This window comes from Streptomyces sp. NPDC088554 (assembly GCF_044752945.1).
In the GTDB taxonomy this organism is placed as follows: domain Bacteria; phylum Actinomycetota; class Actinomycetes; order Streptomycetales; family Streptomycetaceae; genus Streptomyces.
The window spans coordinates 1-111,777 of the sequence record NZ_JBIVMF010000024.1; the positions used below are offsets into that span (position 1 = coordinate 1).

Below are 111,777 nucleotides of genomic sequence, written 5' to 3' on the forward strand. Positions count from 1 at the left end.
TACCCCATGCCTGCATCCAGTCGGCAATCCCACGCCCGGCCCAGCGAGCCTCAAAAACCGGCTTCAGAACCGACCGGTGGATCGAGGCTAAGGCGCTGGAGCTGAAGGAGTTGGACGAGTTCCTGCTGGCGCGGGCGATGGAGCACGACTCCCCGTCCCTGCCGCCTGGGAAGGACAGCTGCGGGCTATCCGGGCTTGGCCGGTGTGGTGGGCTGATCCGGGTCAGATCGTGCCCCCGGGTCGGCCACCCCCGCTTCGAAGGCCAGTACGACCGCCTGGGTGCGGTTGCCGACGCCCAGTTTGGCCAGCACGTTGCCCACATGGGTCTTCACGGTCTCCAGGCTCACTACCAGCCGGGCGGCGATCTCCTGGTTGGACAGCCCCCGTGCCATGAGCCGCAGCGTCTCGGTCTCACGGCCGGTGAGCGCGGCGGTCACGGAGGCGTCCCGTCGTACGGGCCGGCCGGCGGCCATCCGGCGGACCGCGTCCGGGAACAGCACGGAGTCACCGGCCATCACCAACCGGATGGCGTGCGCGATCTGCTGTGCAGGGGCCCGCTTGCGGATGAACCCGCTGGCGCCCGCCCGCAGGACCTCCCAGACGTACTCGTCGTTCTCGAACGTGGTGATCACCACGACCTTCGGCGGGTCGGGCAGCGTCCGCAGTCGCCGGGTGGCATCGATCCCGTCCACTCGCGGCATGCGCACATCCATCAGCACCACATCCGGTCGCAGCCGGGTCACCGCGGCAACCACCTCGGCGCCGTCGGTGGCCTCGCCCACCACGTCCAGGTCGGGCTTGGCCGACAGCAGCGTCCGTAGGCCGGTGCGGGTCAGCTCGTCGTCGTCCACGACGAGCACGGTCACGGGCGGGTCGGTGTCCTGGCCCGGCGCACTGGAGACGTTCATGACACCGACCGTAGCGGTATCCGGACCAGGAGCCGCCAGTGCGTTTCCCCCGCGTCCCTGCCGTCGCTGACGGCGGTGTCCACCACCCCGGCGTGCGTCTCCCCCCGAAGCAGCCGCACCCGATCCCCGATCCCCCGCACACCATGGCCCCCGGACCGCTGTTGGGCAGGTGCCCCCGCACCGACCGGATTGGTCAGCTCCACCTCCAGCCACCCGTCCCGCACCGTCGTCCGCAGCTGGATCCCGACCTTCCCTCCGTGCCGCAGGGCATTGGTCAGCCCCTCCTGGACGACCCGGTACGCCTCCCGCGACACCGTGGCCGGCACCCGGGCCAGGTCGCCTTGGACCTCCACTGCCAGCTCCGCGCCCGTTCCGCGGACTCCCTCCACCAGCGGGCCCAAGTCCGCGAGAGTCGGCCGGGGCGCTGTGGACGGCCGCTCCTCCCGCAGCATCCCGAGAACATGGTCGAGATCGTCCATGGCAGCCCGAGAGGTCTCCTCAATGCTGTTCAGGGCACGCCTGGCCCCGGCCGGGTCGCTGCCCATCAGCTCCACCGCCACGGCCGCCTGAATCGTGGACGCCGTCAAGGTGTGGCCGATCGAGTCGTGCAACTCCTGAGCCAGCCGGTTCCGCTGCGCCAGCAGGTTCATCCGCTCCTCGGCGGCGGCCAGCCGCTCGCCGGGCCGGTGGCCGAGGAACACCGGCGCGAGCGGCCGAAGCACGGCCGCGCCGCCGAGACTGACCCCGACCGCCAGTGCCAGACACCCCACGGCCAGCAGCAACGCCCACGCGCCCAGCCAGCCCTCCCCCATCCGCAAGGACAGCCCGAACACGGCCATACGCTCCTCACCGCCCAGCCAGACCGCGGGAAACGCAACCGCTCCGAACGCGGCCAAGCACGAGACCGCCGTCACCACCCCGCCGAGCACCATGTGCAGCACCAGCCACACCGACGTGCGCAGCCGGTTGACCCAGTGCCACCCCATCGTGTCCACCGGCGCGGGCAGACCGGCCCCCAGCATCCCATTGGCCAGCCGCACGCTCGCGCGCCTGGCCGTCAGAGAAGCGCCCATGGCCACGGTCACCACGGCGAACGCGAGCACGAAACCCAGCGCACGGAGCCCCACCGGCCACCTCGGCGGTGCGAACACTATCGCCGCCGTCAGCGGCGGAAGGCTCATGGCCGCGCCCAGGGTCGCGTACATCCAGTCCCGGAACACAGTCCCGCGCGAAGGCGGGCGAATTGATTTACGCACGGTCGGACCGTACCTCCGCGCCACGCCCGGTCGCCTCCCCCGAAAGAGCCAGAACGCATCCCGACAGTGGGGGAACCGTAATTCACTCCTGGTGGTGATACACATCCTGCTGCCGAATGCGAGGGTTGAGAACCGCAATCCCAATGCGGGCACCACAATTGCAGAAGTAGAAAGGCGAACACGTTCGTGCTCTCCAACCATTCGAAACCCGCCGCCCGTAAAGGTGTGACGGCCTTCCTCATCATCTCCTTCGCCGGAACCTGGCTGTGGCTGCTGTGCGCCCGGGCGGTCCTCGGTCTGTCCTCGACGAACCTCCTCCTACAGCTTCCCGCCTTCTGTATGCCCGGCATCGCCGCGGTGGTCGTCCGCCGCTGGATCACGAAGGAGGGGTTCGCCGACGCCGGGCTGAAGCTCCGCCTCAAGGCCGCCTGGCGCTACTACGCCATAGCTTTGCTGGGGCCACCGTTCATCGCGGCGCTCACTCTCGCTTTCGCGGCGGTGGTGGGCCTGTGGGACCCGGACCTGTCCGGCCCGGGAGGGATACCCGGAACGAAGGACCTGGTGTCCGTTCTCGGTCTCATGGCTGTGGCCCTGATCCTCACCCCCCTCTACGCGGGCGAGGAATTCGGCTGGACCAGCTATCTCAGGCCGCGTATTTTCGGCGGCCGCACGGTGCCGTCCCTCGTCGCCACGGGCCTCATCTGGGCAGTGTGGCACTTCCCGCTGGCCTTCATCGGCTACATCGAATTCCCGAACGTGGCGGTCGGCCTGGTGGTGTGGACACTTTTTTTCCAGCTCCAGGAAATCATGCTCATGTGGCTCTACCAGCGCAGCGGAAGTGTCTGGGTCGCGAGCGTGGCCCACTCGGGGAACAACATGGTCTGCTTCCTGATCCTCGGTGAAATGCTGAACGACACAGAAGGTCTGGGCGCGCTCGCCCCCATTTTGCTGTCCCTGGTCCCCATGGCCGCCATCTGCCTGTGGATCGTCGGAAGCCGAAGGCTGACACACGAGCGTCCGCTCCCGGACCCGATGCTCGCACGGCACGGCGGCGGGACGGACTGAGTCCAACCGCGGACGCGCACCATCGGTGGTCGCCGCCGCCAAGCTCGCCGAGCCGCGGGACCTGGCGGTCACGGCGCCTGAGCGCTGGGAGGAAGCCGGAAGCCGACAGGCGCGTTCGAAGCGACCATGGCCGCCGGGATGGCCGCATCGATGGCGGCAGCCGCGCTGATCGTCATCGGCGAGGGCAAACCCGGGCCCGGTCAGGACGGCTGAGCCGCCAAGAGAGCCGAGAGTGATCGTCGCCGCTCTCCGTGTTCGCAGAAATGACCAGTTCTGCGAACACGCACCCCCGGCGGAGGCAAGGTCGCCCCCAAATACCACACCCCCCGCTTCATGCTTGTCCCCCAACTGCGCGCCGAGTTGGAGGTCCGCACCCCCGCCGACCGGGGCGCGCCTGGGAGATGGGCCCGGCCATCGACACAGCGGTACCGCCCACCGCCACAAAGCCCACGAGGGCGGGTTGCTGTCGCTGCAGCACAGCCCAGCAAGAGCTGGAAAGCCAACTCGACGCCCTGACGGCCGTGGGCTGCGACCCGATCTTCTCCGAGAAGATCAGCACCCGCATCAAAGCGCGGCCCGAGTTCGCCAAGGCCCTGGACTTCGCCCGCACCATCAAGAAAGCCGTCCCCCACCAGGCCGTCATCTTCACCGTCCAGAGATGAAACGGCTCGGACGCGGTGCCACCGAGCTCCTGACCATCGCCGAGGACCTGCGCACCGCCGACATCCAGCTCGAACTCCTCACCGGCCCCCTTCAGGGCGTCTACGACCCCAGCGGACACGGCGCCGCCCTCTTCGCGTTCTTCGCCGGCATGGCCGAGTCCGAACGCGAGTACATCCGCGAAAAATCCCTCGAAGGCCAAGCCTCCGCACACGAACGCGACGCCACGGCGGCCGGCCCAAGGTCTTGACGACGACATGGCAGCCTACGCCCGCACTCTTCGCGCCAATGGCGTCCCCGTCCCCGAGATTGCCCGCAAACTCGTCATCCCCACCGGCAAGAACAAGGGCGAACACCCCTCCGTGGCCAGCGTCTACCGCGTCCTGGCCGAGGACGGCGAACCCGACGCCACGGCGTGACCGGCGACTGACTGCCCAGCACCACGCTCAGAGCCGCATCGTCCCAAGTCGGCGATATCCTTTGTTTCTACGGCGGATGCTACGAAGACCGCCTGATCAGCGCGTCAGCGTCAGCGTCGGGTTGCCCTGTTCGTCGCCCTCCAGGGGGCCGATCAGCGCCGTGAACTCGGCGCTCCGGACCCTGAGTCCGGTCTCGGTGCGGGTGATGACCGGAGTGAACGGCTGTGCCGGAGCGCCGTACCGTACCGCGAAAACGTGCAGGTCGGCAGGGGAGTCCGCGAGCGGCTGCGCCTCCAGGGCCGTGGTCGTGGTCAGGTGGCTCCAGCCCTCGTCCGGGTTGCCGTAGCCACGGGGGTCGGCCGCGAGCGCGAAGGCCGCCTGTTCCTGGGTGAGCGGGGACGCGCTGGTGAAGTGGTACGGGGAGGCCGCGTCCGGGTGCGTCAGGCGCAGGTCCGACGGCGAGTGTGCCCAGCCCTCCGCCGGGGTCTCGATACGGCGCAGGCGGTCGCCGTCCGCCGTGACGTACGGCAGGCCCGCCAGGAAGTACGGGGAGCCCGGGAGCCGTTCCACCACGGTGACCGTCCAGAGGTGGGCGCCATCGGTGACGTACAACGACCGCACATGGCGGAGTGTGTGGTCCCGGGTGACGACCGGTTTGGTGATCAGCTTGGCCGTCAGGCCGTCCGCTCGGGCGTCGCGGACGCGGATCTCGCCCATGGGCCGACTGAGCAGGTGGCCGTCCGTGACCGGGCCGAAGCCGTGCTGCCGGTTGACGGCGGCGGGGATCGCGACCGTGTCCGCCGCCTCGATCAGGGCCGGGGTGAGGTGGGTGTCGAAGGAGACCGTCACCTGGCCCGACCGCAGTTGGTGGCGGACCGGGGAGGTGCTGGGGGTGCGGTGCCAGCTCGTGGTGTCCTGGATCTGCCAGACCAGCATGAACGCGAAGTGGCCGTCGAGGCCGCCGTCCGCCTGGACCGCGTGGCGCGACCAGCGGGTGTCGCCCCGGTAGCGGCCGAGGTCGGCGCCGATACGGGCGCCGAAGTAGCGCAGGCCCAGGACCGATTCGAAGGCCGAGTGCTGCTCGCTGTAGCGCGGGCCGCCGATGTCGAAGCCGCTGCCGGCGAGACGCGCGTCCAGATAGCGGGCGAGTTCGTCACCGTCGTCCGCGAAGACCTGTTCGCCACCGGCCCGGTGGGCCTGGGCCAGGAAGGAGAGGGAGATCGGCCCGTAGTTGTTGTCGTACGCGCCGCCGTGCTCGGGCGGCAGCAGGGCGCCCCGGTCGCGTACCCGGTGGGCGCGGATCTCCGTTTCGTACAGGCGCAGCGCTTCCGTACGTACGGACTTGGCGTCCCCTACCGGCAGGTGCGCGGCCAGCATCAGGCCGCCGACGACGCAGCCGATGGCCTGGTTCGCCGCCTCCTGCGGGTTGAAGAAGGTGGCCTCGGTCAGCCAGCGCCAGTAGCCGTGGGCGGTGGCGAGGAGGGAGTCGTACTGGTCGTCGGCGAGGAGGTCTTCCGCCGTGTCCAGGACGTTGACCGCCTGGAGCAGCGCCCAGACCGTGGACGGCCAGTCCCCGATCGGATGCGCGCCGGGGGCCAGGACATAGCGCGCGTACGGCAGTCCCGAATCGCGCACCCGGAGGTTCGGGTAGCCGGGGTTGTCCGTCCGGAAGACGCGTTCGCGCAGATGGAAGGCGGTGGAGCGGCGTACGGCCTCGGGGAGCGCCGGGTTTCCCGTACGGCGCTCGGCCAGCGCCAGCAGTGCGGTGATGCCGAGCGAGGTGTCGCCGATGTCCTCGACCGCCGCCGGGTGTTCGAGGTTGCCCTCCGGGGTGAGCCGGGCGAGGGCCTCTTCGGTGACGGCGGCGAGGACCGTGTCGTACGCCGCCGGGTCGTCCGGCAGGCTGTGCAGGGAGCCCCGCTGGTGGGGGAGGTAAACGGACATGCGGTGTTCCGGTCAGCCCTTCATTCCCGAGGTGGCCATTCCCTCTACCAGCCTCTTCTGGAAGATCAGGAAGCAGATCAGCGTCGGCAGCAGCGCCAGCGCCGACATCGCGAACATCGGGCCGAAGGAGGATCCGCTCGTCTTGTCGAGGAAGAGCGTCAGACCGAGCGGCACGGTGAACTTCGCGTTGTCGGAGAGGTAGACGAGCTGGCTGAAGAAGTCGTCGTACGTCCAGATGAAGGTGAAGATCGTCGTGGTGACCAGGGCGGGCTTCATCAGCGGCAGGATGATCTTCAGATAGATCTGGCCGGGGTTGGCGCCGTCCATCATCGCGGCCTGGTCCAGCTCGCGCGGGATCGAGCGGATGAACTGGACCATCAGGAAGATGAAGAACGCGTCCGTCGCCAGGAACTTCGGGACGATCAGCGGCAGGAACGTATTGATCCAGTTGAGGTTGAAGAAGAGCGTGTACTGCGGGATCAGCGTCGCCTGCATCGGCAGCATCATCGTGCCGAGCATCAGCGCGAACCAGATCTTCTTGCCCCGGAACTCGAAGCGCGCGAAGGCGTAGGCCGCCAGCGAGCAGGACAGCACGTTGCCGATCACCGCGCCGATCGTGACGATCAGCGAGTTGACGAGATAGAGCGAGAAGGAGTTGCCGGATCCGCTCCAGCCCTTGGCGTAGTTCTGCGGGTGGAAACTCTGGGGCCAGAGGGACGGATCGGTGAAGATCTCCTGGTCCGGCTTGAGCGAACTGCTGACCATCCACATCAGCGGATAGAGCATGACGAGCGCCACGCCGATCAGCAGGGTGTGGGTCAGGATGCGGCGGCCGGGGATGGTGGGTTTTGCGGCCTTGGGGGTTTTCGGCCGTGCTGTTTCGGGGGTTTTCGTGAGCGTGGACATGTCGTACGTACTCCTCACCGACTGCTCAGTCGTCGTAGTGAACCCAGTAACGGCTCGCGATGAAGTTCACGGCCGTGAACAGGGCGATGACCAGGAACAGCACCCACGCCAGCGCGGAGGCGTATCCCATCTGGAAGTCGGCGAAGCCCTTCTTGTACAGGTAGAGCGAGTAGAGCATGGTCGAACCGATCGGGCCGCCGCTGCCACCGCTGATGACATAGGCGGGGGTGAACGTCTGGAACGAACCGATGATCTGAAGTACGACATTGAAGAACACGATCGGCGTCAGCAGCGGCAGGGTGATCCGGAGGAACCGGGTCAGCGGGCCCGCGCCGTCGATGGACGCGGCCTCGTACACATCCTTGGGAAGCTGCTTGAGCCCGGCCAGGAAGATGACCATCGGCGTACCGAACTGCCAGACCGCCAGCAGGATCAGGGTGTAGATCGAGGTGTCCGGCGAGGAGATCCAGTCCTGGCCCTTGATGCCGAACCAGCCGAGCACCGCGTTGAAGAGCCCGTCCTCACCGAAGATCTGGCGCCACATGATGGCGACGGCGACCGCACCGCCGAGCAGCGACGGCAGATAGAACGCGGCCCGGTAGAAGCCGAGTCCGCGCAGCGGGCGGTTGAGCAGCATCGCGACGCCGAGGGCGAGGGCGAGCTTGAGGGGGACGGAGACCCCGACGTACACCAGCGTCACCCGGACCGACTGCCAGAAGTTCGGGTCCTCGGTGAACATACGTTCGTAGTTGTCGAGGCCGGTCCACTTGGCCGGGGTGAGCAGGTCGAAATTGGTGAAGGAGAGATAGAGGGAGTCGAGCATCGGGCCGATGACCAGCCCGAACAGCCCGATGAACCAGGGAGCCAGGAAGAGGAACGGCCACCAGCCACCCGCGCGGCGACGGGCCGCGCGTTTGCGGTCACGGTCGCGGTCGGCGGGCGCCGCCGAGGCCGGCGGCTCCTCCGCGACCTTGTGCACTGTCTCGGTGGTCACACTCATCTCCCTGGCTCTCCTGGTCCTGTCCTTGCTTCTCCCCGTACGGGTGGCGGTGCTTTCCCGTAACCGGTGGGGGCGGGCTCCGCTACGCCGACAGAATCCCGTTGGCCTGGTCGAAGAACTCGCCCAGGGCCGCCTTGATCGACTTCTTGCCGAAGGCGATGGCCAGGTTGGACTGGAACAGCAGCTCCGTGATCTGGTCGGCGCCCTCGGGCGGGGCGACCGGCGCGGGCAGCGCGTTGCTCGCCTTGGCGACGCGGGCGGAGATATAGGCGGACGCCTCGGAGGCACGCTTGTCGTTGGCCGACATCTCCGGCGCGACGATCTCGCGGGCCTTGGCCGTCGGCGGGATGCCGCGCAGCAGGCCCATGGTCCTGATCGCGGACGTGTCCTGCGCGAAGTAGGTCATGATCTTGACCGAGTCCGCGATGTGCGAGCTGCGCTTGGTGGCGCTGAGCAGCACACCGCCGTTGACGTAGTTGCCCTCGTGCGCGCCCGACCAGCCGCCCTGTGGAGTGGGGACGAAGTCCAGGACGGCTCCGGTGATACTGCCGCCCGTACTGGTCAGCCCCGAGTCGAAGGTGATCATCGCCTTGCCTATGACCACCGCGTTCTTGGTGAGGTCGTTGTGCGCGGAGGAGGTGACCGCGCCGCCCGGCGAGGCGTTGATCTTGCGCATCTCGGCCCAGTAGGTCCACCACTCCTCAAGGGTGTCCTTGGTGTAACCGAGCTTGCCGTCCGCCGTGTAGAGGCTCTGGCCCTTCTCCCGCGCGAAGATGTCGAACGCCTGGTTGGTCGAGCCGCCGCCGTCGTCCACGCCGAAGGTCTCGCCACCGCTGGCCTTGTAGACCTTGGCCGCGTAGCTCCTCAGCTCGTCCCAGGTCCACTCCTTGTCGGGCTCCGGGAGACCGAGCTTCTTCAGACCCGTCACATTGATGGTGACGATGTTCACGCCGAGGCCGGACGGCACTCCGTACAGCTTGCCGTCGACCGTGCCCGCCGCCAGCAGCTCCTTGGAAAAACCGGTCAGCTCCAGGGACTTGCCGACGTACTCGTCGAGCGGGGCGAGCACGCCCTTCTTCGCGTACGAGGCCACCAGCGCGGTGTCCATCTGGACCAGGTCGGGGGCGCTGCCGCCGGAGACCTGGGTGTTGAACTTGTCGAAGTAGCCGTCGTAGCCGGAGTAACGCGGCTTGACCTTGATGTCGGGGTTCTTCTTGGTGAAGGCCGTCAGCGCCTTCTGGTACGCCGCGTTGCGCAGGTCGCTGCCCCACCAGGACATGGTCAGGTCGCCGCCGCCGGAACTGGCGCCGGTGCCTCCGCAGGCGGAGAGGGTGGAGCCGAGCGTCGTCGCGGCGGCGACCACGCCCGCGCTGCGCAGCAGTGTTCTGCGAGAGATGTTCTGACCCACTGGGTTCTCCCTGAGATGCGTGGTGGACGACCCGGCCGGGCTGTGCCGCACGGGGTGCCGCTGGGATGACTGGAGTGCTGGGTGCGCTCCCGGAGCCTGCGGCCTCGCCCGGCCGTTCCGCTCCTGACGGGGTACGGAGTCCCCGGCGCACCCCGTCCCCGGGGGACGGGCCTGCCTTCGCCGTACGAGCACGCCCTCGTACGACTGCTGTACCGATGAGCACGGTGGGACGCCCTGCCCGGAGCCGGTTTCCGCCGACTCCGGGTAGGACGGAGTCGGTTTCGCCGACTTGGAAAGCGCTTGCCGAGATCGTCACCGACAGGAGCGGGAGAGTCAATGCCCGGCCCTGTCCCCTCCCGTAACGGTTTGGACTCCACACGCCACCGCGAGCCGGGCCGCACCGGCCACCGTGCCGCTCTCGCCCGCCATGCTGCTGACCACCTCGGTGGGCCAGCTCAACCGGGCCAGCTCGGCCCGCACACCGGGCAGGAGCTGCGGATTCGCGCCGATGCCCCCGCCGAGGACGATCAGCCCCGGGTCCAGTACGGCGGCCACGGCGGCGGCGAGCCGGCCCACCTCCCTGGCGTGCGCGGTGACGAACGCCCCGGCCCCGGGCCGCCCTTGGGCCGCGAGCGCGAACAGCTCCTCGGCCGTACGCGGACACGGTCCGTCACCGGGGTCCCACCCGGCGGCGACCCGGCGGACGAGCGACCCGGCGCCCGCGTAGGTCTCCAGGCCCTCGTGGACGGACTCCCGGCCCTCGGCCCAGGGGTAGGGCAGCCTGGCTATCTCCCCCGCCGCCCCGTTGGCCCCGCGCAGCACCTGGCCGCCGACGACGATGCCGAGGCCGATCCCGTACCCCACCTGGAGGTAGCCGAAGCTGTCGCGGCCGCGGGCGGCGCCCTCGTGAAGCTCGGTGAGGGCGGCGCAGTTGACGTTGTTCTCGATGCGGACCGGGATCTCCGGGGGCAGCGCCAGGGACGCGACGGCGTCCGCGACCCGGGGTGTGGCGGCGTCCGCGACCCGGGACGTGCCGGCGCGCGGGCCAGAACCGCCGTGGACCGGGGCCACGTCGGGGACCGCGATGACCGCCGCGCGGACCCGGACCCCGGCCAGGGCGACGAGCGCGGCATGGACGGCGGCGCGGGGGCCGGTGGCCCCCGAGTTCGCGTCGTACGCCCCGCTCCGGGCGCGGGCCCCGGGGATCGGGGCGTCGTACGCCCCGCTCCGGGCGCGGGCCGCCGTCCTCGCGGCGGCCGTGGTGCGGGAGACGAGGACGGTGCCGTCGAGGGAGCAGCCGCCTACCTCGGTGTGGGTGGAGCCGAGGTCCACGGCGAGGACGCAGCCCGCGGCCGGGCCCAGCCCGTACAGGGCGGCGGAGCGGCCGGTGTTCCCGTGGGAGGTGCCGGTGCGGGCGGCGAGGCCCGCGGCCTCCAGCTCCGCCACGGCGGTGGAGACGGTGGGCTTGGACAGGCCCGCCCGGACGGCGAGCTGAGGTCTGGTGGCGACGCCCGCCCCGGCCAGCACGGTGAAGACCGTGGCGGCGCTCTCCGTCAGCGTCGGCTGCATAGATTCCCCCTGCGTGGGTTCTCCGTAGGGAGGTTGCCCCGTGTGGTCCGGGTGATCCGGGTGATCCGGGTGATCCGGTGGGTCATGCGTCGTACTTGCGTTGCCGAAGCGTCATGGTCGCGTTGCGTTGCCGAAGCGTCATGGTCGGCGTCGCAAGTCGGCGTCCGTCGTAAGTCGGCGTCCGGGCCGGGGTCGTGAGTCTTGACGCACCCTACTTCGTTAGTTAATTTCCTAATGAACTTCGCGGTACTCGCCTGCCGCGCACGCCCCGAGGCCCGTACCGCCCGTACGGGATCTCCTGACCGCTCCTACAGCTCCTGACCGCTTCGACAGCTCCAGACCTCTCCGAACAAGCTTCGACAGCTCGGACAGCTCCGCGCTCAGGCCGCTACGGCTCCGCTTCGAGCTGCTCTCCCGTTCTTGCAGGATTCAGGCTGCTCCCGTCACGGTTCGCCCGCCGTGCGCAGTACCCGCGCGACGAAAGAGGCTCCGTGCAGGTCCCCATGTCCCTCACAGTCGGAATCGACGTGGGCGGCACCAAAACCCATCTCCGCGCCTGCGCCGACACGCAGACCGTCACCGACCACGTCCGGTCCAGCAGCGGCTGGCCGCCACACGACACCTCGGCGGCCGCCGGCTGGCTGGCCGCCCTCATCCTCGACACGCTGCCGCCGGACACCCGGCCCTCCTCGGTCGCCGTGGGCGGGCACGGCTGCGAGAGCCCCCGGCAGTGCGAGGAGATCCGCTCCGCGCTCCGGGCCCGTCTGGGCGTGCCCTGCCTCGTCGTCGGCGACGCCGAACTCCTCGCGCCCGCCGCGGGGGTGACCGGCGGTGTCGGTCTCGTCGCCGGTACGGGCTCGGTCGCCGTGGGGCGGCTGCCGGACGGCAGCCCGGTCCAGGTGGGCGGCTGGGGCGCGGTGCTCGGCGACGAGGGCGGCTCCGCCGGTCTCGTACGCGAGGCGGCGCGGGCCGTCTGGGCCGCGCACGACCGGGCCGAACCCCCGGACGAACTGGCGCGGCGGCTCACCGCCTCCCTCGGCGTCCCCGAGGTCCCCGCCCTGGCCGCGGCCCTGGAGGGCGCCGCCCGGATCTCCGCCGACTGGGGACGACACGCCCCCAGCGTTTTCGAAGCGGCTGCCGCAGGTTCACCCCTCGCCCGTACGGTGATCGCCGAAGGGGGCCGGGCCCTCGCCGAACTCGTCGTACGGCTCGCCGCACGCGGGGCCGCCGTGAACGACGTGGTGGTCGCGGGCGGCACCGTACTCGCGCAGCCCGCCCTGTACACGGCTTTCACCGAGGCCCTGGCCTCGGTCCTCCCGCAGGCCCGGACCCGCCCACTGCGGGTGCCGCCGGTCGAGGGAGCCGTCGCACTGGCCCGTTCCCTTCGGTGATTTCGGCAGTTCCGTCGATTTCGGTCATATCGATTGCGGTCGCTCCGGTGACCTCGAAGATTCGCATCTGAGGAGAGCAACACCTCATGACGACACTGCCCCCGGCTGGCGTCCGCACCGCAGAGACCCCCACGACGAAGACGCCCACCGCCGAGACGTCCGTCGTGGCGACATCCGTCGCCGGCGCGTCCAGCGCCGAGACGTCCAAGGAGTCCTACCGCGTCGGCCGCCGCGGCTTCCTGCGGGGCTCCGCCGGGATCTCCGCCGCGCTGGTCACCGGCCCGGCCGTGCTCTCCTGGCTGGCGAACCCGCAGTCGGCCGCCGCCGCGACCGCCGTGAAGTCCGGCGCGGCGGCCGGTGCGAAGTCCGCCGCCCCGGCGTCGTTCGTCGGCTTCGTCAACAGCTACCGGACCAACACCCTCGACAACCTCACCCCCGAGACCAACGCGGTGGTACGCGTCCTCAACGGGATGCAGCGCGTCTGGAAGACCGGGGCCACCTGGGACACCGGCACCCCACTGATGCCCGATGTCCTGCGCGACAACATGAGGTACTGCGCGCGCGTCACCTCGGCGCGCACCGAGGAGCAGGCCCGCCAGGCGTTCATCCACGACCGGCAGGACCAGAGCTACGCGGCGATCGGCGGCCTCGGCCCGCTGGCCGAGCTGTACCGTACGGGCGCGAAGGCCGTCACCAGCATCACCACGGCCCCCGACGGCATCCCCGCCGGCAAGATCAACGACGCCGTCCCCGCCGGCGCGCCCGCCGGATCCAGCACCGGAGCCGGATCGGTCTCCTCCGATCTGGGCAAGGTCGTCGAGCTGGTCAATACCGTGCGCGGCCCGTTCGCCTCCAGCAACCCCGGCAAGATCTCCTATCAGTACCCCCGGCCCTGGCGCATGACGGTGGACAGCGAGGTCGTCCCGACCGGCGCCACCGACGAACTGGGCTACCCCGTCTACCGCTCCGACGTGATCGTCGTCAAGCAGCTGCTGCGCCAGCGCGGCACCACCCCCGCCGAGGACGGCGGCTACCCCAGCGGCCACACCAACGCCTTCTACCTGGCCTCTCTTGCCCTGGCGTACGCGATCCCCGAGCGCTTCCAGGAGCTGGTGGCCCGCGCCTCGGAGCTCAGCCACACCCGCATCGTCGCCGGAATGCACTCCACCGTGGACGTCATCAGCGGGCGCGTCATGGCGACCGCGCTGGCCGCCGCCACCCTCGCCGACCCGGCCAACACCGCTCTCAAGTCGGCCGCGCGCCGCCAGGCCGCGTCGTACTTCCGGACCCGGACCGGCTCCACCGCCGACACCCTCTTCGCCTACGCGCACTCGGCCGGGCCCGACACCGACCCGTACGCCGACCGCGAGGCCAACGCCGCCGCCGTCACACCCCGGCTGACCTATGTCCTGCCCCGGCGCGGCGCGTCGAAGGACATGGTCGTGCCCGAGGGCGCCGAAGTCCTCCTGGAGACGCGGCTGCCGTACCTGGACGCCGACCAGCGCCGCGAGGTGCTGCGTACCACCTCGTTGCCCTCCGGATACGTCCTGCTCGACGGCAGTGAGCTGTGGGGACGCCTCAACCTCTTCGCGGCGGCGGACGGCTTCGGCGCGTTCGACCGCGAGGTGCGGGTCACCATGAACGCCGCCAACGGCGGCTTCGAGGCGGCCGACAGCTGGCGCAACGACATCGACGGGCGCGGCGGCCTCACCAAGAGCGGCACCGGCACGCTCACCCTCACCGGCGCCAACCGCTACAAGGGCGGCACCCTCGTCCAGGAAGGCACCCTGGCCGCCGGATCCCCGCACGCCCTCGGCCACGGCGATGTCCGGGTGCGCGGCGGCGCCCTGCGCCTGACCTCCACCGAAGGCCCGGTCGAGGTGCGCGGCGACTACGCCCAGTCGGCCGGCTCCACCCTGGAGGTGACCCCGCGCACCACGGGCGGCCGCGGCGGACGCCCCACCCGCGACCCGGCCCTGGCCGTCCGGCGCGAGGCCGTCATCGGCCGGGGCAGCGCGCTCGTCATCCAGCCGGACGACGCCCACGCCCCCGCCCGGGGCACCACGGTCACCGTGCCGGTGATCAACGCGCGGACGCTGCGCGGCCGGTTCGACACGATCACCGTCCGGGGCGAGGGATACCGCGCCGAGCCGGTGTACACGGGCGGCGGTCTCTCCGTACGGCTGACCCGCCGCTGAGCCCGGCAACCGCACGAGCCGCGCAAACGGTACGAGCCGTACGAGCACCACGGCCACCACGAGCCGCGCAAGCAGCACCACGGGCCGCACGAGCCGTACAAGCAGCAGTACGAGCACCACGATCGACGAAAGGCGCCACCTTCCATGCGCATCCGCGACGTCCGGTCGACCGACCTGTTCACCGGCACCGCAGCCTCGCCCCGCCAGGTCGTGCGGGTCACCGTGCGGACCGGGCCCGGTGACGGTCCCGGTCCGGTGCGGCTGCGCGTGGAAGGGCCGACCGTCCGCACCCCGGAGCCGGTGACCGTACCCGTCCCCGCCCCCGGCGCGGACGAGGAGCGGGTCGTCGAGGTCGGTGTGGTGATCGCCGCGCCCGCGAGCGAGGGCTCGGTCCACCGGGTCACCGCCGTGGCGGAGGGCCCCGGCGGGGAGCGGGCCGTCGCCGAGGGGACCGTGGTCGCCTCGGCGACCGGCTGGACGATGTGGATGATCTCGCACTTCCACTACGACCCGGTGTGGTGGAACACCCAGGCCGGCTTCACCGAGGTCCGCCACGAACTGCCCGACCTGCCCTGGGTGGACCGGCTCCGGCCGCCGCACGTCCGCAGCGCCTTCGACCTCGTCCGCGCCCACCTCGACGCGGCCAGGCACGACGAGGACTACCGCTTCGTGCTCGCGGAGATCGACTACCTCAAGCCCCACTGGGACGCCTTCCCGCGCGACCGCGCCGATCTGCGCCGCTTCCTGCGCGACGACCGGATCGAGCTCGTCGGCGGCAGCTACAACGAGCCCAACACCAACCTCACCCACCCCGAGTCGACCATTCGCAACACCGTCCAGGGCGTCGGCTACCAGCGCGACGTCCTGGGCGGCGACCCCCGCTCCGGCTGGCAGCTCGATGTCTTCGGCCACGACCCCGCCTACCCCGGGCTGCTCGCGGACGCGGGACTCGACTCCAGCGCCTGGGCGCGCGGCCCCTTCCACAACTCGGGGCCCGTCGGGCACACCAAGGACATCGAACGCATGCAGTTCCCCTCCGAGTTCGAGTGGATCTCGCCCAGCGGACGCGGTGTGCTGACCCACTACATGGCCGGGCACTACACGGCGGGCTGGGCCATCCACCGCACGGACTCGCTGGACGCGGCGATGCGGGCGGCGTACGACCAGTTCGCCACGTTGAAGAAGGTCGCGGCGACCCGCAATGTGCTGCTGCCGGTCGGGCACGACCACAACGTGCCGTCCCGCTGGTGCACGGAGATCCACCGCGCCTGGGCCGAGCGGTACGTCTGGCCGCGCTTCTCCATGGGACTGCCCCGGGAGTTCTTCGCCGCCGTACGCAGGGAGTCGGAAGCGGCGCCGGGCCGGGCCGGGCGGCTGATCACCCCGCAGACCCGCGACATGAACCCGGTCTTCACCGGCAAGGACGTCTCCTACATCGACACCAAGCAGGCCCAGCGCGCCGCCGAAACCGCCGTCCTCGACGGCGAGCGGCTCGCCACCCTCGCCGCCCTCCTCGGCACGCCCTACCCGGCCACCGCCCTGGACAAGGCGTGGCGCCAGCTCAGCTACGGAGCACACCACGACGCCATCACCGGGACCGAGTCCGACCAGGTGTACCTGGATCTGGTGGGCGGCTGGCGCGAGGCGTACGAACTGGGCGACCAGGTGCGCGCCACGGCCCTCGCCGCGCTCGCGGACCACACCGACACGCGCGGCGAGGGCCTGCCCGTGCTCGTCGCCAACACGCTGTCCTGGGACCGCGACGGCCTGGTCACGGTGGAGGTCCCCGCAGCCGGCCCGGCAGATGCCGGTGCCGGCACCGGCACCGACGGCAACGCCTTTGTCGTACGCGACGACCACGGCACGCCCGTCCCCTCCGTCTCCGGCTGCGGAACCGTCAGCTTCCTCGCCCGGGACGTGCCCTCCCTGGGCCACCGCCTCTACCGGCTGACCGCCGGAACGGAGGCGGAGACGGGGCGCTGGACGCCCGCACCCGGTTCCTCCGCCGCCAACGAACGCTTCCGCATCGAGGCCGACCCCGCCCGGGGCGGCGCACTCGTCCGCGTCACCGATCTGCGCGACGGCCGCGAACTGCTGCGCCCCGAGGGCCTCGGCGCCGAACTCACCCTGCAGGACGAGCACACCACCCACCCCGTATGGGGAGAGGGCCCCTGGCATCTGCTCCCGAAGGGGCCCGCCACGCACCGCACGGGCGACACGCCCGGCTCCGTACGCGTCGAGCGCTCGCCCCTCGGCCAGCGGCTGGTCTCCGAGGTCCGCCTCGACGGGCTGCGGATCACCCAGACCGCCACGCTGCTGTACGGCGCCGACCGCGTCGACTTCCACACCCGGCTGGACGGCTCGATCGGCGAGGACCGGCTGCTGCGCGTCCGCTTCGCTCTCGACCTGCCCGGCGCGCTCCCCGTCTCGGAGGTCGGATTCGCCGCCATCGGGCGGCCGTTCGGCTTCCCGGACTCCGACGCGGCCGAGCATATGTGGACCCTGGACAACCCCGCGCACACCTGGGCCGGGCTCTCCACGACCGCCCGGATCGCGCTGCACGGCGCCGATGGCACCACGCTCCACCACGCCTTCGGCATCGCCGAAGTGATCGCCCCTGCCGACCATGACGTACGCCCCCTTCTCGCCCGACTCGTCGCCCAGGGTGTGACCGCGACCAGCACACACCCGGACAGCCCGCGCTACGGCTCGCTCGACGCGGACTCGAACCTTCCCGACATCAGAGTGGCAGTGGGCACTGACAATTCCTTCGCGGAAAGCGTCCTGGCGGCCTCCGACCCCGTATTCCGGCGAGTTCTCGCCACGGAGGGGCGCGTCTTCATACCCGCGGAACGCACCCGCCACGCGGTGTGGCGACCCCACGCCGATCTGCGCGGGGTACGCGATCTGCCGGTCCTGATCGTCCACGGGAGCGCGGGCCTGGCGGACGACCTGGCGGACGGCGTCGTCGACGTAACGCTGCCGGCCTGCCCCGCGGCTCCGGAAGGCCCCACACCAGGGCTCACCACCGCCGAGCCCGCCTGCGACTACTCCGTCGCCCTCGTCAACCACGGCACCCCCAGCTCCGTCGCCACCACCGACGGCACCCTCCACCTCACCCTCATGCGCTCCTGCACCGACTGGCCGGGCGGCGTATGGCTGGACGGCCCGAGGCGTACCGCGCCGGACGGCAGCGGTTTCGCGCTCCAGCACTGGAGCCACGACTTCCGCTTCAGCCTCGCGGCGGGCCCCGGCGACTGGCGCGCCGCCGGTTTCGTACACGCCGGGCACGAGGCCAACCACCCGCTGCTCGCCCACGCCACCACCCCCGGTGACGGCCCGCTGCCGCCCCGGGTGTCGCTCGTCGGCGTCACCCCGTCCACGGTCGCGCTCTCCGCGCTCAAGCCGCGCGGAAACCCGCTGGCCTCGGGCCTCCCCGGCGACACCACGCCCGCGCGCGACGGTGTCACGGTCCGGCTGTACGAGACGGCGGGCCGTCCCGTCACCGCCGAACTTCGGCTGTACGGCGGCCTCACCGCGCCCGAGCGCACCGATCTCCTGGAGCACTCGGCCACGCCGTCACCGAACGCCCTGGCACAGGGACCGGACGGTACGGTACGCATCCCCCTGGGCGCCGCCGACATCGCGACCGTCGCGGCCCTGCCCGTACACCGCCCCGAAGCGCCGGCCGAGCCGCACCCGCCGGTCCACGAACCCGTGCAGCCGGTCTTCACCCGCTACTGGCTGCACAACACGGGCCCCGCGCCTCTGGGCGCCCTCCCCGTCAACATCCGGCTGACGGAACTGCCCACCCCTCGCGCCACCCCTCGCGCGTTCCGCGTCACGGTCTCGGTCTCCGCCCGGCCCGCGCGCGGGACCGTCGAACTGGACGTCCCCGCCGGGCTGCGCGTCCGGCCCCATCCGCCGCTGGAGTACGACCTCGCGCCCGGCGACTACGCCGAGTTCGATGTCAGCCTCTTTGAAGAGGAGGCCGTGGAAGAGCCCGGCACCGCCCCTGGTACGTACTTCCTCGCGGCCCGGATCCACGACCAGCACGGCCAGCTCCTGGAGGACGCGCTCCCCGTCGTCGTCGGCCCGCCCGCCCCCTCCGACCTGGACATACGCCTGACCCGCCCGGCCCCCGACCGCCTCACCCTCCACCTCACCAACCCCGCCCGCAGCGAGGTCCGCGGCGAGGCCCACCTCATCAGCCCGTACGGCACCTGGGGCGCCCCCGGCGACGCGCTCGCCCTCACCCCTCGCGTACAGGGCTTCGCCGTAGCCGCCGGGGCCACGGCGACTCTGGACTACGCCGTCGTATCCGCCTCCGACGGTTCCGACGGCCCGGACGGCGCGTGGTGGGTGCTGGCCAAGGTGGGGGCGTTCGGGCGGGTTTCGTACTCAAACGTCATCCCCCTTGATTCACCACAAACCTCGCATACGATGGCCGACAGCGTCCCCGATAATTCAAGCGAGTGATGATGACTGCTGCTGAACTTGTGTCGGCTTATCTGGCGGGGCTGGAGCGGGCGGACACCGAAGCCGTGCTGGAACTGTTCGCGCCCGGCGCCATGGTTCACTCACCGCTGTACGGCCCCAGGCCCGCCACGGAGTTCTACCCCGAGCTTTTCGCCGACACCAGCCGCGCGCATCTGACCTTGCTCGGCGTGATGGAAGGCCGCAGCAAGCGGGGAGTCGCACTGATCTCGTTCTGGTTCCACTTCGACTGGCGCCTGCCATCGGGCGCCGCCGCCCCGTTCGATGTGGTGGACCTGGCGGAGCTCGCCGAGGACGGCCGGATCGCCACGCTGCGGATCGTGTACGACACCGTCGACGTCCGTCCGGTGTTCGAACGCGAGACCGGCGCCTCATGGCGGTCGGCCACGGACGGCACCTGACCGGAGGCCGAGGCGGTACACCCACCGCATCCGCGCGGGCAGTGTCGTACCCACGCCCTAGGCTGGCCGGGTGTGGATCGGTGAGGTGATGACGCGTACGGCGGCCGAGCCGGCCGGGGAGACCGGTCGGGGGCGGGGGGCCCTGTGGCGGGTCCCGTTGGTGGTGACCGTCGCCGTGCTGCCGCTGTACGCGGTGTGGGCGGCGCTGCTCGCGACGGGCGGTGGGGATCTGGCGGCGCAGTTCGCCTGGGCCGGGTTCGCGGCGCGCCATCCCGGGTCCGCGTACAACCTCTCCTGGTACGGGGGGACGCACACCGCCAACTACAGCGTGCTGGCCCCGCCGTTGATGGCGGTCGTCGGGGTCAGGACGGTGACGGTGCTGGCGGGGCTCGCCGGGACCTGGGCGATGGCGGCGCTGTTCGTGCGGGCCCGGGTGGACCGGGCGGCGGCGCCGGCGCTGCTCGGGGCGGTGGCCCTCTGGTGCAACGTGGCGTCGGGGCGGACGACGTTCGCGCTGGGCGTGGCGGTCGCGCTGTGGACCCTGTGGTGGGTGGGGCGGCCGGTGGTCGTGGTGCTGGGGGCGGCGCTGACGGCGCTGGTCAGCCCGGTGGCCGGGCTGTTCCTCGTCGTGGCGGGCGCGGCGTACGCGCTGGACCGGCGGTGGCGGCTCGGGGCGGCCCTGGTCGTACCGCCGATGGTGGCGGTCGGGGCCGTGACGCTGCTGTTCCCGTTCGAGGGCGAGCAGCCGATGGCCCCCGGCAAGCTGTCGATGCCGCTGGTGGCCTGTGCCGCCCTGTGCGTCGCCGCGCCGCGCGCGTGGCGCGTGGTGCGGTACGGCGCGGGGGTGTACGCGCTCGGGGTGGTGCTGACGTTCCTGGTGGCGTCGCCGATCGGGACGAACGTGGAGCGGCTGGCGGGGCTGGCGGGGCCGCCGGTGCTGCTGGCCGCGTTGCTGACACGGATCGGCGAGAGAGCGGCCGGCTGGAGGCGGCCCGCCGCCGGGGTCCTCGCCGGGGTCCTCGCCGTCAACATGTACTGGCTGGTGGACAAGACGGAGGACGACCTCGTCGTGTCCACCACCGTGCCCGCCTGGGCGTCGCACACCGGGGGCGTGCTCGCCGCGCTGGACCGGCTGGGCGCGGAGCGTACGCGGGTCGAGGTGGTCCCCGCGCGCAACCACCGCGAGGCGGATGTCCTCGCCCCGTACATCAGCATGGCGCGCGGCTGGAACCGGCAGCTGGACGTCGAGCGCGGGCGGCTCTTCTACGCCGATCCCGGCGGCACCGAAACACTCTCCCCCGACGCGTACCGCGCCTGGCTGGACCGCTGGGCCGTGGGTCTGGTCGTCCTGCCGCACGGCAGGCCCGACGGCCCCGCCGAGGCCGAGGCCGCCCTCGTCAGGAGCGGCCCCGACGCGCTGGAGCGGGTGTGGGCGGACGACTGGTGGACGGTCTACCGCGTCCGGGACGCCGTGCCGCTGGTGCCGTCGCCCGCGACGGTCGTCCGGAGCGACGGCGCCGAGCTGGTCGTACGGATACCCGAGGCGGGATCCGTGACGGTCCGGGTCGCGTACTCGCCGTGGCTGCGGGCGCCGGGCGCCTGCGTGGAGCGCGCGGGCGACTGGACGCGGCTGACGGTGACGGCGCCCGGGGAGTACCGGCTGGGCTCGGCGTACCGGCTGGCCCTCGACAGCGCCTGCCCGGCGAAGAAGCGCTAGCCGAGTCATTTCCGAAGTCCCGCCTGCGAGGAGGGGCCGGACGGCGCCGCTTCGGAGCAACTCGTCCGGACGCGCCGCCGCCGGGACCCTACAGCTTGGTCTGGAAGACCCCGGCGGGCCGCTCGCGCCGGTAGCCGAGGCTCTCGTTGACCGCCAGCATCGTCGTGTTGTCGTCGGCGACGACGGTGCTGATCTCGCGTACGCAGGGACGCAGCGCGCTCAGGCTGTCCAGCAGATGGCGCTTGACGGCGCGCCCGAGGCCGTGGCCCCTGCGGTCCGGGACGACCACCGTGTCGTACTGGACCGCGCGGGTGTCCGTGGGGTCGGCGAGGACGACCTCGGTGTACGCGACGACGGCGCCGCCCCCGTCGAGGACCGCGGAGGTGAGGACCTCCCCGCCCCGGTCCACGACGACCCGCGCGGCGGCCCGCACCCGCCGCGCGTCCCAGCGGTCGACGACGGCGTCGAGGTGTCCGCCCGGGGCGTCGCGCATCGTGTTGCGGGCCTCGGCAAACGCGTCGGCGTGCGCGTCCGGTACGACCCCCGACCAGTCCACGAAGCGCAGCCCGTCCGGGAGCACCGGGGCCGGGACCTCCTCCAGCGCCTGCGGTACACGCTGTACGTACCAGCTGAGCGGCAGCACGTTCACAAAGCCGAGGCTGTCCACGAACGCCTCCGCCGCGCCCCCGACTTCGAGCAGCGCGGAGACCGACACGCGGCCGTCGGCGGTGAGTTCGGCGCGTATCGCCGTCCAGAGCTCGGCACCTATGCCGTGCCGCCGCGCGTCGGGCCGTACCACCAGCGCGCTGAGGCAGGCGGTATGCCGGTTGTCCGCCCCGGCGAACAGAAGGAGCGAGGCGACGCCCTCGTACGAACCGTCCGGCGCCACCCGCGCGAGGTGGACCTGTCGCCCGCTCGCGGACGGTACCCGCAGCTTGCCCGCGGTCTCGACCCTGCTGGGCTCCGGTACGGAAGCGGGCAGATCGTGGTCGTGCGCCGCCACGACCACCGCGTGCCAGGCGTCCGTCTCCGTGTCCGAGGGCAGGTTTCCCAGAGTGATCAGCATGACGTGAACCTACGTGTACGAGGGTGGTGACGCCCATGGGTTGCGGGAACGTCCGGAGAGCCGGACGGCGCGGCGGGCGATCGGGTGTCGTGGGTCACCATGATGAAGGTGGGGCCGTGCTCCATGATGAAGGTGGGGCCGTGCTCTTCCCAGAGCCCTCCGGGCGGTTTTCGGCAGTGGACGAAAGACGGCGGCACCCGGATCCCTCCGGGTGCCGCCGTCTTCGTTCAGCCTGTCGGGACCGGGGCTCAGGCCTCGGAACCGGCCTTCCAGTCCGCCCAGTTCATGTTCCAGCCGTTGAGACCGTTGTCGGGCGCGATGGTCTTGTCGTCGGAGTTCTTGACGATGACCACGTCACCGACCATGGAGTTGGTGTAGAACCACGCACCGGCCGTGTCCGGGTCGTTGGCGCCCTTCGTGTCCGAGAGGCCCACACAGCCGTGGCTGGTGTTGACGGAGCCGAAGATGGACTTCGCGCCCCAGTAGTTGCCGTGGATGAAGGTGCCCGAGGTCGACAGGCGCATGGCGTGCGGGACATCCTTGATGTCGTACTCGCCCTTGCCGTCGTCGTCCGTGAAGCCGACCGTCGCGCCGTTCATCCGGGTCTCCTTGAACTTCTCGGAGATCACCATCTGACCGTTGTAGGTCGTGTTCTCGGGGGAACCGGCGGAGATCGGGATCGTCTTGATCGTCTTGCCGTCACGGGTCACGGTCATCGTCTTGGCCTTGGCGTCGACGGTGGAGACCTGGTTACGGCCGATCTTGAAGGTGACCGTCTTCTCCTGGACGCCGAAGACGCCCTTGGCGCCCTCGACCCCGTCCAGGTTCAGCTTGAGGGTGACGGTCGAGCCGCCCTTCCAGTACTGGTCGGGGCGGAGGTCGAGGCGCTGCGCGTTGAACCAGTGGCCGACGACTTCCTGGCCGCTGCTGGAGGTGACCTTGATCCCGTCCTGTACGGCCTTCTTGTCGGTGATCGCCTTGTTGAAGTTGATCGAGACCGGCATGCCGACGCCGACCGTGGAGCCGTCCTCGGGGGTGAAGTTCCCGATGAAGCTGTTGGCGGGCGAGACGGTGGTGAAGGAGGTGTTCTCGACGGACTTCAGGCCCTTGGCGTCCTTCGCCGTCGCGGCGATCTTGTAGACCGTGGACCGTTCGAGCTGGGCGTCCGGCTGCCAGCTCGTGGCGTCGTCGGAGAGGGTGCCCTTGACCGCCGTACCGTCGGCGGTCGTCATGGTCACCTCGGTGAGCGTGCCCTTGCTGACGGTGACCTTCGCGTCGTTGTTGATGCCGACGTTCGTCGCGCCGTTCTTGGGCGCGATGGCTATCTTCGCCTCGGAGACCTGCTTGGCGGCCGCCGCGTCGACCTGCGCCTGCGACGACGATGTCTTCGAGCTGTCGGCGCTCGCCTTGCCCTCGCCGCCGCTACAGGCCGAGAGCACCATTACGCCGCCGAGCACCGCGGACGCGGCCATAAGGCCCTTGCGCCGCTTGCTGTCCGTCATCACACGCATCTCCATCATCGCCGCTTACCTTGCCGGTAACCTTTAAGAACACCCGTGGCAGTTCGTCCAGTTCCGCTTGGGCCAAAGGTGTGGTGAACACCACTCGCCCCCGGCGAGGGGGCCGGGAACGCGGAAGCCCCGGCCCGTCGGCTGCGGCGGACCGGGGCTTCCCAGAGTGTCACGCTCCCGCGTCGGACCCCACCCCCAGCGCTCTCCCCTCACCCCAAGTGCGCCCCTTACGCGCCGGCGGCGACCCCTGTGACCTGGCCTGATCCCTTCGGGAACGGATCGTCGTCACCTTCGTCACCTTCGTCACCTTCGTCGTCCCCGTCGTCGTCGAGGTCCCACTCCAGCGCGTCGGGGTCGTAGTCAATCAGCTCGCTGGTCCACGATGCCTGGGTGAGATCGACCCCGGGGACCCCCTTGACCAGCTCGGACGGCTCCACGAGATAGGCGAGCGCCTCCGCCGCGTCGTCCCGTACCGCCGCGCGGGCATGCGCCCGCTCGTCCTCGGGCAGGGATTCATCGGCGCCGATGCGGTCCAGGGCCTCGTCGCCCAGCTGTCCCGCGTCCTCGACCTCCAGTACCAATTCGACACGCAGTCGTACATACCGTGATGTCTCTGAAGTGCTCATACGACGGAGCGTAGGGCTCCCGCCCCTCGCGACTTTCCTGCGACCCGCTGCTTTCACTAGCATCAGCCCACCCAGCCAATTCGGCGTTGTCCAAGGGGGATCGATCACGTGTCCGTCGCACGCCGGCCGCTACTGACAGCCACCGCAGCGGGGACCCTGCTCTGCGCCCTCTGGTTCGTTCCGTCCGCGAACGCCACCAGCGAGCAGGCAGGGCTGCCGGAGCAGTCAGTGCCATCCACACAGAGCATCAGTCTCGACAGTTACGAAGGCCCCGGGGCCACCGAGGCGTCCGGGACCACCGGTTCGGAGGTCGACTCCGGTTCGGAGTCCGGCGCGGCCGTCACCACCGACTCGGAGGTCGACTCCGGCTCCGGGACCACCGGCTCCGAGGCCGTCCTCGGCGGCGAGGGACAGCCCGTCCTCGCCGATACCGGCGCGGTGAACACCACGCCGTACCTCTTCGGCGGGACGCTCTCGCTCGCTCTGGGCGCGGGGTTCGTCGCGTACTCCGTACGAAGAAGCGTCCACGCGCTCTGAGACCGCGCGGACGTGTGTGGAGGGGGAGGAGCCGCCCGGCGGCCCCTCCCCCTCTTCGTGCTTCCCGGCCTAGGCCAGCGGGCCGGTGACCGGCTCCACCGCCGCCACCAGGGCGCCCGCCCGTACGAAGGCGTCCGCGCCCGCCAGGTCCGGGGCGAGGAAGCGGTCGGGTCCCGGTCCCTGTACGCCCGCCGCCCGCAGCGCCTCGATCGCCGCCCGGGACGCGGGCGCCGGGGTGAGGCCCGCGCGCAGCTCGATCGCGCGGGTCGCCGCGTACAGCTCGACCGCGATGATCCGCGTCAGGTTGTCGACGGCGGTACGGAGCTTGCGCGCCGCCGACCAGCCCATGGACACGTGGTCCTCCTGCATCGCGGAGGACGGGATCGAGTCGACCGACGCCGGGGCGGCCAGCCGCTTCATCTCGCTGACCAGGGCGGCCTGCGTGTACTGCGCGATCATCAGCCCGGAGTCGACGCCCGCGTCGTCGGCGAGGAAGGCGGGCAGGCCGTGCGAGCGGTTCTTGTCCAGCAGCCGGTCCGTACGGCGCTCCGCGATCGACCCGAGGTCGGCGGCGACGATCGCCAGGAAGTCCAGGACGTACGCGACGGGGGCGCCGTGGAAGTTGCCGTTCGATTCCACCCGGCCGTCCGCCAGCACCACCGGGTTGTCCACGGCCGAGGCCAGCTCGCGGTTGGCGACGGTACGGGCGTACGCCAGCGTGTCCCGGCCCGCGCCCGCGACCTGCGGGGCGCACCGTACCGAGTAGGCGTCCTGGACGCGCGGGGCCGCGTCCTCCTGGAAGTGGCCGGTCAGGCCGGAGCCCGCGAGCACCCGCAGCATGTTGTCGGCGCTGTCGCCCTGGCCGGGGTGCGGCCGGATCTCGTGCAGTTCGGGCGCGAGGACCTTGTCGGTGCCGAGGAGTGCCTCCAGGCTGAGGGCGGCGGTGATGTCGGCCGAGGTGTAGAGGCGGTGCAGGTCGGCCAGGGCCATCACGAGCATGCCGAGCATGCCGTCCGTACCGTTGAGGAGCGCCAGCCCCTCCTTCTCGCGCAGCTCGACCGGCTCGATGCCGTACGCCGCGAGCAGCTCGCCCGCGGGCTTCACGACCCCGTCGGGGCCCTCCGCGTCGCCCTCGCCCATGAGGGTCAGCGCGCAGTGCGACAGCGGGGCGAGGTCCCCGGAGCAGCCCAGCGAGCCGTACTCGTGGACCACGGGGGTGATCCCCGCGTTCAGTACGTCCGCCATGGTCTGCGCGATCTCCGGGCGTACGCCCGTGTGGCCCGACGCCACGGTCTTCAACCGCAGGAACATGAGCGCGCGCACCACCTCCCGCTCCACGCGCGGGCCCATCCCGGCGGCGTGCGACCGCACGATGTTGCGCTGGAGCTGCTTGCGCAGGTCATGCCCGATGTGCCGGCTGGCGAGCGCCCCGAAGCCGGTGGACACCCCGTACACCGGCTCCGGCTTCGCCGCCAGCGCCTCCACGACCTCCCGCGCGGCCGTCAGCGCGGCCACCGCGCCGGCGGACAGCTCCACGCGGGCGTTGTCCCTGGCCACGGCGATGACGTCCTCGGCGGTCGTCCCTGACGTCCCCACCACGACTGTACGCATATTCATATTCAGGAGCGTACGGACTGAATCGTCGAGTGTCACTAGAGGGTTCCGGCTCGCCTGTGCGGCTGTTCGCGGTGCGGCTTGTCTACTTGTCCGGGCCGTCCGGGCCGTCCGGGCTGTCCGGGCTGTCCGGGCTGTCCGGGCTGTACGGGCTGTACGGGCTGTACGGGCTGTCCGGGCCCCGGCCCGGAGGCGCCGCGTCCCGGAAGCGGCGCCTGTCGCCCGTCGGCGGGGCCGGGGCGTCCGCCAGGGGGATGACCGCGCCGTCGCGGCCCGCGACCACCGGGCCGGGAGCGCGGGCGGCCTTGGCGCGGTACTGGGCCGCGTCGGCCAGGCGGAAGAGCCGGCGGCCCGAGCCGACCTCGCCGATCGGGTCGCCGGTCGAGGCGATCCCGCAGGCCACCCCGTCGCCGAGACCGGCGGCCCGCAGACACAGTTCGGCGGTCACGGCGATCACCTCGTCGGCGGTCGGGCCGACCGCGAGCAGGCAGAACTCGTCGCCGCCCAGCCGCGCCGCCAGCGCGCCGGGGAGCTTGGCGCCGCACACGGAGAGCACGGAGCCGAACCGTTCCAGCAGCCGGTCACCGGCCGCATGACCCTGGGTGTCGTTCACCCGCTTGAGGCCGTTGAGGTCGCAGACGACCAGGCTGACGACGGCCCCGTCGGCCCGGTGGAGCCCGATCGCCTCGTCCAGTCGTACGTCGACGGCGCGGCGGTTCGCCAGGCCGGTCAGCGGGTCGGTGAAGGCGAGACGGCGGACCGCTTCGAGGCGTTCGGTCTGGGCGATGCCCGCGGCGACGACGGACGCGATGACGGTGGCGAAGTCCGCGTCGTCCGCGTCGAAGAGGGGCGCCCCACGGGGGCGGGCCACATACAGCTCGCCCCAGGCCCGGCCGTGCAGCACGATCGGCGCGACGACACAGCAGCCGCGCCCGCGCCGGCGCAGGCCCGCGACGCGGTGGCTGTCATGAGCGGGCTGACCGGCCTCCTCCACCCAGGCGTTCGGCACCTCGTAGGGGGATTCGGCGATCTCGGGGAACTGGTGGACGGGGTAGGACTCGTCCTCGGGGAACTCCTCCTCGCCCTCGGTCAGCTCCCCCGCGTTCACCAGGACCTTGAGCCGCCCGGGAGCCCGCTCCCACAGGGACAGCGCCGCGAAGGTCCCGCCGAGCGCCGCGCAGGCGCCCCGCGCCGCCGCCCGCCAGGACTCGCGCGCCGTAGGCGCCGCGGCCATCGCCTGCGACAGTGCCACTATGGCGCGCAGTCGCCCATCCACTCCCATCACCCCAGCTTAGGGCGGTTTGGGAGGTTTTGATCATGCGAGACGGGAGACGTTCACTCGCCCGGCCACTGCGGCTTCCGCTTCTCGTTGAAGGCCGCGACGCCCTCCGCCCGGTCGCCGGAGAAGGCGACGGACCGCCACGCGGCGTCCTCGACCTCCAGACCGGCCCGCAGGTCGAGCCCGTGTCCCAGCCGCAGCGCGCGCTTCGCGGCCCGCAGGCCGACCGGCGAGTTCGCGGCGATCCGGGCGGCGAGTGCCAGCGCCTCGTCACGGTCGGCCCCCTCGTCGACCAGCAGATCGACCAGGCCGAGTCCGGCCGCCTCGGCAGCCTCCACCCGGCGTGCGGTGAAGACCAGCTCGGCGGCGCGCGCGGCACCGACCCGGCGCGGCAGCAGTTGCGTACCGCCGCCGCCGGGGATCACCCCGACCGACACCTCGGGCAGTCCGACGACCGCCGTGCGGTCGGCGACGATCAGGTCGCAGGCGAGCGCCAGCTCGAAGCCGCCGCCGAGCGCGAAGCCGTGCACGGCGGCGATCGTCGGCATCGGCAGCTCCAGCACGCCGGTGTACGCGCCCCGGGCGACCGGCCGCTGACGTACCAGCTCGGCGTCCGAGAGGGCGTTGCGCTCCTTGAGGTCCGCGCCGACGCAGAAGGCCCGGGGATGGGTGGAGGTCAGCACCGTGACCCGTACGGCGGGGTCCTCGCCCAGCGCCGCACAGGCCGCCGCCAGGTCGCGGGCCAGCTCCGTGGAGACCGCGTTCATCGCCTTGGGCCGGTCGAGGACCAGCTCGGCCACGTGCTCGTGTTTCCGTACGGTGATGTACTGCCCGAACGCGGTCATGACGCCCTCCCGGTCAACGGTGGTTCACCGGGGGTTGATCTTAGGGGCTGTCCGGCCCACAGCGCCGTCCGCCCCCTTGGGGCAGGGCTCGCGGCGTCTGGTGCGGGCGATCGCAAGGCGGTGGGGGTACCCCCGGACGGAGTCCGGCGGAGGGAGCGGGGGGGAGTACGGGCCAGGCGTCGCGAGCCAGGCGAAATCTGTCGGACAGCCCCTAAGTGGTGCGCCTGCCCAGAAGCCATGGTTCGACCACGCCGAGGCCGCGCACCGGGCGCTGCCACATGGGCTGGAGGCCGAAGCGGTACGAGGGCGGGGTGCCGCCCTCCTTCCCGGCCCGTACCGCCGCCTCGGCGGCGGCCTGGGCCTCGGAGGCGGGGGCCTCGCCCGTGCGGATCAGCTCCTCGGCGAGGGCGCCGTCGACCAGGACCGTGTCCTTGGGCGCTATCGAGGTGAGCCTGCTGGCCAGGTTCACCGTCGTACCGAAGACATCGCCCATCCGGGTCGTGACCGTGCCGAACGCGATGCCGACGCGCAGGGCGGGCATCGTCTCGTCGTGCGCCATGGTCTCTATCAGGCGCAGGGCGATCTCCGCGGCCGTACCGGCGTCGTCCGCCGCGTACAGCACCTCGTCGCCGAGGGTCTTGATCAGCCGGCCGCCGTGTGCGGCGACGAGGTCGGCGGAGGTCGTCTCGAACGCCTCGACCAGCTCGCCCAGCTCCTCCTCCTCCAGCCTGCGGGTCAGCCGGGTGAAGCCGACCAGGTCGGCGAAGCCCACGGCGAGGCGCCGGTCGACCATCTCCTCGTCGTCGGCGGCCTGGACGACGCGGCCGGTCGCCGCGGCGAGCTGGCGCCGCCAGACGTAGACGAGGAACTCCTCCAGCTCCGGCAGCAGCAGCTGGATCAGCGGATAGGTGACTTCGGTACGGGTCATCCCGGGCTCGGGCGGTTCGGTGAGCCCGGCCAGGAAGGAATCGATCTGCCATTCGGCCAGCCGGGCGGTGGTCTGGCCGGTCGAGCGGGCGACCTGGATCGCCATCGGCTCGCTCAGCAGCCCGGCCTCCACCAGACCGGCGAGCCGCCGCAGCGCGAGGACGTCGGCCTCGGTGAGCGCCTTCGCCTGGCCGATGTCGGCGAAGCCCATCGCGCGCCAGAAACGGGAGCCGAGGTCGACCGAGACTCCGGCGGTACGGGCCGCCTGGAAGGGGGTGTAGCGGCGCTCCGCACCGAGGATCAGCTGTTCCAGCCGGATGGCGAGCGGGTCGTCGGTCGGCTCGGCCGTGTGGTCGACGACATGGTGCGGAGTCGGGTATCCGGAGGTGTCCGACGGTGGCGGCGCGTCCTCGCCGGACGTCGAATCATCGACCGTCACCAGCCGCCTCCTGCCCGTTCCCTGCGCACTGCCCAGCCCGATCCGTCTAAGACTGCCTCCACGATACGGCAGATGTGCGCTGGCTCACGTATCGCCTTCGTTCGGACCCCGTCCCCTGGCCTTCGACCAGGCGTGCGGACGCGGTCCGGTGCGCCCCCTCGCTCCGCCTCGGCGTCCGCTTCGCCCTCCGGAGGCGGAACGCGACGCCGAGCCCGAGGCCGGGAGCGGGCCCTCAGCCGGTCCCGCGCAGGTGCACCACGTCCCCCGCGCTCACCGCGTGCCGCTCGCCCGCCGCCGTGCGCAGCACCAGCCGGCCGTCGCCGTCGACCGCCACCGCCTCGCCCAGCAGCTCGCGGTCGCCGGGCAGCTGGGCCCGTACCGGCCGGCCCAGCGTGGCGCAGCCCGCCGCGTACGCCTCCTGGATCCCCGACAGCGCCGGGTCGCCGTCGGCCGCGCGCCAGTCGCCGTACCACCGCTCCAGCGAGCGCAGCACGGCGCGCAGCAGGGTGTCACGGTCGAGGGAGACCGCGCCGGCCAGGGCGAGCGAGCCCGCGGTGGGGACGGGGAGTTCGTCCTCCCGCAGCGAGACGTTGAGGCCGACGCCGACGACGACCGCGTCGTCCCCGGCGCGCTCCGCGAGGATGCCGCCCGCCTTGCGTTCCTCGCCGTCGACGGTCACCAGCAGGTCATTGGGCCATTTGAGGGCGGTGTCCACGCCCGCGGCCCGCGCCAGCCCGGTCGCGACGGCCACGCCGGTGAGCAGCGGCAGCCAGCCGAGCCGCTCGGCGGGGACCGCGGGACGCAGGAGTACGGAGAAGAAGAGCCCGGACCGGGCGGGCGCCGTCCAGCTCCGGTCGAGCCTGCCGCGTCCGGCGGTCTGCTCCTCGGCGACGAGTACGGCGCCCTCGGCGACGCCCGCCGCGGCCCGCGCCGCCAGGTCGGAATTGGTGGACCCGGTGGCGGTGACCACGTCGCAGGAGGTCCACAGTCCGTCCGGCACGATCAGCCCCCGGCGCAGCGCGGGCGCGTTCAGCGGCGGGCGTTCGAGGTCGGACCAGCGGCCGGGCGATGTGTTGTGCTCCGTCATGCAAACCACTTTAGGTGTGGCAAACACCGCACCGCCGAACGGGATCACCGCCGATACGCTACGGATCACAGACCCCCCGCACCCGCATCCGTAACCCGCAGGGAGCCGCATCACGATGTCCGACGCCCAGGCCGCCCACACCACCGCCGGCAAGATCGCGGATCTCCGCCGCCGTATCGACGAGGCCACGCACGCCGGTTCCGCGCGCGCCGTGGAGAAGCAGCACGCGAAGGGCAAGCTGACCGCCCGCGAGCGGGTGGACCTGCTGCTCGACGAGGGGTCCTTCGTCGAGCTGGACGAGTTCGCCAGGCACCGTTCCACCAATTTCGGCATCGAGAAGAACCGTCCGTACGGGGACGGTGTCGTCACCGGTTACGGCACCGTCGACGGCCGTCCCGTCTGTGTGTACTCGCAGGACTTCACGATCTTCGGCGGCTCGCTCGGCGAGGTGTACGGCGAGAAGATCGTGAAGGTCATGGACTTCGCGCTGAAGACCGGCTGCCCGGTGATCGGCATCAACGACGGCGGCGGCGCCCGGATCCAGGAGGGGGTGGCCGCGCTCGGGCTGTTCGCCGAGATCTTCCGGCGCAATGTGCACGCCTCGGGCGTGGTGCCGCAGATCAGTCTGATCGTCGGGCCGTGCGCGGGCGGCGCCGTCTACTCGCCCGCGATCACGGACTTCACGGTGATGGTCGACCAGACCTCGCACATGTTCATCACGGGCCCCGATGTCATCAAGACGGTGACCGGTGAGGACGTGGGCTTCGAGGAGCTGGGCGGAGCCCGTACGCACAACACGACGTCCGGGGTCGCGCACCACATGGCGGGCGACGAGAAGGACGCCATCGAGTACGTCAAATCCCTGCTGTCGTACCTGCCGTCGAACAACCTCTCCGAGCCGCCCGCCTTCCCCGAGGAGGCCGATCTCGCGGCGTCGGACGGGGACCGCGAGCTGGACACGCTGATCCCGGACTCCGCGAACCAGCCGTACGACATGCATACCGCGATCGAACGGGTGCTGGACGACGGCGAGTTCCTGGAGACCCAGGCGCTGTTCGCGCCCAACATCATCACGGGCTTCGGCCGGGTGGAGGGCTTCCCGGTCGGGATCGTCGCCAACCAGCCGATGCAGTTCGCGGGCTGTCTGGACATCAACGCCTCGGAGAAGGCGGCGCGGTTCGTCCGTACCTGCGACGCCTTCAACGTGCCGGTGCTCACCTTCGTCGACGTCCCCGGCTTCCTGCCCGGTCTGGACCAGGAGTACGGCGGCATCATCCGGCGCGGCGCCAAGCTGATCTACGCGTACGCCGAGGCCACGGTCCCGCTGATCACCGTCATCACGCGGAAGGCGTTCGGTGGCGCGTACGACGTGATGGGCTCCAAACACCTGGGCGCGGACCTCAATCTGGCCTGGCCGACCGCGCAGATCGCGGTGATGGGCGCGCAGGGCGCGGTCAACATCCTGCACCGCCGCACGATCGCCGAGGCGGGCGACGCGGACGCGCAGGACGCCAAGCGCGCGGAGCTGATCGAGGAGTACGAGGACGCGCTCCTCAACCCGTATGTGGCCGCCGAGCGCGGCTATGTCGACGCGGTCGTCATGCCGTCCGAGACCCGGGCCCATATCGTCAAGGGGCTGCGCCAGTTGCGTACGAAACGGGAGAGCCTGCCCCCGAAGAAGCACGGGAACATCCCCCTCTAGGAGCTGGCGATGATCAAGGTCGTACGAGGAAATCCCACCCCCGAGGAGCTGGCGGCCGCCCTCGCGGTGGTCCAGGCCCGCGCCGCCGCCGCGGCGGCTCCGGAGCCCGCGCCCGCCGCGCCCGCCGGCTGGTCGTCCCCCACCCGTATCGCCCGCCGCCCGGTGCCCGCGCCGGGGCCCCGGGCGTGGGCGCGTACGTACTGGCCGGGCTGAGGCGTACGTACCGGCCTGTGCTGAGCGCGTACGTACCGGCCGGGCCCGGAAAAAGGGAGGACGCCGCCCGGCGGGGGATCCGGGCGGCGTCCTCGGTGGGGGGAGGGAAATGGTCAGCGCATGCGTGCTCCGGCCCGGTCCCGGGCGGGCGTGAACTCCTCCATCGGGGTGGGGTCGAGGTAGAACCACTCCGCCGTGGGGCCCGGCGACGCGGACGGTTGCGGGGCCGCCGGAACCGGTGCGCCGGGGGTGTCCGGGCGCAGCAGCTCGACGCGGATCCCGCCCGAGGAGCGCTGCTGGGCGACGAACTCGTCGACCTGGCTGCGGCAGGCGTGGTCCCAGTGCGTCACCCCGGTCAGGTCGAGCCTGATCCGTTCGGTACCGGCGCTCGCGACCTCCTCCAGGGCGTCGATGAGCTTGGGCAGCCGCAGGAAGGTGACGTTGCCCGCCATGACCAGCTTGGCCGTGTCGCCCTCGACGCTCGTACGTACCCAGGTCTGCGACATCCGCAGGGCCGCGAGGCCGATGCCCGCCGCCAGCCCCACGAGGACGCCTTCGAGCAGGGCGGTGGCGACGATCACGACCGTGGTCAGGGTCATCACCACGAACTCGCCCCGGTCCTGGCGCCACATCTTCGGGAACTCCTCCGGCGCGAACAGCTTCCATCCGCTGTGGACGAGCACCCCGGCCAGCACCGAGATCGGGATGAGCGCGAGGACGTTCGGCAGCAGCAGCGCGAAGGCCAGCAGCCACAGGCCGTGCAGCGTGCGGGAGAGCCGGGTCTTGGCCCCCGCCTGCACATTGGCGGAGCTACGGGCGACGACCGCCGTCATCGGCAGCGCGCCGAGGAGGCCGCAGATCGTGTTGCCCGCGCCCTGGGCGATCAGCTCCGCGTTGTAGCGGGTGCGCTCGCCGTTGTGCATCCGGTCCACGGCGGCGGCCGTGAACAGGCTCTCCGCCGAGGCGATGATGGTGAACGTCACCACCGTGGTCAGCACCGCGCCGTTGGCGAGCATCGCGAACTCCGAGACGCCCGGCAGCTGTACGGAGGCCAGCAGGTTGCCCACCTGGAGCGTGGTGATCTCCACCCCGGGCAGCGACGCGACCGCCATCCCACCCGCCACCGCGACCAGCGCGGCCGGCATCTTCCTGAGCGGCCCCGGCACCTTCTTCCACAGGAAGCTCAGGACGACCGTCCCGATGCCGAGCGCGGCGGCGATCGCCTTCTGCGGATCGGCCAGCGTGCCCACGATCAGCCCGGGGACGCCGAGCATGTTGTCGATCGGTACGCCGATGGCCTTGGCGTCGGCCATCGGATAGATCTGGCTGAACATCAGGGGCAGCCCGATGCCCGCCAGCATGCCCTGGACCACCGCGATCGAGATCGCCTGGAACATCCGGCCGAGCCTGATCAGTCCCAGACCGATCTGGAGCACCCCGGACGCCAGCACGATCACGCCGAGCGTGGCGATCCCGAACTCGAGCACCGCCTCGGCGACCAGCGCCGCGAGTCCGGCGGCGGGTCCGCTCACCTGGAGCGTGGAGCCGCGCGCCATGCCGACCACGAGTCCGCCGACGACACCGGAGATGATGCCCAGTTCGGCCGGGGTGCCGGAGGCGACGGCCACCCCGATGCAGAGCGGGAGGGCGACGAGGAAGACGACGAAGGAGGCGGTGATCTCGGTGGCGAGATCGACCTTCTGGGGGGCGCCGGACTTCTTCGTACCGCCCGGTTTGCCCGTACCCGCCGGCTTCTCCATGCCGGCCGGCTTCCTCGCGGGCGGTTCCGGGGGGCGCGCGGGGGGCGGGGGCGCGCCGTACGACTCGTACGGTTCGTACGGTTGGAAGGGCTCGTACGGTTCGAAGGGTTCGAAGGAGGGCTGCGTCGGGTGCGTACGGCTCGGGCCTCTTCCCTGCATCCCGGCCCGGTGGCGGCCACCGCCGACCGGGCCCGGGTGGCCGGTGTAGCGCGGGTTCGGATTCTGACCGGAGTTCAGCACGCGTGCACCAGGAAGCTGTCGTCGCCCTGGTTCAGCTCCCACAGCTCGCCGGTGTCGACCTCGTAGTACCAGCCGTGCAGCCGCAGCCGCCCCTCCGCCAGCCGACGGCGCGCCGCCGGGTACTCGCGCAGGGCGGCGAGCTGCGCCCGTACGTTCAGCTGCGCCAGCTCGGTGAGCAGCGCGCTGTCGCTCCCGCCGGTCCCGTCCCGGTCCAGTACGGAGGCGAGCGCGGGCTTGGCGACCTCCAGCCAGGCGCCCACGCCGGGCAGCGCCGAGAGGTCCTGTCCGGAGGCCAGCGCGCCCATCGCCCCGCAGTGCGAGTGCCCGCAGACGACGATGTCCTGAACGTCGAGCACCTCCAGCGCGTATTCGATGGTGGCGGCCTCACCGGAGACGACCTGCGACCGGTGGGGCGGCACGATGTTGCCCGCATTCCGCATTTCGAATACCTCGCCGGGCCGTGCACCCGTGATCAGTGCGGGTATGACACGGGAATCGGAACAGGCGACGAAGAGCGCCTCCGGGAATTGCCCATCGGCGAGTTTCCGGTACGTGTCGCTCTCGAAATCTACCCTGCGCCGGAACGAACGAGCGCGTTCGAGAAGAGCCTTCATGGTGCCTCCCCAGCAGGTGGTGGTGGCCGAGTGCCGTGGTCAATACCGTAGAGAGGGCAGGGCAAGACGAAGGTTAGAAGAACACTAAGTTCGGGCAAGAATTCAACTTCCCCCTGTGACCTGGATCCCACCGAAGGTAAAGTCGGGCGCACTCAATTCATTCCCTGTACGGTGTGCGTCCCGGGTGCGGAATTCCGGGAATTCGTGTTGTCCGGGTTCGCGGAGAAACGGAATTTGATGACCCTTCGGGCCTTGCTCATCGAGGACGACGAGACGATCGCCGTACCCCTGATCGAGGGCCTCGGCCGGTACGGAGTGACCGTGGGCCATGTGTCCACCGGCACCGCCGGGCTGCGAGGTCCGTACGGCGACATCGTCCTGCTGGACCTGGGACTGCCCGACATCGACGGTGTCGATGTCTGCCGGGGCATCCGCCAGGTCTCCAACGTACCGATCATCATGCTCACCGCACGCGGCACGGAAGCCGACCGGGTGCTGGGGCTGGAGCTGGGGGCGGACGACTATCTGGCGAAACCGTTCAGCGTCCGGGAGCTGATCGCCCGCATCCGCGCCGTCACCCGGCGCAGCGGCGCCTGGGCCGACACCATTCCGACCGTCCCGGCCGGCGCCTTCGCCGGGGTACCCGCGCCGATCGGCGTGGAGGTCACCAACTCCCCCCTCACGGCGGGCGCCTTCGCCGGCGGGTACGGCTACCAGGCGGCGCCCGATCCCTTCCCGTACCCCACATCCGTCGGCCAGCCGCCCCCGCCCACCTGGCAGGAGGTCCCCGCGCCGCCGCCGGTCCGGCAGGAGGCCCCCGCGCCCCCGTCCTGGCAGGAGACCGCCGTACCGCCACCGGCCTGGCCGGAACCCGAACCGGAGCCCGAGCCCGAACCGGAGCCGGAGCCCCGACCCGCCTCGCCCACCGGGGCGTTGATCGTCGACCGGCGCACCCGGCAGGTCTGGGTCGGGGAGCGGCAGATCCCGCTCACGCCCAAGGAGTTCGACCTGCTGGCGCTGTTGACGGAGGATCCGGGGGCGGTCTACTCCCGCCAGCAGATCCTCGACCGGGTCTGGGACCCGAACTTCCACGGCCCGACCAAGACCCTGGACGTCCATGTCGCCACCCTCCGGCGCAAGCTGGGCGATCCGGCCTGGATCCAGACACTGCGCGGGGTGGGGCTGCGGCTCGCCGTACGCACCGGTGGTGACGGGCCGCGATGACGCGCCGGCTGCTGCTCAGCTATCTGACCCTCGCGGCGCTCGTCCTCGTCTGCCTGGAGATCCCGCTCGGTTACGTCTACAGCCGCGCCGAGCGGGACCGCGCCACCAACGCCGCCCACCAGGAAGCCGAGGCCGTCGCCGACTTCGCCGCGCTCTCCCTCGCGTACGGCCGGCCGGGCGAGCTGATCTCGCAGGTCGCCGCCTGCGCCACCCGGATCGGCGGCCAGATCCTGGTCGTGGACGACAAGGGCTCCCTGCTCGTCGCCTCGCACCGGCTCACCACCGAGGACCGCACGGGTCTCGGCGCGCGTCCCGAGATCGCGGACGCGCTGCGCGGCGGGGACGGCGCCGATGTACGGACCTCCAGCGTCGGCGGTGTGCAGTGGCTCTCCGTCGCCGTCCCCGTCAAGCACGACGGCGGGCTCCGGGGCGCCGTACGGCTCAGCATCCCCACCGACGCCATCGCGAGCGACGTCCACCGGGTCTGGCTGGGGCTCGGCCTCGGCGGGCTCGGCGTGCTGGTCGCCGCCGCGACGATGGCCATGGCGCTGACCCGCTGGATCGGCAGCCCCATCCTGGAGCTGGAGCGCGCCGCCCACACCCTGGCCAGTGGCAGCCTCGTCACCCCCGCTTCGGTCACCACGGGCCCGCCCGAAGTGCGCAGCCTGGCCGCCACCTTCAACCGCACGGCCGCCCTGCTGGAGCAACTGCTCGCCTCCCAGAGCGCCTTCGCGGGAGAGGCCTCGCACCAGCTGAAGACCCCACTGGCGGCGCTGCGGCTGCGGCTGGACAACCTGGAGATCGACGTACCGCCGCATCTGCGCGGCAACCTCCACGCGGCGATGACCGAGACCGAACGGCTCGCCCGGATGGTCGAGGGCCTGCTCGCCCTGGCCAGGATGGAGGAGACCGCGCTCACCCCGGAACCCTGCGACCTGGACCGGCTGACCGAGGAGCGCGTCTTCGCGTGGATGGGGCTGTACGAGCAGTACGGCGTACGCCTCTTCCTGGTCGGCGACCCGGTCGGCGCCGCCCTGGCCGTGCCCGGGGCCGTCGAGCAGATCCTCGACAACCTGCTCTCCAACGCGCTGCGGTACTCCCCGATGGGCTCCACCGTGACCGTCGTACGCCGTCCGCACACCGGCACGGTCGAGCTACAGGTCATGGACGAGGGCCCCGGTATGACCCCCGAGCAGCGCCGCCGCGCCTTCGACCGCTTCTGGCGCGCCCCCGACGCCCCCAAGGGCGGCACCGGCCTGGGCCTCGCCCTCGTCCAGCGCCTCACCCTGGCCAGCGGCGGCGAGGCCCTGCTGACCGACGCGCCGAGCGGCGGCCTGAACGCCGTCATCCGGCTCCCGCCCGTGGCCCCCCGCCGCTCCTCGGGCTTCCCCGGCCTCCCCCACCCCCGCCGCCGCCCGGCGGTCGGCGTCTGAGCCCGGGTGCCGTCAGCCCCGGTATTCCGTGGCGCTGTCCGCCGTGGCCGGGCCTACGATCTCCGCCAGACGCCCCCGTCGCGCGGTCAGGAACCCGCGGAACAGAGAGACCGCGGCCGGCTGGACGGCATGGGCGGGCCAGGCGAGGGCGAGGGTGCGGCTGGCGCCCAGGACCTGGTCCGGGCTCTGGGCGAGGGGTATCTCGACGGTGCCGGAGTGCGGTGATCCCTCGTACGGCAGCAGGGCGACGCCCAGCCCGGCCGCGACCAGGCCGCGTGCGGTGCCGAGAGCGTCCGCCTCGATGCCTATGCGCGGGGTGAATCCCGCGGCCCGGCACAGCGCGTCGGCGATCTGCCGGCTGCCGTACCCCTGGCGCAGGGCGACGAAGGGTTCGGCGGCGGCGTCCGGGAGACGAACGGACTTCCGCGTCGCCCACCGGTGCCCGGGCGCGACGACGAGCCGGATCTCCTCCTGCAGGAGGGGGACGGCGTCGATCTCCGGATCCTCGGGCAGCGGGGCGATGAGGCAGAGATCGACCTCACCCGCCCGCAGCAGTTCGATCATCCTGTCCGACGGCGCTTCGGTGAGGCGGAAGCGGATATGCGGGTGGGCGCTGTGGAAGGCGCGCAACAGCGCGGGAACGGTCCGGGTCCCGAGGGACTTCAGGTGGGCGAGGGAGACCTGCCCGTACTCGGGGTCGGCCTCGGCGGCCACCTCCTGACCGGCCAGTTCCAGTACTTCCAGGGCCTGTTCGGCGCGGGCCAGCAGATGCCGGCCGTGCGCGGTGAGCCGGATGCGCCGCCCGGTGTGCCGGAAGAGCGGCACGCCGAGTTGCGCTTCCAGGCGGTTCATGGCCCGGGAGAGCGTGGGCTGGCTGATGCCGAGCTCCTCGGCCGCGCGGGTGAGGTGCTCCCTGCGGCCGACGGCCACGAACTGGGCGAGTACGGGAGCGACCGCGCTCGGCAGTGGCGTTCGTCGGCCCCGTGACGGTGTGCTGTCGCTCACGGTTTCCTGCCTTTCGGAGGACGCTCGTGCAGATCAGAGGGGATCGATGCATTTCTGAAGGCAATCGTGACCAGCACGGCATTGGATCATGGCCCATGGTTGGGCGGACGGTTGGCCGCATGGCCCACCAGATAGCAACGGCCTTGCTGCCCGTCTTCTTCGCCCTGGCCCTCGGCTACGGCGCGGGTAAACGCAAGATCGTCGACAACCAGAACGTCTCCTCCATCAATCACATGGTGATGATGTTCGCCGTTCCGGCGGCGCTGTTCGTCTCGATCTCCTCGAAGAGTCGTTCCGACATCACCTCGCACGGCGGCTTCATCGCCGTCCTCGTCATCGCGATGGTCGCCGTGTACGTGGTGACGCTTCAGCTACAGCTGAAGGTGTTCAAACTGGACAAGGCGTCGGCCGCCGTACAGTCCCTGACCACCGCGTTCCCCAACTATGCCTCCATCGGCCTGCCGTTGTCCTCCGCCGTCTTCGGCGACGAGGGAGCCATCGCCGTGGCGATCGGCATCGCGGTCGGGGCCATGACCATCTCCCCGCTCACCATCGCTCTGCTGGAGGACGCCAAGCTCGGCCCGGACGCCCCCGGCTCGACCCTCTCCCGCTTCTGCGCCGCGCTGGGCAAGTCGGTCCGCAAACCCATCTTCTGGTCCCCCGTGCTGGCCTTCACCTTAGTCCTGGCCGACGTCCACGTGCCCGATCTGGTCCAGACGGCCCTGACCCCCATCGGCGTCGTCGGCGCCGGCGCGGCCCTGTTCCTCACCGGCCTGATGCTCTCCGCGCAGAAGGTGACCTTCGGCCCCGATGTGGCCTACGGCATCGTCATGAAGAACGCGCTCATGCCGCTCTTCGTCTGGGGGCTCTGCGGTCTCTTCGGTCTCGACCGGCTCAACACCGCCGAGGCGGTCCTGCTCACCTCGATCCCCTCCGGATTCTTCGGCCTGGTTTTCGGCGCTCCGTTCGGCGTGCGGCCCAAAGTGTCCGGCTCCACACTGATGCTCTCGACCGGAGCGGGGATCGTCTCACTCTCCGTGGTCATCAGCCTCCTTCCCTGGCGCGGGTAAGGCCACTTCTTCCGACAACCCCCACGACCCGTACCGAAAGGACTTCCCATGTCGTACGACCCCGGCTCCCGCGCCTGGGACACCCGCCGCACGGACAAGGCCCGCCGCCTGGCCCGCGCCGCCCCCCTCGCCTCGGGCAAGATCGTCCCCACCGGGAGGGCGACCGACATCCTGGAAGCGCTCCTCGAACCCGGGGACAAGGTCATTCTGGAGGGCAACAACCAGAAACAGGCCGACTTCCTGTCCCGTTCCCTGGCGCGCGTCGACCCCGAGCGGATACACGACCTGCACCTGCTGATCTCCTCGATCTCCCGCCCCGAGCACCTCGACCTGTTCGAGGATTCCATCGCGAGCAGGGCCGACTTCGCCTACGCCGGGGCCCAGTCCACCCGGATCGCCCAGCTGCTCGCGGACGGCAAGATGCAGGTGGGCGCGATCCACACGTATGTCGAGCTGTACGGACGGCTGTTCGTCGACCTCATCCCCAAGGTGGCTCTCGTCGCCGCCAACGCCGCCGACCGGAACGGCAACCTCTACACCGGTCCCAACACCGAGGACACCCCGACCCTCGTCGAGGCCACGGCCTTCCGCGACGGCATCGTCATCGCCCAGGTCGACCAAGTGGTCGACAGCGAGAAGGACCTGCCCCGCGTCGACATCCCCGGCGGCTGGGTCGACTTCGTCATCCCCGCCGACCGGCCCTACCAGATCGAGCCGCTGTTCACCCGCGACCCGCGCCACATCACCGAGGTCCAGATCCTCATGGCGATGATGGCCATCCGCGGCGTCTACGAACGCCACGGGGTCACCAGTCTCAACCACGGCATCGGCTTCGACACCGCCGCCATCGAGCTGCTGCTCCCCACCTACGGCGAATCCCTCGGCCTGCGCGGCAAGATCGCCAAGAACTGGGTGCTCAATCCGCATCCCACCCTCATTCCGGCGATCGAGTCCGGCTGGGTGGAGTCGGTGGTCGCGTTCGGGGGCGAGGTCGGCATGGAGCGGTACTGCGCCGCCCGCCCGGACATCTTCGCCACCGGCCCCGACGGCACCCTGCGCTCCAACCGCATGCTCGGCCAGAACGCCGGCCACTACGCCGCCGACATGTTCATCGGCGCCTCCCTCCAGATCGACAAGGACGGCAACTCCTCGACCGTGACGCACGGCCGTCTCGCCGGCTTCGGCGGCGCCCCCAACATGGGCGCGGACGCACGGGGCCGCCGCCACGCCTCACCCGCGTGGCTGGACCTGGCAGGCGGCGAGGGCGACATCGTGCGCGGCCGCAAACTGGTGGTGCAGATCGTGGAGACGTACGCCAAGGGGGGCGTCCCCAAGCTGGTCGATTCCCTGGACGCGGTGGCTGTCGGCAAGTCCGCCGGCCTGCCCGTCGCCCCGGTGATGATCTACGGCGACGATGTCACCCATGTCATCACCGAGGAAGGCATCGCCTACCTCTACAAGGCGCGTGACCTCCAGGAACGGCGCGAAGCGCTGGCCGCGGTGGCCGGCGTCAGCCCCATCGCGGGCAGGCATGATCCGCGGCGGGAGGAGCGGCTCAGGCGGGACGGCCTCATCGCCACACCCGCTGATCTCAAGGTCAACCCGGCCGACGCCAAGCGATCCCTGCTCGCCGCCAAGTCCATCGACGACCTCGTGACATGGTCGGGCGGCCTGTACCGCCCGCCCACGAAGTTCCGGAGCTGGTGAGCGCCGCCATGACAGTCCCTCTCGCGCCCGCCGTCGCGACCCCGGTCGCGTCGCCGGACGTCCTGGCCGGCAAGGCGGTACGGGCGCTTGTCGATGAAGCGACCCTCACCCCCAAGCCCGGCCTGGTGGACGGGCGGGGTTCCGGCGCCCACGACGACATGGATCTGGACCTGCTGCTCGGCTCCGCCGAGAGTCTGCGCGACAGGTTCGCGGAGATGGCCGAGGCCGGCCGGCGCATCGGCGTCCCGGGCCCCGAGCTGCGCGGCGAGCTGGCCCGTATCGGGCGGGCCGCCGAGGCCCGGATGCTCCGGGTCACCGGTGGGGTCAACACCCACCGGGGCGCGATCTGGGCGCTGGGGCTGCTGACCGGTGCCGCCGCGACCGGGTCCGGTGATGTCTGCCGTACCGCCGCGTCGATCGCCGCCCATCCCGACCCCGCCGCGCCCGCCCCGGCGCTCAGCCACGGAGCGCTGGCCCGGTTGCGTTACGGCGGCGGCGGAGCCCGTACGGAAGCAACCGACGGCTTCCCGCACGCCCGCCTCGCGCACACCACCCTGCGCCGCGCGCGGGAGCGGGGCGCCAGTGAGACCCAGGCCCGGCTGGACGCGCTCATGGCGGTGGTGGCCTCGCTGGAGGACACCTGCCTGCTGCACCGCGGCGGCCGTGCGGGCCTCGCGCTCGCCCGGAGCGGAGCCCGCGAGGTCCTGCGCGCCGGCGGCACCGCCACCCCGGCCGGCCGGGCCCGCCTCGCCGGACTGGACGCCGCGCTCGCCGAGCGCCGGCTCTCCCCCGGCGGCAGCGCCGACCTGCTCGCCGCCGGCCTGTACCTGGACTCCCTCGACTCGCCTTCTCCTCACCGGAGCTGATGATGGAACAGATCAACCACACCTTCCCCGGGGCCACCCCGGCCACTCGCCGCGCACACGTCGGTGTCGTCGGTTCGGGCGACCTCGAAGTGCTCATCGAGCCCGCCGCCGACGGGGTAACCGTCGACCTGCGCACCAGCGTCGACGGGTTCGGCGCCATCTGGCAGGCGGTCCTGGAGCGCTTCTTCTCCCGCACCGACATCGCCGCCAAGGTCCAGATCAACGACTTCGGCGCCACCCCCGGCACCGTCGCACTCCGCCTCTCGCAGGCCGTGGAGGCCGCCAAGTGAGCACCTCAGCCGTTGTTCTCGCCGACGCGTTCACCGAACTGTCCGCCCGCGAACGGGCCCACGCGGTCCTGGACAGGGGAACCTTCCGCGAGCTGCTCGGTCCCTTCGACCGGCTGGAATCCCCGCACCTCGCCCCGCAGGGCATCGTCCCGCAGAGCGACGACGGCGCCGTGGTCGCCCGGGGCACGATCAGCGGCGAGCGGGCCGTGGTCGTCGCCGTCGACGGCAGGTTCCAGGGCGGCGGCATCGGCGAGGTGAACGGCGCCAAGCTTGCCGCCGGCCTCGAACTCGCCGCCCAGGACTGGGAGAACGGCGCCCCCATCCGCCCGGTGCTCCTGCTGGAGACCGGCGGCATCCGCCTCCAGGAAGCCAATCTCGGGCTGCTCGCCATCGCCGACCTGCACGCCGCGATCGTGCGCCTGCGCCAGTACACGCCGGTCGTCGGCGTGGTCGCCGGCATGGTCGGCTGCTTCGGCGGCATGGGCATCGCCGCCGGACTCTGCACCGACCTCGTGATGACCCGGCAGGGCCGCCTCGGTCTCAACGGCCCCGAGGTGATCGAGCAGGAGGCCGGTGTCGAGGAACTCGACTCCAGGGACCGGGCCATGGTCTGGTCCGTGATCGGCGGTGAGCAGCGCACCGCGGCCCGGCTGGCCGACCTGCTGGTCGACGACGACACGGCCGCGGTGCGGGACGCCGTACGCCTCGCGTTCGAACCCGGTCGTGCCGGCCCACCGCGCAGTGCCCGGGTCGACGAGGCGCTCGCTCTGCTCGACTCTCTCGATCCGGCCGACCGGCTCACTCCGCAGGACCTGCGGGACAAGACGAAGGGACAGACCAAGTGACCATCGCGCATTCCCCTTCCCGGGGCCGTGAGTGGTTCGAACGGCTCACCGGCGCCACGACCGGTCCGGTCGGCTCCCTCCTGTCCGCCGGGGCCGGCCTCGGCGGCGAAGAGGCCCATTTCCTGGCCGTCGTCCCCGACCCGGACGGAAAGTTCCCCCGCGCCCGCCAGGGTGAGGTCGGTCTGGAGGAGGCATGGAACCTCGCCGCCGAGATCCGCAGGACCGTCGCCGCCGACGCGGACCGTGCGGCCGGGCGGCCGATCATCGCCGTGGTCGACGTCCCCAGCCAGGCGTACGGCTACCGCGAGGAACTGGTCGGCCTGCACCAGGCGCTCGCCGGAGCCGCCGGCGCGTACGCCACCGCCCGCCTCGCCGGGCACCCGGTCGTGGCCTTCCTCGTCGGCAAGGCCATATCCGGCGGATTCCTCTCCCACGGTCTCCAGGCCAACCGCCTCGTCGCGCTCGACGACGACGCCGTCCAGGTGCAGGTCATGAGCAAGCAGTCGGCGGCCCGGATCACCCGCCGCACGATCGCCGAACTCGACGCGGCGGCCGAGAAGGTGCCGGCCACCGCCTACGACGGCGCCTCCTTCGCCAAACTGGGTGCTCTGCACCGGCTGCTGCCCGGCGACGCGGACACCGCCGCGGTGCGCGCGGCCCTGGCCGAAGCGGTGGCCGACGCCCGCCGGGGCCCTCGTGACCTGTCCACCCGGCTGGCCTCGCCCGAGGCGGTGCGGGCCCGCGCCGCCTCGATCGAGGTACGGCGGCGGCTGGCCGCCGCCTGGCGGGACTGACCGTGCCCGAGACCAGCGCCTGCGCGCTCCGCCCCGGCCCCACGTACGTCGTGGGGCCGGGGCCCCGGCCCCACGACCTGCTGCGCCTGGCCCGCCCCGAACAGCTCGTCCCCGCCCCGTGCGGCGAGCAGTCGCCGCCCGCCTGGGTCCACGCGTGCCTGGAACGTACGCCATGGGTCGTGGTGCGCCGGGCGCCGCGTCCCCGCGCCCTGGTGCCCGTGGGGGTGCGCGGCCCGCGGCGCGGGCAGCGCTGGGCGGCGTACCTCCCGCCGGAGGCGGTGCGCGAAACGGTCCGCCCGGAAGACCTGGCGGCCGGGGCGGCCCCGCGCGATCTGCCGGTCTTCCACGCGATCACCGACCTGGCGGCTCTGTCCCGCCCGGCCTGGGCGCCCGCGTGGGGGCCCGGCGGCAGCGCCGGCTTCGAACTCGCCACCGGTCACCCCGCCGCCCACGAGGGCAGCGACCTGGATCTCGTCGTACGCGTACCGCGCCCCGTACCGCCGGCCGCCGTGGCCGGGCTGCTCCGGACGCTGTCCGGCCTACCGGTCCGCGTCGACGTACAGCTCCAGTCCCCCTGGGGCGGGTTCGCGGCCGCCGAGTACGCACGCCACACCGGCGAGGTCCTGCTGCGCACGGACGTAGGCCCGTGTCTGGTCGCGGATCCCTGGCACCGCCCGGCCACTGCGCGGCCGGAGCCACGATGAGCAGCGCCTTCCTCTTCCCTGGCCAGGGCGAGCAGTACCCCGGCATGCTCCACGACCTGCCCGCCCACCCCTCCGCGGCGGCCGTCCTGGACGAGATCTCGGCCGTACTCGGCCACGACGTCCGCGCCCACGACGACGAGCGGGCCCTGCGCTCCAACGCCTCGGTGCAGCTCGCGCTGTTCGCCTCCGGAGTAGCCGCCTGGCGCACCCTCGACGCCCTGGGCGCCCGCCCGGATTACGTCGCCGGCCACTCGATCGGTTCCTTCGCCGCCGCCGTGGCCGCCGGCGCGCTGGCCCTGCCGGACGCGGTCACGGCCGTAAGGGCGCGCGGGCACGCCATGGAGACGGCATACCCGCACGGGTACGGCATGGGCGTCGTCCTCGGCCTCGACGAGCGGACCGTGACCCGGCTCGCCGAACAGGCCGGCCGGCCCGCCCAGCCGGTGTACGCCACGAATGTCAACGCTCCCCGGCAGATCGCCGTGTCCGGCGCGGACCCGTCCGTCGACCGCCTCCTGGCCCTCGCCCTGGCGAACGGGGCCGCCAAGGCGCGGCGCCTCGCGGTCGACGTGCCCTCCCACTGCCCCCTGATGGCAGGACCCGAACAGGAGTTGGCCGCGGTCCTGTCCCGCCTCCCCCTGACCCGCCCGCGTATTCCCTGGGCCGGCAACCGCGGCGGTCGCACGCTGCGAAGCGCCGACGCCGTACGCGAGGACCTCGTCCACTCGGTCGCCCACCCGGTCCGCTGGCACGACGCGACCAGCGTCCTCCACGAGCGCGGCGTCCGCCTCTTCGTCCAGGTGTGGCCCGGCGACTCGCTGGCCCGCCTCGCCCGGGCCGCTTTCCCCGATGCCCGTGCCACCAGCATGCGGGCCGGTCCCCCCGAGCACATCCTTCAACTCATACGCAGAGTTGTTTCCGCATAGTGCTGTGACCGGAAAGGTTTGCCGCGAGCCGGTGAACCTTCCGGCCACAGCGCTGGTCTGAGTCGCTACCGCCCCGGCCTGAGTACACGTACTCAGGCGCCGGGGCCGCACCCGCCGGAGTATCGAAGACATGCTGTGGTCCGACCCCGAGAACCAGCCCCCCCAGGAACTGCGCGAGGCGCAGCACATGATGCGCCGCGCGGGTGTGCTGATCGCGCTGGCGACCGTGGCGATCGTGATCATCCTCGGACTGCGCTGAGCCCCGCCCGCCGAGCCGCCTACGATGGCCCGCATGACCGATCAGCGCCGCCGGCTCGTCCTCGCCTCCGCCTCCCCCGCCCGTCTCGGACTGCTCAGGCAGGCCGGACTCGCCCCCGAGGTGATCGTCAGCGGTGTCGACGAGGACGCGCTGACCGCCGCCACCCCGGCCGAGCTGGCGCTCGTCCTCGCCGAGGCCAAGGCGGCCACCGTCGCCGCCCTCCCCGAAACGGCCGGGGCGCTGGTCATCGGCTGCGACTCCGTACTCGAACTCGACGGCGAGGCGCTCGGCAAGCCCGCCGACGCCGAAGAGGCCACCGCCCGCTGGAAGTCGATGCGCGGACGCTCGGGCGTGCTGCGCACCGGCCACTGCGTGATCGACACGGCGACCGGCCGCCGCGCCGCCGAGACCGCCTCCACCACCGTCCGCTTCGGCGAGCCGTCGGACGCCGAGATCGCCGCGTACGTCGCCTCCGGCGAACCCCTGCACGTCGCGGGCGCCTTCACCCTGGACGGCCGCTCCGCGCCCTTCGTCGACTCGATCGACGGCGACCCCGGCAATGTCATCGGACTGTCCCTGCCCCTGCTGCGCAGGCTGCTGGGCGAGCACGGAATCACGATCACCGACCTGTGGGCGTGAACGCGGCCGCCGCACATCGGTGAACCCCGGGGCAAGGATCGGCGCGACGGCAAAGATTCATCCGCCCGTTTCGTAGGGATTCCACAAAGAATCGTGATCCACCGAGGTGCACTCGGACAGAGAGCTGGACCACATCCGGACGCTACTGTGCGACTGAGGATCGCGGCGTACCGTGGTGCCACAAGGGATTTCGCGCCGCAGGCAGGGCTCGGTAGCGCTTCGCGCGGTCGAGCACACCATGGCGGGACGGCCCAGAGGGGCGTGTCGGCAGTCCCTAAACTCAGCTTGTTTCAAGGAGGGAGCCATCGTGCGCAAGGTGCTCATCGCCAATCGTGGCGAAATCGCTGTCCGCGTTGCCCGTGCCTGCCGGGATGCCGGAATTTCGAGCGTAGCCGTTTACGCGGACCCGGACCGGGATGCCCTGCATGTCCGCGCGGCAGACGAGGCGTTCGCCCTGGGCGGTGACACTCCGGCGGCCAGCTATCTGGACATGGCCAAGGTCCTCCAGGCCGCGAAGGACTCCGGAGCCGACGCCATCCACCCGGGCTACGGATTCCTTTCCGAGAACGCCGAATTCGCCCAGGCGGTCATCGACACCGGCCTGACCTGGATCGGCCCGCCGCCGCAGGCCATCCGCGACCTCGGCGACAAGGTGGCCGCCCGCCACATCGCCCAGCGCGCCGGAGCCCCGCTGGTCGCCGGTACGCCCGACCCGGTGAACGGGTCCGACGAGGTCGTCGCCTTCGCCGAGCAGCACGGCCTGCCCATCGCCATCAAGGCCGCCTTCGGCGGTGGCGGACGCGGTCTGAAGGTCGCCCGTACGCTCGAAGAGATCCCCGAACTGTACGACTCCGCCGTCCGCGAGGCCGTCGCCGCCTTCGGCCGCGGCGAGTGCTTCGTCGAGCGCTACCTCGACCGGCCGCGCCACGTCGAGACCCAGTGCCTCGCCGACACCCACGGCAACGTGGTCGTCGTCTCCACCCGCGACTGCTCCCTCCAGCGCCGCCACCAGAAGCTCGTCGAGGAGGCCCCCGCGCCCTTCCTGACCGACGCGCAGAACGCCGAGCTGTACGCCGCCTCCAAGGCCATCCTCCGCGAGGCCGGATATGTCGGCGCCGGCACCGTCGAGTTCCTCGTCGGCACCGACGGCACCATCTCCTTCCTCGAAGTGAACACCCGCCTCCAGGTCGAGCACCCCGTGACCGAAGAGGTCACCGGCATCGACCTCGTCCGCGAGATGTTCCGCATCGCGGACGGCGAGGCCCTCGGCTACGACGACCCGCCGGTGCGCGGCCACTCCTTCGAGTTCCGTATCAACGGCGAGGACCCGGGCCGCGGCTTCCTCCCCGCCCCCGGTACGGTCACCACCTTCGCGCCGCCCACCGGCCCCGGTGTCCGCCTGGACGCGGGCGTCGAGTCCGGCTCGGTCATCGGCCCCGCCTGGGACTCCCTCCTCGCCAAGCTGATCATCACCGGCGCCACCCGCGAGCAGGCCCTCCAGCGTGCCGCCCGCGCCCTGAACGAGTTCCGGATCGAGGGCATGGCCACCGCCATCCCCTTCCACCGCAAGGTCGTCACCGACCCCGCCTTCACGGCCGACCCGTTCACGGTCCACACCCGCTGGATCGAGACCGGCTTCGTCAACGACATCCCGCCGCACACCGTCCACGGTGACAGCGAGGACGACGAGACGGACCGCGAGACGATCGTCGTCGAGGTCGGCGGCAAGCGCCTCGAAGTCTCCCTCCCCGTCAGCCTGGGCATGTCCCTCGCCCGCACCGGCCTCGCCGCGGGCGCCAAGCCCAAGCGCCGCGCCGCCAAGAAGTCCGCCTCCACCGCCTCCGGCAACACCCTGGCCTCCCCGATGCAGGGCACCATCGTCAAGGTCGCCGTCGAGGAGGGCCAGGAGGTCAAGGAGGGCGACCTCGTCGTCGTCCTCGAAGCCATGAAGATGGAACAGCCCCTCAACGCCCACCGTTCCGGCACCATCACGGGCCTCGCGGCCGAAGTGGGCGCCTCCCTCACCTCGGGCGCCACCATCTGCGAGATCAAGGACTGACACCGCGCACGGGCCCCACCTCCCCAGGTGGGGCCCGGCCCCTGTCCCCGCTCAGTGGCATCCTTGACGCCACGGGTCCGGAAACCAGGGAAGGGACTGTGCAATGGTTCGGAGTACGGCACAGGCACCACCCCGGCCCATGCGCGCCGACGCGCGCCGCAACCACGAGCGGCTGCTCGCCGAGGCCCGCATCAGCTTCGCGGAACACGGCACCGACGCCTCCCTGGAAGACATCGCCCGTCGCGCCCATGTCGGCATCGGCACGCTCTACCGCCACTTCCCGACCCGCCACGCGCTGCTCAGCGCGGTCTTCCAGGAAGCGCTTACCTCCCTGCTGGAACGCTCCCGCGAACTGGCGGATTCGAACGAGCCCTGTACCGCGCTGCTGGAGTGGCTGCGCGCGATCATCACTCATGCGGGTGAGTACCGCGGTCTCTCCCGCGCGCTGATGTCCGCGTCCCACGACGCGAGTTCGGCCCTGTCCGAGTGCAGCGTGCCCATGCGCGCGGCGGGCGAGCGCCTTCTCGTACGGGCGCAACGGAGCGGTCATGTACGGCCCGAGGTCTCCATCGACGACCTGCTCCAGCTCACCAACGCCATCGCCCTGGCGGCGGAGCAGTCCCCCGACGACGACCTGCTGGCCGACCGGCTCCTCAGGCTGACCTGGACGGGACTGAGGCCCGCCCCCACCGGCTAGTGCTGTGGCCGGAAAGGGTTCACCGGCAGACCTTTCCGGTCACAGCGCCAGGGCATTCCAGCGGCGCAGGGGGCGCCGTCCCCGTACAGGCGGACACCGCGCCCCCTCCCCGAGCGAGCCGCTCCTACGACCGCCGCCGCAGGTCCGAGACCCGAGCGGCACCCGCGCCCGGTTCCGGCAGCGGGGTCGCGCTGCGGAGCGAGGGCCCCGGGACCCCGGTGCCCGAGTGCGTACGCCGCTGGCCCGGCAGCGGGACGTCACGGCGGGCGCGGCCGCCCGGCGGAAGCCCCTCGGGCCCGGCACCCGTACCGGACACCGTCGCGCCCGCCACCGAGATCTGTACGCCCTGATCGGCCAGGGCCTGCAGCTCCGTCGCGGCCCGCTCGTCGTGCGCGGGGGGATCGTCGGTGATCAGACGGCTGATCCGATCGGTCGGCACCGTCTGGAACATCGTGTCGGTGCCGAGCTTGGTGTGGTCGGCGAGCACCACGACCTCCGCCGCGGCCTGCACCAGCGCCCGGTCGACACTGGCCGAGAGCATGTTGGAGGTGGAGAGCCCGCGCTCGGCGGTGAGCCCGCTCCCGGAGAGGAACGCGCGGGTGACGCGCAGCCCCTGGAGGGACTGCTCGGCCCCGCTGCCGACCAGCGCGTAGTTGGAGCCGCGCAGCGTCCCACCGGTCATGACGACCTCGACGCGGTTGGCATGGGCCAGCGCCTGCGCGACCAGCAGGGAGTTGGTGACGACGGTGAGCCCGGGGATCCGCGCGAGCCGGCGGGCCAGCTCCTGCGTGGTCGTACCGGCGCCGACGACCACGGCTTCGCCCTCTTCGACGAAGCTCGCCGCGAGGTCGGCGATGGCGGTCTTCTCCGCCGTGGCGAGATGGGATTTTTGCGGGAAGCCGGATTCTCGCGTGAATCCACCCGGCAGCACCGCACCACCGTGCCGGCGGTCGAGGAGTCCTTCGGCCTCCAGCGCCCGCACATCCCGCCGGACGGTCACTTCGGAGGTCTGGACGACGCGGGCGAGCTCGCGGAGCGACACGGCTCCGTTGGCGCGCACCATTTCAAGGATCAGTTGGCGACGTTCTGCAGCGAACACGAAACTGACAGTAACCCCAACAGCCGTCAGCTTTCAGCAGTTTGCGGCGAATAACAGAAGTTGCACACGAACGAACATCCAGGGTGGTATAAGGCGATCCCTCAACGCCAACAGCCCCCCATGGAAAAGGGCAGAAAGGGCTTGCGGTACCCCCGCAAGCCCTACCTCACCCGGCAGGCTCTCAGCCCTCTTCCCCGGTCTTACGGGTGTGCAGCTGCCGGGCGACCTCCGCGATGGACCCGGACAGCGACGGGTAGACCGTGAAGGCTTTCGCGATCTGTTCGACCGTCAGGTTGTTGTCGACGGCCAGCGAGATGGGGTGGATCAGCTCGCTCGCGCGCGGGGCGACGACGACACCGCCGACGACGATGCCCGTACCCGGCCGGGCGAAGATCTTGACGAAGCCGTCCCGGATGCCCTGCATCTTGGCGCGCGGATTGCGCAGGAGCGGCAGCTTGACGCCCCGGGCGTCGATCTTGCCCGCGTCGACGTCGGCCTGACTGTAGCCGACGGTGGCGATCTCCGGGTCGGTGAAGACGTTGGAGGAGACCGTCTTGAGGTTGAGCGGGGCGACCGCGTCACCGAGGAAGTGGTACATCGCGATCCGGCCCTGCATCGCGGCGACGGAGGCGAGCGCGAAGACCCCGGTGACATCGCCCGCCGCGTAGACGCCGGGCGCGGAGGTACGGGAGACCCGGTCGGTCCTGATGTGGCCCGAGTCCTTGACCAGGACGCCGGCCTCCTCCAGGCCCATCCCGGCCGTGTTGGGGATGGCGCCGACCGCCATCAGGCAGTGGGTGCCGGTGATGATCCGGCCGTCCGCGAGGGTGACCTCGACCCGGTCGCCCACCCGCTTCGCGGCCTCGGCGCGGGAGCGGGACATGACGTTCATGCCGCGCCGCCGGAAGACGTCCTCCAGCACGGCGGCGGCGTCCGGGTCCTCGCCGGGCAGCACACGGTCACGGGAGGAGACGAGCGTGACGCGGGAGCCCAGCGCCTGGTACGCCCCGGCGAACTCGGCGCCGGTGACACCGGAGCCGACCACGATCAGCTCGTCGGGCAGCTCGTCGAGGTCGTACACCTGCGTCCAGTTCAGGATGCGCTCGCCGTCCGGCTGCGCGTCCACGATCTCGCGCGGGTGGGCGCCGGTCGCGATCAGTACGGCGTCGGCGGTGAGCGATTCCTCGCTGCCGTCCGCCGCGGTCACGATCACCTGGCGCGAGCCGTCCACGGCCTGCCGCCCCTGGAGCCGGCCACGGCCGCGCATCACCCGGGCGCCCGCCCGGGTGACGGAGGCGGTGATGTCGTGCGACTGGGCGAGCGCGAGCCGCTTCACCCGTCGGTTGACCTTGCCGAGGTCGACCCCGACGACCCGCGCGCCCTTCTCGGAGGGAGTGTCGTCCGCGACGATGATGCCCAGTTCCTCGTAGGAGGAGTCGAAGGTGGTCATCACCTCGGCCGTCGCGATGAGGGTCTTCGACGGTACGCAGTCGGTCAGCACCGAAGCCCCGCCGAGTCCGTCGCAGTCGACAACGGTCACTTCGGCGCCGAGCTGGGCGCCCACCAGGGCCGCCTCGTAGCCGCCGGGTCCGCCGCCGATGATCACGATCCGGGTCACGAAAAAGTCCGCCTCGTTGTCTACCCGGCCCGTCTGCCACCCCGGCCGGGGTTCCGGGGGTTCCCCGGGGGATGCAGTCGTACTCCATTGTCCCGCACGCTTCAAGCGGCTTCGCCCCGGGGCCCTCCATCCGGGGCGCCACCCGCCCGGCCCGGGCCGACTCCCGCGCGTTCCGCCGGGCACGGCCCGACCCGCCGCGCGCCGAAGGGCCGCGCGCGGTCCTTGCCGGATGCACCGGCGGTCACGCCCGTACCTCCCGTACCCTCGACAGCATGTCGCTCTACGCCGCGTACGCCGGCAACCTCGACGCGCGGCTGATGTCCCGCCGCGCCCCGCACTCCCCGCTGCGAGGCACCGGCTGGCTCAACGGCTGGCGGCTCACCTTCGGCGGTGAGCAGATGGGCTGGGAGGGTGCGCTGGTCACCCTCGTGGAGGCCCCTCGCTCCCAGGTCTTCGTCGCGCTGTACGACATCGCGCCGATGGACGAGGACTCGATGGACCGCTGGGAGGGTGTCGGCCTCGACATCTACCGCCGGATGCGGGTACGCGTACACACCCTGGACGGCGAGGAGCCGGCCTGGCTGTACGTACTGAACGGGTACGAGGGCGGCCTGCCCTCCGCCCGCTATCTGGGCGAGCTGGCCGACGCGGCGGAGTCCGCGGGCGCGCCGCACGACTACGTGATGGAGCTGCGCAAGCGCCCCTGCTGAACGGGCGCGGCGCGAACGGACGGCGGGACGGCGGGGGTCGCCGGACGAGCCCCGGGGACTGCCGGACGGGCCCGGGGGCCCGCGGAGACACCGGCACAAGCCGCGGCGGAAACGACAATGCAACGATGTCGGGACCATTCGGCCCATGGTCTACGCGCGTAGGAAACAACCGGCTACCCTCATGCGCGTGAACGCATCTGTTATCCAGGCCAACGCCGGCGACCCCGCCGACCCCCTCGCTTCCGCCGACGCCGCCGCCGCACGGCTGCGCGAGCTGACCGGCGCCGAGACCCATGACATCGCCCTCGTGATGGGGTCCGGCTGGGCCCCCGCCGGGGACGCGCTCGGCCGGCCCGAGGCGGAGTTCCCGGCGACCGCGCTGCCGGGCTTCCCGGCGCCCGCCGTGGAGGGCCACGGCGGCACCATCCGCTCGTACGAGATCGCCGGAAAGCGCGTGCTGGTCTTCCTGGGCCGTACGCACTACTACGAGGGCCGCGGTGTCGCCGCCGTCGCGCACGGGGTGCGTACCGCCGTCGCCGCCGGGTGCAAGACCATCGTCCTGACCAACGGCTGCGGCGGTCTGCGCGACGGCATGCGCCCCGGCCAGCCCGTGCTGATCAGCGACCACATCAACCTGACGGCGGTCTCCCCGATCATCGGCGCGAACTTCGTGGACCTGACCGACCTGTACTCGCCGCGGCTGCGCGCGCTGTGCAAGGAGATCGACCCGACGCTCGAAGAGGGCGTGTACGCGCAGTTCACCGGCCCGCACTACGAGACCCCCGCCGAGATCAACATGGTCCGCGCGATGGGCGGCCACCTGGTCGGCATGTCCACCGTCCTGGAGGCCATCGCGGCGCGCGAGGCGGGCGCCGAGGTCCTCGGGATCTCGCTGGTCACCAACCTCGCGGCGGGCATCTCGGGCGAGCCCCTCAACCACGAGGAGGTCCTCCGGGCGGGCCGCGACTCGGCGACGCGGATGGGCTCCCTGCTGGCCAGGGTGCTGGACCGCATCTGAGCACGGGCCCGCGTCCGACGTACGGGGCGCGGGCACCGGCCGGCAGGCCACCACGCGGCTGAGTACGCGCACCACACCGATCCCCACCACGCAGCGGGCGCAGGAGGCACCTCACCATGCAGGACGTGACGACGACGCAGCGGGCCCTCATCGAGCGGGCCAGGGCCTGGCAGGCCGAGGACCCGGACGACGAGACCCGCGAGGAGCTGGGCGCGCTCGTCGACGCCGGGGATCTCGACGCGCTCGCCGAGCGGTTCTCCGGCACGCTCCAGTTCGGTACGGCCGGGCTCCGCGGCGAGCTGGGCGCCGGGCCCATGCGGATGAACCGCGCGGTGGTCATCCGCGCCGCCGCCGGGCTCGCCGCGTACCTGAAGGCGCGGGGGGACGGCGACGGGCTCGTCGTCATCGGGTACGACGCCCGCTACAAGTCGGCCGACTTCGCGCGCGACACCGCCGCCGTGATGACCGGCGCGGGGCTGCGCGCCGCCCTGCTCCCCCGCCCGCTGCCGACGCCGGTGCTCGCCTTCGCGATACGGCATCTCGGCGCCGTCGCCGGAGTGGAGGTCACCGCCAGCCACAACCCGCCCCGGGACAACGGTTACAAGGTCTACCTCGGCGACGGCTCCCAGATCGTGCCGCCCGCCGACGCCGACATCGCGGCCGGGATCGACGCGGTCGGCGCGCTGGCGGACGTCCCCCGGCCCGACGGCGGCTGGCAGACGCTGGACGACGCGGTCCTGACGGCCTACCTGGCCCGTACGGACGCGGTGCTGACGCCCGGCACCGCCCGTACCGCCCGGGTCGTCCACACCGCGCTGCACGGCGTCGGTACGGAGACCCTCCTCGCCGCCTTCGCCCGTGCGGGGTTCCCGGCGCCCGTACTCGTACCGGAGCAGTCCGAGCCCGATCCGGCGTTCCCGACGGTCGCCTTCCCCAACCCCGAGGAACCCGGCGCGATGGACCTGGCCTTCGCCACGGCGCGCCGGGTCCAGCCCGATCTGATCATCGCCAACGACCCGGACGCGGACCGGTGCGCGGTGGCGGTGCCCGATGAGGACGCCGACTCCGGCTGGCGGATGCTGACCGGCGACGAGGTGGGCGCGCTGCTGGCCGCGCACCTCGTCGGCAAGGGCGCGACCGGCGTCTTCGCCCAGTCGATCGTCTCGTCCTCGCTGCTCGGCCGGATCGCGCGGAAGGCGGGTCTCGGGTACGAGGAGACCCTCACCGGCTTCAAGTGGATCGCCCGCGCCGAGGGGCTGCGGTACGGCTACGAGGAGGCGCTCGGCTACTGCGTCGACCCGGAGGGCGTCCGCGACAAGGACGGCATCACGGCGGCGCTGCTGGTCGCCGAACTCGCCTCGGAGCTGAAGGAGTCCGGCCGCACGCTGACCGACCTCCTCGACGACCTGGCCGTCGCCCACGGCCTGCACGCCACGGCCCAGCTCTCCGTCCGCGTCCAGGACCTCTCCCTGATCGCCGCCGCCATGCGCCGCCTGCGCGACCACCCGCCGACGCTCCTCGCGGGGCTGACCGTCGTCTCGGCGGAGGACCTGACGGAGGGTACGCGGACCCTGCCGCCCACGGACGGCCTCCGCTACCACCTCGACGGCGCGTACCGGGCCCGCGTGATCGTCAGGCCCAGCGGCACCGAGCCCAAGCTCAAGTGCTACCTGGAAGCCGTGGTCCCGGTCACCGACGCGACCACCCTCCCGGCGGCCCGCGCCACGGGCGCGGAGCTGCTGGCGGCGCTGAAGCACGACGTGGCGGAGGCGGCGGGGATCTGAGGCGGGGAGCGTGCCTGAACGGTGCCGCACACCGGGGGTGCGGGTGCGGCCGGTTTCCTGCCGAATCGACCAGCGGTGGACCAGGACCACGGTGGTCGGCCAGTACGAGGCCGCCGACCGCGAAGCTCGCGGTTCACCGAAGCCACAACGGGTCCTGGGCAGATCCCATCGGCAGACGGCTCCCTCCGTGGCTGATCGAGTAGCGTCGTGACCTTCCGAATGGCAACGGGGAAGGAAGCCATGAGCGACAAGGGCAAGGTCCTGGACATCTCGACCCAGGACCTGAAGAAGGCGGCGCCGACGTTCCAGGAGCAGAGCAAGGCTCTCGGTGATGCGGCGAAGGCACTCAAGAAGTCGCTGGACGCGCTGGGTTCGCCTTGGGGAGACGACGAACAGGGCCAGAAGTTCGGGGACGCGTACTCGCCGAAGCGCACGGAGATAGAGAAAGGCGTCGGCATCCTGGTGCTCGGTCTGCGGAGCATCCACGCCGCCATGACCGACATGGCCGACGGTTACGTGGACGACGACAAGCTCGTCGAAGGCATGTTCACCAAGGTGGCGGTGGCCGGCGCGGACGGGGACAAGGACCCCGAGTGAGCGTCGAGGACATCGCCAAGGACCTTCTCCTGAAGGCCGGCATGTGGTGGCCGGATGCCAACTCCGGCACTCTCCGTTCGGCTGCGAAGGCGTGGCGGACTTTCGCCGACGCGGTGGACGACGTCATCGGGCCGGTCAACGGCAAAGCCGGCTCGATCATCCTCAACAACAAGGGTGAGGCGGTCGACGCGTTCCAGATCTTCTGGGCCCGCTACCACAAGAGCGAAGGCGTGGGGTGGCTGGACGACACGGCCACCGCCGCCCGAGCCATGGCCAAGGCGCTCGAAGAATTCGCCGACGCCGTCGACGAGGCCATTGAGCTTCTCTGGACCGAGATCGGCATCGCGGCCGCGGTCATCGCCGCCGGTGTGGGGCTCGCGGTGTTCACCTTCGGCACTTCCGCCGCGGCTTCCGCGGCCGCCACCGCGGCCATCATCGAAATCGCCGCCGGGCTCGGCGTCACCGTATCCGCGACTGTCGCCACCATCACCGCGACCACGTTGACCGGCATCGCCTTCGGCGCGATCGAGGGCATCACCGTCGACCTCGCGGTCGCTCAACCGCTCAGAATGGCGACGGGCCTCCAGGACAGCTTCAGCCTCGACTCGGTGGAGCAGGCAGGCATTTACGGCGGGGCGTTCGGGGGTGCGTTCGGGGGTGCGGCCGGTTTTTCACGTGCCGCTGGTGAAGCGGGGGGCTTCTCCAACCTCCTCGCGCAGGAAATCCCCATCGGAATCGCGAACCCGAACCTCGCGGGAATCGGCCGCACCTCCCTTGCACTCGACGACATGGGGAAACGGCGCACGTGGGACCTGTTTCGGAGCGAGGCATCGACAACACCCGTTCCGCCGAAAATTCCGGGCGATCACGCGCTCATATCAGGGGATCCCGTTTACTTCAACAAGCGGAGCACTACCATCGGATACGATGACAAAACATTGGCCAACGCATACCGCGTCGCCCCTGCTCCCGGAAAACATGACGTCGTCATTCACGGTACGAACAGAGGGGTATTTCTGCCCGGCCGAGTGAACAGTTCGGGAAAGATTCTCATGGATTTCCAAGTGCACCCGACCCACATTTCGGACGCCATCCGCAGCAATCCGAATTACGATGGCGGCCCGGTACGCCTGATCTCGTGCCACTCCGGCTACGCCGCCCCGAACTCCGTAGAACTTCCGCTCGGCCAGAGTGTGGCCAACGACCTGGGGGTGCCGGTGACGGCTCCGACCAATAAAGTTGGAACATCTGCCGACAATGGCACGAATCAGATACCCGGCATCGGCAATAACGGATACTGGCGCACCTTCCTACCGATGACCAAATGACAGATAGCGGAAAACATGATGATCAAGCGAATCGGGTTCTACCGAGAGTTCAATCCGCAGAATCCGGACGACTCGGCCCCATCCATTCATGACGATGTTCAGTCTCATGCACTACACGACGAGTCGCAGACCCTGGAATACATGTCGTCAAGTGTCGAGATTTATAGCACCATGGGAGCGGACCGTGATGTCATTTCGGATGACGAATGGATCCCTGGAGCCGGATCACTTGTCACCGATGGCACCTGGCTATGGCCTGTCGAACTCGAATATTACGTCCGCCGCTACCATGTGGAATTGCCGGGAGATTTCCTGACGGATGTCCGCTCCTCGAATTACAGCGCACCCACGGTTCCGCACGACCGGGTCGCGGAGATTTATAATGACGTTTTCGGCCCGTCCGCTTTTCAAGCGGCCAGAAACGATGCGGAAAATCCGGGTTTCTTCTCCTGGTACATGTCCGATCTGAATACCCAGCACTGGGGAAGGCTGCTGGAGGCGCTGAAGTCCGTTGGACTGAACACCCATAATCGGCTTACCGACGAAATGTTCCTCTCCGGTCCCGGAGAGAATGAGTACCCACGGCCCGTGAGCGGCGCACCCGATGTGGCCGCACTCCTGGCCGATCCCGGTGACGGAGAGGTCGCCCTCCACCTGTGGTTGGACGCCAGCACCTCCTCAGTCGTACGGGTCCGTCGGCTGGACGACACCACGACAGCGGTGGTCCATGACCTCGCCAGCCTGCTGGAGCCGGAGCGCGAGGAGGTGGTGGCCGCGCTGGTGCAGGCGTTGGACTCGTTCCGGGACGACTGCCGGGGTTTCGTTCTCGACCGCGCGGGACGCACCTCACCCGACGCCTGGGACGCGCTCGTCGTCGACCACGCCTGGCCGTCCGGGCAGCCCTTCCCGGACAGCGTCGCGATCACCCCGGACCTGGGTGCGCCGCCCTCAGGGGCCGACGCCGTGACACGTACCGACTACGGACACCTGACGGTCTTCAGCAGGACGCGACCACGTTGACCGGCATCGCCTTCGGCGCGATCGAGGGCATCACCGTCGACCTCGCGGTCGCTCAACCGCTCAGAATGGCGACGGGCCTCCAGGACGGCTTCAGCCTCGACTCGGTGGAGCAGGCAGGCATTTACGGCGGTGCGTTCGGCGGGGCGTTCGGGGGTGCGGCCGGTTTTTCACGTGCCGCTGGTGAAGCGGGGGGCCTCTCCAACCTCCTCGCGCAGGAAATCCCCATCGGAATCGCGAACCCGAACCTCGCGGGAATCGGCCGCACCTCCCTTGTACTCGACGACATGGGGAAACGGCGCACGTGGGACCTGTTTCGGAGCGAGGCATCGACAACACCCGTTCCGCCGAAAATTCCGGGCGATCACGCGCTCATATCAGGGGATCCCGTTTACTTCAGAAAACAGGTCACAACCATCGGATGCGATGGAAAAACATTGGCCAACATGCGCCGCGTCGCCCGCCTACCAGGAAAACATGACGTCGTTATTCATGGCACGAACACGGGAGTGTTCCTGCCTGGCCGAGTGAACAGTTCGGGAAAGATTCTCATGGATTTCCAAGTGCACCCGACCCACATTTCGGACGCCATCCGCAGCAATCCGAATTACGATGGCGGCCCGGTACGCCTGATCTCGTGCCACTCCGGCTACGCCGCCCCGAACTCCGTAGAACTTCCGCTCGGCCAGAGTGTGGCCAACGACCTGGGGGTGCCGGTGACGGCTCCGACCAATAAAGTGGGGACATCCGCCGAGGGCGGCACGAATCAGATACCCAGCATCGGCGAAAATGGGTACTGGCGCATCTTCCTACCAATGACCAAATGACAAACAACGGAAACGTGATGATCAAGCGAATCGGGTTCTACCGAGAGTTCAATCCGCAGAATCCGGACGACTCGGCCCCATCCATTCATGACGATGTTCGGTCTCATGCACTACACGACGAGTCGCAGACCCTGGAATACATGTCGTCAAGTGTCGAGATTTATAGCACCATGGGAGCGGACCGTGATGTAATTTCGGATGACGAATGGATCCCTGGAGCCGGATCGCTTGTCACCGATGGCACCTGGCTATGGCCTGTCGAACTCGAATATTACGTCCGCCGATATCATGTGGAATTGCCGGAAGATTTCCTGACGGATATCCGCGCCTCGAATTACACTCCCCCCACGGTTCCGCATGCTCGTGTCGTGGAAATTTTTAATGATGTTTTCGGTCCGTCCGCTTTTCAAGCCGCCAGGGGAAGTACGGAAATTACAGGTTTCTTCTCCTGGTATCTGTCGGATCTGACCGTGCAGACTTGGGGCCGTCTGCTGAGAGCCCTGAAGTCTGTTGGGCTGGACCCGCGTGACCGTTTTACCGATGACATGTTCCTCTCCGGCACCCGCGAGGGCAATGAGTTCTCCCGGTCCATGCGTAGCGAGCCCGATGTGGTCGCTCTCCTGGCCGACCCCGGCGACGGAGAGGTCGCCCTCCACCTGTGGTTCGATACCGATACCTCCCCGGTCGTTCGGGTCCGCCGGCTGGACGACACCACGACAGCGGTGGTCCATGACCTCACCGGCCTGCTGGAGCCGGAGCGCGAGGAGGTGGTGGCCGCGCTGGTGCAGGCGTTGGACTCGTTCCGGGACGACTGCCGGGGTTTCGTTCTCGACCGCGCGGGACGCACCTCACCCGACGCCTGGGACGCGCTCGTCGTCGACCACGCCTGGCCGTCCGGGCAGCCCTTCCCGGACAGCGTCGCGATCACCCCGGACCTGGGTGCGCCGCCCTCAGGGGCCGACGCCGTGACACGTACCGACTACGGACACCTGACGGTCTTCAGCAGGAACAGTACGAGCGGGCCGCAGGCGTAGGCCGCAGGAATCCCGGAGCGGCGCCCTCTCCCCGCCCTGGCCGCTGAACTCCCTTGCTCCGTTGGTACATTGATCTGGCACCGGATCAACGTACGGGCTACTAGACCAATGTTCGAGTGAGGTCTGTACCTTCGCCTTGTGCGTGATGAATCAACGGCTCCGCACAGGAGGACACATGAAACTGGTCATCTTCGGCGCGAACGGCCCGACCGGACAACTGGCCACCGAACAGGCGCTGGCCGAGGGCCACTCCGTCACCGCGGTGACGCGCCGACCGGACGCGTTTCCACTCAGCGGCCCGGAACTGCGGGTGGTCGAGGCGGACGTCAAGGACGCCGGGTCGGTGGACCGCGTGGTGGCCGGTCACGACGCGGTCATGTCCACGGTGGGCGTGCCGTACACCAAGGAGCCCGTGACCGTGTACTCGGAGGGCATCGCCAACATCATCGGGGCGATGCGCTCCCACGCCGTCCGGCGCCTGGTCTGCGTCAGCTCGATCGGGGTGAACTACGAGGACGCCCCCGGCGAGTCCCTGATGTTCCGGAAGGTGATCGTGCCACTGCTGCTCAAGATGGGACGGACGCTGTACGAGGACGCGGGCCGCATGGAGGAGCTGGTCCGGGCGAGCGACCTGGACTGGACGGTCATCCGCCCCGCCGGCCTCTTCGACGCCACGGTCACGACCGACTACATCGTCAGCGAGCGCCGGCACCCCGGCTGGTTCACCTCGCGGAAGGACCTCGCGGACGCGCTGGTACGGATGACGGCGGACAGCCGGAACGCCGGTTCCGTGGTCGAGGTCATCACCACGCAGGGCGTGCCGAGTTACCTCAAGGTCTTCGCGAAGGAGGCTCTGCACCTCGGCAACAACCGCTGAGCGCAGGGGGCTTCCAGGGTCGCGGCTGTCTCACCCGACAGCCGCGACCTGGGCTTCCAGGCCGTCGAGTACGTACTTCAGGCCGAGCCGGAAGTTCTGCTCCCAGGCGTCGTCGAGCATGTAGTCACCCGCCGCGAGCGTCGGATACCGGTCCTGGTGCGCGCTCAACCGCTCCTGGGCAGCGGTACGTTCCGCATCCGACCAGCAAATGCTGGACTGGCTTCCCGCAGAACCCTGTACGTGGCTGTACAGCAGCCAGCAGGCGGCCCGCACCTCCTGCCGCCCGAACCCGGCCCGCACCAGCGTCGCCTGGAAGAACTCCATCCAGGCAAGGAAGTTGGGCCCGACCATGGGCCGCCGCCGCAAGGGCAGCGCGGCGGACCACGGATGGCGCAGGAGCATCGCCCTGCACCCGGAGAGCAGCACCACCACACTCTCCCGCCAACCGCCCGCCCCCTCGGGCAGCCGGGCCTCGGCGAAGATGGCGTCGATCGCCAGATCGATGACATCGTCCTTGGTGTCGACGTGCCAGTAGAGCGTCGTGGCCCCCACCCCGAGACGCTCCGCGAGCCGACGCATGGTCAGCCGCTCCAGCCCCTCGTCGTCCAGCAGCCCAACCGCCGCCTCGACGATGCGCTCCCTGCTCAACGGCGGCTCGCTACGCGCCGAGACCGGCCGAAGCCAGACATTCCCGGCCCCACCACCACTCGCACGACCGCCACCCCGTGGTTTGCCCGCGATGATGCTCGCCCTCCCTTTTCCTCGGGGCATCATACGGATCCCCCCCTTGCGGCCTGCGCGGCTGCACGGCTGCGCAGCCGTGCCCGATCAGCTATCGAGCAGGAAGTCGAACTCGCCGTCCTTGGCAGCCAGGATGAAAGCGCGCATCTCCTCGTCGGTGTAGCGGAGGGCGGGGCGATCGGGACTCTTGGAATCGTCAAGCGCGACGCCACCCTCTATCTTCATGACGCGCACGCAGGCGGCACCGTTACCGACGCTTCGGCTCGACTTGACCCACTTACCATCAAGCGGGGCAGCATAGGGGTCATCTTTTTCTCGGCTCACAGCACAGACACCTCCGGATCACTAAGAACCAAGCAGGAAGTCGAACTCGCCGTCCTTGGCAGCCAGGATGAAAGCACGCATCTCCTCATCCGTGTACCGCAGAGCGGGACGACCGGGACTCTTGGAATCGTCAAGCGCGGCGCCACCCTCTATCTTCATGACGCGCACGCAGGCGGCACCGTTGCCACCACTTCGGCTGGACTTTACCCACTTACCATCAAGCGGGGCAGCATAGAGGTCATCTTTTTCGCGGTTCACAGTTCCTTCTCGATCTCTTCCAGAAGTTGCAGGGACATTTCCGGACTGCAAGCAACTGCGGCCAAATCCGCGAACTGGCCGCGCATCCGCTCAACTTCACCGACTTCGTCTGCAACCTCATCGCTACGTGAAGTCTCACGAATGGCGATGCTGCGGTTTTCGGTTCCCGGGAAGTCGTAGACCTGAAACGGCGCCCCCATTGTCGCAGCAGCGCCCGCCGAGAAGGGAACCACCCGAAGCGAAACGTTGGGGCGCTGAGCAGCAGCACGAAGCTGCCCGAGCTGCTCCCGCATAACATCAGGCCCACCGACAACAACGTGAAGCGCGGCCTCAAGGACAACGGCGTTGACTGCGGGCGGGCACTCCCTCACCAGAACCCGCTGTCTCTTGAGTCGGGCATCGGTGAACATTCTGCGATGCGCGGCACTTTCGGCCTTCAGGCCGAATTCAATAAGCGCCTCGATATAGCCCCGCGTCTGAAAGAGTCCCGGCACATAGTTTCCGGAGTGAACCCAGATGGTTTCAGCCGCTTCTTCCAAAGCGAAAAGTTTGAAGGCCGTGCTGGGGAAAACATCCCGGTAGGCGGCCGTATCCCACCATGGACGATCAAGGGCCTGCCCCTCCCGGATCGCGGCCCTGATCACGGCCTGCTGGGGCGCGTCCACTCCGTACACGCGGAACATCTTCCTGAGCAGGTCGTCGTCCGGCCACCGTTTGCCACCCTCGACGTAACTGACCTTGTTCTGCGAGCACTTGAGCTTCGCCGCCGCCGACGCCTGGGTCCCGAACCCGGCCCCCACCCGCAGGCGTCGCAGTTCGTCACCGAACTCCCGAAGGGCGGTAACAGCGTTGACGTTGCCGCTCACTGACACTTCGCTCCTTGGAGTCGCGGCCCAAACGGGCTTCACCTGCTGACTTTCCCCTGCCGTCAGGGTAGCGCGACGACGAACCACAACACCCCCTCAGGAGTGAATCCCAAGGACTGGCTTGCGTACACCCGTGAGTACACACCACACTCAATCACGCACACCCTGAGCACGAACAACTGCGGTGTGTAGTCCTCGTCCTGCGCCCCGAAAGGCATGGTCATGGGTCGACATGGTTACGTCCTGGCAGTCGAGCGCTACCCCTGTACGGCGGTCGCCGTATCCCTGGCGCGTGCCATAGCGGCCCGTGCGTACGCGCCGTTCCCGTGGGTGGACCACGACGCCGTGAAACTGCTGGTCAGCGAGACCGCCACCAACGCCGTGCTGCACGCGGGCGGCGACGGGTTCGACCTGATCTGCCACGCGCCGTACGACGGGGCCGTCCAGGTCGAGGTGCACGACCGGAGCGAGACTGCGCCCGAGCGGAGTTCGCGCGGGGTGTGGGACCAGCACGGCAGGGGCCTGGAGTTGCTCGACGCCCTCGCACCGGGGTGGTCGGTGGTCAGAACGCTGACCGGCAAGGGCCTGGTTTTCCAGGTGCGGACGAACTCATGTACGCGAGAAGGGGTCGCCCATCGCCCCTCGACCGCAGAGGAGCGGTGAGCATGTGCCTCGAACTCGACCGGAGCCTGACGCCCCGGCGCCGTACGGGAGTTGCGGGATTCTTCACGCGGCACGTCAACGGCCGGTTGAGCGTCCTCCTCACGTACGACGAGGACCGGTGGAGGCTACCCGGGGGCGACACCGAGACGGACGAGTTCATGCACGAGGCATTCATGCGTGAGATGGTGCGGAAAACGGGCCTCCCGGCCACTTCGCCGGAGGAGATCCTGGTCGTGGACCACGTACCCAGAGGCGTGACGGAGGCGGAGGGCATCGACGTCGTCTTCAAGGGCGGCGAGATCCCCATCGGTACGGACCCCGGACCGGCTCCGTACCGATGGGCAACGCTCCAGGAGACGAACACACTCTGCCCCGCCCCGGAACACGACCGCATCCACTCGGCCCACGAGGCCTGGCGCACAGGCCGCACGGCGTACCTGATCTGCGGTGAACGCTTCAGCGCCCGACCGCTCTGTTGAAGCAGCGGCCGTACGTACGAGCTGGACCCGACCGGGGACGGAGTGGGCCGGGCCCCGGGTACCGTCCAGCGATCGGTCAACGGCCGACCGCTGGACGGCGACGCGCGACGAGCGCCGGGGCGGCTCAGCCGAAGTACGCCTTCTCGTTTACGTGGAACATGTAGTTGTGCCAGTTCGCCCTGATGTACGTGAACCGCGTGGGGTCGTAACTCCACTGTGTGTCCAGCGAGTTGCCGATCACGTCCTGGTTCGCGCGGATGTAGTCCAGGACCGCTTCGGAGACCGGGGCGTAGGACCAGTGCCAACGCTCCTCGCTGATCGCCGGCTTGTCCTTGGTCGACTCGGCCGTATAGGTCTGGAGGAAGCCATGGCCGGCCGCGTTCGCGCGCAGCCAGGCGTAGTTGGCCGCCTCGGGGCCGCCGTCCGCCCAGTCCTGCGGCGTCGTGTTGAAGAAGTCCGCGTCGGAGCCCAGGTGGTGGCGCGAGACACCGGGCGCCGTCGACGTACGGAGTATCTCGATCTGGCGTTCCTCCGAGGTCAGGGCCTCCCATACCGAGCGGTGGGAGTCCTTGTCCGGGTCCCACTGCGGTTCCGTGCCCAGCTCGGTGGGGTACTTGGCGCGCACCTCGTCGACGATGATGCCGAAGGTGCCGGCGCCGCCCGAACCGGTGCGCAGGAAATCGTACTTGCGGTCCCATATCGTGCGCTGTGTCGCCGCGGTACGCACCCGGGAGACAATGACCGTGTCGCGGGCCACGCCCAGACCGGCTGCCGCAGCGTCGGCCAGGGCGTTGACCTGCGCGTCCAGCTCCGCCTTGATCGTGTCGGGGGCAGCCCCCGTGCCGGTGATCCAAGCCCCGACGGCCGTCGGGTCGGCGGCGTTCAGGATCTTCGCGACGGCCTCCTTACGACTGTCGATCTCCGCCTGCGACTGGAACGTCCGCGCCGGGTCCGCGGCAAGCGCCGCCCGGCCGACCCCGGCCACCCCGACCGCGGCCGCCCCGGCTGCGACCAGCCCGAGGAACCGGCGCCGGGTGGGCGTCCTACGACGGTGGGAGGCGACCGATTTGTCCTGCTTGCCGTGCATGATTTCCCGTTCTCAGGACCGGCTCCGTACACCGGTGGACCAAAGAGAATCGCACAGGCGTACCCCGATCCAACAGGGGCAAATATCATCAATCACTGCTCGGAAGTGCGCCGGTTTGGTAACGACAGGCACACCGGCCCGATCGCCCGGCTGGACGGATGCCACTACGACTGAACCACCCGCGCCTCAGCCCAGCTTCGTTCCACCTCCCGCCCGACCATGGGCCCGAGGAAGAGTGAGATCGCGGGGCGTGGCAGCCCCCGCCCGCGCGGGGAGCACGCCCCGGTGAAGAACGGGCCCAGGCACTTGGGCTGAGGCTGCGCGGCTGCATCATCACGGTGCAGAACGGTCAGCGCACCGAGGAGGCGTTCCGCGATCTGGAAAGCCTGGGCCTGACCAACGTGAGCACCGACCGTACCCGCGCGTTCGGACGGGGCAGTCTCGGCGCTCGGCCCACGGTCGATGATCTGTGCGGGCACTGCGCGCGAGGCAAGGTCGCCATCGGCCCCGAGGGCCGCGTGTGGCCGTGCGTCCTCGGCCGCTTCATCACGCTCGGGAACGTGAAGGAACAGCCGCTGGCGGACATCTGGGCGAGCAGCGGCACTGCGGCGGCGCGGAAGGCCATCGAGGAAGCACCCGCCGACGATCTCCAGTCGTGCACGCCGCCCCAGTTCCTGCCCATGTGCGGCCCGTGCGGCCCGTGCCCACCGTCCTTCTCCGCCTGCGACCCGAAGACCGCCGAGGCGGGCGGCGAAGCGGCTACCATCGGCACTCCTGACCCGATGTGAGCGTTGGAGGAGCGATGGCGCGGACCGAGGAAGAGTGGCTGCACATCGCACGATACGTGCGCCACGCGGTGAACAAGATCGGCCCTGAACACCTGCCCCTGTGTCTGCCGGGTGAGCCTCGCGAGTGCGGACAGAACGGCTACCAGCACGCCATGCTCTGGGCGGCCGAGATGAAGGCCGTGGCCCACCACCTGATCGAGGAGGGCGCCGCCACGCACGAAGAAGGCACGTTCTTCGCCAAACAGGTCTACCAGGACAGGCTGTCCGCACTGCGCGAGAAGGCGCCGCAGAACGTCTAAGTTGACGGCGGGCCCCGGCCGCCGCCATGGCGGCTGGGGCTCGGTTCACCCCCGCCTGCGCGGGGAGCGCTCTTCCTGACCTGGGCCTTCAGAAGAGGTTTGCCGTTTCTCGACCGTTGCCCTTCCTCGGCGCCCTCATAGTGCCAGAATCCCTTCCCGCACCGCTGGTTGAAGAATCAGAACCCAGCGTCCAGCTCGCCCGTACTGCCCAGGACGTACCCCGTACCCCCATCGGAATCCCGCGCGTCGCGCCGTCGCGCCGCACTGTCGCTGGAGAACGGCAAGCGGGTCGCGACAGCTGCCGGGGGGCGAAGCGCCTCGCTGGTCCGGTCCGTTGAGCCGGGACGCTTGTCCGGCGTCAGATCTTGTACTCGTACCCGATGGTCAGCCCCTGCGGCAAGCACCACTCGCCGTAAACGATCACGCCCCGATCGTCGGACCATTCGTGCGCACCGGCGAGGACGGGATCGCCCGGGGCGATGCCTAGTGTGGTCGCCTCGCGCTGGTCCGCCGGCCGGCTGTGCATGGCGTCACGGCCGTGGGTCACCGCTCGTCCGGTCGCCGCCTCGATCCGGGCCAGCAGGTCGTTGCCGATACCCGCGTGGTTCGGGGTCGCCGCGCCAGGAGCGGTGCTGACGAGGTCGGGCACCTGTGCCGCGAATGACTTGGGGTACCAGTCCACTTCGAAGGAGAGCCGTTTCCTGCCCGAGCCGATGATGTACTCCCGGCGGATCACCTGCTCGGCCGGGTCCTGGTCGAAGAGTTCGGCCACGTACAGCGGCGGCACGATCAGCGCGGCGAACGTCACCCGCTTCGTCTCGCCCTGCCCCAGGGTGTTCCCGGTGCGCCGGATGCGTTCCAGGCGGTCGGCGGGGGCCGCGGTGTTGGTGGCCTCGTCGGCGACGTAGGAGCCCCGTTGCGTGGTGACGATCCATCCCTCGATGCGGAGCCAGCCCATGGCGGCGCGGACGGTGGCGGTGGCCGCGCCGTGTTCCTCGGCCATTTCTCGGACGCTGGGCAGCCGGTCGCCTGGGCGCAGGTTGCCGTCTCGGATCTGCTGCCGGTAACACTCAGCGATACGGAGGTTTGGCGTTGTCATGGGGGCGAGCGTCCCACAGATTCACGCTTTTGAGCTAGTTCACTCGCAGGGGATTGCACTGGGCTAGCTCACTCCCTAACCTCGGACTAGCTCACTACCGAAGGTGAATGCGGAGTGGCCATGAGTACCGAAGATCCCTGTCTGTAGCGATCCCATTCCTCCTAGTTCTCATATTTCGTCCGGGAGTTGAGCGACTTCGGGGTCGTGGACGGACCCAAACGGCCCCCGGCGTTCCTGATGTGACGGATCGGGCCGTCGGGCAGTTTTCCACCCCGCGCCCGGCACCATCCGCTCAGACCACGCTCGGCGCAAGAGCGCCGAGGGAGGAGACCACACGTGGACAACGTCCCCGGCACGGCCACTGCGACCGGCCAACAGGCCACCACAGAACAGCAGATGCGCGACGCCATGGCGTAACACCAGAGCAGGTCAGCGCCATGGCAGCTCCCCTGCGCGGTCTCCTTCTGGCCGATGCCCGACCACTTCTCGACACCGACGCCCTCGCTCCTGTACGCCCCTGGACAGAGGCACTGGAACGCAACGGACGGGCCCTCGCGGATGCCGCGGAAAGCGGAGAACTCGGCCTCGGCGTACGGGGCATCCTCGCGCGGCACGTCTTCTCCCACTGGAACCGAATGGGCTTCACCACCCGCCAGCAGTCCATCTGGTCACGCGCTGCCCGGGAAGCCGTTCTCGGGGGCTGACCGAAGGATGTAACTCCTGGTCAGTGAGCAGAGCGAACTTGACCTGTTCGCCCTGCTCGCCAAGTTCCGATCCGCCCCGGCCTGCGCGGGGAGCACAACTACGGCAACGATGTGGTTGTCGCGTACGGCGGTTCACCCCCGCCCGCGCGGGGAGCACGTGGTCGACCTCGCGAAGAAGAGGACCCAGTCCGGTTCACCCCCGCCCGCGCGGGGAGCACCGGTACGGACGATGGTGTCCACGGCTAACTTCCGGTTCACCCCCTGAAGGATCAAAACCCGGCATCCAGCCTCGCTCGCGCCGTCTCCTCGCCGACGTCCCGACCCCGCTCGACAGCAGGCAGCAGGCAGCAGGCAGCAGGCAGCAGGCAGCACGATGATGACCACTCCCACCAGCACGGTACCCACGTACTCAACGGACGCCTGACCGTCCTGCCCCAGTGCTCGGCCCCGGATCCGCCTCTGTCCCTGTCCCTGTCTTCGCGCTACGGCGCGGTTATCCACATGCGCGTTGGAGGGACGCAGTCACTCGCCGGGCCCCAGGGCACACAGGCACAAAGCACGGCCCAACAGTGGACCCAGTCAGCCTCATGGGCCGGCGCCCCGGCAGCCCCAGCCGCCCCTGTCACCCCACCACCAGCAGCACGATCAGGACCACCAGCCCCGCCGCCGCCGGTGCGATCACCTCGTACGCCCAGCGCACCACCGGCTCGCCCTGCGCCGAAGGGCGGGTGGACGAGCGTTCGGACAGGTCGCGGAGTTCGGCGACGGTACGGTCCGCCTGGGCCAGTTGGGAGACCTCGGCCCGGTCGCCGCCCCCCGTCCGGCGGTTCGCGCGCTTGCGTTGGCGCAGTGAGACCGGGACCGCCCAGAGCTGGAACTTCCCGCTGTCCTCCGTGAACGCCTCGACCGAGAACGTGGCCCGTACGTCCTTCACCGAGGCCCACGGCAGCACGATCGTCCGGAAGGGGTTCCGGATGCGGAGCTGGTCGGCGCCCGCGAACACCGCCGGGCGCAGCGTGAACGCCACCACCAGCGGTACGGCGAAGAGCAGCCCGGCCAGTGCCAGCCATGGCGTGCTCCCCTCGCCCCGGAAGAGCGCGTCGCCGCCGAGCCACAGGACGATCGCCAGCAGCAGCGCGCCGCCCATGATTCCGCTCGCCGACCGGTAGACGCGGTCGGCGTAGGTCGGCTCGGCGGGTGGCTGCTCGGCGGGGCTCGTCATACGTACGATTCTGCCGCACGTCCCCAGCCACGTCCCGCCTGCGTCCCCAGCCGCGCCCCCGGCGCCCGGAGGCGCACCCTCAGACCCCCCGCCCCACCCCGCCCCAGCCCTCACGCCCCCTCTCGCTCCCCCCACCCCTCGGGAACGGTCCCTCCGCGCAACCTCACACCCCCTGTACAGGCCGCTACGCGCGTAGATATGCTCATCTGGTGACCATGCCCACCATCACTCCCGCATTCGCTGACGTGACCGCGTCCGACAGCACACTGCGCCGCTTCCTCCACGGGTTGCCCGGCGTGGACGCCGTCGGCCTGGAGGCCCGCGCGGCATCGCTCGGCACGCGTTCGATCAAGACCACGGCCAAGGCGTACGCCATCGACCTGGCCATCTCCATGATCGACCTGACGACCCTCGAGGGGGCGGACACCCCGGGCAAGGTCCGGGCGCTCTCCGCCAAGGCCCTGCGCCCCGACCCGACCGACCGTACGACGCCCGCGACCGCCGCCGTCTGCGTCTATCCGGACATGGTCGGGACGGCTGCCGCCGCCCTCGCCGGGTCCGGCGTGAAGGTCGCCTCCGTGGCCACCGCGTTCCCCGCGGGCCGTGCCGCCCTGGGTGTGAAGCTCGCGGACACCCGTGACGCCGTCGCGGCGGGTGCAGACGAGATCGACATGGTCATCGACCGCGGCGCCTTCCTCGCGGGGCACTACCTGAAGGTGTACGAGGAGATCCGCGCCGTCCGCGAGGTCGCGGGCGCCGCCCGGCTCAAGGTCATCTTCGAGACCGGCGAGCTGTCCACGTACGACAACATCCGGCGCGCCTCCTGGCTGGGCATGGTCGCCGGGGCGGACTTCATCAAGACGTCGACCGGCAAGGTCGGGGTCAACGCCACTCCGGCGAACACCCTGCTGATGCTGGAGGCCGTACGCGACTTCCACGCGCAGACCGGGGTGCGCATCGGGGTGAAGCCGGCCGGCGGCATCCGCTCCACCAAGGACGCGCTGAAGTTCCTCGTGCTGGTCAACGAGACGGCGGGCGCGGACTGGCTGGACAACCACTGGTTCCGCTTCGGCGCTTCCAGCCTGCTGAACGACCTGCTGATGCAGCGTCAGAAGCTCAGCACCGGCCGGTACTCCGGCCCCGATTACGTCACGGTGGACTGAGGCAGACATGGCATCCGAGAACACACCCCAGGGCGCGTCCGAAAGCACCCGCCCGAACCCGTTCGTCTACGCGCCCGCCCCCGAGTCCCGCTCGGTCGTCGACATCGCCCCCTCGTACGGGCTGTTCATCGACGGCGAGTTCGCCGAGGCGGCCGACGGCAAGGTCTTCAAGACGGTCAGCCCGTCCACCGAAGAGGTCCTGTCCGAGGTCGCGCAGGGCGGCGACGCCGATGTGGACCGCGCGGTGAAGGCCGCCCGCCGGGCGTTCGTGAAGTGGTCGGCGCTGCCGGGCGCGGAGCGGGCCAAGTACCTGTTCCGTATCGCGCGGATCATCCAGGAGCGCTCGCGCGAGCTGGCCGTCCTGGAGACGCTCGACAACGGCAAGCCGATCAAGGAGACCCGCGACGCGGACCTCCCACTGGTCGCCGCGCACTTCTTCTACTACGCGGGCTGGGCCGACAAGCTCGACCACGCGGGGTTCGGCCGGAGGACGGCAGAAGGAGGAGGCGGTACGAACCCCCGCCCCCTGGGCGTCGCCGGTCAGATCATCCCGTGGAACTTCCCGCTGCTCATGCTCGCGTGGAAGATCGCCCCGGCGCTGGCCACCGGTAACACGGTCGTCCTCAAGCCCGCCGAGACCACCCCCCTCTCCGCGCTCTTCTTCGCGGACATCTGCCGTCAGGCGGGGCTGCCCCGGGGCGTCGTCAACATCGTCACGGGCGACGGCAGCACGGGCGCGGCCCTCGTCGGCCACCCGGACGTGAACAAGGTCGCCTTCACCGGCTCCACCGCCGTGGGCAAGGCCATCGCGCGCGCGATCGCCGGTACGGGCAAGAAGGCCACCCTGGAGCTGGGCGGCAAGGGCGCGAACATCGTCTTCGACGACGCCCCCGTCGACCAGGCCGTCGAGGGCATCGTCACCGGCATCTTCTTCAACCAGGGCCAGGTCTGCTGCGCGGGCTCCCGTCTCCTCGTACAGGAATCGGTCCACGACGAGGTGCTGGACGCACTCAAGCGGCGGCTGTCCACCCTGCGCGTCGGCGACCCGCTGGACAAGAACACGGACCTCGGCGCGATCAACTCCGCCGAGCAGCTGGCCCGTATCCGGACGCTGGCCGACGCGGGCGAGGCGGAGGGCGCGGAGCGCTGGTCGCCCACGTGCGAACTCCCGTCCGCCGGTTACTGGTTCGCGCCGACGGTCTTCACCAACGTCACCCAGGCCCACACCATCGCGCGCGACGAGATCTTCGGTCCGGTGCTGTCCGTGCTGACGTTCCGTACGCCGGACGAAGCGGTCGCCAAGGCCAACAACACGCAGTACGGCCTGTCGGCGGGCATCTGGACGGAGAAGGGCTCCCGCATCCTCGCGGTGGCGAACAAGCTCCGGGCGGGCGTCGTCTGGGCCAATACGTTCAACAAGTTCGACCCGACCTCGCCCTTCGGCGGCTACAAGGAATCGGGTTACGGCCGTGAGGGCGGCCGCCATGGCCTGGAGGCGTACCTCGATGTCTGAGAAGACCGACAAGACCGACAAGACCGAGCAGCGGCTGAGCGTCTTCAAGACCTACAAGCTGTACGTCGGGGGCAAGTTCCCCCGCAGCGAGAGCGGCCGGGTGTACGAGGTGACGGACTCCAAGGGATCCTGGCTGGCCAACGCCCCCCGGTCGTCCCGCAAGGACGCCCGTGACGCGGTCGTCGCGGCCCGCAAGGCGTTCGGCGGCTGGTCGGGCGCGACGGCGTACAACCGCGGCCAGATCCTCTACCGCGTCGCCGAGATGCTGGAGGGCCGCCGGGAGCAGTTCGTACGGGAGGTCGCCGAGGCCGAGGGCCTGTCGAAGGCCAGGGCGGCGGCGGTCGTGGACGCGGCGGTGGACCGCTGGGTCTGGTACGCGGGCTGGACCGACAAGATCGGCCAGATCGTGGGCGGGGCCAACCCGGTCGCGGGCCCGTTCCTCAACCTCTCCACCCCCGAACCGACCGGTGTCGTCACGGTCCTGGCCCCTCAGGACTCGTCCTTCCTGGGCCTGGTCTCGGTCATCGCCCCGGTGATCGCGACGGGCAACACCGCGATCGTCGTCGCGAGCGAGAAGTCCCCGCTGCCCGCGCTGTCCCTGGGCGAGGTGCTGGCCACGTCCGACCTCCCGGGCGGGGTGGTCAACATCCTCTCCGGCGGGACCGCCGAGATCGCGGCCCCCCTCGCCGCGCACCAGGACGTCAACGGCATCGACCTGACCGGCGCGGACGAGGCGCTCGCCAAGGAGCTGGAGATCGCCGCCGCCGACAACCTCAAGCGGGTACGCCGCCCGCACCCCGAGTCCTGGACCGCCGACCCGGGCACGCACCGCCTGACGGCCTTCCTGGAGACGAAGACGGTCTGGCACCCGACGGGCTCCCTGGGCGCGTCGGGCTCGGCGTACTAGACACGAAGCAGCGCAGAACGGCAAGGCCCTGCCTCACCCAAGGGAGGCAGGGCCTTGCCGCGTCCGGCTCACCCCGGCAGCAGCCGTACCGCGTCGCCCACCAGGGGCAGGTCCTTCAGGGCGCCGCCGCTGGTGAGGGGGTCGGTGACGATGGCGGTGGAGATCGGCTTGAAGTCGGCGACCTGGGTGCCCACCGAGTTGTCCAGGGGGTCGGTGCCCGTGCCGGCCAGGGGGTTCAGCTTGAGGGTCTTGACCGGGCGCAGGGCCCCCGCGGCCGAGTAGCCGAGGGCGGTGCCGACCGCCTGGCCCGCCACCGGGATATCGACGATCGGCGCGTCGGACGTACCGGAGGCCGGCAGCGGAACCGGGGCCGCCTGGGCCGCGCCGCCGCCCAGACCGAGCGCCGCGGCCCCCACGGTGAGGGTCAGACCGGCGCGCAGCAGAGTGCGGCGCGGGGGAGGGGGAGCTGCGTGACGTGCCATGGGGGTTTCCTGCCTGGGCCGGTGGGTCTCGTACGCGACCGGCGGGTCGCGTGCGTCATCAGAACGCCACGCAGCGTAGTTGAATCCCCGCGCCCGATACCACCAAACCCGCCAAACCGACCGCGGAGGACCACAGAACTCGCCCTTCTGTTCCCCGGGGGTTCACTTCACAGGCGTATGGCTCACACTGGTGTCCCGTGAGCTCTCCCATATTCGCGTCCCGAGTCGTACTGATCACGGGCCCCTCAGGCTCCGGCAAGTCGTCCCTCGCCGCCCGCACCGGGCTGCCCGTGCTGCGGCTCGACGACTTCTACAAAGAGGGCGACGACCCGACGCTGCCCCTGGTCCCCGGCAGTACGGACATCGACTGGGACTCCCCCCTGTCCTGGGACACGGACGCCGCCGTCGCGGCGGTCGTGGAGCTGTGCCGTACGGGCCGTACGACCGTCCCCGTCTACTCCATCTCCACCAGCGCGCGCGTGGACACGGAGGTTCTCGGCCTCGGGGACGCCCCGGTCTTCCTCGCGGAGGGCATCTTCGCCGCCGACATCGTCGCGCGCTGCCGGGAGCTGGGGGTGCTGGCCGACGCGCTCTGTCTGCGGGGGCGCCCCTCGACCACCTTCCGGCGGCGGCTCCTGCGCGATCTGCGCGAGGGGCGCAAGTCGGTGCCGTTCCTGCTGAGGCGCGGGTGGCGGCTGATGCGGGCGGAGCGCGCGATCGTCGCGCGGCAGACCGCGCTCGGCGCGCACCCGTGCGACAAGGCGGAGGCGCTGGACCGTATCACCGCGGCGGCTGCCCGTACGACGGAGGACGTCACCCCCACCACGAGCGGCGCGTAGAAAGCACGCGGACACGGCGGCGCATGAAAGGCATATGAAGAAGCGGGACCTCACAAGACCCCCCAGGCCTGTGCGTGGTCCCGCTTCTTCCGGTGATCCCCCGTGATCCCCGTTCTCCGTGCTCCCGCCGCCTCCCCCGAGACGACGGGCCTTGCCTTCCCCGTACTCCCGCCGCCTCCCCCAAGACAGCGGGCCTTGCCTTCCCCGTACTCCCGCCGCCTCCCCCAAGACAGCGGGCCTTGCTTTCCCCCTGCCCTCAGGCGACCAGTTCGCCGAAGGACTCTTCCTCGTCACGGCCGAAGCTGAGGACCTCGTCCTCGCGCAGCCGGCGGAGCGACCGCCAGATGCTCGACTTCACCGTGCCGACACTGATGTCGAGGATGTCCGCGATCTCGGGATCGGTGCGGCCCTCGTAGTAGCGCAGGACGAGCATCGTGCGCTGGAGTTCGGGGAGGCGCGCGAGCGCCTGCCAGAGCACCGCGCGCAGCTCCGTGCCGCGCATCGCGTCGGTGTCGCCCGCCGTCTCCGGCAACTCCTCCGTCGGGTACTCGTTGAGCTTGCGCCTGCGCCAGGCGCTGATGTGCAGATTGGTCATGGTGCGGCGGAGATAGCCCCCGACCGCGGCCTTGTCGCTGATCCTGTCCCAGGCCCGGTACGTCGAGAAGAGGGCGCTCTGGAGCAGGTCCTCGGCCTCGAACCGGTCGCCGGTCAGGTGGTACGCAGTCGCGTACAGGGAGGCTCGGCGCTCCTGGACGTAAGCGGTGAACGCCGCTTCGGCGTCCCCCCGCTCCCCCGTTGCCCCCGTGGCCGTCCGGAGCGTCCGCTCCCCCGTGCCCTCCCCGTACGCGACTCCCCCGATGCCCGTGCTGGGCGCCTGGAGTATCTGGGTGGCGTCAGCCATCGCCCGGTACGACGGCGTGTGCTGACGCCCGGCACCGCGAACGCACCCCCGCCCGTTCACGGCGCCGGACTTCTCGCTGCTCCGTACATCGTGAAGACGCGTGATCACTGCGCTTGAGGTGGTGCCGTGCAGTGCGTTCATCCCGCGCCCCCCGTCGGTTGGAGTCTGCTTCGTTCCGTGTGCCAACGAGCTTGCCGACGCAGTTTCATGGCCCTGTCCTTCGACTGTCACAGGCCTGTCACAGGGGCCTCCACCACTTGCGGAAGAACCAGCGGAGGAACCACTGGCGGAACCGCGGGAAGAAACGCGGGAAGAAGCACGGGAGAAGTACGGAATGGGTGGGAGCGCTCCAACTGTCGAAGTCCGGTCCACCCATGAGACAGAATGACCGACGTGCCTTTCCTGTTGCTGATCGAGGACGACGACGCCATCCGCACGGCCCTCGAACTCTCGCTGTCACGCCAGGGCCACCGTGTGGCCACCGCGGCGACGGGAGAGGACGGCCTCAAACTGCTGCGGGAGCAGCGGCCGGATCTGATCGTGCTGGATGTGATGCTGCCCGGCATCGACGGTTTCGAGGTCTGCCGTCGGATCAGGCGCACCGACCAGTTGCCGATCATCCTGCTGACCGCGCGCAGCGATGACATCGATGTGGTGGTCGGGCTGGAGTCCGGGGCCGACGACTATGTGGTGAAGCCCGTACAGGGCCGGGTGCTGGACGCCCGGATCCGCGCGGTGCTGCGGCGGGGCGAGCGGGAGTCCACGGATTCCGCGACGTTCGGCACTCTGGTGATCGACCGTTCCGCGATGACGGTCACCAAGGACGGCGAGGACATGCAGCTCACCCCGACCGAGCTGCGGCTGCTGCTGGAGCTGAGCCGTCGCCCCGGACAGGCGCTGTCGCGCCAGCAGTTGCTGCGGCTGGTGTGGGAGCACGACTACCTCGGCGACTCGCGGCTGGTGGACGCGTGTGTACAGCGTCTGCGCGCGAAGGTGGAGGACGTGCCGTCCTCCCCGACCCTGATCCGTACGGTACGCGGCGTGGGCTACCGGCTGGACGCGCCTTCGTGAGCCAGGTGACCTCGGACAACGGTACGGACGACACCGGCGCGGACCCGGCAGCGCCCCCCGCCCCGGCGCCCGACCCGCGTGGCAGGTCCACGAAGCGGGCGATCCTCACCGGCCTGCGCTGGACCAGCCTGCGGCTGCGGCTCGTCGTCGTCTTCGGCGCCGTCGCGCTGACCGCCGCCGTCTCCGCCTCGGGCATCGCGTACTGGCTCAACCGCGAGGCCGTGCTGACCCGTACGCAGGACTCGGCCCTGAAGGACTTCAAGCAGGAGATGCAGAACCGCGCCGCCGAGCTGCCCCTCCGGCCCAGTCAGGCCGAACTCCAGAGCACCGCCGACCAGATGGCGGGCGACAACTCCGGTTACAGCGTGCTGCTGATCGGCGAGCGCGCGCAGGGCAAGCCCATCGTCGGCGCCTCCGACCCGGACGCCTTCACCCTCGACGACGTACCGAAGTCGCTCCAGGACGCGGTGAACGACAAGCAGGACGTCACCAACGGCAACAAGCATCCGTACCACGTCTTCTGGCAGCGCACCGAGCGCGGTGACACCCCCTATCTGGTGGGCGGTACGCGGATCATCGGCGGCGGTCCGACCGGGTATCTGTTCAAGTCCCTGGAGGCGGAGCGCGCGGATCTCAACTCGCTCGCCTGGTCGCTGGGGATCGCCACCGCCCTCGCGCTCGTCGGCTCGGCGCTGCTGGCGCAGGCCGCCGCCACGACCGTGCTCAAGCCCGTGCAGCGTCTCGGAGAGGCGGCGCGGCGGCTGGGCGAGGGCAAGCTGGACACCCGGCTGCGGGTGTCGGGGACGGACGAACTGGCCGATCTGTCCCGTACGTTCAACAAGGCGGCCGAGTCGCTCCAGAAGAAGGTCGCCGACATGAGCGCGCGGGAGGAGTCCAGCCGCCGCTTCGTCGCCGACATGTCGCACGAGCTGCGCACCCCGCTGACCGCGCTCACCGCCGTCACGGAGGTCCTGGAGGACGAGGCGGACAGCCTCGACCCGATGATCGCGCCCGCGGTGACGCTGGTGGTGAGCGAGACCCGGCGGCTCAACGTCCTGGTGGAGAACCTGATGGAGGTCACCCGCTTCGACGCGGGTACGGCCCGGCTCGTCCTGGACGATGTCGATGTGGCCGACCAGCTCACGGCGTGCATCGACGCGCGCGCCTGGCTGGACGCGGTGGATCTGGACGCCGAGCGCGGCATCATGGCGCGGCTCGATCCGCGCCGACTCGATGTGATCATGGCGAATCTGATCGGCAACGCGCTCAAGCACGGCGGTTCACCGGTCCGGGTGGCGGTGCGGGTGGAGGGCGACTCGCTGGTGATCGCGGTACGGGACCACGGGCCCGGTATCCCCGAGGACGTCCTGCCCCATGTCTTCGACCGCTTCTACAAGGCGAGCGCCTCCCGGCCGCGTTCCGAGGGCAGCGGGCTGGGGCTGTCGATCGCGCAGGAGAACGCGCACATCCACGGCGGCGACATCACCGCGGCCAATGTGCCGTCCGGCGGCGCGATGTTCGTCCTGCGGCTGCCCCGCGGCGACGAGCCCCACGACGCGGACCACCAGGACTGCGAGGAAGAGCGGACGGAGCGGGACGCGCGGGCCAAGGGCCAGGGCGGCGACCGCACGGCGACGGGCGGCACGCCATGACATCGAGCAGCGGTACGGACCGACCGGCCCGGGACGTCCGGCGCGGGCGGCTGCCGCGTCTCGTCGGCGCGGCCGTGCTCACCGCGCTCGCCACACTCTCGGCGGGGTGCGGGATCAGGACCACCTCCATACCGGTGGACGCGGGTTCGGCGCCCTCGCGGCTGCCGTGCGAGACCTCCGGAAACGGTGTGATCACACAGTCGCAGCCAGGGGTACCCGTACGGGTCTATCTGCTCTGCGCCTCCGGGCTCTCGTCGGTGGAACGTACCGCCCGGATCCCCACCGGCGACGGTACGGGCAGCGCCGACGGCACCGTCGGCACGTCCGACAGCCGGCTCCGGACAGCCCAGGGGCTCCTGGACGAACTGCTGGCCCAGCCGTCGGCCATCGAGCGGGAGGCGGGCTTCTCCACCTCCGTACGAGGGCCGCTGATCGTCTCCGCGGCGCACCGCGGCGACCCGGCCGGCACGCTGCGGCTCAGCCGCCAGCCGGAGGACCTGCCGATGGCCGCGCTCGCCCAGATCGTCTGTACGTTGACCGAGAGCGAGGCCACGGACGGCCAGGTGGTCCTGGGCGGCCCCGGCGCCTATCCGCCGCGCGAGTACGCGTGCGACCAGGAGACGAAGAGCCACCCGGACAAGGTGATCCCGACCGTGGCGCCGGCCACGCCGTCCACCGCGTCCCCGGCGCCCACGTCCGCTCCGTAGCGGACGCGTCACGTTCCGCCGTACGGGTGATACCAGTCTCATGGAGCCGTTCGTCGGTTTCGGGCGGAACCGATCCCGTCGGGGGTCGCGTCTTGGGGGGCGTGCGTCAAGGTCCGGACGGCAGTGCCGTCATCCGCTTCCGCAGGGTGGGGTTCGCCCTCCTCCTCGCGCATCTGCTGCTGGTGGCGTGGCTGACGCTCCGCCCGCTCGATGCCTTGTGGGTGAACGCGGCCAATCTGACGCCGTTCGCGGGGATCAAGGCGGATCTGGCGCTGGGGCCCCTGGAGGCCACCCGCCGCATCGGTGAGGGACTGCTCCTGCTCGCCCCGCTCGGGGTGCTGCTGCCGCTGGTGGACGGCAGGCTCGCCGTCTCCTTCTGGGCCTCCCTGGCCCGTACGGTCACGGCGGGCGCCCTGATCTCGCTCGGTATCGAGCTGCTCCAGACCGCGGTGCCCGGCCGGGTGGTGGACGTGGACTCGCTGCTGCTGAACACCGCCGGGGTGGCGCTGGCGCATCTGGCGGTGGTCCCGGCGGGCCGGGCGCGGCTGCGCAGGAGCGGCCGCGGCCGTACGGTACGCCGGGCGCGGCAGCGCGCCGGGGACGGCCGGAACCGCGAACGCGCCCACGGACGCGCCCCCGAACGGGACCACGGGCAGGGCCGCGCCGGGGACCGTGCCAAGGAGCTCTCCCATGAGCGCGCCCAGGAGCACGCCAGGAAGGCGGCGCGTCAGGGTTCCCGGGAGGAAACCCCTCAGGGGGCTACCCCGACGATTCCCAGGGTCGGTATCGCCCCGTAGGGCGATGTTTGTCCCCCTCGGCCGGCTCCATCATGGAGGCACAGGGAAGGGCCCATGAAGAGAGGCTCCCCCGACGCTCTGACGAAGGAGCCCCACCATGGCCGCAGCACTGGTCCGCCCCCGCAACGGACGGATACTCGGCGGGGTGTGCGCGGCGCTGGCACGGCGCTTCGGCACCTCCGCGACCACCATGCGGGTGATCTTCCTGGTCTCCTGTCTGCTGCCCGGCCCGCAGGTCCTGCTCTACCTGGCGCTGTGGATGCTGCTGCCGGGCGAGAAGGCCGGCTCCGGCGCCTCGCCCGCCTGGTAGCCCACTGGACGTACGTGCGCGCGTACCGCCGTAGATGCCCGGTACGCACGTACGTACATGCGGACAGTGGGGCGCACCACCCGATGCGGGTGGTGCGCCCCACTGTCCGTGTCCCGGGGCCACCGACTAGAGCGGCAGTCCGTTGAGTCCGTTGCCGCCCTTGCCGAGGCCCTTGCCCAGGCCGTTGATCGGCAGTCCGCCGAGGAGCCCGCCGATGGGGTCCTTGGCCGCGTCCACCTTCGGCGCGGCGGCGGCCTTGGCCTTGGCGGCCTTCGGGGCGGTCTGCTCGACGGTCCTGACCGCCGCACGGCCCACGGCCACGACCTCGGTGGCGGGCGCGGGGAGCTTCTCGGCGACCGACTCCAGCGGCAGCGTCTTCACGACGGTGCCGACGGTGTCCAGCGCGGCGCCGGTGTCCGGGATCGCGGGGGCGGCGGAGGCGCTGCCCGCCGCGGCGGCGGCGAAGGCGGCACCGAGGGCGGCGGCACCGATGGTCTTGATGGCGGACTGCTTCATCTGGGATTTCGTCCTTGAGAAGGAGGGAAGGGGATAATGCGAGCGGCTCCGCAAGTTAGCCAGACGCGCGCGTGCCCCGCAAATACCCGAGAGCGGCCGGAATTCCGTGTCCCCGGCCGCTCACCGATCCCCGCGATCTAACCGATCAGACCGAAGAACCGCTGGTCGCAGCGGTCTGCTTGAACAGCCATTCGGATTTCAGCGCGGCATATCCAGGCTTGATCACGTCATTGATCATGGCCAGTCGTTCATCGAAAGGAATGAAAGCTGATTTCATCGCATTGACAGAGAACCACTGCATGTCGTCGAGCGTGTAGTCGAATGCGTCGACCAGCAGCTCGAATTCACGGCTCATGCTCGTGCCGCTCATCAGCCTGTTGTCCGTGTTCACCGTGGCGCGGAAGTGAAGCTTGCGGAGCAGCCCGATGGGGTGTTCGGCGTACGAGGTCGCCGCGCCGGTCTGGAGGTTGGAGCTGGGGCACATCTCCAGCGGGATGCGCTTGTCCCGTACGTACGCGGCGAGCCGGCCCAGCTTCACCGAGCCGTCCTCGGCGACCTCGATGTCGTCGATGATGCGCACGCCGTGGCCGAGCCGGTCGGCGCCGCACCACTGGAGCGCCTGCCAGATCGAGGGCAGGCCGAATGCCTCGCCGGCGTGGATGGTGAAGTGGTTGTTCTCGCGCTTCAGATACTCGAACGCGTCGAGGTGCCGGGTGGGCGGGAAGCCCGCCTCGGCGCCCGCGATGTCGAAGCCGACGACACCCGTGTCGCGGTGACGGTTGGCGAGTTCGGCGATCTCCAGGGCGCGGGCCGCGTGCCGCATGGCGGTGAGCAGGGCACCGACCCTGATGCGGTGGCCGTTCTCGCGGGCGAGGCGCTCGCCCTCGCGGAAACCCTCGTTGACGGCCGCGACGACCTCTTCGAGGGTCAGCCCCGCCTCCAGGTGCTGCTCGGGGGCGTACCGCACCTCCGCGTAGACAACGCCGTCCTCGGCGAGGTCCACGGCGCACTCCGCCGCGACCCGGAAGAGCGCGTCACGGGTCTGCATGACAGCGCAGGTGTGGGCGAAGGTCTCCAGATAGCGTTCCAGCGAACCGGAGTCGGCGGCCTCGCGGAACCAGAGGCCGAGTTTGTCGGATTCCTGCTCCGGCAGGGCTTCGTAACCGATCTCGCGGGCGAGATCGATGATCGTGCCGGGGCGCAGCCCGCCGTCCAGGTGGTCGTGAAGGAGAACCTTGGGGGCGCGGCGGATCTGGTCGGCGGTGGGCGGACGGTAGGTCTGGCTCGTCATCCCGGCACTCTAACGCCTCTGCGGCTACGCGCGTAGAGCCATCCCGGGACGCGGACAGCCGCGTACCGCCGGTTAGCGGGCGGCTCCGGCGGGACGACACGCGGAGCGCGACCGGACGATACGTAACAGTGACCGCGCGGACGGGTGGCGTACACCTCTCCTTCTGAGACTGTTCGACCATGGGACAGCACGCGGTTCCCGAGCCGGGGGGACATACGACCGGCCGGGACGGAGAGGCACGCGCTCCACGCGCGGAGCCGGACGGACCACGGGCGGTACTGGGCCGGGCGGTCGTCGCGCCCGCCGAGGGAGCGTCGGTCGGGGGCGTGGTGCTGGTGCTCCCCGAGGGCGCGCCGGTCTCCACCCGGGGGCCTTCGGTGCTCGCCCGCGCGCGGATGGCCCCGCTGGCACGCTCGCTGGCCAGGGCCGGAGCACCGGAGGGGCTGGTGGTACATGTGGTGCGCTACACCCGGCGCGGCTGGAACGGCGCGGAGGCGGCCCTCGCGGCGGACGCCGACCGGGCGGTCCAGGAGGTCGTACGGCGGTACGGGGACGTCCCGGTCTGCCTCGCCGGACACGGCATGGGCGGCCGGGCGGCGCTGCGCGCGGCGGGCCATCCGGCCGTCAACTCCGTACTGGCGATGGCCCCCTGGCTCCCGGAGGCGGACGAGGAGCTGGAGCCGGAGCCCGTACGGCAGTTGGTGGACCGGCAGGTACTGATCATGCACGGCACCAATGACAAGCGCACCGACCCCGAACTCTCCTACCGGCTGGCCGAGCGCGCCAAGAAGACCCATCGCGACATCTGCCGCTTCGAGGTCCACTCCGACGGCCACGCACTGCGCCAGCACCACGCCGAAGTCCTCGCGCTGGCCTCGGACTTCGTCCTGGGCGCGCTGCTGTCCCGTACGTACTCCCGGCCGGTCACGGACGCGCTGGCGGCGCCGCCGCCGCTCGGGCTGCGGATGCCGCTGGCGGCGGGGTTCGGCCGGTCGCTGCGGCCATAAGACCGGCCCGTCCGGGCCAACCACCTCCGTCAGGTGAGGAGTTGGCCCCGGCGCGACAGCAGGAAGCGTTTGAAGGCCGCGACCGGCGGGGTGTCCGGGTGGCCGTCGAGCCAGGCGACGCCGATCTCCCGTACCGCGCGCGGCGCCGTGACCGTCAGCTCGACCACCCCCGGGCGGGCCACGGCGGGCGGCGGGAGCAGCGCCACGCCGAGGCCCGCGGCGACCAGCCCGCGCAGGGTCTCGGCCTCCTCGCCCTCGAAGGCGACGCGCGGCCGGAACCCCGCCTCGGCGCAGAGGTCGTCGGTGATCCGGCGCAGCCCGTACCCCGGTTCGAGGGTGACGAACGTTTCGTCGGCGGCTTCGGCGAGGCGTACGCGGCGGCGCACCGCGAGCCGGTGGTCGTCGGGGACGACGAGCCGCAGCCGCTGTTCGTCGAGGCGGCGGGCGACCAGATCGGGCGCGTCCGGCACGGGTGAGGTGAGGCAGAGGTCGAGGTCGCCCGCGCGCAGCCGCTCGATCATCGCCTCGCCGTAGTTCTGGACGAGTTGGAACCGCACCCGGGGATGGTCCGCGCGGAAGGCCCTGATCAGGCCGGGGACGGTCTCGGAGCCCAGGGTGTGCAGAAAGCCGAAGGCGACCTTGCCGGACGCCGGATCCGCGTCCGCCCGTACGGACTCGGCCGCGCGCTCGACCTCGGCGAGGGCGCGTTCGACCGAGGTGAGGAAGGCGCGCCCGGCCGGGGTGAGGGAGACCGTACGGCCCTTGCGGGCGAACAGCGCGAGCCCGAGGTCCTGTTCCAGCCGGACCATCGCGCGGGAGAGCGTGGACTGCGGGACGTCCATGTCGTGGGCGGCGCGGGTCACATGCTCGTGGCGGGCGACCCCGGCGAAGTACGCGAGGCGGGGCGCGAGGATCGCGGACCAGGACGCGGGGTCGAGTCCCGCCTCGTCGTCCGGCGGCCCCTCCCCCTCCGGACCCGGGCCCGGCCTTCGGGTGTGACCCATGTCGTGTTCGTAACTGCTCCATGACATGCGCGGCCCCGACCTCTGCTTATGCACCATGGGAACGATTATCACCATTCCATGCATTGGACGCATGAACCGGCGGAGTTTACCTTCGAACACATGCCTCCAGTCAGTACCGGGGCACCCGTCACCACGGGTGCCTCCGCCGCGCCGTCCACCCAGCCCGCCGCCTCCACCTCCGTCGACCGGCGTCTCGCCCCGGGCCGCCCCGGCTACCGCCGGATGAGCCTCGCGCTCTTCGCCGCCGGGGTCGCGACCTTCGCACTGCTGTACTCCACGCAGGCGCTGCTGCCCGCCATCTCCGCCGGGTTCGGTGTGACGGCGGGTCAGGCCAGTTGGACGGTCTCGGCGGCGACCGGGGCGCTCGCCCTGTTCGTCCTGCCGCTGAGCGCGCTGTCGGAGCGGTTCGGGCGGCGGCGAATGATCACCGTCTCGCTGGTGGTCGCGGTGGCGCTCGGGCTGCTGGTGCCGTTCGCGCCGAACGTCGAGTCGCTGGTCGCGCTGCGCGCGCTCCAGGGCGCGGCGCTCGCCGGGATCCCGGCGTCGGCGATGGCGTTCCTGGCGGAGGAGGTACGGCCGAAGGCGCTGGTCACCGCGATCGGCCTGTTCGTCGCGGGCAACAGCGTCGGCGGGATGAGCGGCCGTATCGTCGCCGGCTGGATCGCCCAGCTGTGGGGCTGGCGGGCGGCGCTCGCCGCGGTCGGGCTGCTGGCCGTGGCCTGCGCGGTGGTCTTCCGGCTGCTGATACCCCGGGACCGGCACTTCACCCCGAGGTCGCTGAGCCCGCGCGCGCTGGCGAGGACGGTCGGCGGGCATCTCTCCGATCCGCTGCTGCGCAGGCTGTACGCGATCGGCGGGCTGTTCATGATGGTGTTCGGCGCGGTCTACACCGTGATCGGCTACCGGCTGGTGGCGGAGCCTTTCGACCTCCCGCAGGGCGTGATCGGTTCGATCTTCCTGGTCTATCTGGTCGGTACGGTCTCCTCGGCGGCGGCCGGACGGCTGGTCGAGCGGCTGGGCCGGCGTGGCGCGCTGTATCTGGCGGTGTCGACGACGACGGCCGGTCTGCTGCTGTCGCTGTCGGACACGCTGGCCCTGGTGCTCCTCGGGCTGGTGCTGATCACGGCGGGCTTCTTCGCCGGCCACGCGGTCGCCTCGGCCGCGGTGAGCCGTACGGCCACGTCGGGCCGCGCACAGGCCTCGGCGCTCTACCAGTCCTCGTACTACCTGGGCAGCAGCCTCGGCGGCACGCTCGGCGCGGTCGCCTTCCACGCGGGCGGCTGGAACGCGACGGTGGGGCTGGGACTGCTCGCGGTGCTCGGCGTCGTATCGGTCACGCTGTACGGGACGCACACGGCGCGGGTCGAACGGCGGCGGCTGTACCCGGCGTAACCCTGCCTTTCCTCACCTTGATCACCTAACACCCGATCAGGAAATAAAACTTCGCATCCGTGCAACTACGGACACAGCTCGGCCGTCTACCATCCCGAACGGACCACGTCATGTGCCAGGGACGGCAAACGGGGAGCGGGGAGCAGGACAGATGCGACGGATAGGACAGATAACGCGCAGAGGGGCCGTGGCGGCGGGCATCGCCGCGCTGGTGGTCCCCCTGACGGTGGCGGTGGCCGGGGCCACTCCGGCGGCGGCCGCCGCCTCGTGTACGGCGACGACGGGTCCGTACCAGAAGCAGGTGGAGAAGTTCCTCGGCCGGGCGGTGGACGGAAAGCAGTCCACCGCCGACTGCGTGGCCATCCGCTCCTTCCAGTCGACGCACGGCATCACCCCCGCCGCGGGCTACGCCGGAGCCGTCACCTGGGGCGTGATGGATCTGATGAACCAGCAGAAGGCGGCGGGCAAGACCCCCGACAAGGCCGGCAAGTGCCCGACCGACAAGGGCCGGATCGCCTGCGTCGACCTCACCCGCCAGCTGAGCTGGATCCAGGACGGCAAGAAACTGGCGTACGGACCCGTGCCCATCCGCAGCGGACGCAAGGGGTACGAGACCAGGACCGGGCTGAAGACGGTCTACTGGCGGAGCAAGGACCACGTCTCGTCGATCTACGACGTGCCGATGCCGTACAGCCAGTTCTTCGACGGCGGCCAGGCGTTCCACTCGGTCAACCTGAGCATGTGGAACCCGCCGGGCTCGCACGGCTGCGTCAACATGACCAAGGCCGACGCCTCGACGTACTGGTCGATGCTGAAGACCGGTGACGACGTGTACGTGTACGGGCGCAAGCCGGGCACCTGAGCCGTCGCCCGGGCCATCCGTCCGCGGCATCCGTCCGAGCCGGTCGCCCGAGCCGGTCGTCTGCGCCATTCCTCTGCGCCGGTCGGTTCCATCCGGAAGACTGGTCACCGACCGGATTCACGTGGGGCTACTGGGGTGACGACGCGATGAGCGATCTTGCTGCGAGAGATGAACTGGACTCCCGGCTGGAGCAGTACAGAACGGAGCTGACGGGCTACTGCTACCGGATGCTGGGCTCGCCGTTCGAGGCCGAGGACGCCGTACAGGACACGATGGTGCGCGCCTGGAAGAGCCTCGACAAGTTCGAGGGCCGCTCCTCGCTCCGGTCGTGGCTCTACCGCATCGCGACCAACGTCTGTCTGGACATGCTCAACGCGGGCAACCGCAGGGCCCGTCCGATGGACCTCTCCGGCCCGACCCCGGTCGCCCAGGCCCAGCTCAGCGCCCGCCCGGAGAACGTCTGGCTGGAGCCGGTGCCGGACGGCCGGGTGCTGCCCTCGGTCACCGACCCGGCGGAGACGGCCGTATCGCGCGAGACGATCCGACTGGCCTTCGTCGCGGCGCTCCAGCACCTCCCGCCGAAGCAGCGGGCCGTGCTGATCCTGCGCGAGGTGCTGTCCTGGAAGGCGAGCGAGGTCGCGGAGCTGCTGGACACGACGGTCGCCTCCGTCAACAGCGCGCTCCAGCGGGCCCGTACGACGATCGCGGAGTCCGAATCCGCGTCGGCGTCCTCGCCGGGCGCGGTGGCCGAGGTGCTCGACGACGAGCACAAGGAGCTGCTGGAGCGCTATGTCGCGGCCTTCGAGGGGTACGACATGAAGGCGCTGACCGCACTGCTCCACGACGACGCGAAGTTCACGATGCCGCCGTTCGACCTCTGGCTCCAGGGACACGACAACATCACCGGCTTCATGCTGGGCATCGGCGCGGGCTGCCGGGGCTCGCGCCTCATCCCGACCGTGGCCAACGGCTCGCCCGCCTTCGCGCACTACAAGCCGGCGGAGTCGGGCGAGGGTTACACGCCGTGGGCGCTCCAGGTCATCGAGATCGAGAAGGGGGAGATCGTCGCGATGAACTTCTTCCTGGACACGCCGAGGTGGTTCCCCCTGTTCGACCTGCCGCTGGCACCGGAGTTCCAGGACGTGTTGCGAAAGTAGCGCCGTCCGCCCGTAGGACGGGCCCGGCGGCGTCCGGTCCGTGCGATCGCAAGGCGGTGGGGCCTCCCCCGGACAGAGTCCGGGGGAGGTGGCTGGAGGGGTGCGTGCCAGGCGCCGCCGGGCTGGGGGCACTCCCGGACCCACTTGCCTATCGGCCTGCTGCCGGACCGGCAGGGCCGAGGGTCGGCCGGGCCCTGAAGACGGACCTTCCTCGACGCCCTGCGCGCGCGGGCCGTCGAGGCCGTCCATCTATCTGTGCATGCCGGTCGCCGACACCCGGGCCAGGGCCTTCTACGACCGGCTCGGCTTCCACGGGATACCGGTGCCCGCCCCTGGCCCCGTCGCCCGCCTGGGGCGTACGACCGCCCGCCGATCCCCGTACGCCCCGGGGCACCGGCCCTTCGTCGTCAGCAGCCGATGCGGGTGGCGGAGAGCGCCAGGTCGTCCAGGTCCGCGTTGAAGACGGCGGGCGTCGGATTGTCCTGGAATACCTGCCAGCCGAAACTCACCGTGTTGAATTCGGGGAAGACGAAATCGACGTCGGCGCCACCGTGGTTGCGGGTGTCGACCGTGAGGTCCGGCTTTTCCTCGCCGTCGATCCACACGGTGATGCGATTGTCCGAGGCGTCCATCTGCCATTCCAGACACTGCCAGGCGGCGTCGGTCGCGGGCGCCGATTCCTTGAACTCCGTCCAGTCCCCGGTCGGGCCGAGGTCCGAGCCCACACCGTAGAAGTTGGCGTTCTTCTCCCCGAAGAACTGCCCGCCCAGCGGCCGGATGAGCCCGTCACCCTTCCCCTGCGCCTCAACCATGATCCAGTGGGCGAAGTCCGGTGCCGTGGGGAACGTCTCGACGCGCATCCGGATCCGCCCGAAGAAGCTGTTCGCGGGCGGCTCAAGGCCGTTCACCTTGATGAACGCCTTGCCGTTGCCATCGGTACGCACCCGGACGAAGCGGCCGTCGGCACTCTCGTCCGCGCCGGGCTCCGTCACGGTGAGCGAACCGGCGCGGAGGTCGGTCTCCCACGCGGAGCTCTGCGCCGGGCCCGCCGCGAGGGATTCGAAGTCCTCGCAGAAGAGCAATTCCGAATTGGCGCCACATGTCCCCGCAGACGGCGAAGGCGTTCCCGCCGACGCGGAATAGACGGTGACGGCACCGGCGGTGATTCCCAGCAGTGCGGCGAGCATGGTCAGCCGTCCACGAACAGACTTCTTCTTGTGCATGAGAGGAAGTTAGCAAGGCCGTAGCGAACGCAACCAGAGGCAAACATCCCGGATCACCGAGCCAACTGGGCTCATACGGAGGAGAGTTCGCCCTTATTTGCGCTCAATAACCCGAGCCGTCCCGCCCGTCCGGCCACGGATCCACCCCGCCCCCGCTCGGACCGATCAGACCGCCGAGCCCCACCAGGTCCAGCAACGGCCCCAACTCCCTTGGCACGCCACGCAGATGGAGGTGGCGGCCGTGTCTTCGGGCGGCGAGATGGAGACGGGCGAGCAGGTCGACAGCCGGAAGACCGGGCCGGACCAGGCCGCCGACATCACAGATCACCTTCCCGGGCCCGGCGGGGACGGTCGTCGTCAGTCGCGTACTCAGGTCTTCGTACAGCCCGGGAACGTCGGCCGGGGTGAGCTGTCCGGCGACGACGAGCACGATCGGTTCTGTGGCATCCACACGGGGAAGACCGGTCGACGCCCCGGAACTCATCGCGGCGATCGGGATACGGCCCGTACGGCGTGGCGGCGGCCCGTGCCGCCGGGATGCGCGCGTTCGGCCACGCGGGCGGGCTGAGGGCGGCGCACCGGCCGGCCGGGCCGGGGACCGTGGTCTCCGAGGACATGCGGGAGCTGCCGGGGCTGCCGTCGGGCCGGTCGACGGGCCGGCGCCCCGGCTCCGCGGTCGGTCGACGGGGAAGTCGCCTGTGCCGATCACCAGGTCGAAGGGGTCGGCAGGGTGGGTTTGCCTCCGTACTCGACCGCCTGGAGCATGCGGTACGTGCCACCTTCGGGCTCGCCATGGAGCGTTACGAATCCCCCGCCCGACATCCAGGGATCGAGCAGCAGAGAGAGCGGAATACCCGCCTGGCATAACCGTGCACTTTGGCGATGCGGTCATTGTGGGCGTTGCTCCGTGAGGTGATCTCGACAACGAGCTTCGCCCGGCCCGTGGGAACAGCTCACCGGGGGCGGGCCTGTCCTGCTCCGCCACCACCATCAGGTCCGGGATGTACAGCCCCCTGCGACTTGGTACAACCGCGTCCTGCGTCTGGAAGACATGCCCCTCCTCCGAGATCACAGCGAGCAGGCGGCGATGGACGAGAGAAGCGGTGAGTGGTGGTCCCAGGACGGCGACGGTGACACGGTGATGATCCCCTCGATGATCTCCACCTTGCAGCCCTCGGGTGCGTCCTTCTCCTTCCGGAGACGGACGAGGTCGCCCCAGCCCTGCTCGGGCCCGTGGTCGACAGTGAGTGCGCTCATGGCGGTCTCCATCTCTGTCCGTCACCGATCCCAGCATGCCGAACGGGATCGGCGGACGTCCGCCGATCCCGTTCACCCGAAAGGGGTTTGCGCAGGTCAGGCGATACGTTCCCGCACCACCGGGACCGTGCGGTACGGCGTGCCGGGGGCGTCGATGTCGTAGGTGCCCGTCAGCGCCTCGGTCGCGTACGCGAACTTCTCCGGGGTGTCCGTGTGCAGGGTCAGCAGGGGCTGGCCCGCGGTGACCGTGTCGCCGGGCTTGGCGTGGATCTCCACGCCGGCGCCCGCCTGGACCGGGTCCTCCTTGCGGGCGCGGCCCGCGCCGAGGCGCCAGGCGGCGACGCCGACGCCGTACGCGTCGAGGCGGGTCAGGACGCCGGAGGACGGGGCGGTGATCACCTGACGCTCGCGGGCGACCGGGAGCGTGGCGTCCGGGTCGCCGCCCTGCGCGGCGATCATGCGGCGCCAGACGTCCATGGCGGAGCCGTCCGCGAGGGCCTTCGCCGGGTCGGCGTCGGGCAGGCCCGCCGCGTCGAGCATCTCGCGGGCGAGGGCGAGGGTCAGCTCGACGACGTCCGCCGGGCCGCCGCCCGCGAGGACCTCGACCGACTCACGGACTTCGAGGGCGTTGCCCGCGGTGAGGCCGAGGGGGGTGGACATGTCGGTGAGCAGGGCGACCGTGCGGACACCGTGGTCGGTGCCGAGGCCGACCATGGTGGAGGCCAGCTCGCGGGCGTCCTCGATGGTCTTCATGAACGCGCCGGTGCCGACCTTGACGTCCAGGACCAGCGAACCGGTCCCCTCGGCGATCTTCTTGGACATGATCGAGGAGGCGATCAGCGGGATCGCCTCGACGGTGCCGGTGACATCGCGGAGCGCGTACAGCTTCTTGTCGGCGGGGGCCAGTCCGTCGCCCGCCGCGCAGATGACCGCGCCGGTGGTCTCCAGGACGTGCAGCATCTCCTCGTTGGAGAGCAGCGCCCGCCAGCCGGGGATGGACTCCAGCTTGTCGAGCGTGCCGCCGGTGTGGCCGAGTCCCCGGCCGCTGAGCTGCGGTACGGCGGCGCCGCACGCGGCGACCAGCGGGGCCAACGGCAGGGTGATCTTGTCTCCGACGCCGCCGGTGGAGTGCTTGTCGGCCGTGGGGCGGGACAGCGCGGAGAAGTCCATGCGCTCGCCGGAGGCGATCATGGCGGCGGTCCAGCGGGCGATCTCCGTACGGTTCATGCCGTTGAGCAGGATCGCCATCGCGAGCGCCGACATCTGCTCGTCGGCGACCTCGCCGCGCGTGTAGGCGTCGATCACCCAGTCGATCTGCTCCGGGCTCAGCTCGCCCCGGTCGCGCTTGGTGCGGATGACTGAGATGACGTCCATGGTGGTCCTTAGTGAGTGTGAGATAAGGCGGTCCCGGGGGAGCCGGATCACGGCTCTCCCCGGGACCGGGTTCAGCGGAGGTGCCCCGGCCCGAAGGCCTGCGGGAGCATCTCGTCGAGTGTGCGCAGCCCGTCCGGGGTCTCCAGGACGAGTTCGGGCCCGCCGAACTCGTACAGCAGCTGACGGCAGCGGCCGCACGGCACGAGCACCTCACCCGTGCCGTCGACGCAGGTGAAGTGGGTGAGCCGGCCGCCGCCGCCCAGCTGGAGGGCGGAGATCATGCCGCACTCGGCGCACAGGCCGAGGCCGTACGAGGCGTTCTCGACGTTGCAGCCGGTGACGGTACGGCCGTCGTCGACCAGGGCCGCGACACCGACCGGGTACTTCGAGTACGGCGCGTACGCGCGGGACATGGCGTCCCGGGCGGCGGCCCGCAGGCCGTCCCAGTCGACGGGGTGCTCGGCTGCCGCGGTCATTTGCCCTGGCCCCTTCGGTACTGGAGTCCGACCGACTTCGGCATGCGCAGGCGTTGCGCGGAGAGCGCGAGGACCAGCAGCGTGGTGACGTAGGGCGCCGCGTCCACGAACTGGCTGGGGACCTGGTCGGTCAGTCCGTACCAGACGAAGAGCAGCGCGGCGACGGCCGCCGAGATCGCGGCGGGGACGTACCTCTTCTTGTAGAGCTGCCAGGCCACGACCAGGACCAGCAGGATCGCCAGGAGCAGCAGCATCGCGTGGACGTTCTCGCCGCCGCCGCGCAGCTTGAGGCTGTCGGTGAAGCCGAAGAGTCCGGCGCCCAGGGCCATGCCGCCGGGCATCCAGTTGCCGAAGATCATCGCGGCGAGGCCGATGTAGCCGCGGCCGCCGGTCTGGCCCTCCTGGTAGATCCCGGTGGAGACGATCGCGAGGAAGGCACCGGCGAGTCCGGCGAGTCCGCCGGAGATCACGACGGCGATGTACTTGTACTTGTAGACGTTGACGCCGAGGGATTCGGCGGCGACCGGGTTCTCGCCGCAGGAGCGCAGCCGCAGGCCGAAGGCGGTGCGCCAGAGGATCCACCAGGTGGCGGGGATCAGCAGCAGGGCCACGACGGTGAGCAGCGACAGATCGGTGACCAGACCGCCGATGATGCCCGCGATGTCGGAGATCAGGAACCAGTGTTTCCCCTGGAGGTCCTGCATCCAGTCGGAGAGTCCCGGGATGGTGATCTCGGGGATGGAGCCGATGCGCGGGGACTGCTTGGAGGAGCCTCCCTCGACGCCGTCGAAGGCGAAGTTGGAGAGGTAGCGGGTGGCTCCGACGGCGAGGATGTTGATGGCCACACCGGAGACGATGTGGTCCACGCCGAAGGTGACGGTGATGACGGCATGCAGCAGTCCGCCGAGGCAGCCGCCCAGGATGCCGACGAGGACGCCGGCCCAGGGGCCCCACTGGAAGCCGGCCCAGGCGCCGAACCAGGTGCCGAGGATCATCATGCCTTCGAGGCCGATGTTGACGACGCCCGCGCGCTCGGCCCACAGGCCGCCGAGTCCGGCGAGGCCGATCGGGATGGCGAGTTCGAGGGCTCCGGCGACCTGGCCGACGGAGGTGATGTCTTCGGCGCCGCTGATCAGCCGTACGAGCGAGACGAGGGCGAGCGCCCCCGCGACGATCAGCAGGATGACGGGCAGCGAGAGCGCCTTGCGGCCGCCGCCCTTCTTGGGCGCGGCGCTCGTGGCAGAGACGGTGCTCGTGTTCGTACTCGTACTCACAGCGCGGACCCCTCCTTCTCGGTCTTGTCGGACGGGTCGGGGTGGGCCTCGGTGCTGAGGGCGCCTCCGGCGGCGAGCTCCTCGCCGACCTTCTGCTGCTGGCGGCGGATTCCGTACCGGCGGACCAGTTCGTAGCTGACCACGACGGAGATCACGATCAGGCCCTGCATGATCGTGGAGATCTCCTTCTCGTACCCGAACTGGTCGAGGGAGGAGGAGGACTTCTCGATGAAGGCGATCAGCAGCGCGCTGAACAGCATGCCCAGCGGGTTGTTGCGGCCGAGCAGGGCGATGGTGATGCCGATGAAGCCGATTCCGGCCGGGAAGTCCAGGCTGTACGTGTGGGAGTCGCCCAGCAGCGTCGGCATGCCGACCAGACCGGCGATCGCGCCGGAGAGCAGCATGGCGGTCAGGGTCATCTTCTTGGCGTCGACGCCGGACGCCTGGGCGGCGCTCTCACTGGCGCCGGTGGCCCGCAGGTCGAAGCCGAAGCGGGTACGGCCGAGGATGAACCAGTACGCGATGCCGCAGGCGGCGGCGACGAAGGTGAAGCCGTAGATCTCGCCGGCCTCGGCGCCCAGGGAGAGTCCGGGGAACCAGCCGGACTCCGGGATGTCCCCGGTGGTCAGGTTGTTGGATCCGGCGGGCTGGACGCCGAAGTTCTTGGCCTGGATCAGCCAGGCGATGACGCTGGTGGCGATGGCGTTGAGCATGATCGTGGCGACGACCTCGCTCACTCCGCGGGTCGTCTTGAGGATGCCCGCGATCCCCGCCCAGAAGGCGCCGACCAGCATCGCGACGATCACGATCAGCGCGATCTGGAGCGGTCCCGGCAGATCGACGTTGGCGCCGACGACGGCGGCCATCATCGCGGCGAACCGGTACTGGCCGTCGACCCCGATGTTGAAGAGGTTCATCCGGAAGCCGACGGCGACCGCGAGGGCGGCCAGGTAGTACGTACCGGCCTGGTTGATGATCAGCACCTGGATGTCGACGTACTGCGCGGAGTCGAACATCAGCTGGTAGAGCCGGAACGGATCCCGGTCCGAGGCCAGCAGCACCACGGTGGTCAGGGCCAGGGCGACGACCAGCGCGAGCGCCGGGCCCGCGAAGCCCAGGATCAGCCGGTCCTTGTCGATTTTCTTCATCGGGCGTCGTCCTCCGGGGATGCCTCGGCGGGCTCGGCGGACTCGGCGGAGCCGTCCGCCTCCGTCGCCTCAAGGTGACCGGTGGCGGCGCCGGTCATGGCCGAGCCCAGTTCCTCCGGGGTGATGGTGGCGGGGTCCGCGTCGGCGACGAGCCGGCCGCGGTACATGACCCGCAGGGTGTCGGAGAGCCCGATCAGCTCGTCCAGGTCGGCGGAGACCAGCAGGACGGCGAGTCCCTCCCGGCGGGCCTCGCGGATCTGGTCCCAGATCTGGGCCTGCGCGCCGACGTCCACGCCACGGGTGGGGTGGGCGGCGATCAGCAGCTTGGGGTGGTGGCTCATCTCGCGGCCGACGATCAGCTTCTGCTGGTTGCCACCGGACAGGGAGGCCGCGGTGACCTCGATCCCGGGGGTGCGGACGTCGTACTCGCGCACGATCCGTACGGTGTCGGTGCGCGCGGCCTGGAGGTCGAGCAGGCCACGGCGGCTGTTGGGCCGCTCGGTGACATGGCCGAGGATGCGGTTCTCCCAGAGGGGCGCCTCCAGCAGCAGGCCGTGGCGGTGGCGGTCCTCGGGAATGTAGCCGACGCCGGCCTCGCGCCGCTTGCGGGTGGGCGCGTGGGAGATGTCCGTACCGTCGAGGGTGATCGTGCCGCCGTCCGGGTCGCGCATCCCCATCAGCGCCTCGATCAGCTCGGTCTGGCCGTTGCCCTCGACGCCCGCGATACCGAGGACCTCGCCCCGGTGGATGGTGAAGCCGATGGAGTCGAGCACCTCGCGTACGACGCCGTCCGGGTCGACGGCGGTGAGCCGCAGCCCGTCCACGGTGAGCGTGGGCGTGTCGGTGACCGTCGAGTCGCGGGTCTCGGGCGAGGGCAGCTCGCTGCCGACCATCAGCTCGGCGAGCTGCTTGGTGGTGGTGTTCGCCGGGTCGGCGGTGCCCACGGTCGTCCCCCGGCGGATGACGGTGATGTCATCGGCGACGGAGAGGATCTCGCCCAGTTTGTGGGAGATGAAGATGACCGTGAGGCCCTCGGCCTTCAGCTCGCGCAGGTTGTCGAAGAGCGCTTCGACCTCCTGCGGTACGAGTACGGCGGTGGGCTCGTCCAGGATCAGGATCCGGGCGCCCCGGTAGAGGACCTTGAGGATCTCGACGCGCTGGCGGTCGGCGACCCCGAGGTCCTCGACGAGCGCGTCGGGGCGGACGCCGAGACCGTACGCGTCGGAGATCTCCTTGATCTTCTTACGGGCCTTGGCGCCGATGCCGTACAGCTTCTCGCCGCCGAGGACGACGTTCTCCAGGACGGTGAAGTTGTCGGCGAGCATGAAGTGCTGGTGCACCATGCCGATACCGCGCGCGATGGCGTCGGCCGGGGTGGCGAAGGCGGCTTCCGTGCCGTCGATGGTGATGGTGCCCTCGTCCGGCTTCTGCATGCCGTACAGGATCTTCATCAGGGTCGACTTGCCGGCACCGTTCTCACCGACGAGGGCGTGGACGGTGCCCTTGCGGATGGTGATGTCGATGTCGTGGTTGGCGACGACACCGGGGAACCGCTTGGTGATACCGCGCAGCTCTACCGCGGGGTGACCGCCGGCTGCGGGCGGACTGCTGGACGCGTTGATGACGCACTCTCCTTGGGGCAAAAGGAGCGGAGACGGAGACAGGAGGAAGGAGGGAGAGCACGTCGATCTGTCGTCACGGTATGTCGGACGTCACGGGATGTCGGCAGTCGCCGGACGGGCTCGATGCCCGTCCGGCGACTGGGGACAGCTGAAGGATCCGGCGCGCAGCCCGTCCGTTACGGCGCGGTCTTGACGGTGATCTTGCCGTCGATGATTTCCTTCTTCGCCTTGTCCACCGCGGCGATGACATCGGTCATCTTGGTGTAGGCCGGGTTGGAGGCGGCCAGGCCGACGCCGTTCTTGTCGAGGCCGTAGCGGATCTCACCGGTCTCGGGCTTGCCGTCCTTGACCGACTTGATCAGGTCGTAGACCGCGTCCGAGACGTCCTTGGTGACCGAGGTGAGGATCGAGTCCTTGTACTGGGCCAGAGCCTTCTGGTTGTACTGGTCGGAGTCGACGCCGATGGCCCACTTGCCGGCCTTCGAGGTGGCCTCGATCGCACCGGAACCAGCCAGACCGGCGGCGGCGTAGACGACGTCGGCCTTCTTGTCGAGCTGACCCTGAGCGGCGGCCTTGCCCAGGTCGGGCTTGGCGAAACCGCTGTAGTCCGGCGGCTGGGTCAGGTACTGGGAGAGAACCTTGACCTTGGAGTCGGTGTCCTTGACTCCCTGCTCGAAGCCGGCCTGGAACTTCTGGATCAGCGGGTTCTCGACACCGCCGATGAAGCCGACCGTCTTGGTCTTCGAGACCTTGGCGGCGACGACGCCCGCGAGGTAGGAGCCCTGCTCCTCGTTGAAGACCATGTTGGCGATGTTCTTGCCCGTCACCGAGGCGTCGTCGATGATCCCGAAGGTCGTCTTCGGGAACTTCGGGGCGACCTTCTTGATGGCGGGCGCGTAGGCGAAGCCGACCCCGATGACCGGGTTGCTGCCGCTGCGCGCCAGCTCCGTGAGGCGCTGCACCTTGTCGGCGTCGGACTCGCCGTCGGAGGGCTCCGACTCCAGGCCCTTGACCTTGAAGTCCTTCTCGGCCTTCGCCAGACCGGCGTAGGCGGCGTCGTTGAACGACTGGTCGCCCCGGCCGCCGATGTCGTACGCGATGGCGGCGGAGGCTTCCGCGGAGTCGGGGGTACCGCTGCTCGACGACGAGGTCTTGCCACACGCGGTGGCGGTCAACCCGAGCGCCGCCGAAGCGATACCCACGGTGACGATCCTGGTGATCCGGCGCAAGAGGGGCTCCTTCAACCTGACCGAAGCGCCTCTTCCGGCGCTGGTTTCGCGGCGATCGTAACGCGCGTAGATGTCAGGTAAGGACCTGTACGGCGGCCGTTATCGTATCGTCGCGCACAGGAGGTGTCATCGCCGGTTACAGTCGGTTGCCGTCGATCAACGCCGCGGCGGTGAAAAGCTCCACGCCGACCTCGATCGCGTGCTCGTCGACATCGAAATCACCACGGTGCAGGTCGTACCGCGCCTGGCTGTCGGGCGTCCGTACGCCCAGCCGCGCCATGGCCCCCGGCACATGCTCCAGATACCAGGAGAAGTCCTCGCCGCCGAGGCTCTGCTCGGTGTCCTCGACCGCGTACGAACCGCGCCGGGCGGTCTGGGCGGCGCGCAGCAGCTCGGTGACGGCCGGGTCGTTGACGACCGGCGGGACACCGCGTACGTACTCGATCTGCGACTTCGCCTGGTAGAGCGTGGCGATCTCGTCGATCGCCGCGTGGACCAGGTCGGGCGCGTCGCGCCAGGCCGGCAGGTCCAGGCAGCGGACCGTGCCGGCCAGCTCCGCCCGCATCGGGATGACGTTGCAGATGTGGCCCGCCTCGATACGGCCCCAGGTGACCGCGAGACCGGACCGGGCGTCGACCCGGCGCGACAGCAGCGCGGGGACCTCGGTGGCGATCTTCGCGACGGCGGTGACCAGGTCGGTGGTCAGATGCGGGCGGGCGGTGTGGCCGCCGGGCCCGTCCAGGGTGATTTCGAGCCGGTCGCAGGCGGAGGTGATGGGGCCGGGCCGCAGCCCGATCAGACCGGCGTCGACGCGGGGGTCGCAGTGCACCGCGATGATGGAGCCGACCCCCTCCAGCACCCCGGACTCGATGGCGTCCGCCGCGCCGCCGGGCAGCACTTCCTCGGCGGGCTGGAAGATCAGCCGTACGGCGTTGGGCAGCAGCCCCTGCCGCTCCAGCTCCGCGAGGACCAGTCCGGCGCCGAGCACGGCCGCCGTGTGGACATCATGGCCGCAGGCGTGCGCGCGGTCGGGGACGGTGGAGCGGTACGGCACGGACTTGGTGTCCGGAATGGGCAGCGCGTCGATGTCCGCGCGCAGCGCCAGCATGGGCCTCGACGCGTCCGGCGTACCGATGTCGCACACGAGCCCCGTGCCACCGCTCAGCACCCGCGGCTCCAGCCCCGCCGCCGTCAGCCGCGCCTTGAGCGCGGCGGTGGCCCGGAACTCCTGGTTGCCCAGCTCGGGGTGCATGTGCATGTCGCGACGGAAGGCGATCAGTTCGTCACGCAGAGCGGCGGGAAGAGCGCCGGGCAGAACGGGCAGCAGCTCCTCGGCGCCCTCAAGGGTGGCCACGTCCTCGGCTGGAACAGCTTCGCCGAGCAGGGCTTCGCCGGGCACATCGGTCTGGGACTCGCGGGACATCAACTGGCTCACCTAGTGAAGGGTAGGCCCCTTCACTGGTCAACCACTCATGGATCAACAAAATTTCAGCCACACAGGGGAAGAAATTTTGCGTTGACATGCATGGCGCAGCCGCCTGGCGGGTACAACTGCACCTTTTCGCGCCCCGCGCCCCGGAGGCCGTCCGGCCGGGTGCTCGCCCGGCGCGAGGGGCTTCGAGGGCCGGTGGCGACGCGTCCGCGTCGGCCACCCTCCAGGTGTGGCGCGAAATCAGCGCGTCGAGCCGTGAGCCGTGCGCGGCGAGCCGTGGACCGGACGGGTGCGGGCGAGGGCCGCGTCAACGCCGGCGGCCGCGTCGGCGACAGGGGTGGCCGCGCCCCTCCGCTTCCACCCGACTCCGCTCCGTATCCGGGGGCCGCCGGTGGGGGCGGAGGGAAGGCAGCCGTGCGGGCGACCGGCCGGGTCCTGCCCGCCGATGTCTCCCTCGCGGCCCTCTTCTCCGGAGTGGACCGGTCCGTGCTCACCCGGCGCGGCGCCGTCCGGGCGGGCTTTTCGAGGATCTTCAACTTCTGGGCCGAGTCCCAGTCCTGAGCGGCTGCCGAGCCCGAGCGACTACCAAGTGAGTGTGTATGCCTTCGTTCGACATATCCCGATCCCGCTTCCGGCTGGCCGACGCGCATATGGTCGTGCTCTCCGAGCTGGCGGCAGGGGACGAGGTGCCCGACGAGTTCGCGGCGGCCCGGAAGGAACTGCTGGAGTGCGGGCTGATCGACGAGGACGGGAAGCTGTCCGCGGCGCTGCTGCCGCTGATGAAGACGACGCTCGCCCCGGGAGTGGTCATCTCGCTGGAGGCCGCCGGCCGACAGGGCAAGCTGCACCACGGCATGCTCATCGGCGAGGAACACGCCGTCGCGCACGAGACGTGGCCGGGCGGGACCGAGGCCGAGTACTCCTGCGTCGAGCCGAAGACGCTGGTCTGGAAGCTCGCCGAGATGGTGAACCTCCGGCAGTCCCCGGCCGGCCGGAACACGGCGCTCTCCGTCGTCGAGACGACCATCGGCACCGTCGAGGCGGGCCTCGCGGTCCTGGAGGGCGAGCGGCTCGTACGGTCCGCCGACGACGAGCGCGAGATGATCGGTCGGGCTCTCGCCACGGGCGGCGGCCTCGGCGGGCCGGAGCTGACGCTCGTCACCGACCTGATCTCGGAGCTCCGGTCGAGCTGGCGCCTGACCTCCGCCTGGCGGACCCACCACGAGGGCCAAGGCGGTACGGAGACGCGCGGCTTCGCCGTCTGGGACTGCGGCCCCCTCGGCTACTGGCTGCGGGAGTCGCCCGCCGAACCCGTGCCCGCCGAACGGATCACCCTGACGAGCGCCTTCAGGCTCGTCCGCGTGGACGCCAGGACGATCTGGACGCGGATCACCGACCTCCTGCCCGACCAGGGGGAGCTGCGGTACGCGGCGGCGGCACGCCGGCCGGGCCGGGGCTGACTTCGCCCCCGGACGGCGAGGGCCCGCCACCCGGAAAGGCCGGAAAGGTGGCGGGCCCTTACCGCTGGCCGGCCCCTTACCGCTGGCCCCTACCGCGGGCCGGGGCCGTTTCAGGCCGGGGACGGCAGGCGGGGGAGGCGGTGGATGTCGCGGGCTGTGCCGGTGACCGCGGCGAGGAAGCCCTGGGCTCGGGGGGAGGCCGTGGAGCGGAGCCATTCGGGGGCGATGTCGCAGACCGCGACGCGCACTCCCGTACCCGCGAGGGCCAGGGGCAGGGTGTGGACCACGGTGGAGGGAAAGCTCAGGACCGTGCGGCCGATCGGGCCGCGGCGGGCGATGAGTTCCAGGGGCAGGTCGGGGCGGACGATCTCCAGGCCGGTGGCCGCGTGGAGGTGGTGGAGCTTGTCGACGTTCTCCCGGCGGTGCGCGAAGTAGCGGGTGGCGCCGTGGACGCGGGCCAGCGAGATGACCGCCGCGGTGTACTGCTCCGCGTCGACCACGCCCGTCTCGACCAGCGAGGTCCCCACCATGTCCGCGCCCGAGGTGATCCGGGGCGGCCCGAAGGTCGCCCGGGTCCACTCGAAGCGGTTGGCGGTGACGGTGACGCCGTCCGGCACCTCCTCCACCGGCATCGAGGTGAACACCTCGACGCTGCGGGCGGCGGACGGGGTGAGCCGCCGCCGCGCGACCGCCGTGACGGGCGCGAGGACCAGCTCCCGCGCCGAGCGGCTGCCGCGCCGGTGCCAGCGCACCAGCCGCTCGCCCCGGACGAGCTGGCCGACGAACTCGATCGTCGCCGTGCCGTCGTCCACGACGGTCAGCTCCTTGCCGCCGACCAGGGTCAGCAGCAGCTGTACGTACCGGGAGAACGGATCGCCGATCACGATCCGGTCCGCCGCCCGCAGCAGCGGTGCCAGCTCCCGTACCGTCTTCAGGGGCGCGCCCGCGCCGCCGCGCGCCTCCTGCCAGCGCACGGTGAAGCCCTCGTCGCGGGCCAGTTCGGCCATCCGGCGGAGCTGGCCGCGTGACATGGGGTCGGTGGGCGAGAGCACGACCACGGTCATCCCGTTGCCGGTCGCGCTCGTGTTCGCCCACTCCAGTACGTTGAGCAGCTGGACCGGGCTCTCCACGAAGGCGATGGCACGCGCGGCGGCCGCGGCGATCTCACGGGTGATTTCACGCGGGTACGGGGAGCCCCCGCCGGCACCGGTCATGACGTCAGACCGCCACCGGCTCGGCGGGCGCGGTGATCTCGGCGAACTCCGCGGAGGCGGACTCCGCGACGACGCCCGCGACCCGGCGGAGCTTCTTCATCGGGCCCAGCTCGGACGCGTACACCTTCTTGACACCGTCACCGAGCGACGCCTCGATGGTGCGGATGTCGCGGACCAGTCGCGTGAGGCCGCCCGGCTCGACGGAGGCGGCCTGGTCGGAGCCCCACATGGCGCGGTCGAGGGTGATGTGGCGCTCGACGAACGCGGCGCCGAGGGCGACGGCGGCCAGCGTGGTCTGGAGGCCGGTCTCGTGTCCGCTGTAACCGATCGGGACGTTCGGGTACTCGGCCTGGAGCGTGTTGATCACGCGCAGGTTCAGCTCGTCGGCCTTGGCCGGGTACGTCGAAGTGGCGTGGCAGAGAAGGATGTTGTCGCTGCCGAGGACCTCGACGGCGTGCCGGATCTGCTTCGGCGTCGACATGCCGGTGGAGAGGATGACCGTACGGCCGGTGGCGCGCAGCGCGCGCAGCAGCTCGTCGTCGGTGAGGGAGGCGGAGGCCACCTTGTGGGCCGGTACGTCGAACTTCTCCAGGAAGGCGACGGCCTCGGTGTCCCACGGGGAGGCGAACCAGTCGATGCCCCGCTTGCGGCAGTGCTCGTCGATGGAGCGGTACTCGTCCTCGCCGAACTCGACACGGTGGCGGTAGTCGATGTACGTCATCCGCCCCCAGGGCGTGTCGCGCTCGATGTCCCACTGGTCGCGCGGGGTGCAGATCTCCGGGGTGCGCTTCTGGAACTTGACGGCGTCGCAGCCCGCGTCGGCGGCGGCGTCGATCAGGGCGAGGGCGTTGTCCAGGTCGCCGTTGTGGTTGATCCCGATCTCACCCGTGACATAGACAGGACGGCCGGGGCCCGCGGTCCGCGTACCGAGTGTGCGCAGACGGGAGGTGGCGTTGGTGCTCATGTGGGTCGTTCCTTAGCTGTTGGAGGTGGACCGGGTGAGGGAAGCGGGGGAAGGGTCGAGGCGCGGGCCGAGCAGCCAGCCGGCGATCTCGCGGATCGCGCCCTGGCCACCGGGTGTCGTGGTGACGGCGCGGGCGGCTGCCCGTACGGAGTCGTGGGCGTCGGCGACGGCCACCGGCCAGCCGGCGAGCGCGAAGCAGGGCAGGTCGTTGACGTCGTTGCCGGCGTAGAGGACCCGGTCGGGCGCGATGCCGTGCTCGTCGCACCACTGCTTGAGCGCGAGATCCTTGCGGTCGATGCCGTGGAGCACCGGCACCTGGAGCTTGCGGGCGCGGGCGGCGACCACCGGGTTCTGCTCGGTGGAGAGGATCAGCAGCCTGAGTCCGGCCCTGCGCAGCGCGGCGATGCCGAGCCCGTCGCCCCGGTGGACAGCGACGGTCTCGCGGCCGTCGGTGTCGATCAGGACCTTGTCGTCGGTCTGGGTGCCGTCGAAGTCCAGGACGACGGCGTCGATGTCGTCGCGGCCCGGCAGGACCGGCGGGTCGATCAGCGGCGCCAGCGCGCGGGCGCGGGCCAGGTCGTGCGGGTCGTCGATCTCCAGGACGCGGGCGGGGTCGGTCCGTACGAGCGCGGTGCGGCCGAAGAAGCGGTGCCCTGCGGTGCGGAACCCCTCGGCGCGCATCGCGTAGGCGGCGCCGGTCTCCAGGTACTCCTGTTCGCGGTCCTGGCGGCGCGGGCGGTTGGCCTTGTCGTGGTTGACGCCCGTACCACCGCCCTCATGGGTCTCGCGCCAGAGGAAGCCGTGGGTGGGCGCGACGGTCAGCGCGGTGTCGGCGCCGCCCTCGGTGACGGCGCCGACGACCGCGTCGAGGTCCTCGGCCGTGAGGAACGGGCTGGTGCACTGCACCAGCAGGGCGACCTCCGCGACCGGGCCGCGCATCGCCTCGTACGCGTCCATGGCGTGCAGGACGGCGGACTCGCTGGTCGCGGTGTCGCCCGCGAGGGCGTCGGGGCGCAGGACCACCTCGGCGCCCGCCGCGCGGGCGGCTTCGGCGATCATCGCGTCGTCCGTGGAGACGACGACACCGGTGACCCGCCGGGCCGCCAGACAGGCGCGGACGGCGCGGACGACCAGCGGGACGCCGGCGACCCGGGCGAGGTTCTTGGCAGGGACGCCCTTGGATCCGCCGCGTGCGGGGATCACCGCGAGGACGGTCATCGATGCTCCTTGGCTGTCGTACGTGGATGCGGTCACAGCTCCCCCATCCGGCGGATGGCGGGGGCCACGCGCTGCACCCCGTGCCGGTACGCCCCGCGCGCCGCTTCCCGTACCGCCTCGCGCACCACGCGCCGCAGCGCGCCCTGCTCGTTCTCCGGGGTACGGGAGGAGGGCAGCGGGGTGCCGTCCGCCGCGAGGTGGTAGCGGGCGAGGAGCCCGGGGAGGTAGCCGGACGCGGTGGCGGCCGTGTAGTACGGCGCGATGGCGGGGAGTTCGGGCGCGCCGAGCAGCTTGGTGACGCGCGTACGGGCCGTGTCGAAGGCCGAGGGATACGAACCGTCGGCGGCCACGCCCTGCCGCTCCGCCCACGCGGCGTCGGCGTGCGGCCTGGCCCCGCCGTCCAGTTGGTCCCAGGAGGCGAGGCAGCCCGAGCCGATGAAGTGGTGGTTGCCGAGGGGTTCGCGTACCCCGAAGTCCGTGAGGATCGCGGTCGGGACGGACCGGTGCAGGGACTCCAGGGCGGCCGTGGAGGAGACGGTGACCAGCAGGTCCGTACGGTCCAGGACGTCGCCCATGTTCCCGTACACCAGCCGGAAGTTGGCGGGGAGGCCGCCGGGGATCCGCTCGGCGAGGCGCTGGTAGGGGAACTCCTCGACATGCGTGGTGTGTTCGCCCGGCTTGCTGCGCAGCTTCAGCAGTACCTCGCGGCGCGGGTGCAGCCTGGCGTGTTCGACCAGCCGGCGCAGCAGGTACGTACGGTCGGCGCGGGATGTCGGTACGGAGGGCTGGGCGGCGAAGACGAGCGTGTCGCGGCCCGGCTCCGGGGTGTAGCGCGCCCCGCCGAGGAACGGCAGCGCGGCTTCGGTGACCGCGGAGGCGTCGGCGCCCACACCTTCGTAGACGGCGCGGAACCGCTCGGCGTCGTAACGGGAGTTGGCGAGGACGACATCGGCGCCGTGGCGCAGGAGCAGTCCGTCGGAGAGCTTCTCGTAGACGACCCCGACATAGCCGGTGACGATCACGGGCCGGCGCTTCGGCCCCAGCGCGGCGATCCCGTGCAGCATGGCCTGGACGGCGCCGCCGACCAGGGCCAGGACGACGACGTCGTACCGTTCCTCGCGCAGTGTGCGCAGGAACGTGGTGCCCGTCACCTCCCGCAGCGCGTCCGCCGCCGCGCCGACCTCGGCGAGCTGCCGGGCGGTGGGGGTGGCGCGGCCGCGCAGCAGGAAGCCGCCGAGCTGGACGGGGCGGTCGGCCGGGGCGATGCGGCGCGCGGTGAGCGCGCCCCACTTCCACCGGGTGTCGGAGTCGGCGAGGACCGCGACCCGGACCGCGTGGCTGGTAGTTGAAGGCACACCAGGGACGTTAGGAAGCCATTCCGTTTGTCGGCCCAACTCGACTGCAATAAAGGGTTAACAACACGTCTACGAATGGATTCGCCCGCCGGAAACGCGGCGGAAAGAGGGCGAAAAGGGACCTGGAAGGAGACTCCGGGGGGCCTGTCGGAAAAGAGCGGAAGAATCACGGAAGGGGGTACGGAAGGACCGCACTCGAACCGGTTAACCATTCCGCCATTCGTCGTTCACCTTCCATGCCTCCGAATGTCAGGCCGAATGACGGGCCGCCGCCTAGCGTCTGCGAGGTGGCCAAGCTCTCTGTTGTCGTGCCGTTCTACAACGTGCGGACATATGCCCTCGAAACCCTTGAAAGCCTGCGCGCGAACGCCCGCGAGGACTTCGAGTTCCTTCTGGTCGACGACTGTTCGACCGATGGGACCGCGGAGCTGCTCGAACGGGCGGAGCGCGACCTTCCGGGGGCCGTCCTGCTCAGACACGAACGCAACGGAGGACTCGCCACCGCGCGCAACACGGGGCTGGACGCCGCACGCGGCGAGTACGTCACCTTCCTCGACGGGGACGACTGGGTACGCCCCGGGTATCTCACCGAACTCGTCGCCTCCATAGAGCGGTTGGGCTGCGACTTCGTCCGTACCGACCATGTCCAGTTCACCGGCAGGTCCCGTACGGTCCACCGCGTCCCGTACGGCCGGCGCGGCCAGGTGCTGAGCCCCCGGGAGGCGATCCTGCCCGCCGACCGGTCGACCTCCGTCGACTACGCGTACGCCTGGGCGGGCGTCTACCACCGGCGGCTCGTCGACCGGGGGCTGGTGCACTTCACGGACGGGCTGCGGACCGCCGAGGACCGGCCGTGGATCTGGCGGCTGCACCGGGAGGCGGAGACCTTCGCCGTCGTCGGACTGCACGGGGTGTTCTACCGGCGCGGGGTCTCCTCCTCGCTCACCCAGATCGGCGATGTGCGGCAGCTCGATTTCATCCGGGCCTTCGATCAGGTATTGGCCGAGACGGCAAAGGACCCGGACGCCGACCGGCTGCTCCCCAAAGCCGTACGGACCTATTGCGCGGTCATGGCCCACCACTTGAATTCCATCGAAAGGTTCGAACCGGCAGTGGCACGCAAACTCCGCTCCCTGAGCGCGGCAGCGCTGAAACGCATGCCCTCCGAGATTCTCGCGGACACGCTCGACGCCCTGGGCAGCCAGCGGGCCGGACTGCTGCGCCGGGTGCGCCGCCGTTCGGTGGCGCGCGCGACGGAGGTCGCGGCGTGATGTCGGCACCGTCGAGCGCGCCGTCCAACACGCCGTCGAGCGCGCCGTCCAGCGCGCCGTCCAGCGCGCCTTCTGTGCGCACCACCCCCGGAAGCACCCAGCTCTTCTTCGCCGCCACCCAGTACGCGGCGGCCACCATCACGGCGGCGATCCGCGCCGGCCTGTTCGGCCCGCGCGACGGGCACCGCCGCGTCCTGGTCATCAGCGACACCTCGCCCTCGCCCGAACTCGCCCGGCCGCTCACCGCGTTGCCCGGTTTCGAGCGGCTGCGTACCGCGTACGACGACGTGCGCTCCTGGAACGACTTCATCCGGCCGTTCCACCCCGCCGGCTGGTCCCCCCGCGAGCAGGACGCGCCGCTGTGGCAGCGCGCCGTCCGCGCGGCCTGGGGGCTGGGCGACGGGCCGGTGGAGATCGCCTGCGAGTCCGTCCAGGCCAATCCGTCCCAGGCGGTCGTCACGATCTTCGGCGAGAGCCCGGTCCACATCTACGCGGACGGGCTGATGAGCTACGGCCCCACCCGCACCCGGCTCGACCAGCTGGTCGGCACCCGGATCGCCCGGCTGCTCCATCTCGACCTGGTGCCGGGGCTGAAGCCGCTGCTGCTGACCGAGTTCGGGGTGGCGCCCGAGATCATCCCGACGGAGACCTTCCTGGAGGTCCTGGCGGAGGTCGCCGACGCGACCCCGGACACGGCCACGGGCAGCGGCGCGTCCTTCGGCGGCGAGCGGCCCGCGCTGCTCCTGGGCCAGTATCTGTCCGCGCTCTCCATCCTGACCGTGGAGGAAGAGGAGGAGCTGCACATACGGATGCTCCGGGGCGCCGTCCGGCGCGGTCACCGGCGCATCGTGTTCAAGCCGCACCCCTCGGCCCCGGCCCAGTGGTCGCAGTCGCTGGAGCGGGAGGCGGAGCTGCTCGGCGCGGAGCTGACGGTACGGTCGGGCCCGGTGCTCGCCGAGGTGCTCTACCAGCGGCTCAACCCGGCCCTGGTGGTCGCCTGCTTCTCCACCGCCCTGTTCACGGCGGCCACCTTCTACGGCCTCCCGGTGGCCCGTGCCGGCACCGGACTGCTGCTGGAGCGGCTCACCCCGTACCAGAACAGCAACCGGGTCCCGGTGACGATCGTGGACGCGCTGCTGCCGCCGCTGGAGGAGGACGAGGGGGCGCACCGGCCGGACGAACGGCTCTCCGGGCTGGTCGCCGCCGTCGGCTTCGCCATGCAGCCGCAGCTCAACCCCGGGCTGCGGCCGGAGGCGGAGCGCTATCTCTCGGCGCATCTGACCCCGCGTACCCAGGCGTACTTCAAGCGGCGGCGGCTGACCGCGCTGGCGCTGCCCGGCGGCGTACCCCCGCAGCTCGCGTTCATCCCGCGCAACGCGACGGTACGCAAGGTCGCCAGGCGGGCCCGCTCGCTCAAGAACACGGTCAAGAAGTCGGCCTGAGATGACCGGGACGACGGAGACGACCAAGGCGACCAGGGCGACCAGGGCAGCCGAGCCGACCGAGACGGCCGAGACAGCCGAGCCGACCGAGCCGACCGAGCCGACCGAGACAGCCGAGACAGCCGAGACAGCCGAGACGAGGCTCACCCGGACGACGCTCACGAAAACACCGGACGCCGCGCCGGACACCACAGTGGACACCGAACCCCCCGCGCGCGCTCCCCGCACCGACCGGATGCGCGCCCTGGACGGGCTGCGGATCCTGGCCGCGCTGTCCGTCTGCCTCTTCCACTATGTGGGTAAGGGCCAGGTCGAGCACGCCTGGGGCCAGTCCCCCAAACAGCTCTTCCCCGATCTGTCGGCGGTCGCCACCTATGGCGCGCTGGGGGTGCAGCTCTTCTTCGTCATCAGCGGTTTCGTCATCTGCATGAGCAGTTGGGGCCGTTCGCTCGGCGATTTCTTCCGCTCGCGGGTCTCCCGGCTCTACCCGGCCTACTGGGCGGCCATCGTCCTCGTCACCGCCGCGTGTGTCGCCCTGCCCTCGGTCATCCCGCCGCTGCGCCTCGACGAGGTGCTGGTGAACCTGACGATGCTTCAGCAGCCGATGGGCGTGGGCCGGGTGCTGGGGGTGTGCTGGACGCTGTGGGTGGAGGCGCGCTTCTATCTGCTGTTCGCGCTGTTCGTGGTGTGGAAGGGCGTCACCTACCGGCGCGTCGTCCTCTTCTGCTGCCTGTGGACGGTGGCGGGCGTGCTGGCCCGGGTCGCGGACAACCCGCTCACCGACGAGATCGTCATGCGCGACCACGCGCCGTTCTTCATCGGCGGTCTGGCGCTCTACCTGATCCACCGGTACGGAAGCGATCTGCTGCTCTGGTCCATCGTCGCGACCAGCTGGCTGCTGGGCCAGCGCTACTCGACCACCGCCCTGTGGGACCCCCACGCCACCCAGGTGTTCCAGGAGCGCTCCCCGTACGTGATCCTGCTCGTCGTCACCTTCGCCTTCGCCTCGGTGGCCGCCGTGGCCCTGGGCCTGCTGCGCTGGGCGAACTGGCGCTGGCTGACCTTCGCGGGCACGCTCACGTACCCCTTCTATCTGGTCCATGAGCACCTGGGCTGGTTCGCCATCGCCGTCTACCACCGGAAGTTCGGGCTGGACCCGTGGCCGACGCTCCTCGCCGCGATCGGCACGATGCTGGTGCTGGCGTGGCTGATCCACCGCCTGGTGGAGACCCCGGTGGGCCCACGGCTGAAACGACTGATGAAACAGCAGTCGGAGCGGATACGAACATAATCAGGGCACGTTACATACACTCCCAGTCACATCGGGGTCACTTTCGGCTCACAAGGGAGTGCATGTGAAAGCGAACAAGGGCGACCGTCTCGTCACCCACGGCCGAGTGGTGGGCGAGCACGACCGGGAGGTGGAGATCGTCGAGGTCCTGGGCCCGGAGGGCACGCCACCGTTCAGGGTGCGCGCGTCGGACGGCCACGAAACGATCGTATCGCCGGGCCCGGACACGGAACTCAGACCGCACGAGGGGTAACGCGCGCAGCGCATGAGGAGGGGGCGGGGGCCTCGTCCTGAAGCCCCCGCCCCCTCCCTTACGTCATCTACGGATTGACGAAGGTGATCCGCCCCGGCGCCGGTACGGGGGCCGGGCGGTCCGGGGAGGTGGTGCCCTCCAGATAGGCGATCAGGGCGTCGAGGTCGACCATGGCGCCGCCCTCACGGACCGTGATCCCGGCGAAGACATCGAAGTTGTTGCCTCCGTTGGCGAGGAACTCGTTGAGTACGACCTTGTAGGTGGCGGCCGGGTCGAGGGGCCGCCCGTTCAGCCGGACCGTGTCGACGAGGAGCCGGTCAGCGCCGGTCCTGCTCATGTCGACGGAGTAGCTCAGCTCCTTCGACAGTTGCAGGAAGACCGTCTTCACCTCGTTGCCGCCGCTGAGCTGCTGCTTGAGCGCGGTGACGAGCTGCTCCCCGGTGACGGGCACCACCCACAGGGTGTTGGCGAAGGGCTGGACGCGGTAGGCGTCCGCGTAGGTGACGGCGCCGCCGTTCTTGTACGTGAGGTCGGCCCGCATGCTGCCCGGGTTGGTCAGCGCGAGGTCGGCGCCGAGGTGACGGTTGGCGGCGACCTGGGCGTCGGTGAGGAGGCTGCCGAGCGGGGCCTCGGGGGCGGTGGCGCCACGGCCCGGCAGGTCCCCTGCGATATACCCGACGACCCGGTTGGCCTGCTCCTCGGAGCGGGCGCGCCAGGTCTCGATGACCTTGGCCATGGCCGGCTGCTGGGCGGTGGTGACGGGGACGGGGCGGTGCAGGGCCCGTACCGTACTGCGGAGAATGTCGCCCCGGCCGTTCAGATCGAAGCGCAGATCGGTGAACGACCGGCCGAAGGAGTCCGCCTGGGTGACCATCCGCCGCTTGCCCGCCGGGTCGAGGACGGCGCATTCGTACGAGTCGTGCGAGTGGCCGCTGACCACCACGTCGACAGCGGTCGGCGCCTGCTGGGAGATCTCCTTGATCCGGCCGGCGAGCCGCGCCCCCGGCCCGCCCTCGTCGCAGTCGGCCCCGGCGGTGCCGTTGATGGTCTCGCCCTCGTGGATCAGCAGGACCTGGGCCCGGACGCCCTGCCGGGTCAGCTCCCGCGAGTACTTCTCGATGACCGGGAGTTCGTCGTGGAACTCCAGGTCACGGATCATGGCCACGTTGATGACGGCGGGGGCGTTCTTGGTCACCACCCCGATGAACCCGATCTTCTGACCGGTGGGCAGGGTCTTGACCGTATAGGGCTGGAACAACGGGGTGTCACTGCCGCGCGCGGTCACATTGCCGCCCAGATAGGGGAATCCGGCTCCGTCGTACGGATCGTCCGGAGCGCATCCGTCCACCGGATGGCAGCCGCCGTCGATGACGCGCCGCAACTCCTGCGGGCCCTCGTCGAACTCGTGGTTGCCGACGGAGGAGGCGGCGAGCTCCAGCTCCTCGAGGGCGGCGACGGTCGGTTCGTCGTGGAAGATCGCCGACAGCAGCGGACTGCCGCCGATCATGTCACCGGCCGCGACGGTCAGACTGTTCGTACGCCCGGCACGGGCCTCGTCCAACAACGTGGCCATCTGCGCCAGACCGCCCGCCTGAAGTGGCGTCCCGCGATGGGTAATACGGCCGGCGGCCCCCTCCACGGGGTCCAGATTCCCGTGCAGATCGTTCAGGGCCAGCAACTGAACGGGCACACGCTCGGCGGCCCGCATGTCCGCCGACGCATGTGGGGGCGCCTGAAACCCGAGGAGCGCGCCGGTGGCAGCGAGAGCGCACCCCACCATCGCGCCGCGCGAACAGGTGCGCCGAAAAAGGGTATTTGTCACTCCTGGATCCTAGTAGGGCTTGGTCATGTTGGTGCGGGGTCTGGCATGTCGCGGTGACAGGTGGGGCAGGCGCCGGTCCAGGTCGCGAGGAGTGTCTGCAGCTC

The 111,777-nt window shown here is 70.6% G+C and carries 105 protein-coding genes and 1 pseudogene; 59 read left to right on the forward strand and 47 right to left on the reverse strand.

Annotated elements, in window-relative coordinates; genetic code table 11:
- Window positions 1-185: 185 nt before the first annotated feature.
- Together ACIP8W_RS25000 and ACIP8W_RS25005 are read right to left on the reverse strand one after the other, a co-directional pair.
- Complete coding sequence (locus ACIP8W_RS25000) at window positions 186-908, reverse strand: response regulator (RefSeq protein ID WP_402204680.1); 723 nt, start codon at window positions 906-908, stop codon at window positions 186-188.
- Window positions 905-2,089 carry a sensor histidine kinase gene (locus ACIP8W_RS25005; RefSeq protein ID WP_402204682.1) on the reverse strand — a complete coding sequence of 395 codons (1,185 nt, stop codon included), beginning with the start codon at window positions 2,087-2,089 and terminating at the stop codon, window positions 905-907. The genes ACIP8W_RS25000 and ACIP8W_RS25005 overlap by 4 nt, the downstream gene beginning before the upstream one ends.
- 261 nt (window positions 2,090-2,350) lie before the next feature.
- On the opposite strand from ACIP8W_RS25005, the gene ACIP8W_RS25010 reads away from it, so the two are divergent.
- From ACIP8W_RS25010 to ACIP8W_RS25025, 4 genes and pseudogenes are all read left to right on the forward strand, one after another.
- Entirely contained in the window at window positions 2,351-3,229 is an 879-nt protein-coding gene (locus tag ACIP8W_RS25010; RefSeq protein WP_402204684.1) for a lysostaphin resistance A-like protein, read from the forward strand.
- 263 nt (window positions 3,230-3,492) lie between these two features.
- Window positions 3,493-3,747 (forward strand): annotated as a pseudogene (locus tag ACIP8W_RS25015) (hypothetical protein); the annotation flags it as partial.
- Window positions 3,690-4,139, forward strand: coding sequence for a recombinase family protein (locus ACIP8W_RS25020; RefSeq protein WP_402204686.1), 450 nt, complete (start codon window positions 3,690-3,692; stop codon window positions 4,137-4,139). The pseudogene ACIP8W_RS25015 and the gene ACIP8W_RS25020, both read left to right, overlap by 58 nt.
- Before the next feature lie 7 nt (window positions 4,140-4,146).
- Window positions 4,147-4,308, forward strand: coding sequence for a hypothetical protein (locus ACIP8W_RS25025; protein WP_402204688.1), 162 nt, complete (start codon window positions 4,147-4,149; stop codon window positions 4,306-4,308).
- Window positions 4,309-4,404: 96 nt separating this feature from the next.
- Here ACIP8W_RS25025 and ACIP8W_RS25030 read toward each other — a convergent pair whose 3' ends face one another.
- From ACIP8W_RS25030 to ACIP8W_RS25050, 5 genes are all read right to left on the reverse strand, one after another.
- Window positions 4,405-6,252 (reverse strand): hypothetical protein, encoded by a 1,848-nt coding sequence (locus ACIP8W_RS25030; protein ID WP_402204690.1) that lies wholly within the window; start codon window positions 6,250-6,252, stop codon window positions 4,405-4,407.
- Window positions 6,253-6,264: 12 nt separating this feature from the next.
- Window positions 6,265-7,158: a carbohydrate ABC transporter permease gene (locus tag ACIP8W_RS25035; protein ID WP_401956176.1), complete on the reverse strand. Its 894-nt coding sequence runs from the start codon at window positions 7,156-7,158 to the stop codon at window positions 6,265-6,267.
- Window positions 7,159-7,183: 25 nt separating this feature from the next.
- A complete protein-coding gene (locus tag ACIP8W_RS25040) occupies window positions 7,184-8,158 on the reverse strand; it encodes a carbohydrate ABC transporter permease (RefSeq protein ID WP_402151039.1) in 975 nt (324 codons plus the stop codon).
- An 82-nt stretch (window positions 8,159-8,240) separates the two neighbouring features.
- Window positions 8,241-9,566 carry an ABC transporter substrate-binding protein gene (locus ACIP8W_RS25045; RefSeq protein WP_401956174.1) on the reverse strand — a complete coding sequence of 442 codons (1,326 nt, stop codon included), beginning with the start codon at window positions 9,564-9,566 and terminating at the stop codon, window positions 8,241-8,243.
- 333 nt (window positions 9,567-9,899) lie between these two features.
- Window positions 9,900-11,135, reverse strand: coding sequence for an ROK family protein (locus ACIP8W_RS25050; RefSeq protein ID WP_402204693.1), 1,236 nt, complete (start codon window positions 11,133-11,135; stop codon window positions 9,900-9,902).
- A 503-nt stretch (window positions 11,136-11,638) separates the two neighbouring features.
- On the opposite strand from ACIP8W_RS25050, the gene ACIP8W_RS25055 reads away from it, so the two are divergent.
- The 5 genes from ACIP8W_RS25055 (at window position 11,639) to ACIP8W_RS25075 (ending at window position 21,339) form a co-directional block, all read left to right on the forward strand.
- Window positions 11,639-12,526 carry an N-acetylglucosamine kinase gene (locus tag ACIP8W_RS25055; protein WP_401956172.1) on the forward strand — a complete coding sequence of 296 codons (888 nt, stop codon included), beginning with the start codon at window positions 11,639-11,641 and terminating at the stop codon, window positions 12,524-12,526.
- Between the two features lie 86 nt (window positions 12,527-12,612).
- Window positions 12,613-14,724 carry a phosphatase PAP2 family protein gene (locus ACIP8W_RS25060; RefSeq protein ID WP_401956171.1) on the forward strand — a complete coding sequence of 704 codons (2,112 nt, stop codon included), beginning with the start codon at window positions 12,613-12,615 and terminating at the stop codon, window positions 14,722-14,724.
- Between the two features lie 144 nt (window positions 14,725-14,868).
- Window positions 14,869-19,203 (forward strand): glycoside hydrolase family 38 C-terminal domain-containing protein, encoded by a 4,335-nt coding sequence (locus ACIP8W_RS25065; protein WP_401956170.1) that lies wholly within the window; start codon window positions 14,869-14,871, stop codon window positions 19,201-19,203.
- On the forward strand, window positions 19,203-19,622 hold the full coding sequence (locus tag ACIP8W_RS25070; RefSeq protein WP_401956169.1) for a nuclear transport factor 2 family protein: 420 nt from the start codon (window positions 19,203-19,205) through the stop codon (window positions 19,620-19,622). Before ACIP8W_RS25065 ends, ACIP8W_RS25070 begins: the two co-directional genes overlap by 1 nt.
- 88 nt (window positions 19,623-19,710) lie before the next feature.
- A complete protein-coding gene (locus ACIP8W_RS25075) occupies window positions 19,711-21,339 on the forward strand; it encodes a hypothetical protein (RefSeq protein ID WP_401956218.1) in 1,629 nt (542 codons plus the stop codon).
- An 88-nt stretch (window positions 21,340-21,427) separates the two neighbouring features.
- On the opposite strand, the gene ACIP8W_RS25080 is transcribed toward ACIP8W_RS25075, so the two are convergent.
- The 3 genes from ACIP8W_RS25080 to ACIP8W_RS25090 form a co-directional block, all read right to left on the reverse strand.
- A complete protein-coding gene (locus ACIP8W_RS25080; protein WP_401956168.1) occupies window positions 21,428-22,405 on the reverse strand; it encodes a GNAT family N-acetyltransferase in 978 nt (325 codons plus the stop codon).
- A 248-nt stretch (window positions 22,406-22,653) separates the two neighbouring features.
- Window positions 22,654-23,922 carry an Ig-like domain-containing protein gene (locus ACIP8W_RS25085; RefSeq protein ID WP_401956217.1) on the reverse strand — a complete coding sequence of 423 codons (1,269 nt, stop codon included), beginning with the start codon at window positions 23,920-23,922 and terminating at the stop codon, window positions 22,654-22,656.
- A 221-nt stretch (window positions 23,923-24,143) separates the two neighbouring features.
- Window positions 24,144-24,542 (reverse strand): hypothetical protein, encoded by a 399-nt coding sequence (locus tag ACIP8W_RS25090; protein WP_402149880.1) that lies wholly within the window; start codon window positions 24,540-24,542, stop codon window positions 24,144-24,146.
- A 108-nt stretch (window positions 24,543-24,650) separates the two neighbouring features.
- On the opposite strand from ACIP8W_RS25090, the gene ACIP8W_RS25095 reads away from it, so the two are divergent.
- Window positions 24,651-25,079 (forward strand): cell wall protein, encoded by a 429-nt coding sequence (locus ACIP8W_RS25095; RefSeq protein ID WP_401956166.1) that lies wholly within the window; start codon window positions 24,651-24,653, stop codon window positions 25,077-25,079.
- A gap of 69 nt (window positions 25,080-25,148) precedes the next feature.
- Here ACIP8W_RS25095 and hutH read toward each other — a convergent pair whose 3' ends face one another.
- The 5 genes from hutH to ACIP8W_RS25120 form a co-directional block, all read right to left on the reverse strand.
- Window positions 25,149-26,690: a histidine ammonia-lyase gene (gene hutH, locus ACIP8W_RS25100; protein WP_401956216.1), complete on the reverse strand. Its 1,542-nt coding sequence runs from the start codon at window positions 26,688-26,690 to the stop codon at window positions 25,149-25,151.
- 88 nt (window positions 26,691-26,778) lie between these two features.
- Window positions 26,779-27,975: a diguanylate cyclase domain-containing protein gene (locus tag ACIP8W_RS25105; protein ID WP_402204696.1), complete on the reverse strand. Its 1,197-nt coding sequence runs from the start codon at window positions 27,973-27,975 to the stop codon at window positions 26,779-26,781.
- Between the two features lie 53 nt (window positions 27,976-28,028).
- On the reverse strand, window positions 28,029-28,817 hold the full coding sequence (locus ACIP8W_RS25110) for an enoyl-CoA hydratase/isomerase family protein (protein WP_401956164.1): 789 nt from the start codon (window positions 28,815-28,817) through the stop codon (window positions 28,029-28,031).
- Between the two features lie 211 nt (window positions 28,818-29,028).
- Window positions 29,029-30,183 (reverse strand): adenylate/guanylate cyclase domain-containing protein, encoded by a 1,155-nt coding sequence (locus ACIP8W_RS25115; protein WP_401956163.1) that lies wholly within the window; start codon window positions 30,181-30,183, stop codon window positions 29,029-29,031.
- A gap of 232 nt (window positions 30,184-30,415) precedes the next feature.
- Window positions 30,416-31,270: a biotin--[acetyl-CoA-carboxylase] ligase gene (locus tag ACIP8W_RS25120; protein WP_401956162.1), complete on the reverse strand. Its 855-nt coding sequence runs from the start codon at window positions 31,268-31,270 to the stop codon at window positions 30,416-30,418.
- A 115-nt stretch (window positions 31,271-31,385) separates the two neighbouring features.
- Here ACIP8W_RS25120 and ACIP8W_RS25125 point away from each other — a divergent pair, with 115 nt between their 5' ends.
- Window positions 31,386-32,972, forward strand: a complete 1,587-nt coding sequence (locus ACIP8W_RS25125; RefSeq protein ID WP_401956161.1) for an acyl-CoA carboxylase subunit beta — start codon at window positions 31,386-31,388, stop codon at window positions 32,970-32,972.
- A 9-nt stretch (window positions 32,973-32,981) separates the two neighbouring features.
- Window positions 32,982-33,185 carry an acyl-CoA carboxylase subunit epsilon gene (locus ACIP8W_RS25130; protein WP_401956160.1) on the forward strand — a complete coding sequence of 68 codons (204 nt, stop codon included), beginning with the start codon at window positions 32,982-32,984 and terminating at the stop codon, window positions 33,183-33,185.
- 113 nt (window positions 33,186-33,298) lie between these two features.
- Here the strand turns inward: ACIP8W_RS25130 and ACIP8W_RS25135 are convergent, their stop codons facing one another.
- Both ACIP8W_RS25135 and ACIP8W_RS25140 read right to left on the reverse strand, forming a co-directional pair.
- Window positions 33,299-34,945 carry a SulP family inorganic anion transporter gene (locus ACIP8W_RS25135; RefSeq protein ID WP_402204699.1) on the reverse strand — a complete coding sequence of 549 codons (1,647 nt, stop codon included), beginning with the start codon at window positions 34,943-34,945 and terminating at the stop codon, window positions 33,299-33,301.
- A gap of 233 nt (window positions 34,946-35,178) precedes the next feature.
- Window positions 35,179-35,799, reverse strand: coding sequence for a carbonic anhydrase (locus tag ACIP8W_RS25140; protein ID WP_401956158.1), 621 nt, complete (start codon window positions 35,797-35,799; stop codon window positions 35,179-35,181).
- Window positions 35,800-36,036: 237 nt separating this feature from the next.
- On the opposite strand from ACIP8W_RS25140, the gene ACIP8W_RS25145 reads away from it, so the two are divergent.
- Window positions 36,037-37,023 carry a winged helix-turn-helix domain-containing protein gene (locus tag ACIP8W_RS25145; protein WP_401956157.1) on the forward strand — a complete coding sequence of 329 codons (987 nt, stop codon included), beginning with the start codon at window positions 36,037-36,039 and terminating at the stop codon, window positions 37,021-37,023.
- Window positions 37,020-38,456 (forward strand): ATP-binding protein, encoded by a 1,437-nt coding sequence (locus ACIP8W_RS25150; protein ID WP_402149891.1) that lies wholly within the window; start codon window positions 37,020-37,022, stop codon window positions 38,454-38,456. The genes ACIP8W_RS25145 and ACIP8W_RS25150 overlap by 4 nt, the downstream gene beginning before the upstream one ends.
- A gap of 12 nt (window positions 38,457-38,468) precedes the next feature.
- Here ACIP8W_RS25150 and ACIP8W_RS25155 read toward each other — a convergent pair whose 3' ends face one another.
- Entirely contained in the window at window positions 38,469-39,461 is a 993-nt protein-coding gene (locus tag ACIP8W_RS25155) for a LysR family transcriptional regulator (RefSeq protein WP_401956155.1), read from the reverse strand.
- Window positions 39,462-39,580: 119 nt separating this feature from the next.
- On the opposite strand from ACIP8W_RS25155, the gene ACIP8W_RS25160 reads away from it, so the two are divergent.
- The 12 genes from ACIP8W_RS25160 (at window position 39,581) to ACIP8W_RS25215 (ending at window position 50,317) form a co-directional block, all read left to right on the forward strand.
- Entirely contained in the window at window positions 39,581-40,531 is a 951-nt protein-coding gene (locus tag ACIP8W_RS25160; RefSeq protein WP_402204702.1) for an AEC family transporter, read from the forward strand.
- A gap of 48 nt (window positions 40,532-40,579) precedes the next feature.
- A complete protein-coding gene (mdcA, locus tag ACIP8W_RS25165) occupies window positions 40,580-42,238 on the forward strand; it encodes a malonate decarboxylase subunit alpha (RefSeq protein ID WP_401956153.1) in 1,659 nt (552 codons plus the stop codon).
- 8 nt (window positions 42,239-42,246) lie between these two features.
- Window positions 42,247-43,104, forward strand: coding sequence for a triphosphoribosyl-dephospho-CoA synthase (locus ACIP8W_RS25170; protein WP_402149897.1), 858 nt, complete (start codon window positions 42,247-42,249; stop codon window positions 43,102-43,104).
- Window positions 43,104-43,394 carry a malonate decarboxylase subunit delta gene (locus ACIP8W_RS25175; RefSeq protein ID WP_401956151.1) on the forward strand — a complete coding sequence of 97 codons (291 nt, stop codon included), beginning with the start codon at window positions 43,104-43,106 and terminating at the stop codon, window positions 43,392-43,394. The genes ACIP8W_RS25170 and ACIP8W_RS25175 overlap by 1 nt, the downstream gene beginning before the upstream one ends.
- Window positions 43,391-44,239 carry a biotin-independent malonate decarboxylase subunit beta gene (locus tag ACIP8W_RS25180; RefSeq protein ID WP_402149899.1) on the forward strand — a complete coding sequence of 283 codons (849 nt, stop codon included), beginning with the start codon at window positions 43,391-43,393 and terminating at the stop codon, window positions 44,237-44,239. The genes ACIP8W_RS25175 and ACIP8W_RS25180 overlap by 4 nt, the downstream gene beginning before the upstream one ends.
- Entirely contained in the window at window positions 44,236-45,033 is a 798-nt protein-coding gene (mdcE, locus tag ACIP8W_RS25185; RefSeq protein ID WP_401956149.1) for a biotin-independent malonate decarboxylase subunit gamma, read from the forward strand. Before ACIP8W_RS25180 ends, mdcE begins: the two co-directional genes overlap by 4 nt.
- A 2-nt stretch (window positions 45,034-45,035) precedes the next feature.
- Window positions 45,036-45,737 carry a malonate decarboxylase holo-ACP synthase gene (locus ACIP8W_RS25190; RefSeq protein ID WP_402204705.1) on the forward strand — a complete coding sequence of 234 codons (702 nt, stop codon included), beginning with the start codon at window positions 45,036-45,038 and terminating at the stop codon, window positions 45,735-45,737.
- Complete coding sequence (gene mdcH / locus ACIP8W_RS25195; protein ID WP_402204707.1) at window positions 45,734-46,663, forward strand: malonate decarboxylase subunit epsilon; 930 nt, start codon at window positions 45,734-45,736, stop codon at window positions 46,661-46,663. Before ACIP8W_RS25190 ends, mdcH begins: the two co-directional genes overlap by 4 nt.
- A gap of 130 nt (window positions 46,664-46,793) precedes the next feature.
- The gene (mmpB, locus tag ACIP8W_RS25200; protein ID WP_401956146.1) at window positions 46,794-46,922 is read left to right on the forward strand and encodes a morphogenic membrane protein MmpB; all 129 of its coding nucleotides are present in this window, start codon (window positions 46,794-46,796) and stop codon (window positions 46,920-46,922) included.
- Window positions 46,923-46,946: 24 nt separating this feature from the next.
- A complete protein-coding gene (locus tag ACIP8W_RS25205; protein WP_402150524.1) occupies window positions 46,947-47,561 on the forward strand; it encodes a Maf family protein in 615 nt (204 codons plus the stop codon).
- A 307-nt stretch (window positions 47,562-47,868) separates the two neighbouring features.
- The gene (locus ACIP8W_RS25210; protein ID WP_401956144.1) at window positions 47,869-49,620 is read left to right on the forward strand and encodes an acetyl/propionyl/methylcrotonyl-CoA carboxylase subunit alpha; all 1,752 of its coding nucleotides are present in this window, start codon (window positions 47,869-47,871) and stop codon (window positions 49,618-49,620) included.
- Between the two features lie 103 nt (window positions 49,621-49,723).
- Entirely contained in the window at window positions 49,724-50,317 is a 594-nt protein-coding gene (locus tag ACIP8W_RS25215; RefSeq protein ID WP_401956143.1) for a TetR/AcrR family transcriptional regulator, read from the forward strand.
- 124 nt (window positions 50,318-50,441) lie between these two features.
- Here ACIP8W_RS25215 and ACIP8W_RS25220 read toward each other — a convergent pair whose 3' ends face one another.
- On the reverse strand, window positions 50,442-51,416 hold the full coding sequence (locus ACIP8W_RS25220; RefSeq protein ID WP_401956142.1) for a DeoR/GlpR family DNA-binding transcription regulator: 975 nt from the start codon (window positions 51,414-51,416) through the stop codon (window positions 50,442-50,444).
- Window positions 51,417-51,597: 181 nt separating this feature from the next.
- On the reverse strand, window positions 51,598-53,034 hold the full coding sequence (locus ACIP8W_RS25225) for an NAD(P)H-quinone dehydrogenase (protein ID WP_401956141.1): 1,437 nt from the start codon (window positions 53,032-53,034) through the stop codon (window positions 51,598-51,600).
- Window positions 53,035-53,306: 272 nt separating this feature from the next.
- Between ACIP8W_RS25225 and ACIP8W_RS25230 the strand changes: the two genes are divergently transcribed.
- From ACIP8W_RS25230 to ACIP8W_RS25270, 9 genes are all read left to right on the forward strand, one after another.
- Complete coding sequence (locus ACIP8W_RS25230) at window positions 53,307-53,744, forward strand: gamma-glutamylcyclotransferase (protein WP_401956140.1); 438 nt, start codon at window positions 53,307-53,309, stop codon at window positions 53,742-53,744.
- A gap of 181 nt (window positions 53,745-53,925) precedes the next feature.
- Complete coding sequence (locus ACIP8W_RS25235; RefSeq protein WP_401956139.1) at window positions 53,926-54,762, forward strand: purine-nucleoside phosphorylase; 837 nt, start codon at window positions 53,926-53,928, stop codon at window positions 54,760-54,762.
- A 116-nt stretch (window positions 54,763-54,878) separates the two neighbouring features.
- Window positions 54,879-56,546: a phospho-sugar mutase gene (locus tag ACIP8W_RS25240; protein WP_401956138.1), complete on the forward strand. Its 1,668-nt coding sequence runs from the start codon at window positions 54,879-54,881 to the stop codon at window positions 56,544-56,546.
- Window positions 56,547-56,786: 240 nt separating this feature from the next.
- Window positions 56,787-57,143 carry a WXG100 family type VII secretion target gene (locus ACIP8W_RS25245; protein WP_401956137.1) on the forward strand — a complete coding sequence of 119 codons (357 nt, stop codon included), beginning with the start codon at window positions 56,787-56,789 and terminating at the stop codon, window positions 57,141-57,143.
- Window positions 57,140-58,471 carry a hypothetical protein gene (locus ACIP8W_RS25250; protein ID WP_401956136.1) on the forward strand — a complete coding sequence of 444 codons (1,332 nt, stop codon included), beginning with the start codon at window positions 57,140-57,142 and terminating at the stop codon, window positions 58,469-58,471. The genes ACIP8W_RS25245 and ACIP8W_RS25250 overlap by 4 nt, the downstream gene beginning before the upstream one ends.
- Window positions 58,472-58,486: 15 nt before the next feature.
- A complete protein-coding gene (locus ACIP8W_RS25255) occupies window positions 58,487-59,491 on the forward strand; it encodes a hypothetical protein (protein ID WP_401956135.1) in 1,005 nt (334 codons plus the stop codon).
- Window positions 59,488-60,315, forward strand: a complete 828-nt coding sequence (locus ACIP8W_RS25260; protein WP_401956134.1) for a hypothetical protein — start codon at window positions 59,488-59,490, stop codon at window positions 60,313-60,315. Before ACIP8W_RS25255 ends, ACIP8W_RS25260 begins: the two co-directional genes overlap by 4 nt.
- Entirely contained in the window at window positions 60,312-61,349 is a 1,038-nt protein-coding gene (locus ACIP8W_RS25265; RefSeq protein WP_401956133.1) for a hypothetical protein, read from the forward strand. Before ACIP8W_RS25260 ends, ACIP8W_RS25265 begins: the two co-directional genes overlap by 4 nt.
- A gap of 175 nt (window positions 61,350-61,524) precedes the next feature.
- Entirely contained in the window at window positions 61,525-62,226 is a 702-nt protein-coding gene (locus ACIP8W_RS25270; RefSeq protein ID WP_401956132.1) for an NAD(P)-dependent oxidoreductase, read from the forward strand.
- Between the two features lie 30 nt (window positions 62,227-62,256).
- On the opposite strand, the gene ACIP8W_RS25275 is transcribed toward ACIP8W_RS25270, so the two are convergent.
- The 4 genes from ACIP8W_RS25275 to ACIP8W_RS25290 form a co-directional block, all read right to left on the reverse strand.
- Complete coding sequence (locus ACIP8W_RS25275) at window positions 62,257-62,874, reverse strand: TetR/AcrR family transcriptional regulator C-terminal domain-containing protein (protein ID WP_401956131.1); 618 nt, start codon at window positions 62,872-62,874, stop codon at window positions 62,257-62,259.
- Window positions 62,875-63,054: 180 nt separating this feature from the next.
- A complete protein-coding gene (locus ACIP8W_RS25280; RefSeq protein ID WP_401956130.1) occupies window positions 63,055-63,291 on the reverse strand; it encodes a DUF397 domain-containing protein in 237 nt (78 codons plus the stop codon).
- A gap of 21 nt (window positions 63,292-63,312) precedes the next feature.
- Window positions 63,313-63,549: a DUF397 domain-containing protein gene (locus ACIP8W_RS25285; protein ID WP_402150519.1), complete on the reverse strand. Its 237-nt coding sequence runs from the start codon at window positions 63,547-63,549 to the stop codon at window positions 63,313-63,315.
- Window positions 63,546-64,415 carry a helix-turn-helix domain-containing protein gene (locus ACIP8W_RS25290; RefSeq protein ID WP_402150516.1) on the reverse strand — a complete coding sequence of 290 codons (870 nt, stop codon included), beginning with the start codon at window positions 64,413-64,415 and terminating at the stop codon, window positions 63,546-63,548. The genes ACIP8W_RS25285 and ACIP8W_RS25290 overlap by 4 nt, the downstream gene beginning before the upstream one ends.
- A 222-nt stretch (window positions 64,416-64,637) precedes the next feature.
- On the opposite strand from ACIP8W_RS25290, the gene ACIP8W_RS25295 reads away from it, so the two are divergent.
- On the forward strand, window positions 64,638-65,078 hold the full coding sequence (locus ACIP8W_RS25295; protein WP_401956127.1) for an ATP-binding protein: 441 nt from the start codon (window positions 64,638-64,640) through the stop codon (window positions 65,076-65,078).
- A 2-nt stretch (window positions 65,079-65,080) separates the two neighbouring features.
- On the forward strand, window positions 65,081-65,557 hold the full coding sequence (locus ACIP8W_RS25300; RefSeq protein ID WP_401956126.1) for a hypothetical protein: 477 nt from the start codon (window positions 65,081-65,083) through the stop codon (window positions 65,555-65,557).
- Between the two features lie 124 nt (window positions 65,558-65,681).
- Here the strand turns inward: ACIP8W_RS25300 and ACIP8W_RS25305 are convergent, their stop codons facing one another.
- On the reverse strand, window positions 65,682-66,644 hold the full coding sequence (locus ACIP8W_RS25305; protein ID WP_402150513.1) for a D-alanyl-D-alanine carboxypeptidase family protein: 963 nt from the start codon (window positions 66,642-66,644) through the stop codon (window positions 65,682-65,684).
- Between the two features lie 338 nt (window positions 66,645-66,982).
- On the opposite strand from ACIP8W_RS25305, the gene ACIP8W_RS25310 reads away from it, so the two are divergent.
- Complete coding sequence (locus ACIP8W_RS25310; protein WP_402204715.1) at window positions 66,983-67,432, forward strand: SPASM domain-containing protein; 450 nt, start codon at window positions 66,983-66,985, stop codon at window positions 67,430-67,432.
- A gap of 14 nt (window positions 67,433-67,446) precedes the next feature.
- Complete coding sequence (locus tag ACIP8W_RS25315; protein WP_401956123.1) at window positions 67,447-67,731, forward strand: hypothetical protein; 285 nt, start codon at window positions 67,447-67,449, stop codon at window positions 67,729-67,731.
- Between the two features lie 358 nt (window positions 67,732-68,089).
- Here the strand turns inward: ACIP8W_RS25315 and ACIP8W_RS25320 are convergent, their stop codons facing one another.
- Window positions 68,090-68,830, reverse strand: a complete 741-nt coding sequence (locus ACIP8W_RS25320; protein WP_402204717.1) for a GntR family transcriptional regulator — start codon at window positions 68,828-68,830, stop codon at window positions 68,090-68,092.
- Between the two features lie 437 nt (window positions 68,831-69,267).
- Between ACIP8W_RS25320 and ACIP8W_RS25325 the strand changes: the two genes are divergently transcribed.
- Window positions 69,268-69,534: a hypothetical protein gene (locus ACIP8W_RS25325; protein ID WP_402204719.1), complete on the forward strand. Its 267-nt coding sequence runs from the start codon at window positions 69,268-69,270 to the stop codon at window positions 69,532-69,534.
- A gap of 622 nt (window positions 69,535-70,156) precedes the next feature.
- Here ACIP8W_RS25325 and ACIP8W_RS25330 read toward each other — a convergent pair.
- The gene (locus tag ACIP8W_RS25330; protein ID WP_401956122.1) at window positions 70,157-70,756 is read right to left on the reverse strand and encodes a PH domain-containing protein; all 600 of its coding nucleotides are present in this window, start codon (window positions 70,754-70,756) and stop codon (window positions 70,157-70,159) included.
- 215 nt (window positions 70,757-70,971) lie between these two features.
- Here ACIP8W_RS25330 and deoC point away from each other — a divergent pair, with 215 nt between their 5' ends.
- The 3 genes from deoC to ACIP8W_RS25345 are packed head-to-tail and all read left to right on the forward strand — an operon-like array spanning window position 70,972 to window position 74,339.
- Window positions 70,972-71,919, forward strand: coding sequence for a deoxyribose-phosphate aldolase (gene deoC, locus ACIP8W_RS25335; protein ID WP_401956215.1), 948 nt, complete (start codon window positions 70,972-70,974; stop codon window positions 71,917-71,919).
- A 7-nt stretch (window positions 71,920-71,926) separates the two neighbouring features.
- Window positions 71,927-73,432, forward strand: coding sequence for an aldehyde dehydrogenase family protein (locus ACIP8W_RS25340; protein ID WP_401956121.1), 1,506 nt, complete (start codon window positions 71,927-71,929; stop codon window positions 73,430-73,432).
- The gene (locus tag ACIP8W_RS25345; RefSeq protein WP_401956120.1) at window positions 73,425-74,339 is read left to right on the forward strand and encodes an aldehyde dehydrogenase family protein; all 915 of its coding nucleotides are present in this window, start codon (window positions 73,425-73,427) and stop codon (window positions 74,337-74,339) included. The genes ACIP8W_RS25340 and ACIP8W_RS25345 overlap by 8 nt, the downstream gene beginning before the upstream one ends.
- Window positions 74,340-74,407: 68 nt before the next feature.
- On the opposite strand, the gene ACIP8W_RS25350 is transcribed toward ACIP8W_RS25345, so the two are convergent.
- On the reverse strand, window positions 74,408-74,821 hold the full coding sequence (locus ACIP8W_RS25350; protein WP_401956119.1) for a hypothetical protein: 414 nt from the start codon (window positions 74,819-74,821) through the stop codon (window positions 74,408-74,410).
- Between the two features lie 197 nt (window positions 74,822-75,018).
- On the opposite strand from ACIP8W_RS25350, the gene ACIP8W_RS25355 reads away from it, so the two are divergent.
- The gene (locus ACIP8W_RS25355) at window positions 75,019-75,660 is read left to right on the forward strand and encodes a uridine kinase (RefSeq protein ID WP_401956118.1); all 642 of its coding nucleotides are present in this window, start codon (window positions 75,019-75,021) and stop codon (window positions 75,658-75,660) included.
- 256 nt (window positions 75,661-75,916) lie between these two features.
- On the opposite strand, the gene ACIP8W_RS25360 is transcribed toward ACIP8W_RS25355, so the two are convergent.
- On the reverse strand, window positions 75,917-76,702 hold the full coding sequence (locus ACIP8W_RS25360) for a SigE family RNA polymerase sigma factor (RefSeq protein ID WP_401956117.1): 786 nt from the start codon (window positions 76,700-76,702) through the stop codon (window positions 75,917-75,919).
- 252 nt (window positions 76,703-76,954) lie between these two features.
- Here ACIP8W_RS25360 and afsQ1 point away from each other — a divergent pair, with 252 nt between their 5' ends.
- The 5 genes from afsQ1 (at window position 76,955) to ACIP8W_RS25385 (ending at window position 81,098) form a co-directional block, all read left to right on the forward strand.
- Window positions 76,955-77,632 carry a two-component system response regulator AfsQ1 gene (gene afsQ1 / locus ACIP8W_RS25365; RefSeq protein ID WP_401956214.1) on the forward strand — a complete coding sequence of 226 codons (678 nt, stop codon included), beginning with the start codon at window positions 76,955-76,957 and terminating at the stop codon, window positions 77,630-77,632.
- A complete protein-coding gene (locus ACIP8W_RS25370; protein WP_402204722.1) occupies window positions 77,530-79,284 on the forward strand; it encodes an ATP-binding protein in 1,755 nt (584 codons plus the stop codon). The genes afsQ1 and ACIP8W_RS25370 overlap by 103 nt, the downstream gene beginning before the upstream one ends.
- A complete protein-coding gene (locus ACIP8W_RS25375) occupies window positions 79,281-79,991 on the forward strand; it encodes a hypothetical protein (RefSeq protein ID WP_402204724.1) in 711 nt (236 codons plus the stop codon). Before ACIP8W_RS25370 ends, ACIP8W_RS25375 begins: the two co-directional genes overlap by 4 nt.
- A 101-nt stretch (window positions 79,992-80,092) precedes the next feature.
- A complete protein-coding gene (locus ACIP8W_RS25380) occupies window positions 80,093-80,788 on the forward strand; it encodes a VanZ family protein (RefSeq protein ID WP_402204726.1) in 696 nt (231 codons plus the stop codon).
- Window positions 80,789-80,885: 97 nt separating this feature from the next.
- Window positions 80,886-81,098, forward strand: coding sequence for a PspC domain-containing protein (locus ACIP8W_RS25385; protein WP_401956114.1), 213 nt, complete (start codon window positions 80,886-80,888; stop codon window positions 81,096-81,098).
- A 126-nt stretch (window positions 81,099-81,224) separates the two neighbouring features.
- Here ACIP8W_RS25385 and ACIP8W_RS25390 read toward each other — a convergent pair whose 3' ends face one another.
- Both ACIP8W_RS25390 and ACIP8W_RS25395 read right to left on the reverse strand, forming a co-directional pair.
- Window positions 81,225-81,614: an ATP-binding protein gene (locus ACIP8W_RS25390; protein ID WP_401958277.1), complete on the reverse strand. Its 390-nt coding sequence runs from the start codon at window positions 81,612-81,614 to the stop codon at window positions 81,225-81,227.
- A 145-nt stretch (window positions 81,615-81,759) separates the two neighbouring features.
- Complete coding sequence (locus ACIP8W_RS25395; protein WP_401958275.1) at window positions 81,760-82,905, reverse strand: adenosine deaminase; 1,146 nt, start codon at window positions 82,903-82,905, stop codon at window positions 81,760-81,762.
- Window positions 82,906-83,084: 179 nt separating this feature from the next.
- Between ACIP8W_RS25395 and ACIP8W_RS25400 the strand changes: the two genes are divergently transcribed.
- Window positions 83,085-83,912 (forward strand): alpha/beta hydrolase, encoded by an 828-nt coding sequence (locus tag ACIP8W_RS25400; RefSeq protein WP_401958274.1) that lies wholly within the window; start codon window positions 83,085-83,087, stop codon window positions 83,910-83,912.
- 29 nt (window positions 83,913-83,941) lie between these two features.
- Here the strand turns inward: ACIP8W_RS25400 and ACIP8W_RS25405 are convergent, their stop codons facing one another.
- The gene (locus ACIP8W_RS25405; RefSeq protein WP_401958272.1) at window positions 83,942-84,916 is read right to left on the reverse strand and encodes a LysR substrate-binding domain-containing protein; all 975 of its coding nucleotides are present in this window, start codon (window positions 84,914-84,916) and stop codon (window positions 83,942-83,944) included.
- Window positions 84,917-85,036: 120 nt separating this feature from the next.
- Between ACIP8W_RS25405 and ACIP8W_RS25410 the strand changes: the two genes are divergently transcribed.
- The 3 genes from ACIP8W_RS25410 (at window position 85,037) to ACIP8W_RS25420 (ending at window position 88,348) form a co-directional block, all read left to right on the forward strand.
- Window positions 85,037-86,329 carry an MFS transporter gene (locus ACIP8W_RS25410; RefSeq protein ID WP_401958271.1) on the forward strand — a complete coding sequence of 431 codons (1,293 nt, stop codon included), beginning with the start codon at window positions 85,037-85,039 and terminating at the stop codon, window positions 86,327-86,329.
- Window positions 86,330-86,489: 160 nt separating this feature from the next.
- A complete protein-coding gene (locus tag ACIP8W_RS25415) occupies window positions 86,490-87,191 on the forward strand; it encodes a L,D-transpeptidase (RefSeq protein ID WP_401958284.1) in 702 nt (233 codons plus the stop codon).
- A 146-nt stretch (window positions 87,192-87,337) separates the two neighbouring features.
- The gene (locus ACIP8W_RS25420) at window positions 87,338-88,348 is read left to right on the forward strand and encodes a sigma-70 family RNA polymerase sigma factor (protein ID WP_401958269.1); all 1,011 of its coding nucleotides are present in this window, start codon (window positions 87,338-87,340) and stop codon (window positions 88,346-88,348) included.
- A 407-nt stretch (window positions 88,349-88,755) separates the two neighbouring features.
- Here ACIP8W_RS25420 and ACIP8W_RS25425 read toward each other — a convergent pair whose 3' ends face one another.
- The 10 genes from ACIP8W_RS25425 to ACIP8W_RS25470 all read right to left on the reverse strand — a co-directional run bounded on the left by ACIP8W_RS25425 (window position 88,756) and on the right by ACIP8W_RS25470 (window position 99,374).
- Entirely contained in the window at window positions 88,756-89,571 is an 816-nt protein-coding gene (locus tag ACIP8W_RS25425) for a hypothetical protein (protein ID WP_401958267.1), read from the reverse strand.
- 103 nt (window positions 89,572-89,674) lie between these two features.
- On the reverse strand, window positions 89,675-90,022 hold the full coding sequence (locus ACIP8W_RS25430) for an STAS domain-containing protein (RefSeq protein WP_401958264.1): 348 nt from the start codon (window positions 90,020-90,022) through the stop codon (window positions 89,675-89,677).
- A gap of 617 nt (window positions 90,023-90,639) precedes the next feature.
- Complete coding sequence (locus ACIP8W_RS25435) at window positions 90,640-90,828, reverse strand: hypothetical protein (RefSeq protein WP_401958263.1); 189 nt, start codon at window positions 90,826-90,828, stop codon at window positions 90,640-90,642.
- 96 nt (window positions 90,829-90,924) lie between these two features.
- Window positions 90,925-92,202, reverse strand: coding sequence for a thymidine phosphorylase (locus ACIP8W_RS25440; protein WP_402204731.1), 1,278 nt, complete (start codon window positions 92,200-92,202; stop codon window positions 90,925-90,927).
- 71 nt (window positions 92,203-92,273) lie between these two features.
- Window positions 92,274-92,678 carry a cytidine deaminase gene (locus ACIP8W_RS25445; protein ID WP_401958258.1) on the reverse strand — a complete coding sequence of 135 codons (405 nt, stop codon included), beginning with the start codon at window positions 92,676-92,678 and terminating at the stop codon, window positions 92,274-92,276.
- Window positions 92,675-93,952: an ABC transporter permease gene (locus ACIP8W_RS25450; RefSeq protein WP_401958256.1), complete on the reverse strand. Its 1,278-nt coding sequence runs from the start codon at window positions 93,950-93,952 to the stop codon at window positions 92,675-92,677. The genes ACIP8W_RS25445 and ACIP8W_RS25450 overlap by 4 nt, the downstream gene beginning before the upstream one ends.
- Window positions 93,949-95,100, reverse strand: a complete 1,152-nt coding sequence (locus ACIP8W_RS25455) for an ABC transporter permease (RefSeq protein WP_401958255.1) — start codon at window positions 95,098-95,100, stop codon at window positions 93,949-93,951. The genes ACIP8W_RS25450 and ACIP8W_RS25455 overlap by 4 nt, the downstream gene beginning before the upstream one ends.
- Window positions 95,097-96,722 (reverse strand): ABC transporter ATP-binding protein, encoded by a 1,626-nt coding sequence (locus ACIP8W_RS25460; RefSeq protein WP_401958282.1) that lies wholly within the window; start codon window positions 96,720-96,722, stop codon window positions 95,097-95,099. The genes ACIP8W_RS25455 and ACIP8W_RS25460 overlap by 4 nt, the downstream gene beginning before the upstream one ends.
- A gap of 176 nt (window positions 96,723-96,898) precedes the next feature.
- Complete coding sequence (locus ACIP8W_RS25465; RefSeq protein WP_401958252.1) at window positions 96,899-97,951, reverse strand: BMP family protein; 1,053 nt, start codon at window positions 97,949-97,951, stop codon at window positions 96,899-96,901.
- 136 nt (window positions 97,952-98,087) lie between these two features.
- Window positions 98,088-99,374 (reverse strand): amidohydrolase, encoded by a 1,287-nt coding sequence (locus ACIP8W_RS25470; protein ID WP_401958280.1) that lies wholly within the window; start codon window positions 99,372-99,374, stop codon window positions 98,088-98,090.
- 423 nt (window positions 99,375-99,797) lie between these two features.
- Here ACIP8W_RS25470 and ACIP8W_RS25475 point away from each other — a divergent pair, with 423 nt between their 5' ends.
- Both ACIP8W_RS25475 and ACIP8W_RS25480 read left to right on the forward strand, forming a co-directional pair.
- Window positions 99,798-99,944: a hypothetical protein gene (locus ACIP8W_RS25475; protein WP_401958250.1), complete on the forward strand. Its 147-nt coding sequence runs from the start codon at window positions 99,798-99,800 to the stop codon at window positions 99,942-99,944.
- 38 nt (window positions 99,945-99,982) lie between these two features.
- Window positions 99,983-100,843, forward strand: a complete 861-nt coding sequence (locus tag ACIP8W_RS25480; RefSeq protein ID WP_402204734.1) for a histidine kinase — start codon at window positions 99,983-99,985, stop codon at window positions 100,841-100,843.
- 110 nt (window positions 100,844-100,953) lie between these two features.
- Here ACIP8W_RS25480 and ACIP8W_RS25485 read toward each other — a convergent pair whose 3' ends face one another.
- From ACIP8W_RS25485 to ACIP8W_RS25500, 4 genes are read right to left on the reverse strand one after another with little or no spacing between them, the layout of a single operon-like run.
- Window positions 100,954-102,057, reverse strand: coding sequence for a hypothetical protein (locus ACIP8W_RS25485; protein WP_401958242.1), 1,104 nt, complete (start codon window positions 102,055-102,057; stop codon window positions 100,954-100,956).
- A gap of 4 nt (window positions 102,058-102,061) precedes the next feature.
- Window positions 102,062-103,021 carry an N-acetylneuraminate synthase family protein gene (locus ACIP8W_RS25490; protein WP_401958240.1) on the reverse strand — a complete coding sequence of 320 codons (960 nt, stop codon included), beginning with the start codon at window positions 103,019-103,021 and terminating at the stop codon, window positions 102,062-102,064.
- Between the two features lie 12 nt (window positions 103,022-103,033).
- Window positions 103,034-104,239 (reverse strand): cytidylyltransferase domain-containing protein, encoded by a 1,206-nt coding sequence (locus ACIP8W_RS25495; RefSeq protein WP_401958238.1) that lies wholly within the window; start codon window positions 104,237-104,239, stop codon window positions 103,034-103,036.
- Window positions 104,240-104,271: 32 nt separating this feature from the next.
- Entirely contained in the window at window positions 104,272-105,594 is a 1,323-nt protein-coding gene (locus ACIP8W_RS25500; RefSeq protein WP_401958237.1) for a DUF6716 putative glycosyltransferase, read from the reverse strand.
- Window positions 105,595-105,830: 236 nt separating this feature from the next.
- Here ACIP8W_RS25500 and ACIP8W_RS25505 point away from each other — a divergent pair, with 236 nt between their 5' ends.
- The 4 genes from ACIP8W_RS25505 to ACIP8W_RS25520 all read left to right on the forward strand — a co-directional run bounded on the left by ACIP8W_RS25505 (window position 105,831) and on the right by ACIP8W_RS25520 (window position 109,851).
- Window positions 105,831-106,865, forward strand: a complete 1,035-nt coding sequence (locus tag ACIP8W_RS25505) for a glycosyltransferase family 2 protein (RefSeq protein WP_401958235.1) — start codon at window positions 105,831-105,833, stop codon at window positions 106,863-106,865.
- Complete coding sequence (locus ACIP8W_RS25510; RefSeq protein WP_402204738.1) at window positions 106,865-108,307, forward strand: polysialyltransferase family glycosyltransferase; 1,443 nt, start codon at window positions 106,865-106,867, stop codon at window positions 108,305-108,307. Before ACIP8W_RS25505 ends, ACIP8W_RS25510 begins: the two co-directional genes overlap by 1 nt.
- Window position 108,308: 1 nt before the next feature.
- Entirely contained in the window at window positions 108,309-109,598 is a 1,290-nt protein-coding gene (locus tag ACIP8W_RS25515; RefSeq protein WP_402204740.1) for an acyltransferase family protein, read from the forward strand.
- 64 nt (window positions 109,599-109,662) lie between these two features.
- Window positions 109,663-109,851, forward strand: coding sequence for a DUF1918 domain-containing protein (locus tag ACIP8W_RS25520; RefSeq protein WP_401958229.1), 189 nt, complete (start codon window positions 109,663-109,665; stop codon window positions 109,849-109,851).
- 67 nt (window positions 109,852-109,918) lie between these two features.
- Here the strand turns inward: ACIP8W_RS25520 and ACIP8W_RS25525 are convergent, their stop codons facing one another.
- Window positions 109,919-111,673: a bifunctional metallophosphatase/5'-nucleotidase gene (locus tag ACIP8W_RS25525; protein ID WP_402204742.1), complete on the reverse strand. Its 1,755-nt coding sequence runs from the start codon at window positions 111,671-111,673 to the stop codon at window positions 109,919-109,921.
- Between the last annotated feature and the right edge of the window lie 104 nt (window positions 111,674-111,777).

Excerpts from the sequence above, each read along its gene's own strand:
- ACIP8W_RS25400 (WP_401958274.1), top strand. The coding sequence starts at position 83,085 with ATGGGACAGCACGCGGTTCCCGAGCCGGGGGGACATACGACCGGCCGG.
- ACIP8W_RS25395 (WP_401958275.1), bottom strand. The coding sequence starts at position 82,905 with ATGACGAGCCAGACCTACCGTCCGCCCACCGCCGACCAGATCCGCCGC.
- ACIP8W_RS25485 (WP_401958242.1), bottom strand. The coding sequence starts at position 102,057 with ATGACCGGTGCCGGCGGGGGCTCCCCGTACCCGCGTGAAATCACCCGT.
- ACIP8W_RS25315 (WP_401956123.1), top strand. The coding sequence starts at position 67,447 with ATGGCGCGGACCGAGGAAGAGTGGCTGCACATCGCACGATACGTGCGC.
- mdcH (WP_402204707.1), top strand. The coding sequence starts at position 45,734 with ATGAGCAGCGCCTTCCTCTTCCCTGGCCAGGGCGAGCAGTACCCCGGC.
- ACIP8W_RS25040 (WP_402151039.1), bottom strand. The coding sequence starts at position 8,158 with ATGAGTGTGACCACCGAGACAGTGCACAAGGTCGCGGAGGAGCCGCCG.
- ACIP8W_RS25350 (WP_401956119.1), bottom strand. The coding sequence starts at position 74,821 with ATGGCACGTCACGCAGCTCCCCCTCCCCCGCGCCGCACTCTGCTGCGC.
- ACIP8W_RS25320 (WP_402204717.1), bottom strand. The coding sequence starts at position 68,830 with ATGACAACGCCAAACCTCCGTATCGCTGAGTGTTACCGGCAGCAGATC.
- ACIP8W_RS25175 (WP_401956151.1), top strand. The coding sequence starts at position 43,104 with ATGATGGAACAGATCAACCACACCTTCCCCGGGGCCACCCCGGCCACT.
- ACIP8W_RS25470 (WP_401958280.1), bottom strand. The coding sequence starts at position 99,374 with ATGTCCCGCGAGTCCCAGACCGATGTGCCCGGCGAAGCCCTGCTCGGC.
- ACIP8W_RS25345 (WP_401956120.1), top strand. The coding sequence starts at position 73,425 with ATGTCTGAGAAGACCGACAAGACCGACAAGACCGAGCAGCGGCTGAGC.
- ACIP8W_RS25490 (WP_401958240.1), bottom strand. The coding sequence starts at position 103,021 with ATGAGCACCAACGCCACCTCCCGTCTGCGCACACTCGGTACGCGGACC.
- ACIP8W_RS25300 (WP_401956126.1), top strand. The coding sequence starts at position 65,081 with ATGTGCCTCGAACTCGACCGGAGCCTGACGCCCCGGCGCCGTACGGGA.
- ACIP8W_RS25360 (WP_401956117.1), bottom strand. The coding sequence starts at position 76,702 with ATGAACGCACTGCACGGCACCACCTCAAGCGCAGTGATCACGCGTCTT.
- ACIP8W_RS25245 (WP_401956137.1), top strand. The coding sequence starts at position 56,787 with ATGAGCGACAAGGGCAAGGTCCTGGACATCTCGACCCAGGACCTGAAG.
- ACIP8W_RS25105 (WP_402204696.1), bottom strand. The coding sequence starts at position 27,975 with ATGGGAGTGGATGGGCGACTGCGCGCCATAGTGGCACTGTCGCAGGCG.
- ACIP8W_RS25455 (WP_401958255.1), bottom strand. The coding sequence starts at position 95,100 with ATGAAGAAAATCGACAAGGACCGGCTGATCCTGGGCTTCGCGGGCCCG.
- ACIP8W_RS25080 (WP_401956168.1), bottom strand. The coding sequence starts at position 22,405 with ATGCTGATCACTCTGGGAAACCTGCCCTCGGACACGGAGACGGACGCC.
- ACIP8W_RS25070 (WP_401956169.1), top strand. The coding sequence starts at position 19,203 with ATGATGACTGCTGCTGAACTTGTGTCGGCTTATCTGGCGGGGCTGGAG.
- ACIP8W_RS25255 (WP_401956135.1), top strand. The coding sequence starts at position 58,487 with ATGATGATCAAGCGAATCGGGTTCTACCGAGAGTTCAATCCGCAGAAT.
- ACIP8W_RS25440 (WP_402204731.1), bottom strand. The coding sequence starts at position 92,202 with ATGGACGTCATCTCAGTCATCCGCACCAAGCGCGACCGGGGCGAGCTG.
- ACIP8W_RS25000 (WP_402204680.1), bottom strand. The coding sequence starts at position 908 with ATGAACGTCTCCAGTGCGCCGGGCCAGGACACCGACCCGCCCGTGACC.
- ACIP8W_RS25085 (WP_401956217.1), bottom strand. The coding sequence starts at position 23,922 with ATGGAGATGCGTGTGATGACGGACAGCAAGCGGCGCAAGGGCCTTATG.
- ACIP8W_RS25385 (WP_401956114.1), top strand. The coding sequence starts at position 80,886 with ATGGCCGCAGCACTGGTCCGCCCCCGCAACGGACGGATACTCGGCGGG.
- ACIP8W_RS25140 (WP_401956158.1), bottom strand. The coding sequence starts at position 35,799 with ATGAAGGCTCTTCTCGAACGCGCTCGTTCGTTCCGGCGCAGGGTAGAT.
- ACIP8W_RS25135 (WP_402204699.1), bottom strand. The coding sequence starts at position 34,945 with ATGGAGAAGCCGGCGGGTACGGGCAAACCGGGCGGTACGAAGAAGTCC.
- ACIP8W_RS25270 (WP_401956132.1), top strand. The coding sequence starts at position 61,525 with ATGAAACTGGTCATCTTCGGCGCGAACGGCCCGACCGGACAACTGGCC.
- ACIP8W_RS25130 (WP_401956160.1), top strand. The coding sequence starts at position 32,982 with ATGATCAAGGTCGTACGAGGAAATCCCACCCCCGAGGAGCTGGCGGCC.
- ACIP8W_RS25160 (WP_402204702.1), top strand. The coding sequence starts at position 39,581 with ATGGCCCACCAGATAGCAACGGCCTTGCTGCCCGTCTTCTTCGCCCTG.
- ACIP8W_RS25330 (WP_401956122.1), bottom strand. The coding sequence starts at position 70,756 with ATGACGAGCCCCGCCGAGCAGCCACCCGCCGAGCCGACCTACGCCGAC.
- ACIP8W_RS25265 (WP_401956133.1), top strand. The coding sequence starts at position 60,312 with ATGACAAACAACGGAAACGTGATGATCAAGCGAATCGGGTTCTACCGA.
- ACIP8W_RS25305 (WP_402150513.1), bottom strand. The coding sequence starts at position 66,644 with ATGCACGGCAAGCAGGACAAATCGGTCGCCTCCCACCGTCGTAGGACG.
- ACIP8W_RS25230 (WP_401956140.1), top strand. The coding sequence starts at position 53,307 with ATGTCGCTCTACGCCGCGTACGCCGGCAACCTCGACGCGCGGCTGATG.
- ACIP8W_RS25055 (WP_401956172.1), top strand. The coding sequence starts at position 11,639 with ATGTCCCTCACAGTCGGAATCGACGTGGGCGGCACCAAAACCCATCTC.
- ACIP8W_RS25420 (WP_401958269.1), top strand. The coding sequence starts at position 87,338 with ATGAGCGATCTTGCTGCGAGAGATGAACTGGACTCCCGGCTGGAGCAG.
- ACIP8W_RS25090 (WP_402149880.1), bottom strand. The coding sequence starts at position 24,542 with ATGAGCACTTCAGAGACATCACGGTATGTACGACTGCGTGTCGAATTG.
- ACIP8W_RS25515 (WP_402204740.1), top strand. The coding sequence starts at position 108,309 with ATGACCGGGACGACGGAGACGACCAAGGCGACCAGGGCGACCAGGGCA.
- ACIP8W_RS25505 (WP_401958235.1), top strand. The coding sequence starts at position 105,831 with ATGCCTCCGAATGTCAGGCCGAATGACGGGCCGCCGCCTAGCGTCTGC.
- ACIP8W_RS25495 (WP_401958238.1), bottom strand. The coding sequence starts at position 104,239 with ATGACCGTCCTCGCGGTGATCCCCGCACGCGGCGGATCCAAGGGCGTC.
- ACIP8W_RS25120 (WP_401956162.1), bottom strand. The coding sequence starts at position 31,270 with ATGACGGAGCACAACACATCGCCCGGCCGCTGGTCCGACCTCGAACGC.
- ACIP8W_RS25480 (WP_402204734.1), top strand. The coding sequence starts at position 99,983 with ATGCCTTCGTTCGACATATCCCGATCCCGCTTCCGGCTGGCCGACGCG.
- mdcA (WP_401956153.1), top strand. The coding sequence starts at position 40,580 with ATGTCGTACGACCCCGGCTCCCGCGCCTGGGACACCCGCCGCACGGAC.
- ACIP8W_RS25050 (WP_402204693.1), bottom strand. The coding sequence starts at position 11,135 with ATGCAGCCGACGCTGACGGAGAGCGCCGCCACGGTCTTCACCGTGCTG.
- ACIP8W_RS25150 (WP_402149891.1), top strand. The coding sequence starts at position 37,020 with ATGACGCGCCGGCTGCTGCTCAGCTATCTGACCCTCGCGGCGCTCGTC.
- ACIP8W_RS25025 (WP_402204688.1), top strand. The coding sequence starts at position 4,147 with ATGGCAGCCTACGCCCGCACTCTTCGCGCCAATGGCGTCCCCGTCCCC.
- ACIP8W_RS25405 (WP_401958272.1), bottom strand. The coding sequence starts at position 84,916 with ATGGGTCACACCCGAAGGCCGGGCCCGGGTCCGGAGGGGGAGGGGCCG.
- ACIP8W_RS25325 (WP_402204719.1), top strand. The coding sequence starts at position 69,268 with ATGGCAGCTCCCCTGCGCGGTCTCCTTCTGGCCGATGCCCGACCACTT.
- ACIP8W_RS25445 (WP_401958258.1), bottom strand. The coding sequence starts at position 92,678 with ATGACCGCGGCAGCCGAGCACCCCGTCGACTGGGACGGCCTGCGGGCC.
- ACIP8W_RS25425 (WP_401958267.1), bottom strand. The coding sequence starts at position 89,571 with ATGCACAAGAAGAAGTCTGTTCGTGGACGGCTGACCATGCTCGCCGCA.
- ACIP8W_RS25390 (WP_401958277.1), bottom strand. The coding sequence starts at position 81,614 with ATGAAGCAGTCCGCCATCAAGACCATCGGTGCCGCCGCCCTCGGTGCC.
- ACIP8W_RS25215 (WP_401956143.1), top strand. The coding sequence starts at position 49,724 with ATGGTTCGGAGTACGGCACAGGCACCACCCCGGCCCATGCGCGCCGAC.
- ACIP8W_RS25235 (WP_401956139.1), top strand. The coding sequence starts at position 53,926 with ATGCGCGTGAACGCATCTGTTATCCAGGCCAACGCCGGCGACCCCGCC.
- ACIP8W_RS25035 (WP_401956176.1), bottom strand. The coding sequence starts at position 7,158 with ATGTCCACGCTCACGAAAACCCCCGAAACAGCACGGCCGAAAACCCCC.
- ACIP8W_RS25145 (WP_401956157.1), top strand. The coding sequence starts at position 36,037 with ATGACCCTTCGGGCCTTGCTCATCGAGGACGACGAGACGATCGCCGTA.
- ACIP8W_RS25205 (WP_402150524.1), top strand. The coding sequence starts at position 46,947 with ATGGCCCGCATGACCGATCAGCGCCGCCGGCTCGTCCTCGCCTCCGCC.
- ACIP8W_RS25030 (WP_402204690.1), bottom strand. The coding sequence starts at position 6,252 with ATGTCCGTTTACCTCCCCCACCAGCGGGGCTCCCTGCACAGCCTGCCG.
- ACIP8W_RS25340 (WP_401956121.1), top strand. The coding sequence starts at position 71,927 with ATGGCATCCGAGAACACACCCCAGGGCGCGTCCGAAAGCACCCGCCCG.
- deoC (WP_401956215.1), top strand. The coding sequence starts at position 70,972 with ATGCCCACCATCACTCCCGCATTCGCTGACGTGACCGCGTCCGACAGC.
- mmpB (WP_401956146.1), top strand. The coding sequence starts at position 46,794 with ATGCTGTGGTCCGACCCCGAGAACCAGCCCCCCCAGGAACTGCGCGAG.
- ACIP8W_RS25510 (WP_402204738.1), top strand. The coding sequence starts at position 106,865 with ATGTCGGCACCGTCGAGCGCGCCGTCCAACACGCCGTCGAGCGCGCCG.
- ACIP8W_RS25125 (WP_401956161.1), top strand. The coding sequence starts at position 31,386 with ATGTCCGACGCCCAGGCCGCCCACACCACCGCCGGCAAGATCGCGGAT.
- ACIP8W_RS25075 (WP_401956218.1), top strand. The coding sequence starts at position 19,711 with ATGACGCGTACGGCGGCCGAGCCGGCCGGGGAGACCGGTCGGGGGCGG.
- ACIP8W_RS25060 (WP_401956171.1), top strand. The coding sequence starts at position 12,613 with ATGACGACACTGCCCCCGGCTGGCGTCCGCACCGCAGAGACCCCCACG.
- ACIP8W_RS25240 (WP_401956138.1), top strand. The coding sequence starts at position 54,879 with ATGCAGGACGTGACGACGACGCAGCGGGCCCTCATCGAGCGGGCCAGG.
- ACIP8W_RS25375 (WP_402204724.1), top strand. The coding sequence starts at position 79,281 with ATGACATCGAGCAGCGGTACGGACCGACCGGCCCGGGACGTCCGGCGC.
- ACIP8W_RS25065 (WP_401956170.1), top strand. The coding sequence starts at position 14,869 with ATGCGCATCCGCGACGTCCGGTCGACCGACCTGTTCACCGGCACCGCA.
- ACIP8W_RS25170 (WP_402149897.1), top strand. The coding sequence starts at position 42,247 with ATGACAGTCCCTCTCGCGCCCGCCGTCGCGACCCCGGTCGCGTCGCCG.
- ACIP8W_RS25295 (WP_401956127.1), top strand. The coding sequence starts at position 64,638 with ATGGGTCGACATGGTTACGTCCTGGCAGTCGAGCGCTACCCCTGTACG.
- ACIP8W_RS25110 (WP_401956164.1), bottom strand. The coding sequence starts at position 28,817 with ATGACCGCGTTCGGGCAGTACATCACCGTACGGAAACACGAGCACGTG.
- hutH (WP_401956216.1), bottom strand. The coding sequence starts at position 26,690 with ATGCGTACAGTCGTGGTGGGGACGTCAGGGACGACCGCCGAGGACGTC.
- ACIP8W_RS25005 (WP_402204682.1), bottom strand. The coding sequence starts at position 2,089 with ATGAGCCTTCCGCCGCTGACGGCGGCGATAGTGTTCGCACCGCCGAGG.
- ACIP8W_RS25435 (WP_401958263.1), bottom strand. The coding sequence starts at position 90,828 with ATGAGCGCACTCACTGTCGACCACGGGCCCGAGCAGGGCTGGGGCGAC.
- ACIP8W_RS25410 (WP_401958271.1), top strand. The coding sequence starts at position 85,037 with ATGCCTCCAGTCAGTACCGGGGCACCCGTCACCACGGGTGCCTCCGCC.